The 113,807-nt window shown below is 65.6% G+C and carries 103 protein-coding genes, 1 tRNA gene and 1 pseudogene (2 of these 105 only partly in view); 40 read left to right on the forward strand and 65 right to left on the reverse strand.

The genetic code is table 11. From position 1 onward, the window contains the following. On the forward strand, positions 1-658 hold the 3' portion of the coding sequence (locus C5O79_RS20165) for an NCS2 family permease (protein WP_089462214.1). 644 nt of this gene lie to the left of the window's left edge; only the last 658 of its 1,302 coding nucleotides appear in the window; the start codon falls outside the window, past its left edge; the stop codon is at positions 656-658. Positions 659-912: 254 nt separating this feature from the next. On the opposite strand, the gene C5O79_RS20170 is transcribed toward C5O79_RS20165, so the two are convergent. Both C5O79_RS20170 and C5O79_RS38610 read right to left on the reverse strand, forming a co-directional pair. Further along, complete coding sequence (locus tag C5O79_RS20170; RefSeq protein WP_039366385.1) at positions 913-1,203, reverse strand: DUF1488 domain-containing protein; 291 nt, start codon at positions 1,201-1,203, stop codon at positions 913-915. Between the two features lie 240 nt (positions 1,204-1,443). After that, positions 1,444-1,719, reverse strand: coding sequence for a DUF2964 domain-containing protein (locus tag C5O79_RS38610; RefSeq protein ID WP_232352775.1), 276 nt, complete (start codon positions 1,717-1,719; stop codon positions 1,444-1,446). Between the two features lie 336 nt (positions 1,720-2,055). Between C5O79_RS38610 and C5O79_RS20180 the strand changes: the two genes are divergently transcribed. The 8 genes from C5O79_RS20180 (at position 2,056) to C5O79_RS20210 (ending at position 7,500) form a co-directional block, all read left to right on the forward strand. Beyond that, entirely contained in the window at positions 2,056-3,957 is a 1,902-nt protein-coding gene (locus tag C5O79_RS20180) for a sigma-54-dependent Fis family transcriptional regulator (RefSeq protein WP_047849569.1), read from the forward strand. An 88-nt stretch (positions 3,958-4,045) separates the two neighbouring features. Continuing rightward, positions 4,046-4,348 (forward strand): 2Fe-2S iron-sulfur cluster-binding protein, encoded by a 303-nt coding sequence (locus C5O79_RS20185; protein WP_047849568.1) that lies wholly within the window; start codon positions 4,046-4,048, stop codon positions 4,346-4,348. Between the two features lie 58 nt (positions 4,349-4,406). After that, positions 4,407-4,901 (forward strand): SRPBCC family protein, encoded by a 495-nt coding sequence (locus tag C5O79_RS20190; RefSeq protein WP_046548460.1) that lies wholly within the window; start codon positions 4,407-4,409, stop codon positions 4,899-4,901. Positions 4,902-4,993: 92 nt separating this feature from the next. After that, the gene (locus tag C5O79_RS20195; RefSeq protein WP_122476548.1) at positions 4,994-5,371 is read left to right on the forward strand and encodes a DUF2946 domain-containing protein; all 378 of its coding nucleotides are present in this window, start codon (positions 4,994-4,996) and stop codon (positions 5,369-5,371) included. Between the two features lie 302 nt (positions 5,372-5,673). Next, on the forward strand, positions 5,674-6,039 hold the full coding sequence (copC, locus tag C5O79_RS20200; protein ID WP_047849566.1) for a copper homeostasis periplasmic binding protein CopC: 366 nt from the start codon (positions 5,674-5,676) through the stop codon (positions 6,037-6,039). An 80-nt stretch (positions 6,040-6,119) separates the two neighbouring features. Beyond that, positions 6,120-6,566: a copper chaperone PCu(A)C gene (locus C5O79_RS20205; protein WP_047849565.1), complete on the forward strand. Its 447-nt coding sequence runs from the start codon at positions 6,120-6,122 to the stop codon at positions 6,564-6,566. Positions 6,567-6,597: 31 nt separating this feature from the next. Then, entirely contained in the window at positions 6,598-6,771 is a 174-nt protein-coding gene (locus C5O79_RS38165; RefSeq protein ID WP_163009036.1) for a hypothetical protein, read from the forward strand. A gap of 99 nt (positions 6,772-6,870) precedes the next feature. Beyond that, positions 6,871-7,500: a LysE family translocator gene (locus tag C5O79_RS20210; RefSeq protein ID WP_047849563.1), complete on the forward strand. Its 630-nt coding sequence runs from the start codon at positions 6,871-6,873 to the stop codon at positions 7,498-7,500. Positions 7,501-7,515: 15 nt separating this feature from the next. On the opposite strand, the gene C5O79_RS20215 is transcribed toward C5O79_RS20210, so the two are convergent. Next, positions 7,516-8,841, reverse strand: coding sequence for a leucine-rich repeat-containing protein kinase family protein (locus C5O79_RS20215; protein ID WP_047849562.1), 1,326 nt, complete (start codon positions 8,839-8,841; stop codon positions 7,516-7,518). A gap of 141 nt (positions 8,842-8,982) precedes the next feature. Here C5O79_RS20215 and C5O79_RS20220 point away from each other — a divergent pair. Beyond that, a tRNA-Leu gene (locus tag C5O79_RS20220) sits at positions 8,983-9,067 on the forward strand. 150 nt (positions 9,068-9,217) lie between these two features. Here C5O79_RS20220 and C5O79_RS38170 read toward each other — a convergent pair. Together C5O79_RS38170 and C5O79_RS20230 are read right to left on the reverse strand one after the other, a co-directional pair. Beyond that, complete coding sequence (locus C5O79_RS38170; RefSeq protein ID WP_046548465.1) at positions 9,218-10,258, reverse strand: T6SS immunity protein Tli4 family protein; 1,041 nt, start codon at positions 10,256-10,258, stop codon at positions 9,218-9,220. Positions 10,259-10,364: 106 nt separating this feature from the next. Further along, positions 10,365-11,249, reverse strand: coding sequence for a LysR family transcriptional regulator (locus C5O79_RS20230; protein ID WP_122476551.1), 885 nt, complete (start codon positions 11,247-11,249; stop codon positions 10,365-10,367). Between the two features lie 77 nt (positions 11,250-11,326). Between C5O79_RS20230 and C5O79_RS20235 the strand changes: the two genes are divergently transcribed. Further along, positions 11,327-12,628 (forward strand): aspartate aminotransferase family protein, encoded by a 1,302-nt coding sequence (locus C5O79_RS20235; RefSeq protein WP_131931591.1) that lies wholly within the window; start codon positions 11,327-11,329, stop codon positions 12,626-12,628. 35 nt (positions 12,629-12,663) lie between these two features. Here C5O79_RS20235 and C5O79_RS20240 read toward each other — a convergent pair whose 3' ends face one another. Next, positions 12,664-13,746 carry a LuxR C-terminal-related transcriptional regulator gene (locus C5O79_RS20240; RefSeq protein ID WP_046548467.1) on the reverse strand — a complete coding sequence of 361 codons (1,083 nt, stop codon included), beginning with the start codon at positions 13,744-13,746 and terminating at the stop codon, positions 12,664-12,666. A gap of 468 nt (positions 13,747-14,214) precedes the next feature. Between C5O79_RS20240 and C5O79_RS20245 the strand changes: the two genes are divergently transcribed. Further along, a complete protein-coding gene (locus C5O79_RS20245; protein ID WP_046548468.1) occupies positions 14,215-14,487 on the forward strand; it encodes a hypothetical protein in 273 nt (90 codons plus the stop codon). Between the two features lie 290 nt (positions 14,488-14,777). Here C5O79_RS20245 and C5O79_RS20250 read toward each other — a convergent pair whose 3' ends face one another. Beyond that, a complete protein-coding gene (locus C5O79_RS20250) occupies positions 14,778-15,527 on the reverse strand; it encodes an SDR family oxidoreductase (protein WP_047849560.1) in 750 nt (249 codons plus the stop codon). A gap of 45 nt (positions 15,528-15,572) precedes the next feature. Here C5O79_RS20250 and C5O79_RS20255 point away from each other — a divergent pair, with 45 nt between their 5' ends. The 3 genes from C5O79_RS20255 (at position 15,573) to C5O79_RS20265 (ending at position 17,933) form a co-directional block, all read left to right on the forward strand. Further along, positions 15,573-16,550 (forward strand): AraC family transcriptional regulator, encoded by a 978-nt coding sequence (locus C5O79_RS20255; RefSeq protein ID WP_122476556.1) that lies wholly within the window; start codon positions 15,573-15,575, stop codon positions 16,548-16,550. Positions 16,551-16,623: 73 nt separating this feature from the next. Beyond that, positions 16,624-17,481: an AraC family transcriptional regulator gene (locus C5O79_RS20260; RefSeq protein ID WP_131931593.1), complete on the forward strand. Its 858-nt coding sequence runs from the start codon at positions 16,624-16,626 to the stop codon at positions 17,479-17,481. 44 nt (positions 17,482-17,525) lie between these two features. Beyond that, a complete protein-coding gene (locus C5O79_RS20265) occupies positions 17,526-17,933 on the forward strand; it encodes a DUF2000 domain-containing protein (RefSeq protein ID WP_046548472.1) in 408 nt (135 codons plus the stop codon). 30 nt (positions 17,934-17,963) lie between these two features. Here the strand turns inward: C5O79_RS20265 and C5O79_RS20270 are convergent, their stop codons facing one another. The 4 genes from C5O79_RS20270 to C5O79_RS20285 all read right to left on the reverse strand — a co-directional run bounded on the left by C5O79_RS20270 (position 17,964) and on the right by C5O79_RS20285 (position 21,314). Continuing rightward, positions 17,964-18,314 (reverse strand): VOC family protein, encoded by a 351-nt coding sequence (locus C5O79_RS20270; RefSeq protein WP_046548473.1) that lies wholly within the window; start codon positions 18,312-18,314, stop codon positions 17,964-17,966. A 66-nt stretch (positions 18,315-18,380) separates the two neighbouring features. Beyond that, a complete protein-coding gene (locus tag C5O79_RS20275) occupies positions 18,381-19,304 on the reverse strand; it encodes a DMT family transporter (RefSeq protein WP_047849556.1) in 924 nt (307 codons plus the stop codon). Positions 19,305-19,317: 13 nt separating this feature from the next. Beyond that, positions 19,318-20,304, reverse strand: a complete 987-nt coding sequence (locus tag C5O79_RS20280) for a 2OG-Fe(II) oxygenase (RefSeq protein ID WP_047849555.1) — start codon at positions 20,302-20,304, stop codon at positions 19,318-19,320. A gap of 29 nt (positions 20,305-20,333) precedes the next feature. Continuing rightward, positions 20,334-21,314 carry a hypothetical protein gene (locus C5O79_RS20285; protein ID WP_047849554.1) on the reverse strand — a complete coding sequence of 327 codons (981 nt, stop codon included), beginning with the start codon at positions 21,312-21,314 and terminating at the stop codon, positions 20,334-20,336. Between the two features lie 132 nt (positions 21,315-21,446). On the opposite strand from C5O79_RS20285, the gene C5O79_RS20290 reads away from it, so the two are divergent. Continuing rightward, on the forward strand, positions 21,447-22,298 hold the full coding sequence (locus C5O79_RS20290; RefSeq protein ID WP_046548477.1) for a LysR substrate-binding domain-containing protein: 852 nt from the start codon (positions 21,447-21,449) through the stop codon (positions 22,296-22,298). An 82-nt stretch (positions 22,299-22,380) separates the two neighbouring features. Here the strand turns inward: C5O79_RS20290 and C5O79_RS20295 are convergent, their stop codons facing one another. From C5O79_RS20295 to C5O79_RS20315, 5 genes are all read right to left on the reverse strand, one after another. Next, on the reverse strand, positions 22,381-23,082 hold the full coding sequence (locus tag C5O79_RS20295) for an ABC transporter ATP-binding protein (RefSeq protein WP_039366289.1): 702 nt from the start codon (positions 23,080-23,082) through the stop codon (positions 22,381-22,383). Beyond that, positions 23,082-23,855 (reverse strand): high-affinity branched-chain amino acid ABC transporter ATP-binding protein LivG, encoded by a 774-nt coding sequence (livG, locus tag C5O79_RS20300; protein WP_039366287.1) that lies wholly within the window; start codon positions 23,853-23,855, stop codon positions 23,082-23,084. Before livG ends, C5O79_RS20295 begins: the two co-directional genes overlap by 1 nt. Continuing rightward, positions 23,852-25,123 carry a high-affinity branched-chain amino acid ABC transporter permease LivM gene (locus C5O79_RS20305; RefSeq protein WP_122476559.1) on the reverse strand — a complete coding sequence of 424 codons (1,272 nt, stop codon included), beginning with the start codon at positions 25,121-25,123 and terminating at the stop codon, positions 23,852-23,854. Before C5O79_RS20305 ends, livG begins: the two co-directional genes overlap by 4 nt. Positions 25,124-25,134: 11 nt before the next feature. After that, positions 25,135-26,061 (reverse strand): high-affinity branched-chain amino acid ABC transporter permease LivH, encoded by a 927-nt coding sequence (livH, locus tag C5O79_RS20310; protein ID WP_034186151.1) that lies wholly within the window; start codon positions 26,059-26,061, stop codon positions 25,135-25,137. Positions 26,062-26,243: 182 nt separating this feature from the next. Then, positions 26,244-27,362 (reverse strand): branched-chain amino acid ABC transporter substrate-binding protein, encoded by a 1,119-nt coding sequence (locus tag C5O79_RS20315; protein WP_046548479.1) that lies wholly within the window; start codon positions 27,360-27,362, stop codon positions 26,244-26,246. Between the two features lie 812 nt (positions 27,363-28,174). On the opposite strand from C5O79_RS20315, the gene C5O79_RS20320 reads away from it, so the two are divergent. Beyond that, on the forward strand, positions 28,175-28,801 hold the full coding sequence (locus C5O79_RS20320; RefSeq protein WP_236862342.1) for a hypothetical protein: 627 nt from the start codon (positions 28,175-28,177) through the stop codon (positions 28,799-28,801). A gap of 972 nt (positions 28,802-29,773) precedes the next feature. On the opposite strand, the gene C5O79_RS20325 is transcribed toward C5O79_RS20320, so the two are convergent. The 8 genes from C5O79_RS20325 to C5O79_RS20360 form a co-directional block, all read right to left on the reverse strand. Then, complete coding sequence (locus tag C5O79_RS20325) at positions 29,774-30,118, reverse strand: hypothetical protein (protein WP_046548480.1); 345 nt, start codon at positions 30,116-30,118, stop codon at positions 29,774-29,776. 16 nt (positions 30,119-30,134) lie between these two features. Then, positions 30,135-34,448, reverse strand: coding sequence for an RHS repeat-associated core domain-containing protein (locus C5O79_RS20330; RefSeq protein ID WP_131931597.1), 4,314 nt, complete (start codon positions 34,446-34,448; stop codon positions 30,135-30,137). After that, the gene (locus C5O79_RS20335) at positions 34,445-34,903 is read right to left on the reverse strand and encodes a DUF1795 domain-containing protein (protein WP_046548481.1); all 459 of its coding nucleotides are present in this window, start codon (positions 34,901-34,903) and stop codon (positions 34,445-34,447) included. Before C5O79_RS20335 ends, C5O79_RS20330 begins: the two co-directional genes overlap by 4 nt. A gap of 17 nt (positions 34,904-34,920) precedes the next feature. Further along, on the reverse strand, positions 34,921-37,059 hold the full coding sequence (gene tssI, locus C5O79_RS20340; RefSeq protein ID WP_047849551.1) for a type VI secretion system tip protein TssI/VgrG: 2,139 nt from the start codon (positions 37,057-37,059) through the stop codon (positions 34,921-34,923). 390 nt (positions 37,060-37,449) lie between these two features. Beyond that, a complete protein-coding gene (locus C5O79_RS20345; RefSeq protein ID WP_046548616.1) occupies positions 37,450-37,962 on the reverse strand; it encodes an OmpA family protein in 513 nt (170 codons plus the stop codon). An 85-nt stretch (positions 37,963-38,047) separates the two neighbouring features. Beyond that, positions 38,048-39,316 carry a diguanylate cyclase gene (locus tag C5O79_RS20350; RefSeq protein WP_046548483.1) on the reverse strand — a complete coding sequence of 423 codons (1,269 nt, stop codon included), beginning with the start codon at positions 39,314-39,316 and terminating at the stop codon, positions 38,048-38,050. Next, on the reverse strand, positions 39,313-40,017 hold the full coding sequence (locus C5O79_RS20355) for a YfiR family protein (protein WP_047849550.1): 705 nt from the start codon (positions 40,015-40,017) through the stop codon (positions 39,313-39,315). Before C5O79_RS20355 ends, C5O79_RS20350 begins: the two co-directional genes overlap by 4 nt. A gap of 226 nt (positions 40,018-40,243) precedes the next feature. Beyond that, a complete protein-coding gene (locus C5O79_RS20360) occupies positions 40,244-40,798 on the reverse strand; it encodes a hypothetical protein (protein ID WP_131931599.1) in 555 nt (184 codons plus the stop codon). A gap of 220 nt (positions 40,799-41,018) precedes the next feature. Here C5O79_RS20360 and C5O79_RS20365 point away from each other — a divergent pair, with 220 nt between their 5' ends. Then, a complete protein-coding gene (locus C5O79_RS20365) occupies positions 41,019-42,260 on the forward strand; it encodes an FAD-binding oxidoreductase (RefSeq protein WP_046548486.1) in 1,242 nt (413 codons plus the stop codon). A 30-nt stretch (positions 42,261-42,290) separates the two neighbouring features. Here C5O79_RS20365 and C5O79_RS20370 read toward each other — a convergent pair whose 3' ends face one another. The 9 genes from C5O79_RS20370 to C5O79_RS20410 all read right to left on the reverse strand — a co-directional run bounded on the left by C5O79_RS20370 (position 42,291) and on the right by C5O79_RS20410 (position 51,494). Beyond that, complete coding sequence (locus tag C5O79_RS20370; RefSeq protein WP_046548487.1) at positions 42,291-43,058, reverse strand: FadR/GntR family transcriptional regulator; 768 nt, start codon at positions 43,056-43,058, stop codon at positions 42,291-42,293. 68 nt (positions 43,059-43,126) lie between these two features. Next, positions 43,127-44,017 carry an amidohydrolase family protein gene (locus C5O79_RS20375; protein ID WP_047849549.1) on the reverse strand — a complete coding sequence of 297 codons (891 nt, stop codon included), beginning with the start codon at positions 44,015-44,017 and terminating at the stop codon, positions 43,127-43,129. 60 nt (positions 44,018-44,077) lie between these two features. Further along, positions 44,078-45,019: an ABC transporter substrate-binding protein gene (locus C5O79_RS20380; protein ID WP_011354234.1), complete on the reverse strand. Its 942-nt coding sequence runs from the start codon at positions 45,017-45,019 to the stop codon at positions 44,078-44,080. Between the two features lie 97 nt (positions 45,020-45,116). Then, positions 45,117-46,154: an ABC transporter permease gene (locus tag C5O79_RS20385; RefSeq protein ID WP_046548488.1), complete on the reverse strand. Its 1,038-nt coding sequence runs from the start codon at positions 46,152-46,154 to the stop codon at positions 45,117-45,119. An 18-nt stretch (positions 46,155-46,172) separates the two neighbouring features. After that, the gene (locus C5O79_RS20390) at positions 46,173-47,711 is read right to left on the reverse strand and encodes a sugar ABC transporter ATP-binding protein (protein WP_131931601.1); all 1,539 of its coding nucleotides are present in this window, start codon (positions 47,709-47,711) and stop codon (positions 46,173-46,175) included. Positions 47,712-47,723: 12 nt separating this feature from the next. Further along, positions 47,724-48,500 (reverse strand): SDR family oxidoreductase, encoded by a 777-nt coding sequence (locus tag C5O79_RS20395; protein ID WP_131931603.1) that lies wholly within the window; start codon positions 48,498-48,500, stop codon positions 47,724-47,726. Positions 48,501-48,543: 43 nt separating this feature from the next. Further along, positions 48,544-49,821, reverse strand: a complete 1,278-nt coding sequence (locus C5O79_RS20400) for an L-fuconate dehydratase (protein ID WP_046548491.1) — start codon at positions 49,819-49,821, stop codon at positions 48,544-48,546. 23 nt (positions 49,822-49,844) lie between these two features. Further along, positions 49,845-50,687: an ureidoglycolate lyase gene (locus C5O79_RS20405; RefSeq protein WP_046548492.1), complete on the reverse strand. Its 843-nt coding sequence runs from the start codon at positions 50,685-50,687 to the stop codon at positions 49,845-49,847. 42 nt (positions 50,688-50,729) lie between these two features. Continuing rightward, positions 50,730-51,494 (reverse strand): SDR family oxidoreductase, encoded by a 765-nt coding sequence (locus tag C5O79_RS20410; protein ID WP_046548493.1) that lies wholly within the window; start codon positions 51,492-51,494, stop codon positions 50,730-50,732. Positions 51,495-52,158: 664 nt separating this feature from the next. On the opposite strand from C5O79_RS20410, the gene C5O79_RS20415 reads away from it, so the two are divergent. From C5O79_RS20415 to C5O79_RS20425, 3 genes are all read left to right on the forward strand, one after another. Beyond that, positions 52,159-52,449 (forward strand): DUF3331 domain-containing protein, encoded by a 291-nt coding sequence (locus tag C5O79_RS20415; RefSeq protein WP_039366241.1) that lies wholly within the window; start codon positions 52,159-52,161, stop codon positions 52,447-52,449. 167 nt (positions 52,450-52,616) lie between these two features. Further along, complete coding sequence (locus tag C5O79_RS20420) at positions 52,617-53,603, forward strand: oxidoreductase (protein WP_122477504.1); 987 nt, start codon at positions 52,617-52,619, stop codon at positions 53,601-53,603. A 213-nt stretch (positions 53,604-53,816) separates the two neighbouring features. After that, positions 53,817-54,113: a DUF4148 domain-containing protein gene (locus tag C5O79_RS20425; protein ID WP_046548495.1), complete on the forward strand. Its 297-nt coding sequence runs from the start codon at positions 53,817-53,819 to the stop codon at positions 54,111-54,113. A gap of 200 nt (positions 54,114-54,313) precedes the next feature. Here C5O79_RS20425 and C5O79_RS20430 read toward each other — a convergent pair whose 3' ends face one another. The 6 genes from C5O79_RS20430 to C5O79_RS20455 form a co-directional block, all read right to left on the reverse strand. Beyond that, positions 54,314-55,510, reverse strand: a complete 1,197-nt coding sequence (locus C5O79_RS20430) for a TauD/TfdA family dioxygenase (RefSeq protein WP_122476578.1) — start codon at positions 55,508-55,510, stop codon at positions 54,314-54,316. 22 nt (positions 55,511-55,532) lie between these two features. Continuing rightward, positions 55,533-56,489: an alpha/beta hydrolase gene (locus tag C5O79_RS20435; RefSeq protein ID WP_122476579.1), complete on the reverse strand. Its 957-nt coding sequence runs from the start codon at positions 56,487-56,489 to the stop codon at positions 55,533-55,535. Positions 56,490-56,522: 33 nt separating this feature from the next. Next, positions 56,523-57,011, reverse strand: coding sequence for a thioesterase family protein (locus tag C5O79_RS20440; RefSeq protein WP_046548498.1), 489 nt, complete (start codon positions 57,009-57,011; stop codon positions 56,523-56,525). Positions 57,012-57,023: 12 nt separating this feature from the next. Next, on the reverse strand, positions 57,024-57,989 hold the full coding sequence (locus tag C5O79_RS20445; RefSeq protein WP_047849543.1) for an L-carnitine dehydrogenase: 966 nt from the start codon (positions 57,987-57,989) through the stop codon (positions 57,024-57,026). An 87-nt stretch (positions 57,990-58,076) separates the two neighbouring features. Next, a complete protein-coding gene (locus C5O79_RS20450) occupies positions 58,077-59,006 on the reverse strand; it encodes a 3-keto-5-aminohexanoate cleavage protein (protein ID WP_046548499.1) in 930 nt (309 codons plus the stop codon). Between the two features lie 81 nt (positions 59,007-59,087). Next, positions 59,088-60,041, reverse strand: a complete 954-nt coding sequence (locus C5O79_RS20455) for a choline ABC transporter substrate-binding protein (protein ID WP_046548500.1) — start codon at positions 60,039-60,041, stop codon at positions 59,088-59,090. A gap of 610 nt (positions 60,042-60,651) precedes the next feature. Between C5O79_RS20455 and C5O79_RS20465 the strand changes: the two genes are divergently transcribed. Continuing rightward, entirely contained in the window at positions 60,652-62,235 is a 1,584-nt protein-coding gene (locus C5O79_RS20465; protein ID WP_046548501.1) for an isocitrate lyase, read from the forward strand. Positions 62,236-62,374: 139 nt separating this feature from the next. Here the strand turns inward: C5O79_RS20465 and C5O79_RS20470 are convergent, their stop codons facing one another. From C5O79_RS20470 to C5O79_RS20500, 7 genes are all read right to left on the reverse strand, one after another. Then, positions 62,375-63,880 (reverse strand): aldehyde dehydrogenase family protein, encoded by a 1,506-nt coding sequence (locus C5O79_RS20470; RefSeq protein WP_047849542.1) that lies wholly within the window; start codon positions 63,878-63,880, stop codon positions 62,375-62,377. A 33-nt stretch (positions 63,881-63,913) separates the two neighbouring features. Next, on the reverse strand, positions 63,914-64,354 hold the full coding sequence (locus C5O79_RS20475) for a cytochrome c (protein ID WP_235442051.1): 441 nt from the start codon (positions 64,352-64,354) through the stop codon (positions 63,914-63,916). 101 nt (positions 64,355-64,455) lie between these two features. Continuing rightward, positions 64,456-64,956: a cytochrome c gene (locus C5O79_RS20480; RefSeq protein WP_122476581.1), complete on the reverse strand. Its 501-nt coding sequence runs from the start codon at positions 64,954-64,956 to the stop codon at positions 64,456-64,458. Next, positions 64,953-65,498, reverse strand: a complete 546-nt coding sequence (locus C5O79_RS20485; RefSeq protein WP_011354212.1) for a methylamine dehydrogenase light chain — start codon at positions 65,496-65,498, stop codon at positions 64,953-64,955. Before C5O79_RS20485 ends, C5O79_RS20480 begins: the two co-directional genes overlap by 4 nt. A gap of 39 nt (positions 65,499-65,537) precedes the next feature. Continuing rightward, complete coding sequence (mauD, locus tag C5O79_RS20490) at positions 65,538-66,170, reverse strand: methylamine dehydrogenase accessory protein MauD (RefSeq protein WP_122476582.1); 633 nt, start codon at positions 66,168-66,170, stop codon at positions 65,538-65,540. Then, a complete protein-coding gene (locus C5O79_RS20495; RefSeq protein ID WP_122476583.1) occupies positions 66,167-66,721 on the reverse strand; it encodes a MauE/DoxX family redox-associated membrane protein in 555 nt (184 codons plus the stop codon). Before C5O79_RS20495 ends, mauD begins: the two co-directional genes overlap by 4 nt. Before the next feature lie 7 nt (positions 66,722-66,728). Beyond that, on the reverse strand, positions 66,729-67,886 hold the full coding sequence (locus C5O79_RS20500; protein ID WP_122476584.1) for an amine dehydrogenase large subunit: 1,158 nt from the start codon (positions 67,884-67,886) through the stop codon (positions 66,729-66,731). 244 nt (positions 67,887-68,130) lie between these two features. Between C5O79_RS20500 and C5O79_RS20505 the strand changes: the two genes are divergently transcribed. The 8 genes from C5O79_RS20505 (at position 68,131) to C5O79_RS20545 (ending at position 77,762) form a co-directional block, all read left to right on the forward strand. After that, positions 68,131-69,093 carry a helix-turn-helix domain-containing protein gene (locus C5O79_RS20505; RefSeq protein WP_046549583.1) on the forward strand — a complete coding sequence of 321 codons (963 nt, stop codon included), beginning with the start codon at positions 68,131-68,133 and terminating at the stop codon, positions 69,091-69,093. Positions 69,094-69,220: 127 nt separating this feature from the next. Then, positions 69,221-70,165 carry a GlxA family transcriptional regulator gene (locus C5O79_RS20510; RefSeq protein WP_122476585.1) on the forward strand — a complete coding sequence of 315 codons (945 nt, stop codon included), beginning with the start codon at positions 69,221-69,223 and terminating at the stop codon, positions 70,163-70,165. 490 nt (positions 70,166-70,655) lie between these two features. Continuing rightward, entirely contained in the window at positions 70,656-72,368 is a 1,713-nt protein-coding gene (locus tag C5O79_RS20515; RefSeq protein WP_122476586.1) for a M36 family metallopeptidase, read from the forward strand. 79 nt (positions 72,369-72,447) lie between these two features. Continuing rightward, positions 72,448-73,701, forward strand: a complete 1,254-nt coding sequence (locus C5O79_RS20520; protein WP_122476587.1) for a M20/M25/M40 family metallo-hydrolase — start codon at positions 72,448-72,450, stop codon at positions 73,699-73,701. A gap of 261 nt (positions 73,702-73,962) precedes the next feature. Further along, positions 73,963-74,322, forward strand: a complete 360-nt coding sequence (locus C5O79_RS20525) for a YbjQ family protein (protein WP_046549586.1) — start codon at positions 73,963-73,965, stop codon at positions 74,320-74,322. A gap of 942 nt (positions 74,323-75,264) precedes the next feature. Beyond that, positions 75,265-76,074 carry a 2OG-Fe(II) oxygenase family protein gene (locus C5O79_RS20535; protein WP_047849534.1) on the forward strand — a complete coding sequence of 270 codons (810 nt, stop codon included), beginning with the start codon at positions 75,265-75,267 and terminating at the stop codon, positions 76,072-76,074. A 37-nt stretch (positions 76,075-76,111) separates the two neighbouring features. After that, a complete protein-coding gene (locus C5O79_RS20540; protein WP_046549587.1) occupies positions 76,112-76,738 on the forward strand; it encodes a DUF47 family protein in 627 nt (208 codons plus the stop codon). 13 nt (positions 76,739-76,751) lie between these two features. After that, a complete protein-coding gene (locus C5O79_RS20545) occupies positions 76,752-77,762 on the forward strand; it encodes an inorganic phosphate transporter (RefSeq protein WP_047849533.1) in 1,011 nt (336 codons plus the stop codon). Positions 77,763-77,813: 51 nt separating this feature from the next. On the opposite strand, the gene C5O79_RS20550 is transcribed toward C5O79_RS20545, so the two are convergent. Both C5O79_RS20550 and cysS read right to left on the reverse strand, forming a co-directional pair. Continuing rightward, a complete protein-coding gene (locus C5O79_RS20550; protein WP_122477506.1) occupies positions 77,814-79,064 on the reverse strand; it encodes an MFS transporter in 1,251 nt (416 codons plus the stop codon). A gap of 227 nt (positions 79,065-79,291) precedes the next feature. After that, the gene (gene cysS, locus C5O79_RS20555; protein ID WP_047849531.1) at positions 79,292-80,704 is read right to left on the reverse strand and encodes a cysteine--tRNA ligase; all 1,413 of its coding nucleotides are present in this window, start codon (positions 80,702-80,704) and stop codon (positions 79,292-79,294) included. Between the two features lie 489 nt (positions 80,705-81,193). Here cysS and C5O79_RS20560 point away from each other — a divergent pair, with 489 nt between their 5' ends. The 4 genes from C5O79_RS20560 to C5O79_RS20575 all read left to right on the forward strand — a co-directional run bounded on the left by C5O79_RS20560 (position 81,194) and on the right by C5O79_RS20575 (position 85,365). Next, positions 81,194-82,132 carry an AraC family transcriptional regulator gene (locus C5O79_RS20560; RefSeq protein ID WP_122476595.1) on the forward strand — a complete coding sequence of 313 codons (939 nt, stop codon included), beginning with the start codon at positions 81,194-81,196 and terminating at the stop codon, positions 82,130-82,132. A gap of 261 nt (positions 82,133-82,393) precedes the next feature. Continuing rightward, positions 82,394-83,863: a catalase gene (locus tag C5O79_RS20565; protein WP_047849530.1), complete on the forward strand. Its 1,470-nt coding sequence runs from the start codon at positions 82,394-82,396 to the stop codon at positions 83,861-83,863. 36 nt (positions 83,864-83,899) lie between these two features. Then, the gene (locus C5O79_RS20570; RefSeq protein WP_046549592.1) at positions 83,900-84,541 is read left to right on the forward strand and encodes an HD domain-containing protein; all 642 of its coding nucleotides are present in this window, start codon (positions 83,900-83,902) and stop codon (positions 84,539-84,541) included. A 77-nt stretch (positions 84,542-84,618) separates the two neighbouring features. Next, positions 84,619-85,365, forward strand: a complete 747-nt coding sequence (locus C5O79_RS20575; RefSeq protein ID WP_046549773.1) for a glucose 1-dehydrogenase — start codon at positions 84,619-84,621, stop codon at positions 85,363-85,365. 143 nt (positions 85,366-85,508) lie between these two features. Here the strand turns inward: C5O79_RS20575 and C5O79_RS20580 are convergent, their stop codons facing one another. The 3 genes from C5O79_RS20580 to betC form a co-directional block, all read right to left on the reverse strand. Next, the gene (locus C5O79_RS20580) at positions 85,509-86,648 is read right to left on the reverse strand and encodes a porin (protein WP_046549593.1); all 1,140 of its coding nucleotides are present in this window, start codon (positions 86,646-86,648) and stop codon (positions 85,509-85,511) included. A 261-nt stretch (positions 86,649-86,909) separates the two neighbouring features. After that, positions 86,910-87,878, reverse strand: a complete 969-nt coding sequence (gene choX / locus C5O79_RS20585) for a choline ABC transporter substrate-binding protein (RefSeq protein WP_122476597.1) — start codon at positions 87,876-87,878, stop codon at positions 86,910-86,912. A 45-nt stretch (positions 87,879-87,923) separates the two neighbouring features. Next, positions 87,924-89,459: a choline-sulfatase gene (gene betC, locus C5O79_RS20590; RefSeq protein WP_122476600.1), complete on the reverse strand. Its 1,536-nt coding sequence runs from the start codon at positions 89,457-89,459 to the stop codon at positions 87,924-87,926. Positions 89,460-89,721: 262 nt separating this feature from the next. On the opposite strand from betC, the gene C5O79_RS20600 reads away from it, so the two are divergent. Together C5O79_RS20600 and purU are read left to right on the forward strand one after the other, a co-directional pair. Next, a complete protein-coding gene (locus tag C5O79_RS20600; RefSeq protein WP_046549596.1) occupies positions 89,722-90,627 on the forward strand; it encodes a LysR family transcriptional regulator in 906 nt (301 codons plus the stop codon). Positions 90,628-90,796: 169 nt separating this feature from the next. Beyond that, complete coding sequence (gene purU / locus C5O79_RS20605; protein ID WP_046549597.1) at positions 90,797-91,681, forward strand: formyltetrahydrofolate deformylase; 885 nt, start codon at positions 90,797-90,799, stop codon at positions 91,679-91,681. A gap of 18 nt (positions 91,682-91,699) precedes the next feature. Here the strand turns inward: purU and C5O79_RS20610 are convergent, their stop codons facing one another. The 13 genes from C5O79_RS20610 to C5O79_RS20670 form a co-directional block, all read right to left on the reverse strand. Further along, positions 91,700-92,692: a DMT family transporter gene (locus tag C5O79_RS20610; RefSeq protein ID WP_122476603.1), complete on the reverse strand. Its 993-nt coding sequence runs from the start codon at positions 92,690-92,692 to the stop codon at positions 91,700-91,702. A 165-nt stretch (positions 92,693-92,857) separates the two neighbouring features. Next, positions 92,858-93,475 (reverse strand): TetR/AcrR family transcriptional regulator, encoded by a 618-nt coding sequence (locus C5O79_RS20615; RefSeq protein WP_122476605.1) that lies wholly within the window; start codon positions 93,473-93,475, stop codon positions 92,858-92,860. 190 nt (positions 93,476-93,665) lie between these two features. After that, positions 93,666-95,321, reverse strand: coding sequence for an APC family permease (locus C5O79_RS20620; protein ID WP_046549600.1), 1,656 nt, complete (start codon positions 95,319-95,321; stop codon positions 93,666-93,668). A gap of 179 nt (positions 95,322-95,500) precedes the next feature. After that, positions 95,501-96,364 (reverse strand): glycine betaine ABC transporter substrate-binding protein, encoded by an 864-nt coding sequence (locus C5O79_RS20625; protein WP_046549601.1) that lies wholly within the window; start codon positions 96,362-96,364, stop codon positions 95,501-95,503. Between the two features lie 134 nt (positions 96,365-96,498). Next, positions 96,499-97,653: a hybrid-cluster NAD(P)-dependent oxidoreductase gene (locus C5O79_RS20630; protein WP_122476608.1), complete on the reverse strand. Its 1,155-nt coding sequence runs from the start codon at positions 97,651-97,653 to the stop codon at positions 96,499-96,501. Positions 97,654-97,682: 29 nt separating this feature from the next. Continuing rightward, positions 97,683-98,924, reverse strand: a complete 1,242-nt coding sequence (locus tag C5O79_RS20635; protein WP_046549603.1) for an aromatic ring-hydroxylating dioxygenase subunit alpha — start codon at positions 98,922-98,924, stop codon at positions 97,683-97,685. Positions 98,925-98,976: 52 nt separating this feature from the next. Further along, positions 98,977-99,762 (reverse strand): electron transfer flavoprotein subunit beta/FixA family protein, encoded by a 786-nt coding sequence (locus C5O79_RS20640; protein WP_039369576.1) that lies wholly within the window; start codon positions 99,760-99,762, stop codon positions 98,977-98,979. Next, positions 99,759-100,928, reverse strand: a complete 1,170-nt coding sequence (locus C5O79_RS20645) for an electron transfer flavoprotein subunit alpha/FixB family protein (RefSeq protein ID WP_046549605.1) — start codon at positions 100,926-100,928, stop codon at positions 99,759-99,761. Before C5O79_RS20645 ends, C5O79_RS20640 begins: the two co-directional genes overlap by 4 nt. Positions 100,929-100,932: 4 nt before the next feature. Next, entirely contained in the window at positions 100,933-102,858 is a 1,926-nt protein-coding gene (locus tag C5O79_RS20650; RefSeq protein WP_046549606.1) for a (Fe-S)-binding protein, read from the reverse strand. Between the two features lie 3 nt (positions 102,859-102,861). After that, positions 102,862-104,925: an NADH:flavin oxidoreductase gene (locus C5O79_RS20655; protein ID WP_021160633.1), complete on the reverse strand. Its 2,064-nt coding sequence runs from the start codon at positions 104,923-104,925 to the stop codon at positions 102,862-102,864. A 74-nt stretch (positions 104,926-104,999) separates the two neighbouring features. Then, complete coding sequence (locus C5O79_RS20660) at positions 105,000-105,533, reverse strand: DUF5943 domain-containing protein (RefSeq protein ID WP_105391701.1); 534 nt, start codon at positions 105,531-105,533, stop codon at positions 105,000-105,002. Between the two features lie 137 nt (positions 105,534-105,670). Continuing rightward, positions 105,671-106,642, reverse strand: a complete 972-nt coding sequence (locus tag C5O79_RS20665) for a dipeptidase (protein WP_046549608.1) — start codon at positions 106,640-106,642, stop codon at positions 105,671-105,673. A 31-nt stretch (positions 106,643-106,673) separates the two neighbouring features. Beyond that, complete coding sequence (locus tag C5O79_RS20670) at positions 106,674-107,948, reverse strand: serine hydroxymethyltransferase (RefSeq protein ID WP_046549609.1); 1,275 nt, start codon at positions 107,946-107,948, stop codon at positions 106,674-106,676. Positions 107,949-108,305: 357 nt separating this feature from the next. On the opposite strand from C5O79_RS20670, the gene C5O79_RS20675 reads away from it, so the two are divergent. Continuing rightward, positions 108,306-109,421, forward strand: coding sequence for a GlxA family transcriptional regulator (locus C5O79_RS20675; protein ID WP_081421024.1), 1,116 nt, complete (start codon positions 108,306-108,308; stop codon positions 109,419-109,421). Between the two features lie 60 nt (positions 109,422-109,481). On the opposite strand, the gene C5O79_RS20680 is transcribed toward C5O79_RS20675, so the two are convergent. Next, positions 109,482-110,894 (reverse strand): discoidin domain-containing protein, encoded by a 1,413-nt coding sequence (locus C5O79_RS20680; protein WP_047849521.1) that lies wholly within the window; start codon positions 110,892-110,894, stop codon positions 109,482-109,484. A gap of 277 nt (positions 110,895-111,171) precedes the next feature. Between C5O79_RS20680 and C5O79_RS20685 the strand changes: the two genes are divergently transcribed. The 3 genes and pseudogenes from C5O79_RS20685 to C5O79_RS20700 all read left to right on the forward strand — a co-directional run. Continuing rightward, positions 111,172-112,593 (forward strand): PLP-dependent aminotransferase family protein, encoded by a 1,422-nt coding sequence (locus C5O79_RS20685; protein ID WP_046549611.1) that lies wholly within the window; start codon positions 111,172-111,174, stop codon positions 112,591-112,593. A gap of 263 nt (positions 112,594-112,856) precedes the next feature. Next, positions 112,857-113,615: a hypothetical protein gene (locus C5O79_RS20695; protein WP_122476610.1), complete on the forward strand. Its 759-nt coding sequence runs from the start codon at positions 112,857-112,859 to the stop codon at positions 113,613-113,615. Positions 113,616-113,798: 183 nt separating this feature from the next. Further along, positions 113,799-113,807, forward strand: a pseudogene (locus C5O79_RS20700) (EamA/RhaT family transporter); its annotated part runs 81 nt beyond the window's last position; the annotation flags it as partial.

The following is a 113,807-nucleotide window of genomic DNA, read 5'->3' on the forward strand; positions in this document are numbered from 1 at the left end:
CCACGGCGTGTTCTCCGCGCCGCCGTCGATCGACGCGACGCTGTTCAAGCTCGACATCGGCGCCGCGCTGTCGACCGGCATCATCAACGTGATCCTCGTGTTCTTCCTCGTCGAGCTGTTCGACGCGACGGGCACGCTGATGGGCGTTGCGAACCGCGCGGGCCTGCTCGTCGAAGGCAAGATGAACCGCCTGAACAAGGCGCTGCTCGCCGACAGCACGGCGATCGTCGCGGGCTCGGTGCTCGGCACGTCGTCGACCACCGCGTATATCGAAAGCGCGTCGGGCGTGCAGGCCGGCGGCCGCACGGGCGTGACGGCCATCACCGTCGCGGTGCTGTTCCTCGCGTGCCTGTTCATCGCGCCGCTCGCCGGCGTCGTGCCGGCCTACGCGACGGCGCCGGCACTGCTTTACGTGTCGTGCCTGATGCTGCGCGAGATGGTCGAGGTGCCGTGGGACGACGCTACGGAAGCCGTGCCGGCCGCGCTGACCGCACTGCTGATGCCGTTCACGTACTCGATCGCGAACGGCGTGGCATTCGGCTTCATCGCTTACGGCGGCCTCAAGCTGCTGACGGGCCAGGCACGCTCGGTCAAGCCGATCGTGTGGCTCATCGCAGCCGTGTTCCTGTTCCGCTTCTTCTACCTCGGCAGCGAGTGACGACGGCGCTTCGGCGCGATTCAGGAAGCACGATGAAAGAACGCCACCCTCGGGTGGCGTTTCCGTTTTTGCATGATTCTTCTGCGATCCTGACGAACGGCACGCCCGAACGTACCGGCGCTCAGGCAACCCGGTACAGCCCGCATACGAAAATGCCGCCCGGCCCCGCCGAACGGCATCGCATGAAGGCAACGTCTTCGCGTGCGCAACTCTCAGCTCAGCTCAGCGACGCGCGCCGCAAGACGAACGTCGTGTCATCCGCGCCAGTTGGCCTCGTAGAAGCGGACGTAGCCGCTGCGCAGCGTCACGCACTGCGCGCGCGTCTCCGACAGCAGGCGCCGTGCAGCCGCCTCGATACGGTCGCGGTGCTGGTCGAATGCGCCGACCATGTCCTCGAAGCGCGGCGACGCCGCGCCGAAGTGATCTTCCAGCGCCTCGGCGGTGATCTGACATTGGACGCGCTCGCCATTGACCAACGCCGTGAACGCAAGCATCAGGTCGCGCCCCGAATACTCGGGCTTCTCGTTCGTGAAATGGATCTGCATGGGAGCCGCCTCGACCGGTAGAAAACGAATGACCGCGTCCGTCGTCCGCTACCGGCCGGACGAAATGTACGCGGGCTCGCCGGCGGAGGCACCGCCCGCGGGGATAGGCGCGGACGATGCATGCCGGTTGATTTCCACTTTAGACGGTTTCGCGCAGGAGACAAATTTTCCGGCGTGCGTCGTTCCGACGCGCATTTCATCTGATCAGCGCGGCATCCGGCACCGTTTCGAAAACCGGCGTCAGTGAGGGTCGTTCGGCCAGACGTTGAGCGCGATGGCAGCCGTCGTGGCGCCCACCGCAATCGCGGCCGCCCCGTATCGCACCGCATCGGTCAGATCGAACAGCAGCCCGTGGATTGCGACGGCGATGCCGCCCAGCATGATGAATGTGGCGATGGCCGCCAGCACGACTCTCAGTTCCGTCCGAACCATGATGCGTCTCCCGAACGGATGCATGTCGCGTCGCATGCATGTTGCATTGCGGAACACGGCGCGTGCGTGCTCCATTTCCATCATTGCAGGCGGGCATTTAAAAGCAAGGGGATTTTGTTCGCGGTCGCGCTTCGTACGCGGCGCTTGTATGATGATGCGTACCCGGATGGTTGCCGGTCGCACACCGATGGTGCGCCGCACGCGATGGCGGGAATCCGTAGAGGATTTCAGTGCGCACGCGTGCACCGGATCGGCCGATTTCGAGGAGCATGGGGCCCGAGTGAGCATAGAAATGCTGACCGGGCTCGACCGCGAAGCATGGGATCCCAGTAACCGCTGAAGCGCTAACTGGGACCGACCGCGAAGCATGGGGTCCCAGTAACCGCTAAAGCGCTAACTGGGACCGACAGGAGACAAGTCATGCCGCAACCCTTCGTGCTGCCCGCCACCGCGGGTCGCACCGACCTGCTCGCGCAGGCGCATGCGCGTTCGACCGCGGTCGGCCTGCGTGCGCACGAACGCCCGGATTTCTCGCCGCTGTCGCGCGTCGCGCTGCGCGAACTGCTCGACACGAATCACGCACTGTTCTCGCACGCGCGCCCGGTAATGGAGAACCTCCACGCGCAGATCGCCGACACGCAAAGCCTCGTGCTGCTGACCGACGCCGACGGCGTGATCCTGCACAGCATCGGCGACCCGGACTTCATCGAGAAAGCCAACCGCGTCGCGCTGTGTACCGGCGTGTCGTGGGCGGAAGGCGCACGCGGCACCAACGCAATCGGCACCGCGCTCGCATCGGGCCAGGCCGTCGCCGTGCATGGGTCCGAACACTTCCTGCGCGCCAATCACATCCTCACCTGCTCGTGCGCACCGATCTTCGACCCGTTCGGCCGCACGCTCGGCACGCTCGACGTCAGCGGCGATCCGCGCGGCTCGAGCCCGCACACGCTCGCGCTCGTGCGGATGTCCGCGCAACTGATCGAGAACCACCTGTTCGCCAACCAGTGCGCGGAAGCGTTGCGGCTGCGCTTTCATGCACACGAGGAATGCGTCGATTCGCTGTTCGCCGGGCTCGTCGCCTTCGGCCCCGACGGCGGGCTGATCGCCGCGAACCGCAGCGCACAATTCCAGCTCGGCGCATCGTTCGACGCACTGCAGCATCAGGCCAGCGACGCGCTGTTCGGCATGCGCTTCGGCCAGCTCGCGCAGCAGGCGGCACGCGCGCCCGGTGCGATGTTCCGCCTCACGCTGTCGACCGGCGTACGCGTGCTGGCGCGCTGCGAATTCGCGGAAGCACACAAGACCACCGTCGCCGTCACGCCGCCCGCGCCCGCCGCACGGGTGCGCACGCCGGACCCCGACACGATCACGTTCGCGACGCTCGACACGGGCGACGCACGCATGGCCGCCGTGCTCGAACGCGTCGCGAAGATCCGCGGGCGCGACCTGCCGCTGCTGATCCTCGGCCAGACCGGCACCGGCAAGGAATGGCTCGCCCGCGCCCTGCACCAGGCATCGCCGCGCGCGGACGGCCCGTTCGTCGCGGTCAACTGCGCGGCGCTGCCCGATTCGCTGATCGAGGCCGAACTGTTCGGCTACGAAGACGGCGCATTCACCGGCGCACGCAAGCGGGGCAGCCCCGGCAAGATCGTGCAGGCCGACGGCGGCACGCTGTTTCTCGACGAAATCGGCGACATGCCGCTCGCGCAGCAAGTCAGGCTGATGCGCGTGCTGCAGGAGCGCGCGGTGATGCCGCTCGGCGGCGCACGCGCGGTGCCGGTCGACGTGCGCGTGGTCTGTGCGACCCATCGCGACCTGCGCGCGATGATCGCGGAAGGCACGTTCCGCGAAGACCTCTTCTACCGGATCAATGGACTCGCGGTCACGCTGCCGGCGCTCGCCGCACGCACCGACCTGCCCGTACTCGTCGAGCGGATTCTCGCGCGGCTCGCGCGCAGCGAACCGATGCCGCGCCGCATCGCGGCCGACGTGCTCGACGCGTTCACGCGCCACCGCTGGCCCGGCAACCTGCGCCAGATGACCAACGTGCTGCGCACGGCCGGCATGCTCGCCGAAGACGAAGCGGAAATCACGCTCGCCCATTTGCCCGACGATTTCTGGCTCGATTGCGACGATGCACCGGCGGCCGCCACCGCAATGCCGGCCGCACCGGCCGGCACGCGCGAAGGAACGACGTTGCAAAGCCACCAGGCCGCGGTGATCGATGCCGCGCTCGCGCGGCACGGCGGCAACGTGTCGGCGGCCGCACGCGAGCTCGGTCTCGCCCGCAATACCGTGTATCGGCACCTGCGCCGGCATTGACGCCGGCGGCCGGCCGGCGCCGGCCGCCGGAACGTTCGGGTATGCTTGGCGCGTTGCCGCCGAACCGCCGCCAGCCTCTGCCTCCGCCATGACCGATCCGGAACACTCTCCCCTCGTGCGCATCGAGCCGCTCGGCGCGACCTTCGATGCACCCGATTCGCTGACGCTGCTCGAAGCCGCCGCGTTCGCGCACGTGTCGCTGCCGCGCTCGTGCCGCAACGGCACGTGCCGAAGCTGCCTTTGCCGGATCGTCAGCGGCAGCGTACGCTACACGATCGAATGGCCGGGGCTGAGCCGCGAGGAAAAGGCCGACGGCTATACGCTGCCGTGCGTGGCCGTCGCGACGTCGGACCTCGTGCTCGACGTGCCCGACGCGGTCATGCTCGACTAGACGCCGCGCACGCTCGCGCGTGCCGTCCGGCAACGGTTGATCCTGAGTGGAGAACGTCATGACCCAGCAAACCGATCCCATCGAAAAACAGGCCCGACTGAACGCATCGCCCGACCGCGTGTGGGAAGCCGTCAGCAATTCCGGCGAATTCGGCCAGTGGTTCGGCGTCACGTTCGACGGGCCGTTCACGGCTGGCCAGCCGCTGTTCGGCCGCATCACGCCGACACGCGTCGACGACGACGTCGCCAAGGCGCAGGAGCCCTACGCGGGCACTGTGTTCGAAATCGTCGTCGACCGCGTCGAGCCGAAGCAACTGTTCTCGTTTCGCTGGCATCCGTTCGCGATCGATCCGAATGTCGATTACTCGACCGAGCCGATGACGCTCGTCACGTTCACGCTCGCCGCACAGGCCGGCGGCACGCTGCTCACGGTCACCGAAACCGGCTTCGATCAGTTGATCGAAGCGCGCCGCGCGAAGGCGCGCGAGATGAACGACCACGGCTGGGCCGCGCAGATGACGCTGATCACGAAATACCTGGCAAAGCACGCGTAGCGCGCCGCCACGCCGCACGTCCGTGCCGACATGTGCATCGACGTGCGTGGCATAATCCGCTCCATCGTCGCCTGTACGTCGCCGCACATCGCATGCTGAGTCGTCGCCTCCGGAAGATCGGCAGTCTGATCGGGATGCTCGCCATCCTGATGACGGCGCTCGCGCCGACGATCTCTCAGGCACTGACGTCGCAGCAGCGCGTCGATACACTGCTGGCCGGCTACTGTACGGCCGCGCCCGCCACCGGCGACCATTCCGCCGATGCGTCGCAGAAGAGCCTGACGGCCCATCTTCAGGCATGCGGCTATTGCAGCCTGCTTGCTCACACACCGGCACTGCCCGCGCCCGAACTGACGTTCGCGGCCAACGTGCACGTCATTCAGCACCGCGAAGCGACCCGCTTCGAAAGCCTGCGCCGCGCGCTGCCGCTCACGGCCGCGCAACCGCGCGCCCCGCCGTTCGCGTCCTGATTCGTCGTCAATGCCCGTGATGCCATAAAGCATCGCGCGGTCCGCGCACGCCGCCGGCGTGCGCGACATGTCACGATTCGAAGGACGATCATGTGTCACCGTCATGCGCGCGGCGTCGTGCCGTGCGTGCGGTTGGCTGCTTCCGGTTCGCACTGTCGCGCCGACATTCGCTCGCAGGCGAATGTCCGGCCGCGCACGTTCGCGCCGGCGCACGCCGCCATCGGTGCTGCTGCTAGGGTACGCGTGCATCCGTCCGTCGAATCCGTGTTGTTCCATCTGATTCGCCACCCGCACACTCGACCATGAATACGCACTCTTTCATTCGCGGCGCGCTCGCCGCGCTCGGCTTCGTCGTTATCCAGGCCGCCCACGCCCACGCGCTCCCGAAAACGCAGGAACCCGCCGCCAACGCCACGCTTTCGGTCGCGCCGCACGCGGTCACGATCGGCTTCAGCGAAGCGCTCGAGCCCGCTTTCAGCTCGATCGCCGTCACCGACAGCCACGGGCAATCGGTCGTCGACGGGAAATCGTCCGTCGATCCAAGCAACCGGAAGCGCATGCAGGTCGCACTGACCAATCTGACGGCCGGCACGTACTCGGTCGCGTGGATCGCGGTGGCCAGCGACGGTCATCGCACACAAGGCCGCTACGCGTTCACGCTGAAATGATGTTCGCGACGCGCATCGGCGTTCCGCGCCGGCCGTGTCGCCCCCTTACCCGCCGCATCTACCCATAAGGAAAACCAACCATGAAGCGCTCGATTCCGACCGGCCTGCTGTTCGCACTGCTGGCGCTGCAAGCCCCCGCCACGTTCGCCGCACCGGCCGTGCACGCTGAAAACTGCTGGATCCGCGCGATGCCGGCGACCGTGCCGTCGTCCGGCTACTTCACGCTGAAGAACGACGGCGACGCACCCGTCACGCTGACGGGCCTCGACTCGCCCGCGTACGGGATGGCGATGCTGCATGAAACGCAAACGAGCGGCAGCACTGCGAAGATGGTTCATGTCGACGCCGTCGAAGTGCCCGCGCACGGCACCGTGACCTTCAAGCCGAAGAGCTATCACGTGATGCTGGAGCAGCCACGCCAGGCCGTCGCGCCCGGCGCGAAGGTGCCGTTCCGGCTGCATTTCGCGGACGGTTCGACAGTGTCCGTGACCTGCGACGCCAAGGCGCCGGCCTACGCCGGCCAGTAACGTCCACCGCCCCCGATCGAAGGAGATGCACATGAAACATCGCCTGCCGCTGGCCGACCTGATCGTCCGCTACCGGACGCCGCTGAACGTCGCCGTGATGATCGCCTGCGGGATATGGGCCGGGTGGATCGCGTGGATGACGCGGCCCGCCGCGATCGATACGCCGCCGTCGATCCCGGCGTACTGCATGCGCGACGCAAGCTGACGCGCCACGATGGCACGGTTCCGGCGCAAGCCAGCGCCAATTATTGGCGTGGCATCATCGCTTCATCCCGACCGCCGGAACCGCCTCTCGGAGCGCCGCATGTCCATTCAGACCTGGATGCTGTTTGCCGCAGCCTATCTCGCCACGACGCTGTCGCCAGGCCCCAACGTGCTGCTCGTCATCCGCAATACGGTGCGCTACGGCACGCACGGCACGGCCGCGACGATCGCGGGCAACCTCGTCGCGCAGGGTTTGGTCGTGGTACTCGTCGCGCTCGGCGTCGGCGCGGTGCTGGCCGCGATGCCGCCGCTGTTCGTCGCGATGAAGGTGGCCGGTGCCGCGTACCTGATGTTCCTCGGGGTCCGGCAACTGCGCGGCGACCGCAAGGCCGCCGCTTCTACCGGGGAAGCGGAAATCGCCGCACCCGACCGCGGGAAACTGTTCCGCGAGGCGCTGTTCGTATCGGGCAGCAATCCGAAGACGATGATCTTCCTGTCGGCGTTCATGCCGCAGTTCATCGTGCACGACCGTCCGCTCGCGCTGCAATTCGTCGTGATGTACGCGACGATCGCGTGCACGGTGGTGATCGTCCACAGCGTCTATTCGGCCGGCGTGCGCCGATTCCATCGCGGCTTCGGCATGAGCCGCGCGGTGCGTGCGCTCAAGCGCGCCAGCGGGCTGCTGTTCGTCGGGCTGGGGATCAGGCTGCTGACTGCGCGTCAGGCGTAAGCCGACGCGCGCCCGTCAGCGTGTGTGTGCGGCCAGCTCGGCCGCGATCTCGCCGAACGACGGCCGCGCATCGATTGCTTCGTCCAGGCACGCCTCCGCGAGTGCATCGAGCGCGTTTCGGCCGGCCCACGTGCGCGGTTCGCATCGCTCGAGCAACTCGCCGAGCAGATGGCCGAACGCCCGCACCTCGAGTCGTTCGAACGCGGCAGCACGTGCGCGATCGTTCGCATCGTAGAGCGACGCCGCTCCGAAATCGCCGAGCAGCGCACCGCCTTCGCCATCGTGCAGGATGTTGTGCGCGTACAGGTCGCCATGCATGATGCCGCGAGCGTGCAGATGGCCCGCGACCGACGCAATGCCATGCGCGATCCGCATCGCCTCCACCGGCGCGAATTTCGCGTCGGCCGCATACACGTCACGCGTGCAGGTCGCGAAACTCGGTGGCCCGGCGAGGTTCGTGAGCGCAGGATCGACCAGTTCCATCACGAGGCCGTGCGTGCCGTCCGGATGCCCGCTCACCTTGCCGATCACCGGAATCATGTTCGGGTGGCGGCCGGCGTTCAGGCACGCGGCCATTTCGCAATCGGGCAGGCCGTCGCTGGTCACCGCGCCCTTGAACAGCTTGACCGCGACCGTGCGCGGCGGATGACCGTCCGCGCACCACTGCGCGCGGTAAATGACGCCCGATGCGCCCTCGCCCAGCTTCTGCTCGCAGGCCAGCGATGCCCAGTCGACGTCGGCGACCTCAGGCCCGGCCGACGCCGCGGCTTCCGGCGCGGCGCCGAACGGGTTGCCTGCCGCAGCGAGCCACGCGAGGCGCGGCAGGCGCAGCAGCCAGTCGGGCAGTGCGTCCAGTTGGTTCGCGGACAGGCGCACCAGTTCGAGCGCGTGGCATGCGGCCATTTCCGCAGGCAGCGCGCGCAGCCGGTTGCCGGCGAGCATCAGCTTCTGCAGCCGCGAGCAATCGCCGATGTCGGCCGGCAGTTCGTCGATTGCGTTGTCGGTGAGGATCAGCCAGCGCAGCGCGCGCGGCAGCGATCCGCTCGCCACCGTTTGAATCCGGTTCGCCTTGAAGCCGATCATGTCGAGCTGCCCGCACGCGCCGAGCACGTCGGGGAACGCGGTGAAGCGGTTGCCGGACGCGAACAGGACGCGCAGGCGATGCAGCCGCGGCAGGTCGTCCGGCAGCACGGAGAGCGCATTGCCGGTCAGGTCGAGCACTTCGAGCGTGTCGGCCAGATCGAAGATCTCGCGCGGGAATTCCGTCAACCCGCATGCGAGCTTGAGTTGCCGTGCGCCGGCGAGCTGCCCGGCCTGCAGTTGTTCGAGGGTGTGTGTCACGCGGAGAAAGCGGGTTGCGGTTGCGACGATCGTCGGGTCGATCGCCCGAATTCTACCGGGATCGCCTGCGTGTATCCCTTCAATGTGTCACACCCCCTTCACAAACGCGCAACGTCGCGCTAGAATTGCGCCCCTTGCAGTGCCGACGTGGTGAAATTGGTAGACACGCTATCTTGAGGGGGTAGTGGCGAAAGCTGTGCGAGTTCGAGTCTCGCCGTCGGCACCAAATGCGGTTTCTCCGCATGCACCGTCATTCCGGAAACCCGCGACAGCACGACGCTTCGCGGGTTTTTTGTTTTTTGATGGTCGGCCACGGCAGGTCGTCGCCGGCAAAAGTGCCTGGACAACGTCGGGCCGTCGCATCCATCCCTGTCGATCAGACGGCGCCCGGCCTCAGTCGAAGACTGTTCAGGAACGCCTCCCACACTTGCAGCGCGCCAGCTTCATCCACGGGCGACGTTGCTTCATCCCGCGACAGATCGGGCGTCCTTGCGCCGAGTATCAACTGAATGGCGGTATGGGGTTTCGCCAGCGTGGCCGGATCGCCGGGTGCGAGCAGGTAGAAGCGATACGAAGTGATGTCGCCTTCGTTCAGTTCGAACAGCACTTCTTCGGCGTCCATTCCCGCGACGGTGCGCTTGCCTTTCCGCACGATTCGGTAGCTGCCGTTCGACAGCCGGTTAAGTTGTGACCGCAATTCGGGCAGTGTCTTCGTCAGCGGTGATTTCTGATCGACGTCCACCGCGTCGCGCATCTGGATCACCAGCAGCGCCGGACGACCCGGCATCAGCGCAAACGACTGAGACACTTCCTCTGTAGAAGTCGACGAACCTGTGGCAATCCCGCCGTCAAAGCAGAATCCCGATTCGGTCGGCACCGACCAGTTATCACGTGCCTTGATCCGGCGATAGATGCCGTTGTAGATCTCTTCTGCCCGATCAATTGCCGCCGACCCGATACTGCCGGTTGTATGAAATAGCGTTTTATTTTCGTAGATATACCCTTCAGTATCGAAAGGTAGTTTGGCAGCCTTTGCAATCCCTTCTTGATAGACAAAAACTCTTGAAGTGCTTGTCGGAGAAAGCGTCTTCTCGAGCCAAGCAGGCCCTGCGCTATCGTTCGGGTTTGCAGGATCAAAGCGGCGCTTGGTGCGATACTCCCTTTCCAACCCGTCAACCTTGGCTTGATAGATGGCACGCGTTACGTTGTATTGCGTCTCCAGTTTCTCGCCTTGAAACTCGTACCGCTCATTCGTGATTACGCTTGCCGCCGGGCGGTCGAACACGAAGCGGCCGACGCACCACGGACGCAGGTTGGACAACACAGGATTGGTGACCGTCAACTCCTCGGCGAACGCGATCGAGCAGGCATAGATGCTCGCCGCCAAAAACAGAAATCGTCCCACTCGTGTCAGCATGTTGGTTCCGGTGCGTCGATTGTGATTTGCACGATACTGTAGAGCAACGCACAGACACGGGCATCGACAACCGTCGATCAATGCGTCATCGCGGCGGTCGTGCGCATCACAACAACGGCAGCGTGACCCGGATATGCTCGGCGAACGCCGCCGTCAAATGCGACGGCCGCTTGCGATCGAACTTCAGCGCAATGCCCACCGCCGGCAACGGCGGCAGGCGCGGATCGCCGGTGACGATCGCCAGATCCGCCGGCACCGCCGTCTGCGTCATCACCGCGAACGCCTGCCCCGAACGCACCAGCGCGATCAGCCCCGCGAGGCTGCTGCTCGCATACGCGACGCGGTAATCGCGGCCAGCCCGATCCAGCGCCTCGCAGGCCGCGATGTGATCGAGCGTGTCGCGATCGGACAGCGCCAGCGGCAACGGATCGAAATGCGCGGGTTCGAGCCCGGGATAGCCGATCCAGACCAGTTGCTCGCGGCGAATGATGTCGTCGTTCGCGCAGTCGTCCGGCAATGAAATCATCGCCAGATCGACCGCGCGTTTCTCCAGATGCTCGACGAGCCGCGGCGTCGGCCCGCACACGACTTCGACGATCGCCTGCGGATGCTGGCTCGAAAACTGCCGCAGCAGCGCAGGCAGCCAGACTTCCGCGTAGTCGTCCGGGCAGCCGAAGCGGATCGTCCCCGACAACCCCGTGCCGCACAGGTCGGCCATCGCCTCGTCGTGCAGCCGCAGGATGCGCTGCGCATGCACCAGCAGCCGCTCGCCCGGATGGGTCAGCACCACGCCGCGCCCGGTGCGCTGGAACAGCGGCTGGTCGACGATCTCCTCGAGCCGCTTCATCTGCTGGCTGAGCGCCGACTGGGTCCGGCCGACGCGCGCGGCCGCGCGGCTGAGCGCGCGCACCTCGGCGATCACGACGAACGAGCGCAGCAGGTCGATTTCGAGCGAAAGCCCCAAGGTATTAGCTCCTTTTCTACCTTGCATAAGAACTATTCGTTTCCATCAAACCAGACGCACGCCTAGACTGCAAGCGCCCCCTGCCCCTTTCCTGGAGACGCTCGATGTCCCTGAACGACGACCCGACCTTCTGGCGCAACGCCCGGCAACACCTGGTCCGCTATGGCGGCACGTTCGAGCCGATGATCATCGAGCGCGCGAAAGGCAGCTTCGTGTACGACGCGGACGGCCGCGCGATCCTCGATTTCACGTCGGGCCAGATGAGCGCGGTGCTCGGCCACAGTCATCCGGAGATCGTGTCCGTGATCGGCGAATACGCGGGCAAGCTCGACCACCTGTTCAGCGGGATGCTGTCGCGGCCGGTCGTCGACCTCGCGACGCGCCTCGCCGACGTCACGCCTGCCGGCCTCGATCGCGCGCTCTTGCTCAGCACCGGCGCGGAATCGAACGAAGCGGCAATCCGGATGGCGAAGCTCGTCACCGGCAAGTACGAGATCGTCGGCTTCGCGCAGTCGTGGCACGGGATGACGGGCGCGGCCGCGTCGGCCACGTACAGCGCCGGCCGCAAGGGCGTCGGCCCGGCCGCCGTCGGCTCGTTCGCGATTCCGGCGCCGTTCACGTACCGGCCGCGCTTCGAGCGCAACGGCGGCTACGACTATCTGGCCGAACTCGACTACGCGTTCGACCTGATCGATCGCCAGTCGAGCGGCAACCTCGCGGCCTTCATCGCCGAACCGATCCTCAGCTCGGGCGGGATCATCGAGCTGCCCGAAGGCTATATGGCGGCGCTCAAGCGCAAGTGCAAGGAACGCGGGATGCTGCTGATCCTCGACGAGGCGCAAACGGGCGTCGGCCGCACCGGCACGATGTTCGCGTGCCAGCGCGACGGCGTGACGCCCGACATCCTGACGCTGTCGAAGACGCTCGGCGCCGGGCTGCCGCTCGCGGCGATGGTGACGTCCGCGGCTATCGAGGAACGCGCGCACGAACTCGGCTACCTGTTCTACACGACGCACGTGTCGGATCCGCTGCCCGCGGCCGTCGGCCTGCGCGTGCTGGACGTCGTGCAGCGCGACGGGCTCGTCGCGCGGGCAAACGTGATGGGCGACCGGCTCCGGCGCGGCCTGCTCGACCTGATGGAACGCTTCGACTGCATCGGCGACGTGCGCGGACGCGGGCTGCTGCTCGGCGTCGAGATCGTCAAGGATCGCCGCACGAAGGAGCCGGCGGACGGGCTCGGCGCGAAGATCACGCGCGAATGCATGAATCTCGGGCTCAGCATGAACATCGTGCAGTTGCCGGGCATGGGCGGCGTATTCCGGATCGCGCCGCCGCTGACCGTCAGCGATGCGGAAATCGACCTCGGGTTGTCGTTGCTCGAGCAGGCAATCCGGCGCGCGCTGTAACGAAACGCCAGGCACCACGCCGCGCGCGTCGAAACCTAGTCGAGCCGCCCGGCCCGAAACACGCTGCGCAATTCGTCATGATTGTGGACGTTGAGCCGGCGATAGATCTTGCGAACATGATCGACGACCGTGCTGTCGCGCAGCGCGAAGTCGCGCGCAATCTCGCTGTGCGAGCGGCCCAGCACGAGCTGCACGCAGAGTTCGCGCTGTCGCTCGGTCAGGCCGAACGCGAAGCCGAGCCGTTCGACCATCAGCCTGAGCGGCGGAAAGTGTTCGATATGGATCACGATCGCGGCATCGCGTTGCAACGCGGCCGCGTCGGTGCATCGATAGGCCTTGAAGCGGAAACGTCCCGCAGGGTTGCGACGCTCGAACGTCGCGGGTGGTGCCGGGTAGCCGCGCCAGATCCGGTCGAGGTTCGACCGGAGCGGCGCGAGCCAGTCCGGCAAGCGTTCGTGACGGTAGAACGCGAGCGGCTCGCCGGTCGCGAGCGCCAGCATCCGGATACTGTTCGCGTTGTGCAGCAGGAGCCGGCCATCGTCGTCGACCACCATGGTCGCGGATTCGCTGCATTCCGATTCGCGCAGCGTGGGCTGCACGGGCTGCGACAGCGCATGCGCAAGATGCCGCGCCACGGGTTCGATGTCGCGATGGTTCTGCTCCGAGAACGGACGCGCGCCCGGTGCGCGCGACAGCAGCAGGCTGCCCCAGCCGCGCGTGCCGTCCGTCGCGGTCAGCTCGAGACAGTGGCGCATCGACACCGGCCGCCACAGATCCGCATACATGTCGCTAGCCAGCAATGCATCGTCGTAGTGCACGCTGTTGTCGAAACCGCGTCCGCGGCGCATCGCACCCGAAAACGTGATGCCCAGCACCTCCTGCCGGGACGTGTTGTGGATGTTCGCGAAATACGTCGGCAAGAGCGTATAGACCACTTCGTTTTCGCTGCACACGTCCGACACGGCGTAGTGTTCGTCGGCATAGAAGAACATGCCCCAATCGGCACCGACGATGTGCCGGGTCGCCTCAATCACATGAGGAATGACGAGATGCGGCTCGACGGCAAGCGAACAGAGCCGACGAATATGACTCGCAAGCGCGACGTGTTTGTCAGACATGAATGCGCTCCTCGAACATGCACCGGATTCGCGCGCGGGCCGCGACGACATGCTCGACTTCACACGTTCCGCGATGTCTGTCCAGTTTAGGCAAGCCACATGACAACGAGGGCAATTACCCCCTTTCAGGAGGGCGTTAAACCGGCAGGCGGGTTCTATCATTTCGCCATTCCGGCTTCATTCGCGTGACGAACCCACTCCTGCGTTCGGCGTCGAGGATTTGTCCGGCGCGATGGTATGGCGGCGGAATGCCCCGATTCAAGATGCGCGAGTCAAACGCGCACATGACGACTCGACATGCGCGACAGAAACCCGTTGCGAAGTGCATGCCGATGCGTCAATCGCCGGAACACCTTGGGAAATTGCCGGGGAGAGGATCGACGTGACGCATGCGGAACGTCGACATACGCGGACGACGCAGAATTCGCGTCGCGGTTGTTGCATCGCTTTTTCATGTGAGGTGCCACGATGAAGAGCATGGTCAAGGCAGCACTGGCCGTCGTTTGTGTGTTGGGCGCATCCGGCCTCGCCCGCGCGCAGGACGATGGCGCAGCGGCAGCGTCGAGCAAGCCGTCCGACTCGGCGATCAGCGCAACGTCGATGGGCAGCATGCCCGGCGCCGGTTCGCAGGCGGGCGGACCGACCGGGCTCACGCGCGCGCAGGTCAAGGACGAATACCTGCGGGTGCAGAGGTCGGGGGAACTCCAGCGTCTGAACCAGCTGTACGAAGGCGGCCAGTAGCAGTAGAAGTCGAGCTCGGCATGGTCGCTCGTGTATCGGGTGGGGGTGGCGATGGCGCGACCATGCATGGTCAACGAACAGACGGCGAGCAGAAGCGCACGCGGCGTTCTTTCATGCCGGGCGCGACATGCTGAATAACACGGACCGCATCGGTCCGTGATGCATGCACGTACGTGTATGCCATCGCGCTGCCGGCCCGTTTCAGACCGGCAGCATCCTGCATCACTCACGCAAACGAGCCTGCTTGATCCGGTCACCGGCAAGCAGGCTCGCGCCCAGGTCGGCCCGCCTCAGCCCGCTTCCGCCGCCCACGCGACGGCGTCGGCGCCGGCCGGAATGCGCATCGGGCTCGACGGATCGGTCGCCGCGCGCCACACGGCTTCGGCGACGTCCTGCGCGTGGGTGATCGGCGCGGCTTCGTCGACGATGCGCGCAAAGACCGCCGCGGCAAATTCCGCATAAGCCTCGTGCTCGAAGCCGTGCATGTGCGCGCGTGCGTTGTCGGCGAAACGCGTGTCGGGCGCACGGCCCGGCAGCACGAGATGCGCACGCACGCCGAACGGCGCGAGTTCGAGCGCCACCGATTCGGTGTACGCATTGACCGCCGCCTTGCTGGCGCGATAGGCGGCGAGCAGCGGCAGCACCTTCAGCGTGACGCTCGACGTGACGTTCACGACCACGCCGGCTCCGCGCTGGCGCAATTGCGGCAACACGGCCTGCGTGACCGCGATCGTGCCGAACGTGTTGGTCTCGAACAGGGCGCGCACGGTGTCGAGCGGCATGAGTTCGGCCGGCGCCGCCGCACCGAAACCTGCATTGTTGACGAGTACGTCGATCGGGCCGGCGGCTTCGATCGCCGCGCGGATGCTGTCGGGATTCGTGACATCGAGCGCCAGCACGCGCAGGTTCGCCGACGGCGGCAGCACGTCCTCGCGCGGCGTGCGCATCGTCGCGACGACCCGCCAGTCGCGGGCCAGGAAATAGCGGGCAATCTCGAGGCCGAAGCCGGAGGAACAGCCGGTGATCAATACGGTCTTCATGCGAACTCACTCCTGTGACGTGTTGAGCATGTGTTCGTACGATAGATGGCTGGATCCGTATTCGCTACAATCGAAAATCCGATTTTCATTTGCGAGAGTCCGGCGATGATCGATCCGTTAGCCGAGGTCGTGACGCTGCTGCAGCCGAGCACCCGGTATTCCAAGCTCGTTCACGGCGCGAGCCCCTGGCGCATCAACCGCACGGTCGCCGGCGAGCCGTTCTATTGCGTGGTCCTGGATGGCGGGTGCCGGGTCGCGATCGACGGGCATCCGCCGATCGACCTGCTGCCCGGCGATTTCGTGTTGATTCCGGCCGCCTACGGCGTCGCGATATCCAGCTTCGACCTCCCGCCGCCCGGCGTCGAAACCGCCACGCCGGTCGCGCTCGACAACGGCGAATACCGGATCGGCGACGCGAACCGCCCGGTCGACACACGCATGATGGCCGGCCATTGCAGCTTCAGTTCGCCCGACGCTGCGCTGCTGGTGTCGCTGCTGCCGCAATACGTGCACGTGCGCGGCGAACCGCGCCTGACCACGCTCGTGCAACTCGTGCGTGACGAATCGCGCGCGCAGCGGCCGGCGCGCGAACTCGTGCTGTCGCGCCTCGTGGAAGTGCTGCTGATCGAGGCACTGCGATTCTCGGCCGGCACGGACGCCTCGCGCGGCCTCGTGCGCGGGCTCGCCGACAGCCGGCTGGCCGCCGCGCTCCGCCGGATGCACGAACGCCCCGCGCATCCGTGGACAATCGTCGAGCTCGCGAAGGAGGCCGCACTGTCGCGCTCGACCTTCTTCGAACGCTTCAGCCGCGCAGTCGGCCTCGCGCCGATGGAATACCTGCTCACGTGGCGCATGGCGCTCGCGAAGGATCTGCTCCGCCGCAACGAGGGCCGCATCGCCGAGATCGCGGGGCGCGTGGGCTACAGTTCCGCGAGCACCTTCAGCGTCGCGTTCACGCGCCACGTCGGCCGGCCGCCCGCGCAATATGCACGCGACGAACAGGCGGCGACGGCCGAAGCATGATGCACGACCGCAACCCCTGCCCCGCGACCTGCGTACACTATCCGTCACGCCACGACGACCCGCGACGCATCCGATGACGACACCCGCGAAGCATATCGACACGACCGGCCACTGGCTCGTCGCACGGCGCGATGCGGAAACCGGTATCGAAAGCCTGCATGCGCATTTCAACGGCCATGCATACGATGCGCACGATCACGACGACATGCTGGTCGGCTTCACCGAACAGGGCGTACAGCAATTCCAGTGCCATCGGTCGGTGCATACGAGCGTGCCGGGCCGCGCGATCCTGATCGAGCCCGGCGCGCTGCACGATGGCCATGCGCCCGAAGCCGGCGGCTTTACCTACGGGATGCTCTACCTGCCGCAAGCGTGGGTCGAGCGTGCAGCGCGCCGGCTGGACCTGCCGGGCCTCGGTAGCGTCGAGGCGTCGTTCGGCCATACGCTCGTCGACGATCGTGGCCTCGTCGACGCGATCCGCCAGGCATTTCTCGCGATCCACGGCAACGAAGGCAAGCTCGCGCGCGACCAGACGCTCGACAGCTTGTTGATCCGTCTCGGCGGCGAACTGCGCGGGCCGCTCGTGCTGGAAAGCGCCGTCGTGCCACCCGCGATCGCGCGCGTGCGCGATCTGCTGCATGAACACATGGACGGCAACATCGGGCTCGACGAACTCGCGCATGTCGCGGGGATCGACCGGTTCCGGCTGACGCGGCTGTTCCAGCGTGCGTTCGGCACGTCGCCGCACGCGTACCTGGTGCGCTTGCGGCTGCGTGCCGCGCGCCGGCTGCTGGCGGCCGGCCGCACGCCCGCGCAGGCCGCTGCGGACGTCGGGTTCGCCGACCAGAGCCACCTGGGCCGCTGGTTCCGCCGCGCGTACCGGATCACGCCGGCCGCCTACCGGCAACTGTGCACAAACGTTCCAGACTGATCATGCGCGGCATCCGATCATGAGCGTCTCTACAAGGAGCACTCATGTTCGATACCAAGGTAGCGCTGATCGTGCGCGACGATCTCGCCGCGTGGCAAAAACTCAATGTCGTCGCGTTTCTCGCGACGGGCGTCGCGGCCGAAGCGCCCGAAGCGCTCGGCGAGCCTTACGAGGATGCGTCGGGACGCCGCTACGGCCGCATGCTGGGCCAGCCGATGCTGGTGTTCGCGGCCGACCTGAACGGCCTGCAGGCCGCGCACCGGCAGGCGCTGTCGCGTGAACTCACGATCGTGCCCTACGTGCACGCGATGTTTTCGACCGGGCACGACGCGGCCAACCGCGAAGTGTTTCGCGCCGGCGACGCGGAGAATCTCGACTTCGTCGGGCTGGCGCTGCGCGGGCCGAAGAAGGCGGTCGACAAGGCGGTGAAGGGGTTGGCGTTGCATGCGTAAACATTCGTCAAGCCGCCCCGGCGGGCAGCGTCAGCGATGCGCGAGCACGTTGACCAGCTTGCCGAACGGGTCACGCACATAGAACCGCCGCACGCCCCACGGCTCGTCAACCGGGCCGTATTCGACCGGAATCCCGGCCGCCTGCACGCGTGCGAGCGCTTCATCGACGTCGTCGACCTCGATCGACAGGTCGGGTGTCGGCGTGCCCGATCCGCCCTGCGACGCAAAGCTGATCTGCACGTCCATCCGCTCGGCATTGCCGTAGGTCGCGATCCAGCCGTGGTCCATCAGCAGTTCGAGGCCGAAGATCCGTTGGTAGAAGCGCTTCGCGTCGTCGACTGATCGGGTGTCGACATTGGCGACGATCCGTTTGACTTTCATCGTGTTCCTTCGCGGGGCATGACAGTACCGCGACGCTACACCGGAACCGCGCGCGCAACCAGTGCATCAGCGGCCGGTCGCCTCCATGTTTGCCCGCCGCGCCCGCGCGGGCCGCTCCACGTACTTGCCGGCCAGCCACACGCCAACTGCGACGACCACGATGCCGAGATAGGTCGTTACCTCGATCCGGTCACCGAACATCCATGCGGCCCACATCAATGTCACGGGCGGTTCGAGATAGACGAGGGTCGCCACGCGCGTCGCGGGCATGCGCTTGAGCAGCGCCCACAGCGACAGGTAGGCGATGAAGGTCGAGAACACCGTCAGCCACACGACGGAAACCCACACGTTCGGCTGGGTCGGCACGTGCAGGTCGCCCGTGACGATCCCGCACAACGCGAACAGCACGAGGCTCACGCAGCCCTGCACGAACAGCGGCAGGAACAGCCCGTCCTCGTTGCTGCGCGCGGCCGTCAGCGCGCGGCGCCGCTGATAGATCGTCGCGATCGACAGCCCCAGCGCGGACACCAGCGGCAGCAGGTACATCACGAGCCCGACCGACCCGGTGGGCAGCGCATATTGCCCGCCGATCACGATGCCCACGCCGACGAACCCGACGACGAGCCCGGCCCACTGGCGCGCCCCGCTGCGCTCGCTGCCTTCCACCGCCGTCATCGCGGCCGTGATGAGCGGCTGCATCGCGGCGACGATCGCGGCGATGCCGGGCGGCAGGCCATGCTGAATCGCCACGTACACGCACGCCAGATAGAGAAACTGCGACAGGAAGCCGATCACCGCGTGATAGCGAAGCTTCTCCCACGTCAGGCGCCCGAGCCGCCGGTTGAGGACGATCGCGAGGCACAGCGTGACGAGCAGGAACCGCCAGAACAGCAGGTTGAACGCACCGGCCGTCTCCGCGCCGAGCTTGGCGCCGATGAAGCCGGAACTCCACGACAACACGAAAACGAGCTGGAGCAGGAATAGCTGCATGGGGCGACGGCTCTCAGAAAGTTGCCGGGGACAGGCGCTGGTCCGCCAGATCCTCGGGGCGAATCGGTTCGAGCCCGAGGCGGTGATACTGCAGTTCGGCGTCGTCCCGGAGCGCGCGCTGCAGCGCCAGCCAGTTGACGACCGTGCGCGGGATGCCGTCGTCCGACGCGAGATGCCAGAACCCGTTGTCGTCCTCCCGCGTGGTCGGGCAATGAAACGACAGCACCAGCGACATGCGCCGCCCTGACTCGACCGGTTCGACGCCATGGAACAGCTTGCTGCCATAGATGAGCAGCGCGTCGCCAGCCGTGTCCAGGTTCGCGGTCTTCACGTGCCGGCGCTCGCGATCGTGGCGGTCGAACGTTTCCGCAGTCGATTCGTAGAACAGAAAGTTTCCGCCCTCGTAGTCGGATCGATCCGACAGCACGACGTTCAGCACGAAGCTGGTGCCGTCGGTGTGCCACATGCCCAGCTGTTCCTTGCCGTTGCGCTGGTCCGTCGGGTAGTAGTAGTTGAACTGCGATCGCGCATTGACCATCGGATACGGAATCAGCGGCACACCGGCCAGACGCGACACCCTCAGCAGGAATGCGCGGTCGTGCATCATGTCGTCGATGAACCGCGAGCGCTCCGTCACTGCACGCACGCGCTTCGAGATGATCCAGTTGCTGCTCGACGCGCTGCGCTCCAGCGCGCGGCCGATCTCGCGCAATGCGGCAACCGCTTCGTCGGAAAACAGCCCGCGAAGATGGCACACCGCGTTGAGCGCATCCGAGCGCGTGCCGCGCATCGGCATACCGCGATAGCCGAGGGCGTCGAGATTGCGCCGGTATCGCACTTCATAGCCGTCGCGCAGGCACGCGCTGCTCCAGCGCATCGGCTCCGTCGCGGCATCCAGCGTGCCGTCGACATTCGCGCTGCCGGACAGCGACGTCTGCAGCGCAAGCCTCACCCGATCGAACCCTCGCGCAAACACCGGCAATGCATTTCCCTTGTTCATCGCGTGCCTCGCTGTCGTGGTTGCGGCATTCAACCCTTGAACTGGGCGATCTGGTACACGACGCTGCCGTCGCCGCTGTGCAGTTCGTCGATCACGCGGCAATTGGCGTGGCTGTGGCGCACGTGACGGAATTGCTCCGGCGTGTACTTCAGGCAGACGTTGGTGATCAGATGCCCGTCGGCCCCGGCTTTCGAAACGGGTTGCAGCGTGACCGCCACGTGAAACTGGTCGCCGAGCAGGTTGAGCCGGACGATCGACACATGGTGCTTGCCGAGCGGCTCGAAGCCCTGCTGCCGGCTGACGACTTCGGAAAACCGCACCATGTTCTCGTTCTGGTAGAAGTTGTAGATGGGCTCTTCACGCCCCTCGACCAGCAGTTGCATCTCCGAGACGACGTAGGTCGACTTGCCGCCGAGATTGCGGATGAGCCGGCCGATCGTCACGGGCAGTTCGTTACCTTCCTGGAAGCCGAGCATCGTGATGAACGTCACGTCCTGGCCCACGTCGATGTGGTTCCATTGCACGTTCCGGTAATCGTCGGCGATGTAGTTGAAACAGCCGGGCGTCTTCAGGAACGGCATGATCGCGTGCCGCATCGCGTCTTCGGACGACTCGTTGATGTCGACGGCCGTATAGCGCAGATGGTCCGCGCCGCTGCCGCTGACGGCCTTCACGAGTTCGGTCGTCTTGACCGGCTCCGGCCCGAGCTCGATGTAATGCACATCGCGGCCGCGCGACAGCGTCGCGAGCCGCTCGCTCAACTTGCCGATCGCTTCGCGTAACGAACCGTTGCCGTCGCGGTCCGCGCACAGCGCGGGGCTCCGCACGCCCAGCTCGTTCAGGTTGCGCATCAGCGAAAACACCTCGCGCCCTGCTTCCTTTCTCCTCTCGTCAGAGTCGCTGCGCTTGAGCGTCGAATACTTTTCGTGATTCTCGACCGTCCATACCGACTCGGCCTTCAACTTCCTGTCCCGTACCAATGCATCTACAACGAAATCATTGATCGACATGAATCGTTCCCCGGATACGTGCAACGCGCGACCGGCTACCTGCCGTTGTCTGCCTGTTGACCGAGAATATGGGATGCCCAATAATTCCGTCAATCGACATTACCTGAATCACTGATTCGGAAAAACCAAATCATGCCGCGCACCCTGGACGTCGACCTGCTGCGAACCTTCCACGCCGTCGCGAAACTCGGCCGCTTCAAGGATGCGGCCGTGCATGTGAATCGCAGCCCGTCGTCGGTCACGGCGCAGATTCAGAAGCTCGAGGAAATGGTCGCGCAGCGCTTGTTTACGCGGAACAACCAGGCCGTCGAACTCACGCAGTACGGCCACAAGCTGCTGAGCGACACCACCGAGTTCCTGCTGAGCCACGACCGGCTCGTCGAATCGCTGTCGCCGCAGATGCTGACCGGCAAGCTGCGGCTCGGCATCCCCGATTCGTACGCCGCGCACTTCATGGCGGAATTCCTGCCGCGCTTCGCCGCCGATCGGCCGCTGCTCGAACTGACCGTCGAAGCACGCTCCAGCGAAGAGCTGCAGTCGCTGTTTTCGCGCGGCCAGCTGGACATCACGATCGCCGTGGTGCCGAAAGCGACGCCGCACGGCGAGCTGCTCAGCAAGACCCATCCGGTGTGGGTCGCCGCGCGAACCTTCAAGTTCAATCCCGATGCGCCGCTGCCGATCGCCGTGCAATTGCAGGGCTGTCCGTACCGCGACACCGCGCTGAACGCGCTGAAGAAAGCGAAGATCCCGCACCGGATGCTGCTCGAGAGCGCCAGTTCGCCGGCGGTCGAGGCGTGTATCGCGAACGGCCTCGCGGTCGGCCTCATCGAACACGATCGCGTGTCCGGCAACCTGACGAGCCACGTCGCCGGGATCGTGCTGCCCGATCTCCCGCCGCACCTGATCACCATCCTGACGGACGACAGCAATCGCGCCGCGCTGCATCTGCGCGACGTACTGAAAAGCACGTTCAGGATCGGATGAAGACAAGGCCGGGAACCGGCCTTGCATGAGAAAGCAAAAGCGGAAGCGCCGCCGGCCCGTTGCAGGCCGGCGGCGTTCGGCATCAACCGCCGAGGTAGGCCTGCTTGATGCGATCGTTCGCGAGCAGGTTCGCGCCCGTATCGGCGAGCACCACGCGCCCCGTTTCGAGCACGTAGCCGCGATCGGCCACACCGAGCGCCTTGTTCGCGTTCTGCTCGACGAGGAACACCGTGACGCCTTCGTCGCGGATCGTCCGGATGATGTCGAAGATCTGCGCGATCACGAGCGGCGCGAGGCCGAGCGTCGGTTCGTCGAGCAGCAGCAGGCGCGGCTTGCTCATCAGCGCTCGGCCGATCGCCAGCATCTGCTGTTCGCCGCCCGACATCGTGCCGGCCCGCTGCGTCGCGCGCTCCTTCAGGCGCGGAAACAGCTTGAACACGTGCTCGATGCCGTCGTCGATCTCGTGACGGCTCGCGAAGAAGCCGCCCATCTTCAGGTTCTCGAGCACCGTCAGGCTCGGGAACACGCGCCGCCCTTCCGGCGAGATCGCCATCCCCTGCCGCATGATCTGGTGCGTCGACATCGCGGTGATGTCCTTGCCCTCGAACAGCACGCGGCCCGACGACGCGCGCGGCGTGCCGCACACGGTCATCATCAGCGTCGTCTTGCCGGCGCCGTTGCTGCCGATCAGCGTGACGATCTCGCCCTTGTTCACCTCGATCGACACGCCCGCGAGCGCCTCGACCGCGCCATAGTGCGTATGGACCTGTTCCAGCTTCAGCATCACTCTTCCCCCAGATACGCCTTGATCACGCGCGGGTCGTTGCGGACCGCTTCCGGCGTGCCGATCACGATCGGACGGCCGTGCTCCATCACGAGGATGCGGTCGGACACGCCCATCACGAGGCTCATGTCGTGTTCGATCAGCAGCACCGATACGCCGAACTCGCGGCGCAGCCTGTCGATCAGGTGCTGCAGCTCGATCTTCTCCTGCGGGTTGAGGCCGGCTGCCGGCTCGTCGAGCATCAGCAAGCGCGGCTCGGTGATCATGCAGCGCGCGATCTCCAGACGCCGCTGGTGCCCGTACGACAGCGTGCCCGCCGGCCGGTTGGCGACCGACGTCAGCCCCATCCGGTCGAGCCACACAGCCGCGCGTTCGAGCGCTTCCTTCTCGGCACGGCGATACGCGGGGGTCGAGAACAGGCCGGGCAACAGCCCCGCCTTCACCTTGCGGTGCTGCGCGACGAGCAGGTTCTCGACGACGGTCAGCGACTTGAACAGGCGGATGTTCTGGAACGTGCGCACGAGGCCCTTCAACGCGATCTTGTGGCTCGGCAGCCCGCCAATCGCGTGACCGTCGAGCACGACGTCGCCGCCGGTCGGCTTGTAGAAGCCGCCGACGCAGTTGAACACCGTGGTCTTGCCCGCGCCGTTCGGCCCGATGATCGCGAACACTTCATCGCGACGCACGTCGAAATCGATCCCGTCCACCGCGAGCAACCCGCCGAAGCGCATCTGCAGCCCGGCGACCTTCAACAGTTCCGTATTCGCGCTCATTGGGGCAGCTCCACGTGGGGACGGCTCGCGGGCAGCAGGCCCTGCGGACGCCACATCATCATCAACACCATCACGAGACCGAAGATCAGCATCCGGTACTCGGCGAAGCCGCGCGCGACTTCCGGCAGCACGGTCAGCAGGATCGCCGCGAGAATCACGCCGAGCTGCGAACCCATCCCGCCGAGCACGACGATCGCGAGGATCAGCGCCGATTCGATGAAGGTGAACGATTCAGGATTCACGAGGCCCTGGCGTGCCGCGAAGAACGCGCCGCCGATACCCGCGAACGCCGCGCCGAGCGTGAACGCCGACAGCTTGATGCGCGTCGGATTCAGGCCCAGCGAACGGCACGCGATCTCGTCGTCGCGCAGCGCTTCCCACGCACGGCCCATCGGCATGCGGATCAGGCGGCTCGTCACGAACAGCGTGAAGCCGACCAGCACGAGCGCGAGCAGGTACAGGAAGATCACCACGTGGTCGCCGCTGTATTCCAGCCCGATCAGTTCATGGAAGGTTTTCGCGCCTTCGACGCTCGCGCTGCGCGCCATCTCGTAGCCGAACACGGTCGGCTTCGGGATGCCCGAGATGCCGTCCGGGCCGCCCGTGAGGCTCGTCAGGTTGTTCGCGAGCAGGCGGATGATTTCGCCGAAGCCGAGCGTGACGATCGCGAGATAGTCACCGCGCAGGCGCAGCACCGGGAAGCCGAGCAGGAATCCGAACGTCGCGGCCGCGATCGCGGCGAGCGGCAGGCATTCCCAGAACGACAGCCCGAAGTACTGGTTCAGCATCGCGTACGTATAGCCGCCGACCGCGTAGAACCCGACATAGCCGAGATCCAGCAGCCCCGCAAAACCGACCACGATGTTCAGCCCGAGGCCGAGGATCACGTAGATCAGCGCGAGCGTCGCGACGTCCACTGCACCGCGCGAGCCGAAGAACGGCCACACGAGCCCGACCGCGAGCAGCACCCAGACGATCACGCGCTGCTGCTGCGCGCCCATCGCGGGCATGGCCGGCAGCTTCACCGACGATTTCGCGCGCACGAGCCGCGGCTTCAACAGCTGGAACAGGAACACGCCCGCGACCGCGATCCACACCGGCCGCCAGTGCGGCGTGAGCACCACCTGGTAGCCTTCGAGCCTCAGCTGCAGCCCGAGCACCGGAATCGTGAGGATCGCCGTCAGGAACGCGGCGGCCACGGCATTTTTCAGCGCCTGGCCGATCGAAGCGTCGGCGGCCGGGCGGCGAACGGAAATGACTTGACTCATCTGCGTCTCCCTCAAACCTTTTCGATGTCCGACTTGCCGAGCAGGCCGGTCGGGCGGAAGAGCAGGATCAGCACGAGCAGGCCGAACGCCACGACGTCCTTGTACTCGGCCGGCATGTAGCCTGCGGCGAAGGTTTCAGCGAGGCCGAGCAGCACGCCGCCGAGCATCGCGCCCGGGATGCTGCCGATCCCGCCGAGCACCGCGGCGGTAAACGCCTTGATGCCCGCGACGAAGCCGATATACGGGTTCAGCTTGCCGATCGTCAACCCGATCAGCACGCCGCCGACGGCGGCCAGCATCGCGCCGAGCACGAACGTGAACGAGATCACGCGGTTCGTGTCGATGCCGAGCAGGTTCGCCATCTTCATGTCCTCGGCGCATGCGCGGCACGCACGGCCCATCCGCGAATGCGAGATGAACAGCGTAAGCGCGATCATCAGCACGAGCGTCACGCAGACGATCATCAGGCGCGAATACGGGACGGTCACGTCGAAGTCGCCACCGAGATGGATGTCGAACGCGCCGGAGATCAGCACGGGCACGGACACGTCGCGCGCGCCCTGGCCGATCTGCACGTAGTTCTGCAGGAAGATCGACATGCCGATCGCGGAGATCAGCGGCACGAGGCGCGGGCCGCCGCGCAGCGGCCGATACGCGACGCGCTCGACCGCGAAACCGTACAGGCCGGTGACGATCACCGACACGATCAGGGCGGCGCCGAGCACGAGCGGCAGCGGATAGCCGGCCGAGATGCCGATTGCGGTGAGGGTCACGAGGCCCACGTAGGCGCCGATCATGTAGATCTCGCCGTGGGCGAAGTTGATCATGCCGATGATGCCGTAGACCATCGAATAGCCGATGGCGATCAACGCATAGATCGCACCCAGCGTCAGGCCGTTGACCAGCTGCTGGGCGAATTGAGGAAAGAAGTCAGTCATGTGCGGGAAGCTCCCGTTGGCGTTGTGTCGCATGCCGTCGCCGGATCACGGCGTGGCCGCGCGCAACGCACGGTGTCGTCTCGGGGCCGCTCCTTGGCTGCGCACTGGGCCGATGCGCAGCCAATACGCACCCGCCCCGTCCGGGTCTCGGACAGGGCGGGTGCGCGGGCGGGTACTCCGTCTTACTTGGCGGCGGTCTTCGTCGCGTCCTTGTGCCACGTGTAGACGACGAACTTGAACGCCTTCAGGTCGCCCTGCGCGTCATACGCGACCTTGCCGATCGGCGTGTCGAACGTCGTCTTGTGCATGTACGCGGCGACCTTGGTCGGGTCGGTCGTCTTCGCTCCGGCGATCGAGTCGGCGATGATCTTCACCGCTGCGTACGCCGGCATCTGGAACGGGCCGTTCGGGTCGCGCTTCTTGTCCGCGAATGCCTTCACGAGGCCCGCGTTGGCCGGATCGGCCGAGAAGTCGGCCGGCAGCGTGACGAGCATGCCTTCCGACGCCGGGCCGGCGATCGCCGTCACGTCCTTGTTGCCCACGCCTTCAGGCCCCATGAACGTGGCCTTCACGCCCTGCTCGCGCGCCTGGCGCATCAGCAGGCCCATTTCCGGGTGGTAGCCGCCGAAGTAGACGAAGTCGACGCCTTGCGATTTCAGCTTCGTGATGATCGCCGAGTAGTCCGAATCGCCGGCGTTGATGCCTTCGAACAGGACGACCGGGATTTTCGCGGCTTCGAGGTCCTTCTTCACCGACGAGGCGATGCCCTGGCCGTACGACTGCTTGTCGTGCAGGACCGCGACCTTCTTCGGCTTCACGTTGTTGATGATGTAGTGCGCGGCGGCCGGCCCTTGCTGGTCGTCACGGCCGATCGTGCGGAAGATGAAGTGGCGCTTCTTGCCTTCCGTCAGCTGCGGCGCGGTGGCCGACGGCGTGACCATCACGATGCCTTCGTTCTCGTAGATGTCCGACGCGGGAATCGTCGAACCCGAGCACACGTGGCCGATCACGTACTTGATCTTCTGGCTGACGATCTTGTTGGCGACGGCGACGGCCTGCTTCGGTTCGCATGCGTCGTCCATCATCACGACTTCAAACTTGTTGCCGCCCGCACCGCCTGCGGCGTTGACCTGCTCGATCGCGGTCAGCGCGCCGGCCTTCACCATGTCGCCGTATTGGGCGACCGAACCGCTCATCGGACCAGCGATGGCGATCTTCACGGTTTCCGCTTGCGCGGCGGCGGCGCCGGCGGCGAACAGCACGGCGGCGGCGGAAATGGACGTAAGACGGGACAGCGTCATCTGGGAGCTCCTCGATGTTGTTTAGTCATACGGGCAAAGGCGGCATGACTTGCGCAATCGAACAGCACCCGGGGCGAGGACATGGGACACGCCCGAGACACATAGAAGACGGAACTCCAGCGGAATGTTGCGTAGCGGGGCCCGGCTCTTGCAGTCCCCGAGGGGGACGTCTGGTTCGGAAAGACATCGTGATGCGTCTTGCATTGCGCAAGCGTTTCGCCTGCCCCGCTTGCCAGATCGCTTGTTCGGAGGGATGGACCGACAGCCATTGGCAAGGCAGTCGAAATTATATGGGCGTTTTTAAATCGTCTGTCAAAAATGCCGGTCGACTGAGGGAAAACACGGAGGGTTTTGGGGGAGGTGGTGGCGATGGGGGCGCAACCGCGTGAGGGGCGAGAACGTTTGTCTGGGGTGCAATTGGGTTGCTATGGGGTGGGGCGGATTGGGTTTATGCCTTGCTACGCTTGGCTCTCGGCGATCCCGGATTTCATGCGGCGAGTTTTCGCGTTTCCAAGGGTCAGATCGCCGAAAATCAATCGACTGATGATTGTTTGGGTTGGCACCAACTGGGGGCGGTCGGTCGGGGCGGTCAATCCTACTGTTTACAAACAAAACTAAACATCTGGAAGCTAATTGTTATTTTTATGAAATAATACGAATTCGCTTCTGCAATCCAGCCAGCCTTCCTGTGAGTCGCGCACGCAGCGCCTCGCAGCCGCTTCAGGGCCGCTTCGACGCCCGTCCGTCGCCCAGCCGCCAGCCAGTGATCTGCCGTTTTTTTCTCATTGCATATCACCTGCTTCGGAACGCTGATGAATCACCTCCCCCGCTTTTCTTCCGCCACCGCCGCGATTGCGTGTGCGCTTTCTGTTTCTGCCGCCAATGCTTCCGGGCGCGATTCGCTGACCGATCGGTCGGTGGGTGCCAATGTGTTTCGGTCAGAGCGCAGGGCTGCTGCTCGGGATGACGGGCATGCAGCGCGGATGAGTCGTCGCCAGGCGAAGTACGCTGCGCCGGTGGAACGCACGCCGTTTGACACGCCGGATATGCGTCCGCTGCGGGTGACGGGCGACGCGCTCGTGGTACCGCCGCATTCGGCCAAGCATGAGCCCGATTTCGGGTTGCCCGCGAATCGCGTTGCGCTTGGTGCGGGTGGGAACGATAGTTTTGGTCGCGCGGTGCGTGGCTATGAACAGCGCGCGGAGAACTGGAATGAATACCTGCGGGCCAATGGCTCGCGACTAGCTGGCGGCGGTGGTTCGTATGTACCGCAGCGCCCGTACGATGCCCCGCGCGGTCCGCATGGCGCGCCGAATCCGTTCGATCCTTCGGTGCCGCAACCGGAAACGCGGACGTTCTATGACAACGGCGCGGGGACGAAGTGCAAGGCTACCGGTGGTGCGGGAACGTGGCGGTCGTCTTGCAATATCGGCTGGTGAGGGGTTCGGGTGGTCGGCGGTGGCCGCCCTATCTCAGCGGAAGCTTATTATCACCGCGTCGAACAGTGCCACACTTACACACCAAAAAACCACTCGATGAACTCGTTGAAGCTACGCCACTTAGGCTGGAGATCACCGCACAGAAATTTCCCCAAGGCATTCCCCCAACTCAATATCGAAAACCTCGCCAGTTTCCTTGTTGTAGAAATACCCTTGCCCACCAGCGAATGGATCCAACGGAATGTTTGGCTCCGGAATCCCAAGAATTCCACGCGCGGCCGTCAATCTGCCATCGTAGTCCGAGTTATTCAAAAACCAACACATCTGATATATCTCGCCATTTTTTTTAAGTAAATGTGGGACCGTCTTCTGCGTGCAAGTAAAATTTTGAAAAATCCGATGATATATCAACCCCCAATCTCAAGATGGCGTCTCGATATGTCGGCTCGACATCGTCGAACCACCATTTTCTATCACGACAAAAGGAAATAATCTCACTTGACAGCATATACCTCCTCACCTAGAGCTCTCACCACTTCGCATGAAGTCCGTGTTCGCGCACTCACCGTTGACCAGGCCAAGCCTGGATGGATGAGTCACGCCGCAAGCGCTTGCTCTCGAAAATCTTCAGCCGGTTATCGTCCTTGGAAGCGCAAGTTTTACGGCGAGGCACCTGGACAGAGGCGTCAGAAGTAAATTACACCTCGCCCCGTTCTCGTACCAATCGCCGCAGGGTCTAAGCGATTTAATTCTTCGGTGCCGCGTTGCCCCAAAAACGATGCCGCGGGCCAGCCAGACCAATTCGCCGGCCGCGTCGACCAGTTCTCCCGACAACCCTTTAACGTTGTTATAAAAATCGTAAAAAGCGGCCCACACACCAGCATACACCGCGCGATACGTGCGAGTTACACGCATCCATTCGAACTGAATAATAGAATAAAATTTTACGAAAAAAATCAATACATCTAAAAATCAAGTTCTAAATTCGTCATTTTCACGATAATAATTTACCTCATCAACAAACCACTTTACGCCCTCCCCCTTGGCAATCTTATTTTTTAAAATGTAATTCAACTGATTCACCAACATCCAGCACCTCAAGTCATACTCCTCAACCGACTTAGGCATCTCCATATCCTCATCATCCAGATAGATTTCATCATCTTCCAGATCCTGGATGTAATCCCACGGAATGTAAAAGAATTTAGACTCCTCCGGATTACTTTTCCACGAATCCAAGTTGGCATAAATCCAGTCTTTTCCTGGCAAAGACGGGATATTTTCAAGCAGCTCAATTAAAGAATTGTAAGTTTTCATAATTTCCCTCATTGGATCATCTACAACCACTACCACCACCCCACGTTTTTCGACCGCCGTATCCCTTCGGGTGATAGTCAAGGTGTCTTGAATTGTGATCTGCTGCGTCAACAAGTTGCAGCAGGCCTCCTACTCGTTCGTGATGGTGCCATGACGTGCCCGTGGGAGCTTCCCGCGGAAACGCACCCCGTTTTCCAGGGGAGACTTCCTCATAGATACTTGGGTACTTACTCTCAAGAGTTGCCTTGAGCTGCGGGTCATTCTTCATTTGGTAATACAGTTGCCTATTGGCCTCTTGAAAGTGCTTTCCGTCGCTCATTCGGTACATCTCTCGTGGCAACCTCGCCTCCGAATAGACGTCATATACGCCCGGGTCATTCGTGCTAGCCCATCCCCACGGATCAATCCATCCGATGGAATTCGGTGCATATTGATACAGATTCATGCCACCGGCGAGGCCAATCGGATCCGGATTAACGAAACGTCCGACGTCCGGATCATAGAACCGGAAAGTGTTGTAGTGCAGGCCGGTTTCCCGATCCAAATACTGCCCTTGGAAACGCAAGTTTTGCGGCCTCGGCACGTGGGCAGGCGTTGCAGAAGCCAATTGCACCTCGCCCCATTCCGGCACCGACTGCTGCGGAGCCCGCGCGATCCACTCCTCCTGTACCGCGTTGCCCCACACCTTGTACCGCGCCTGCCAGATCAACTCGCCATCAGCGTTAGTCAGTTCCTCCGGCAACCCCGACACGTCGTTGTGGAAATAGTAGACCGCATCCCGTGCATTGGCGTCGTTAGCCGCCGCCTTACCCTGGTCGATCCGCGCCAGCGGCACATAGCTATTCGACTCATACAAGTACGTCAGCTCTTCCTCGCCCTGACGATCGTGATACGTCTCCTGCACTAGCCGCATGCCGTCCCACAGGAAATCCGTACTCGCATACCCCCCATTGAGCTTCCGAATCCGCCGACCGAACGCGTCGTATTCGAAATGCGTCGTCCCGACACCCAGCCGGTCCTTCGTCACGACGGTCTTCAGCTGGTTCCAATCGTCGTATTCAAGTACCAGCTCTTTGGCCGGCCCATGCCCGCTCAACTTGCGAACCAGCCGCCCATAGACGTCGTATTCGAAGCGCTTGTCCTCGAACATCTTGAGCCGGTTGTGCTCAACGAAGCCTCCCGGGTGATCGCTCGACACGAGGTTCGCCGCCGCGTCCCAGCGAAACACTTCCGACGGCAATCCCGGCCCGGCAGCCTGTTCAATGCGCCCCGTCGGGTCATATCGGTAGCTCGTTGTGCCATAGCGCAGATCCCGCTTCTGGATCACGTCTCCCACAGCGTCGTATTGCCACTGCTTCGCAAGCAACTCGTCCGCCGCCCTGCCTCGCTGCGCAACGTGCCGAGCACGACGGCCCACCGCGTCATACCCGAAATGACTCGTCAGCTTGCCTTGCGTCCGCAGGACTTCCCGATGCAGATCATCGCGCTCGATGTCCGCAACTGCAACACCATCAACGCAAATCTGGTGCACATGGCCCGAACCGTAATGCAGCCAGTCGATCGTGCGCTCACCTGAAATCGTGGTGCTGACGCGGTTGCCAAGCTCATCGTAGGTATGCGCAAGCCAGCCCGTCGGCGTGTATTCCTCGAGCACCTCACCACGCGCCCCGTACTTCAGGCTGACCCGATTCTTCAGCAAAGGACCACGAGCGGTCAGCGTGTACAACTCGGCCGACGCGATTCGGCTCGCCTTGTCGTACAGATACTCACATCGCTCATGCGGGGCTTGCTTCGCCTTCAGTCGCCCGATTGCATCGCGCTCGTATCGCGTCTCGATCTTTCCATCCCGCACGACCGTGCCCTGGCCGCACACGTCGTATTCGTACGTGCGCTTGTGGCCATCGAGCCCGATCTGCGCAGCCACCAAATCGCGACGGTCATACTGGAAGCGATACGACTCGCGGTTTTCGTTGGTCAGGCTCGCAAGCCGGAACGCATCGTCGTACCCGAATCGCACGACGCGATGAGCCGCATCGGTACGCGAAAGCAGCAGCCCGCGCGGATTGATCTCATACCGCGTGCTGCGCTGATTCGCATCGACGACCTCGACGAGACGCCCAGCCACGTCATACCGGAACGTCTGACGAGCACCATCGGCCGTCCCGATCCCCGTGACCCGCCCCATCGCATCCGTTTCGTACACGGTCGACTGCCCGGCCGCATCGGTCACACGCGCTAGCGCACCACGTGCGTCATACGCAAATCGCGTAACCTTGCCGGAACAATCGGTATACGACGTCAACTGCGCACGACCATTCCACTCGAGGAACTTGTACCCACCCCGCGCATCGCGAATCGTATGCACGAGCCCACGCTCGTCCCGGTGATACTCGGTCGCAAAACCCGCCGGATCGCGCGTCATCGTCAGATTGCCGCGATCGTCGTAGCGGTAAATCCAGCGCGAATTCGCCGGATCGGTTTCCGCTACGGGCAGGTCGTAGTACCCGTTCCACTCGGTCCGCTCGACCTGCCCAAGCGCATCGATGCGCTGCGTCTGACGCCCGCGCTCGTCATATTCGAAGCGCGTCGTGTTCCCGGCCGGATCGGTCGTGCTGACCAACTGCCGCTTCGCGTTCCACTCTAACCGCCACACATGGCCTTCGGCATCCGTATGGCTCGTCGGCTGCTGATCCTCGTTCCACGTCCAGCGCGTCACGCGACCGATCTGGTCGGTAATCGTCACCGCACGCTGCGCGAGATCCGCGTCGAACGTGTACGCTTCGCCGTCGTCGGTCCAATGGCGCACGACACGCGCATCGCGACCGACACCCTGCCACGCATAGAAACACTGCAGGCCGCCACGCAGCGTGTGCTGGACCATCAGCCCGTGCTCGTATGCGAAGCGTCGCCCGATATGACCGCTACGATCGGTAACGGCCACCAGTTCGCCGGCGTTGCTGTACGCGTACCGAACCAGCGTGTCGGGTTGTTCGCCATCGACACCACGGGTCAGTTCGATCGCGCCAATACGTTGCGGATGCAACTTGTCGTACGACAGGGTCAGCAAGCGACCGGCGCTATCGTGCAACCTTACGGGCCGCACGACCTCGTCATGCGCTTCTCGCTCGACCTCGATCCAGTTACCGTTGCGATCCTCGAGACGCCAGAGCTTGAGCGCTTCACTATCCGCGTCGGTACGAGCACGGCCGAAATCGCGATACATACCGTCGACCGTCTCGACCACATAGTGGCCACCCTCGGTGCAGATCAGGTAAATGCCTTCCGGAACGCTGAAATGGCTCTCACCCGGCGGCACGGCCGGGAACACGATATCGCGCCCCTGCTCGTCCCAGTACGTGATCGACGCAACCTCGCCATGTTCACGCGCGAGCCGCAACTCGACGCTGATCGGCACGCTCCACCCCGTCCCGAACAGGCTGTCGGCACGATCATCGAGGCTGCTATAGAAACGCTGCCAGACGATCGGCAGCGGCCCGGGCAGCACGAAGTCGGTATCGTCCGTGCCATCGAGCACCTTGCTGCCGGTAATGACGTTGACCGGATGCCCCGCCGAGGGCCTCGCCAGACTGCCCAGCCAGGTTCCGAACGCACCCGCCGCGAAATTCATCGCGATACACGGCGCCTTGCTCTTCAGAAAGTCGCCCCAACTCATCTTCCCGCGGCCGCACACCGCGAGCGCGATACCGAGCGCCGCCCCCAGCCACCCGAGCCGCGTGGCCGACTTCACATCCCGTACCCGCTGCGTGCCGCCACCGATGAAGACGTTGTCCGAGCCTTCGGCAATCGTCCCGTCGCAGGTCGTCTTGTCGCCGACCCGCGCGGCCGGTTGATCGTTGATATAAACGCTGCCCGACCCGTCGGCGATCATCTGCGGCCCGGGATGATCGGTACACGCAACGGTATCGAGATCGCCCGGCTTCGCCGCCCGTGAGGCCGGCTTGTTGTTGACGTAGACGTTCCCCGACCCGCTTGCGATCTTGCCTTTGATCACGGGCGGCACGATCGAATTGGCGAGCGACTTCGCGCCCTCGTCGATGGCGTCGTTCATGCCGCTCGCTTCCATCAACGCGCCCGAGCCGACCGCCACGCCCACGCCGATCGCGATCACGAGCGGCGTCGCCAACCCCGCCGTGCCGATTTCAAGCGCAGCGAGGCCGGCGAATATCAGCCCCTCCATCGCCTCTGCCACCAATGCACCGACGATGGCGCCGCCGACCACGGACCCGACCGTGCCGACAAGCTCCCCCATCAACGTCGTGTGCTGGATCGGATCTTCGAAGCGAGCGGCCGCGAAGTTCTCCGCACTCACGACGCGTCACCCGGCCCGAGCAGGGACGGCCGCGCCGCGCGCGGCTGGAAACTGGCGAGCATGCGTTCGGCGATCGCCTGCTGTTCTTCGGTCAGCGGCGCCGCGCTGGTCAACGTCATCACCAGCACGCGGCCTGCGTCATCCGACGGAAACATCGTCTGCACCTGATGCCAGAGCCGGCCATCCCGCTCGAGCGTGGAATCGATCTGAACGCCCGCACGGGAGCCGACCGTCACCGGCCGCCGCGCCTTCTCGGTCAGCATCCTGGCATCGCGCGACGCGACTTCCCATTCGCGCGCGACGAACGCGTCGAGGTTCTCCCCGTCGCGCAACCGCCCGCGGGCGATCACGAGATTGAGGCCGCCGGGGCCGGCGTTCATCATCAGGATGTTGACGGTCCGATCGAGCGCCGCGTCCGGCAGTTCGAAGGTGCCTTCGTGGATTGCGTAGTGCATGGCTGGTTTCGTTCGAGTTATTTGTTGAGGTCGATACGCGTGCCGTTGATCATCACGCCGTCGTCGGTCATCAGGATCACGGAGCCCTTGTGCTCGAGGCGGATGCCTTCCGGCGCGAGCGAGATCGAGCTGTCCATCACCTTCAGCAGGATGCCGCGCTCGGCCATGTGAACCTGCGTGCCGCCGCCGCCATCCTTGGCCGGCGTCGTCACCTCGACGGTGGTCGCGGTCGTACTGCGCTTCTGGGCGATCGTCTCGGTCAGGTTGCCCTGCGGAATCTGCTTCTCTTCGCTCCCCGTCGCCACCAGCACGGTGCGCAGCGGCCCCAGCACCTTGTGCGTCTCGTTGTTCTCGACGACGGTGTTCATGTCCTTCTGCGCGTGCATGAAGAATTCCTGCATGCCGTTCGTGTCGGTCATGCGGATCTCGTTCGACCCCTGCCCCTTGTGCGTCTGGCTCTTGATCCCCATCGTCTGGCCGGCCGCACCGTGGTACGGGTTGCCCTGTTCGCCGTTGAACACGCGGCCGACGATCACCGGGTTATCCGGGTCACCCTGGTTGAACGCAACCAGCACTTCCTGCTTGATCCGCGGAATCGCGGCCGCGCCCCAGCCGTCGCCCGCCCATGGTTGCGATACACGCACCCACATCGAATCGGAGCCATCCTTCTTGCCGCGCCGGTCCCACGGGAAATGCACCTTCACGGCGCTCCCGTTCGTGTAGATTTCCTCGCCCTTCGGCCCGACGACGATCGCCGACTGCGTGCCGTGAATCACCGGCTTCGGCGTGCCGCGCGGCGCACGGTACGGAATCTTCTTCGGCAGCAGCGCGAAGCTGTTGCGGTACGGCAGCTTCGCACTGTGCTGCGTGTAGTCGTTCACTGCCTCGTGACGCACGTGCAGGATCACGTATTCCTGGTTGTTCTCGAGGACGGGGTGATTCGCGACAGCCACGGCACCGGCCGTCGTCATGCGCCACGCGTAGCCGCCGCCGGTATAGCGGTGGGCGTGCGCCTCCTCGGCCTCCATCGCGAAACGCGCGTAGCGGTTGCCGTCGTCGCCGTGGTCGTACAGCGACTGGTGCTCGAACCGCTCGGTCGCGTCGAGCCGCGCATGCTTGAGGTTCTGCGGCCCGGCCTCCACCAGCATCAGCGGCGACGACGGGTTCTGGTGGTTGAAGTCGCGGAACGTGACCTTGCCGACGCCAAAGCGCCGGCCTTCGTGCAACTGGTCGATGCCGCTGTCCTCGCTCGCCTCGGTAGCCGCGAACGGCACCGTCGCCAGCCCGTCGATCGGACGGAACAGCAGGTTCGAATCGCCAATCACCAGGATGTGCTTGTCCTTCTCGTAGCGGTGCGTCCAGACCAGCCCCTCCTGCTCCATCAGCCGCGCGCAGAAGTTGTAGTAGCTCTCCTGGTACATCACGACGTACTCGAGCGGCTTCTGGGCCGTGCGGATATCGAACACGAAGTCGGAGAAGCCGTGCTCCTGGAAGATCTCGGTGAGGATGTCCTGCGCGCTCTTGTTCTGGAAGATCCTGCAGTCGGTCGAGCGCGTCAGGAACCAGAACCACGGCACTGCCGTCAGGTGATATTGCGTGACGTTGCCGGGGTTGCCGGCGCGGTCGAACGACGCGACATAGCCGTCGAAGTAACGATCGTTGTCGGCGGCGCCCGATGCGACGACGCGTTCGAGCGTCGACAGGCGCGCCTGCTGGTCGAACCGGATCTTGACCTGCTGGCCGATCAGGTCCTCGGGGCGCAGGTCGTGACGATGCGACAGCAGGTCGAGATGAATCTCCGGCAACCGATTGACGTGCTCGTCGACGACGGCAGCGCTGACCAGCAGCACGTCCGGGCCGAGCGGCGTATCGAGCGTCACGTAGCGGTTGAGCTGGGTCAGGCGGGCGGGGTTGGCGGCGCCGTTGATCGCCTCGGCGATCGCGCCGGGCGTCTTGTCCATCAGCGAGAAGCCTGTCTGCGCGAGCTGCATCGCGCGCTGGACGGTGTCGACGTGCCCGGCCAGGCCCGCGAGCGGCCCGAGGCTGCCGGCGACACTCGATGCAACCGGGCCGGCGAGACCGCCGAGCGCGCTCAACGAGCCGAGCGCACTACCGCCCATTCCAGTGGGAATACCCCCGTTCGGAGCGAAACTCATGCTTGTTCCTTCTTGTGTTCTCAGGTTCCTGGTGCCGGCTGACCGGCCCGAAGCCCCGATAATGTAGGACAAAATCCGGACGCGTGAAAGACATCCGCAAACGTTTCCATTCAGGCCCCCGATAGCCCGAAAACCCGCCGGCGGCAGGGCCGCCCGGACGCGGCTTCACCATGCCGAAGCACCGCGCCAGCACGCGCGGAACACGACACAATCTGCATGAAACGTGTGACAGATCCGTACGGGGCGAGGCATCGCCCCCAGTCACGATGAAATAGTGCGAACGCTCGTGAAGGAAACGCGCGCTGGCTGGCGCTGCTGTGCCGCGATGCTCGATCGAGCATCGCGTTCGATCGCATGACGCACGATACTTTCAAATGCCTTTCATATCGGTCACCGCGGCGAGACCACGATCGCCGCCCGCCGATTCTGCGCCCTTCCTCCCGGCGTCTTGTTGTCCCCGACCGGATCGCGCTTCCCTTTCCCGACGATCGCGATGCGCTTTGCGTCGAGCCCCACGTCGACCAGTTCAAGTGCGACGACCTCCGCCCGCCGCCTGGACAACTCGACGTCATACTCGTCCACGCCTTCCTGGTCTGAATATCCATAGACCCGCACGCCGTTGATCCCCGCCGAGTGGAGCGTGCGACCGATCCTTTCGACGATCCGCCGCACATCGGGCTTGAGGTTGTAGCGATCGAAATCGAACAGGATCGGCCCGGTCGAGCCGAACTCGAAACCCTGCTGGGTTTCCTGGAAACCGGCCGACTTGAGTGCCGTGACCTGCGTCTGCGTCAATCCACGATGAAGCGGCGGCGGCGTCTTGCAGCCTCCCAGCAGCATGCACAAAAGCAGCGCGCTGCCGACGCACAAGCGCCCAAGCCCAACCGGAAACGTGTTGTCCATCATTGACCCCTTCGATTGCACCCGCATCGCGAGCGCTTTTTCAAGCGACTGCCGCGGCCTCGCCCGCAGCGTGAAACGATGAAACTCAAGCCGCCCCCGCGACTCCTTCCGCCAGTTGCCACGAGCCTGGCCGGGCGCGCTTGGCGCGGTACATCGCGGCATCCGCCGCCCGCAGCAAGCCGCTCGCATCCGACGCGTGATCGGGATACAGCGCAACGCCGGCACTCATCATGGTGGCCACCACGCGGCCGTCGGACAGCTCAATCGACGGCGCCATGCCGGACAGGATTTCGTCCGCAATACGACATACGCTATCCGCGTCGCGCACGGCCGGCAGCATGACCGCGAATTCGTCACCGCCCAGGCGCGCGACCAGGTCGGCCTCGCGCACCTGCGTGCGCAGCCGTGACGCGATGCCGATCAGCACCGCGTCGCCGGCTTCGTGGCCGAGGCAGTCATTGATTTCCTTGAAGCGGTCGCAGTCGAGATACAGGATCGCGGCCCGCTGCCCGGTCACGCGGGCCTCGCCGAGGGCGAGCGCGAGGCGCGACTCGAACTGCACGCGGTTGGGCAGCCCCGTGAGCGCGTCGTGCGTCGCCTTGTGTTCGAGCGACGCGTTCTCGTCGCGCAGCGTGTTCTGCCAGTCCTCGAATTCGTCGAGCAGCGCGTTGAAGTCGTCGCCGAGCTGGTTGAGTTCGGCAATCGCCGCGGGCTCGACGCGCTGCGCGAACGCACGTTCGCGCCGCACCGCGTGGGCGACGCCGGCCAGCGCGCGCAGCGGCGAAACGATGCTGCGCAGCAGGCGCTTCGAGCTGATGTACGCACCGATCACGCTGACGGCCAGGCAACCGAGAATGCCGCCCACGCCACCCAGCAGGAATCCGAAGAACTGATGGCCGCGGCCGCGCACGACCACGTGGCCGACGATGATGCCGTCGTGCATCACCGGCGCGGTCACGGGCCCCGGCAGCGCGAGGTCGGCAACGACGCGCTCGAGCCGCGCGATCCCGCTGCCGGCAGGCAACTGCCACGTCGCGAACGGTTCGTCCTTGCTATCGGTGACCACCACCTGTGCGACATCCTCGTCGCCGGCGATCAGCCCGATCGCCTCGGCCGCCGCGACGCGGTCGCCGAACACGAGCGCGGCCTCCACCGTATAACCGAGCGAGCGGGCCAGCAGGTTCAGGTTGTTGCCGGCATACGCTCGCAATGCGATCACGGCCACCACGATCAACGACACGGCGGCCATCGTGACGGCGACGAATGCGAGGCGCAGGTGCGCGCGACGCAGCACGCTTTGCAGCGTCGGGCGCGGCACGCGCGACAGCGAGACCGGAGGGGTGGGTCGTGTCATGGTGCCCCCGGCCGCCGCGCGAGGTTGAGCACGTTCGGATGCACGCGCACGCCGCTGCGTGCGACCGCGTCGAGATTGATGTCGAACGACACGCGTTCGCCGTCGACGTTGAGGCAAAACATGCCGCCTGCGGTGCAGGACGGATCGTGTTCCGAAATCGTCAGCACCGGATGGCCAGCCACCGCGCTTCTCACGCGGGCTCTCTCGTCTGCACTCAGGTTGCCGAGATAGACGATGTCGCAGGCGATGCCGAGCGCGGCATCGTCGAAGCGCACACGCTGCACGTCGAGCAGCGTCGAGCCGGCCTGCAGCGTGTCGGTCAGGCCGCGCGCGTAGTCGGGCCGGCCCGTGACGCACAGATGCAGGCGAACGGGTGTGGTCGGCCAGTGGGTGAAGCTGATGATGCCCAGCACGACCTGACGCACGGCCGTGTCGTGTGACGCAGCTTCGGAATCGGCGGGGGCAGGATTCGCGCCGGCAACCGTGCGCACCATGTCGACCGGATCGACAGCCTCGATGGAAGCCCCGGCGAGCACGACCTGTGCAGCGCCCAGAACGCAAACGATTGCGGCCAGCGCGTGGCGCAGCGGAGCGGTTCGACCCGAGCAGCCGGGCCCCGTTCGCGCGGCGATTGCCGCCGCGTCCGCTGGCGTCGCTGCAGTCGCGAGACCGGCAGCCGGCGCGCACACTTTCGCATCCATGATGGCAACATCCGCTGGCGTCGCTCCGGCGCTGCCTCCCGCCTCCCTCCATGCGCGTGCAGGCACCGAATTACGCGCATGATGGCTTCATCTTAGGTAAAAATTCGCACCGCCAACCAGTGGGAAACACCCGCGAGAAGCGCGAGAACGTATGCGGAATCGGCGCTTGTGCGCGGAGGTGTCTTCCGGTGTCGAGCCGGTGCCGACGTCGGTGCCGGGAAATTGATCAGTGGAATGGACGCATGGTCCGCGCAAACTTCATACGATCCTCAACGGATTTCGAAGCGTCGATCTCCGCGCGTCGTGCCGCATTCGAGTCACGAATCTGCGTTGCCCGGCAACGACGAAATCGAACCGCACACGTTGCCCGCGGTCGCGAAGTTGCACAAACAAATTGCGTGATCGCGTATCCGAAGGTACGGGGCTTGTAGGTTCGAAAGTTATCCGGCCGGCCATCGATCGAGTTGACCTCGTCGGGCTGAACGCCGTAGCCGGTCGATCGACCGATCGCAGCGGTACGGCTTGCGCAATCGATCGACCATTGCGATATGACTTTCTCGGTCGGAAAGCCCAGGCGTAGCGTTGACGCGGGCCTGTCGTAAACCAGCTTCACCAGGACGTCGGCGCGGTCACCCTTGCGATCGAGCGATGACGCCGAAAGGCTCACGGCGACGCCATCGTCCCGGGAAATCTCGACCCGGTCGCTGTCGTACTTGCTTGCAACAGCATTCGATGCGACCAGGGCGGCAACACACGCGACAGTCGCTTTCATCGTGATCATGGGCCATGCGGAGCGGGTAAGTGGCCGGCACGCGCCTTCTACTGCCCGCGTCGTCGCGTCAATCGCCAATCGTTGCGATCGGGCCACCTGCCATGCGCAGGCCCCGCGCGTCCTCTTGGTGCCCCACGCCGCCGCGAGTATGCTTGCAGTTCGAACGCTCTCCAACCCGGGCGCTTACGCCTCATCGCGGGCGCGCGCCGCTCACCGTCACTCACCACTGATGGATTTCGACGTCATCGTTCTCGGCGCAGGCATCGTCGGCGTCTCCGCGGCACTCCACCTGCAGGATCGCGGGCGCAAGGTCGCCCTCGTCGATCGCGGCGCGCCCGGCGAGGGCACGAGCTTCGGCAACGCGGGGCTGATCGAGCGCTCGTCGGTCGAACCGTATCCGTTCCCGCGCAGCCCGTTCACGCTGATGCGCTATGCGCTGAACCGCTCGACCGATCTCTACTGGCACAGCGCGTCGCTGCCCGCATTCGCGCCTTGGCTTGCACGTTTCTGGTGGGAATCGGCGCCGCTGCGTCACGCGGCCGCATCGCGCGACATGCTGCCGCTGATCGAGCGCTGCATCGTCGAGCACGACGCGCTGATCGCGCGAGCCGGCGCCGGCGAGCTCATCCGCGCGAACGGCTGGCTGGAAGCGTTCCGCACGCCGGCCGCGTTCGAACGCAGCGTGACCGAAGCCGGGCTCACCGCGCGCCGCCACGGGCTCGGCATCACGCCGCTCGATGCCGCCGCGCTGCGCGCGCACGAACCGAGCCTCGCGCCCGGCTTCTGCGGCGCGCTGCACTGGCTCGATCCGAAAAGCGTCGTCGACCCGTCCGCGCTCGTCAAAGCGTACGCGCAACTCTTCGTGCAAGGCGGCGGCACGCTGCTGACGGGCGATGCCGCGAGCCTCGACGCGCTGTCGCCGGGCTGGCAGGTCAGGACGCAGGACGGCATGGCCGCCGCGCCGGCCGTGGTCGTCGCGCTCGGCCCGTGGTCCGACACGGTGTTCGGCAAGTTCGGCTACACGATCCCGCTGCGCGAGAAGCGCGGCTATCACATGCACTACGCGCCTTCCACGCGCGGCGTGCCGTCGGCACCAATCGTCGATCGCGAATACGGTTATGTGATCGCACCGATGAAGCGCGGGCTGCGGCTGACGACCGGCGTCGAAATCGCGCGGCGCGGCGTGCCGCCCACCGGCGTCCAGCTCGAACGCGCGGAACGCGTCGCGCGGCCCGTGTTCGGTTTCGGCGAGCGGCTCGACCCGCAACCATGGCTCGGCTTCCGGCCGTGCACGCCCGACATGCGTCCGGTAATCGGCCCCGCGCCCGCGCATCGCGGGCTGTGGTTCGCGTTCGGGCACAACCATCATGGGCTGACGCTCGGCCCCGTCACCGGCCGCCTGCTGGCCGAGATGATGACGGGCGAAGCGCCGTTCACCGATCCGGCGCCGTATCGCGCGGATCGCTTTTGACCGGGTACCCGATCGCGCTTCGAAGCGCGCTCAGTCGAGCGCGCGCCCGAAGATGCGGATCACTTCGTCGAGATGCTCGGCCATCGCGCGGCGCGCGGCGTCCGGGTCGCGTGCGCGGATCGCATCGAGGATCGCGCGGTGTTCGAGCTCCGACCGGTGCGGCATGTCGTTCGGCATGTACAGCGACTGCAGCCGCTGGAACATCAGGTCGTACTTGTGCGCGAGCAGCTGCTTGATCATCAGCGCATACGCGGCGTTGTCGCTCGCCTCCGCGATGCGGATGTGAAACAGCCGGTCGCCCGGATGCGTGAGCGAGCCACTGAGGTTGTCCGCCTGGTTGCGCAGGAACGCCTCGTGGATCGCTTCGATCTGCTCGTCCGAGCCCTGCTTCGCGGCCAGCGACGCCGCTTCAGGCTCGATCAGCCGGCGCGCCTGCAGCAACGCAAACGGCGGAATTTCGGTGTCGAGGTCGAGTGCGATGCCGAGTTCGGGATCGATCTCGACGATCGTGAACGGCGCGGCCTTCTCCGCAGGCACGGGCGTAGGCTCGGGTGCGACGGCCGTTTCGGGATGGCGCACCTTCACGCCGTCGCCGACCCGCACGCTCACGAGCCCGCTCACTTCGAGCGCGATGAGCGCCTCGCGCACCGAGGTGCGCGACACGCCGAACTGTTCGGCCAGTTCGCGCTCGGGCGGCAGGTAGCTGCCCGGCGGAAAATCGCCGGACTCGATCATCGCACTGAGCTTGTCGGCGATCTGCTGGTAGAGGCGGCGGTTCTGAATCGGCTGGATGGACATACGTTGATGCAGGTGAGCGGTTTCGTTCCGGACGGTCTGACGAATCGAACAGACCGTTCGCGCCTATTCTATATGCCGCGCGTCGCCGCGCCCGGCACCGCGTAGCAACGCGCGGCAGTGCCGCCCCACAGCGCGTTGCGCTCGGCCGCCGACAGCCGCGATTCGGCCCAGCGCTCGATGATCGACGCCACTTCGTCATACGACGCGGCCAGCAGGCACACGGGCCAGTCCGACCCGAACATCAGCCGCTGCGGGCCGTACGCGTCGAGCGCCGCGTCGAGACACTGCTCGATACGCCGTACGTCCTTCCCGCGCAGCCCGCGCGTCCAGTCGGCCTCGGTCACGAGCCCCGACAGCTTGCACACGACATGCGGCAGCGCGCCCAGCTCGCGCAACGCGGCGCGCCAGCGCGCGAACGCCGTGTCGTCGCGCTCGAAGTCGGCGAGTGCCGGCTTGCCGACGTGATCGAGCACGAGCCAGTGCGCGTCGTGCCGCGCACAAAACGCCCACACGTCCGGCAACTGGCGCTCGAACACGAGCACGTCGTACACGTAGCCGTTAGCCTGCAGCCAGGCGATGCCGCGGTTGAAGCCCGGCTCCGCGACGAACGCGCCGGCATCGGCTTCGTCCTGCACCTGGTGACGGAAACCGCGCAGCTTCGGGCTGCGCCATTCGGCAATGCGATCCGCGAGCTGCGGCGCGGCGAGATCCTCCCAGCCGACCACCGCCGCGATGCGCGCATCGTCGCGCGCGAGATCGAGCAGGAACGCCGTCTCGTCGCGCCCGGCGCGCGCCTGCACCGCGATCGACGCGCCGATCGCCTGCGCATGCATCAGCGGCCACAGCGCATCGGGCAGGTAGTCGCGTGCGAGCACCGCCATCCCGGCGCCGATCCACGGGTAATCGGCGGCGCGATAGCGCCAGAAGTGCTGATGGGAATCGATACGCACTGCGCCCATGATGCCCTCGTGTCCGGTCGCCGCGGCGGCAGCGCGCGCCACCGCCGCTCGACGCAATTTTTAGTCGTACAACACCGCCGCGATCTTCGGATCGTCGATATTGGTCTTGTCGTACCAGTAGAAGCCGGTATCGATGACCTTCGGCAGCTTCTCGCCCTTGATCGCCTTCACGGCCGCCTCGACCGTCTTGTAGCCGATCCCGATCGGGTTCTGCGTGATCGCGCCGGCCATCAGCCCGCTGCGGATCGCGTCCTTCTGCTGCTTGCCGGAATCGTACCCGACGATCACGACCTTGCGCTTCATCTCGCGCACGCCGTTGACCACGCCGATCGCCGAGCCTTCGTTGGTGCCGAACAGCCCCTTGAGCTTCGGATACGCCTGCAGGATCGACTTCGTCACCTCGGTCGACTTCAACTGGTCGCCTTCGCCGTACTGCACGGTCACGACCTGCACCTTCGGGTGCGCCGACTTCATCCGTTCGAGGAAGCCGTCGCGGCGGTCGATGCCGGTGCGGCTCGTCTGGTCGTGCGCGACCACGGCCACCTCGCCTTCGTCGCCGATCAGCGCGGCGAGCTTGTCGGCGGCGAGCGACGCGGCGGCCTTGTTGTTGGTCGCGGCCGTCGTCACCGGGATGTCGCTGTCCACGCCCGAGTCGAACGCGATCACCGGGATCTTCTCGGCCTGCGCCTTCTTCAGCAGCGGCAGCGCGGCCTTGCTGTCGAGCGCCGCGAAGCCGAGCGCGGCCGGCTTCTTCGCGATCGCGGCCGACAGCATGTCGATCTGCTTGTCGACCATCGCCTCGGTTTCCGGACCTTCGAACGTCACCTTCACCTTGTAGTCCTTCGCGGCCTGCATCGCGCCCGCTTTCACGGCCTGCCAGAACTGATGCTGGAAGCCCTTCGAGATCAGCGGGATGTAGGTTTCCTGCGCCTGCGCGCCGGCCGTGACGCCGACGGCGAACGTCAGCCCGACGATCGCGTTCAACACCTTGCTCCTGATCACTTCGCGTCTCCTTTTTTCGTATCGACTCAACCGACTGGAACGACTGGGACGCCGGCCGGAACCGGCGATGAAGCACATGCCTGCGTCAGTGCATGCATCAGCGGCGCCGCCGGCGCAGGATGTCGACGTAGACGGCGAGAATGATGATCACGCCCGTCACGACCGTCTGCCATTCCTGCGCGACCGACATGATGCGCAGGCCGTTCGTCAGCACGCTCATGATGAACGCGCCGATGATGGTGCCGACGATGCTGCCCGCGCCGCCCGACAGCGACGTGCCGCCGATTACCACGGCCGCGATCGCATCGAGCTCGTAGCCCTGCCCGAGCGCGGGCTGCGCGGAATTCAGCCGCGACGCGATCAGCAGCCCGGCGATCCCGCACACCGCACCGCTGAAGGTGTAGACCGCGATCTTCCACGCATCGACGTTCACACCCGACAGCCGCAGCGCTTCCTCGTTGCTGCCGAGCGCGAACGTATAGCGGCCGAAGATCGTGCGGTTCAGCACGATCGATGCGCCGATCGCGACGAGGAACAGGATCAGCACCGCGTTCGGAATCGGCAGCGCGGGGATCAGGTTGCCGATCAACGAATCCTGCGCGATCGACGTGAAGCCCGGCGTGTCGTTGAAGTAGATCGGCCGCGTGCCCGAGATCACGAGCGACAGCCCCTTGAGCAGCATCATCATGCCGAGCGTCGCGATGAACGGCGGCACCTTCATCTTCGCGATCACGAAGCCCGACACGCTGCCCGACAGTGCGCCGAAGCACAGCGCGGCGAGGATCCCGAGCGGCAGCGGCATTCCCCATTTCGTCAGCACGACGCCGGCCATCACCGCGCAGAACGTCATCAGCGTGCCGACCGACAGGTCGATGCCCGACGTGATGATCACGTAGGTGCAGGCGACGGCCAGCACGCCGTTTACCGCGGTGGCCTGCAGGATCGCGACGAGGTTGTCGACTTCGAGGAAGTTCGGCGACGCGAAGCTGAAGAACACGATCAGCAGCACGAGGCTCGCGAACGCGAGCAGCTTCTGGCGCGCGGCCGGGTTGAAGAAGCGCGACTTCAGGCTCGATGCGGCGGACGGCGTGTCGCTGGAAGCAAGGGGCGGAACGGAGTGCGTATCGTTGGACATGATCGGTAAGCGTCGAAATCAGGACAACACGGTCGACTCGCGCTGCGTCGCGAGCTGCATGATCTTTTCCTGCGTGGCGTCGGCGGCGCGCAATTCTCCGGTCACGCGCCCTTCGCACATCACGAGAATCCGGTGGCTCATGCGCAGCACCTCGGGCAACTCCGACGAAATCATCACGATCGCCTTGCCGTCGGCGGCGAGCGCGTCGAGCAGCTTGTAGATCTCGCTTTTCGCGCCGACGTCGATGCCGCGCGTCGGCTCGTCGAAGAACAGGATGTCGCAGTCGCGCAGCAGCCACTTCGCGATCACGATCTTCTGCTGGTTGCCGCCCGACAGCAGCCGCGCCGGCTGCGCGACCGACGGCGTGCGGATCGCGAGCTGCCGCACGTACGCCTGCGCGGTGTCGCGCAATTCACGCGCGTCGAGGAACACGCCGCGGCGCACGAAGCGGCGCATGCTCGACAGCGCGATGTTGTTCTGCACGTCCATCCCGACCGCGAGCCCGAAGTGCTTGCGGTCCTCGGACAGGTAGCCGATGCCGTGCTTCACCGCGTCGGCCGGCGTGCGGATCGTCACGGGCTTGCCATGCACGCGGATCTCGCCCGCATCGACCGGGTCCGCGCCGAACACCGCGCGCGCGACCTCGGTGCGGCCCGCGCCCATCAACCCGGCGAAGCCGAGGATCTCGCCGCGCCGCAGCGTGAAGCCGACATCGCGGATCGCGCGGCCGCGCGACAGCCCGCGCACTTCGAGCGCGACGTCGTTCGCGGACGTATCGGGCGGCGTGCGGAATTCGGTCGCGAGCTGGCGGCCGACCATCATCGCGATGATCGCGTCCATCGACGTGTCGACCATCGGCACGGTCGCGACGTACTTGCCGTCGCGCATCACGGTCACGCGATCGGCGATCTGGCGCAGCTCGTCCATCTTGTGCGAGATGTAGACGATGCCGACACCGTGCGCGCGCAGGTCGCCGATGATGCGGAACAGCTCGGCGATCTCCGCGTTGTTGAGCGCGGCGGTCGGCTCGTCCATGATCAGCACGCGCGAGTCGAACGACAGCGCCTTCGCGATCTCGACCATCTGCTGCTTCGCCACCGTGAGCCGGCCGACCGGCGTGCGCGGGTCGAGATCGAGCCGCATCCGCGCGAAGATTGCGGCCGCGTCGCGGTTCAACTTGTCCTCGTCGACGAACACGCCGAAGCGCCCGCGCGGCTCGCGGCCGATGAAGATGTTCTGCGCGACGCTCAGGTGGTTCATCAGGTTCAGTTCCTGATGGATGATGCCGATCCCGAGCGCCTGCGCGGCGCGCGGGTCGGCGATTTCCACCGCGCGGCCGTCCATCCGGATCTCGCCGTCGTCGCGCTGGTAGACGCCCGCCAGGATCTTCATCAGCGTCGACTTGCCGGCGCCGTTCTCGCCCATCAGCGCATGCACTTCGCCGGCACGCAGGTCGAAATGGCAATCGTCGAGCGCCTGCACGCCGGGGAAGCGCTTGCCGATGCCGGTCAATGCGATCAGCGGCGGTGCGGGGTTCGGTGTCAGGTCGGGTTGCATGGATTGCCGCCCTCAGCTGATCGCACGGTCGAGATGCGTATAGCCGCCGTCGACGAACAGCCACTGGCCCGTCGTGTGCGACGCGCGCTCCGACAGCAGGAACACGGCCGTATCGGCGATTTCGTCGGCCGTCGTGAAGCGTTGGCCGAGCGGCACCTTGCCCGCGATGCCGGCCAGCTTCGCGTCGGGGTCGTCGAAGCCGGCGAGCCAGTTCCGGTAGAGCGGCGTCATCACCTCGGCCGGAATCACCGCGTTCACGCGCACGCCGTCGTCGCGCAACGCGACGGCCCATTCGCGCGTCAACGCGAGCTGTGCGCCCTTCGATGCGCAATAGCCGCTCGTGTTGCCCTGCCCGGTGACGGCCGTCTTCGACGAGATATTGACGATCGCGCCGCGCGCCGCCTTCAGATGCGGCACACAGTAATGCGCCATCACGTAGTAGTGGATCAGGTTGCGTTCGAGCGACGCGACGAATGCGTCGCGCCCGGCCTCGAGCCCGATGCTGTCGTTGACGCCCGCGTTGTTGACCAGGCCGTCGAGCCGGCCGAAGCGCGTGACCGTTTCCGCCACGGCGTCGCGGCACTGCGCATCGTCCTGCAATTCGACCGGGATGCACGCGGCCTGCGGCTGCTTCTGCACGAGTGCGCGCCAGAACGCATCGTCGGGCGCGTGGCGCGCGAACACCACCGGAATCGCGCCTTCTTCGGCAAGCCGCATCGAGGTCGCGGCACCGATGCCCGACGCGCCGCCGGTCACGATCACGACCTTGTGTTGCAGATTCAAATCCACTTCGCGTCTCCGTCGTTCATGTTGTCGGCACGCTCAACGCGTATCAGCCGCGGAACCGGTACTGCTCCAGCGATTCGGGTTTCATCTCGATCGAGAAACCGGGCGCCGTCGGCGGCATGTACGCCGCGCCGCGCACGATGCACGGTTCGACGAAATGCTCGTGCAGGTGATCGACATACTCCGTCACGCGCCCTTCCTTCGTGCCTGCAATGCAGATGTAATCGATCATCGACAGATGCTGCACGTACTCGCACAACCCGACACCGCCCGCATGCGGGCACACCGGCAGCCCGTACTTCGCGGCCATCAGCATCACCGCGAGAATCTCGTTCACACCGCCGAGCCGGCACGCATCGATCTGCACGACGTCGATCGCACCACGCGCGATGAACTGCTTGAACAGCACGCGGTTCTGGCACATCTCGCCGGTCGCGACCTGCACGGGCGCGATCGCCTTGCGGATCTTGCGATGCCCTTCGACGTCGTCGGGGCTGGTCGGCTCCTCGATGAACCACGGCCGCGCGAACGCCAGCTCGCGCACCCAGTCGATCGCCTCGTCCACTTCCCACACCTGGTTCGCGTCGATCATCAGCTTGCGGTCCGGGCCGATCACCTCGCGCGCGATCGTCACGCGGCGGATGTCGTCCTCCAGGTTCGCGCCGACCTTCAGCTTCACGTACTCGAACCCGGCTTCGACGGCTTCACGGCACAGCCGCCGCAGCTTGTCGTCGCTGTAGCCGAGCCAGCCGGCCGACGTCGTGTAGCACGGGTAGCCGTCGCGCTCGAGCAGCGCGATCCGGTCGGCCTTGCCGGGCGCCTGCCGGCGCAGCAGGTCGAGCGCTTCGTCCGGCGTCAGGCAGTCGGTCAGGTAGCGGAAGTCGATCGCGCGCACCAGTTCCTCGGGGCTCATGTCGGCCACGAGCCGCCACAGCGGCTTGCGTTCGGCTTTCGCCCACAGATCCCACACCGCGTTGACGACCGCGCCCGTCGCCAGGTGGATCGCGCCCTTGTCGGGGCCGATCCAGCGCAACTGGCTGTCCGACGTGACGTGCCGCCAGAAGCGGCCCATGTCTTCGCGGATCCAGTCGAGGTCGAGGCCGACGACGAGGTGACGCATCGCGTCGATCGCCGCGCAGCAGATTTCGTTGCCGCGCCCGATGGTGAACGTGAGCCCGTGACCTTCGAGCCCGTCATGGTCGGTTTCGAGCACGACGTAGGCCGCCGAATAATCGGGGTCCGGATTCATCGCATCGGAGCCGTCGAGCTGGCGCGAGGTCGGGAAGCGCACGTCGAGGACGCGCATCGATCGAATGATAGGCATGACGAACCGTCCGTTAAAGGAAATCAGGCCTGCACGGTGCGCTGGCGTTGCTCGCCGAGCCCGTCGATGCCGAGCGTGATCACCTGTCCGGCGCGCAGGTAGACGGGCGGCTTCTGCCCGAGGCCGACCCCCGGCGGCGTGCCGGTCGAAATCACGTCGCCCGGCTGCAGGCTCATGAAGCGGCTCAGGTAGCTGATCAGGTGCGGCACGCGAAACACCATCGTCGCGGTCGTGCCGTTCTGGTAGCGATGGCCGTCGACGTCGAGCCAAAGCCGCAGCGCATGCGGATCGGGCACTTCGTCGGCCGTCACGAGCCACGGGCCGAGCGGACCGAACGTGTCGTTGCCCTTGCCCTTGTCCCACGTGCCGCCGCGTTCGAGCTGGTATTCGCGCTCCGACACGTCGTTCACGACGCAGTAGCCGGCGACGTGCGACAGCGCGTCGGCTTCCGCGATATAGCGGCCGCCCTGGCCGATCACCACGCCGAGCTCGACTTCCCAGTCGGTTTTCTCCGAGCCGCGCGGAATCTCGACGTCGTCGTTCGGGCCGGAGATCGCGCTCGTCCACTTGCCGAACACGACGGGCTCCTTCGGCACCTCCATCCCCGATTCGGCCGCGTGGTCGGAATAGTTGAGCCCGATGCAGATGAACTTGCCGACGCGGCCGACGCACGCGCCGAGCCGCGGCGTGCCTTCGACCAGCGGCAGCGACGACGGCGGAATGTCGCGCAGCCGCGCGAGCGAGGCCGGCGCCAGCACATCGCCGGCGATGTCGTCGATCACGCCGGACAGGTCGCGAATATGGCCCTGCGCATCGAGCAGGCCCGGCTTTTCATGGTGTTTGTCGCCAAATCTCAGCAGTTTCATGTCGTGTTGAGCCGATACGGAAAAGTGAATGGGAAGGCGCGATCAGTTCGACCAGCCGCCGTCGATCAGGTGGATCGCGCCAGTCGTGAACGACGCTTCGTCGGACGCGAGGTACAGCGCGAGCGCGGCCACTTCCTCCGCGCTGCCGATGCGGCCGATCGGCTGGCGCGCGACGAACGCCTGGCGCACCTCGTCGGTCGACACGTGGCGCGTGCGCGCCTGGTCCGCGATCCGCTGCTCCAGCGACGGCGATTCGATCGTGCCCGGGCAGATCGCGTTGCAGCGGATGCCCCGCTCGACGAAATCGGCGGCCACCGCCTTGGTCAGGCCGATCACGGCCGCCTTGGTCGTGCCGTAGACGAAGCGGTTCGGCACGCCCTTCACGCTCGACGCGGCCGACGCCATGTTGATGATCGACGCGCCGCCTGCTTCGAGCATCGCGGGCAGCAGCGCGCGAATCAGCCGGTACATCGACGTGACGTTCAGGTTCAGTGAGAACGCCCATGCTTCGTCGTCGCAGTCGAGGATCGAGCCGTGGTGCACGAAGCCCGCGCAGTTGAACAGCACGTCGAACGCACGCTCGGTCGCGGCGAGCGCCGCGACGTCCTGCGCATCGGTCACGTCGAGCCGGCGCGTGGTCAGCCGGCCCCCAGCGCGCTCGACGTCGGCCTCGAGCCGCACGAGCGCGGCTTCGTTGATGTCGGTCGCCAGCACGTCGGCGCCCTCGCTCGCGAACCGCAGCGCGGTCGCGCGGCCGATGCCCTGCCCGGCCGCCGTCACCAGCGCGCGTTTGCCCTGCAATCTCATGAGCACCTCTCCCGAAAAAGCCGGCCACCATCGGCCGATTGGCACAAAGGACTAAAGGTCCAACCAATCATAGGAAGTGATGCCGCGTTTGTCACGAATTCGGGATTCAGTATTTACCCGGGTGGGGAAATCGGGCTGTCGAGCAAAGATTCGACGTTCGACGGCCACCCGGGAGCACGCTCCTGGAACCGGATAAATCCAATACCCGCGAGCGTTCCAGCCGATTCATTCGCATATGCCTGGCGCAGCACCCCGCCAAACTGACGAAAAAGTCATGTTCACGTCAGGGTCTCAACGGGATGCGCGCGCCATCATGACGTACCGGACTGCGCTTCCGGTCCATCGCCACCCTGCCCGCGTTCGATCCCTGCGGGCACTCCGTCCCCCCCGGCGATGGGCTCCGTGACTGGGCGAGCAGACACGGCGCGCAGGCCGATTTTCCGCCCCGGACTTCGCGTCCGGGGCGTTTTTGTCTGTGGTTTCCAAGAAAATAAGCCTGGATTGTTTCTAAATCGGCAAAAGGTAATTTGAGCCAGACAGGATGTTTTTTCCGGTCACAGACGCTTACATTTAGCGCACCACTCATGGAAACCGCTACGGATTCGCCATCGGGTAGTGACATCCACTGCCATGACCGAACCGCACGAGCTTTAGGAAACGGCAAATGAAGGCCTCCAAATCCCTGCCTGCGCTCGATCCCGCCGACGTTCACGTCGAAATCCTCGAACGTTCCGATACGCTACTCGTCGTCCGCTGGGTCGAGCCCGGCCGCTGTCACTACGGTGAACAGCGCTGGCGCCGCCGCTTCGCGCAACGCACCGGCACCTGCGCGCTGTCGCGCCAGGTGATCCACCGCGGCGACGAAGTCTTCCGCCCGGCCGAACGCCCGGCACCCGCGAACGCGGCCGCGATGATCTCCGCCGCTGAAGTGCTCGCGCTGGCCGGCGGCAGGTAAATCCTCCCGGCCGCACGGCACGGCGCGCGGCGCCACCCATTGCGCCGGCCGTAGAAGCGCCGGTCTAATTCCCCCGCTTGTCTGCCACGCCCGCGCGCACCATCGTTACACCACTCAATGTAATGATTACGCGCCGCGGCCGCCCGGTCGCGCCGATGGAGGCAGACATGCATGCATGGAGCGCGCGCCACGTCCCGGCGCAAGGCGGCAAGGTCGCGGTCGTGACCGGCGCCAACAGCGGGCTCGGCTGGCAGCTGGCGGAAACGCTGGCCGCGAAAGGCGCGACGGTCGTGATGGGCTGCCGCGACGCGGCCCGCGCCGCGCAGGCGGCCGATGCGATCCGCAGGCTCCATCCCGATGCCCGCGTCGAAGTCGATGCGCTGAACCTCGCCGATCTCGCGTCGATCGCACGCTTCGCGGCCGACGTGGCCGAACGCCATGGGCGCGTCGATATCCTCTGCAACAACGCCGGCGTGATGTTCCTGCCGTTGCGCCGTACGCACGACGGCTTCGAGATGCAGTTCGGCACCAACCATCTCGGCCATTTCGCACTGACCGGCCATCTGCTGCCCGCGTTGCGCGCCGCGCGCCGGGCGCGGGTCGTGACGATGTCGAGCGGCCTCAACCGCGGCGGCCGGATCCGCGTCGACGACCTGCGCGCCGAGCACCGCTACAACCGCTATCTCGCCTATTGCGACAGCAAGCTCGCGAATCTCGTGTTCGCGATCGAGCTGCAGCGCCGTTTCGAGCGCGCGGCGTTCGCCGGGATCAGCGTGGCCGCGCACCCGGGCTACGCGGCGACCAATCTGCAGTTCGCGGGCCCTGCGATGGACAGCTCGCCCACCCGTGCCGCGCTGATGCGCGCCGCAAACCGTTATCTCGCGCAGCCGGCCGACCAGGGCGCGCTGCCCGCGATTCATGCGGCAACCTCGCCTGATCTCGCCGGCGGCGCCTACATCGGGCCGTCCGGCTGGTTCGAGTCGCGCGGGTTGCCGGCGCCCGCGAGCGTGCCACGCGCAGCGCGGGACGTGGCCTCGGCGGCGCTGCTGTGGGAAGCCTCGGAAGCCGCGACGGGCGTGCGCTTCCTCAGCTCGGGCGCGCCGGTCGGACGCTCGCCGGGCCGGCCGTTCGACACGGCGGCAGAGGTGCGCTGAACCGCGCATCGTCCTCCGCAATATTCGTCAGACTTGTTGCACCAACCGAAAAGAAAGCTGGTTGAAAGACTGTTTCGACGGCTACTGTTACCGCCCAGGAAACAATCTATCGTCAAAATCAGCGTTTACCCTGAACCCTCCGATGACTAAGATTTGATCAATCGCTTAAGACATGGTGTCAAGAGCGAACTCAATAAAACACCGGAGGTCATCATGAAATCGCTCGTTTCCGCAGTCGTTGCCGCTGCCGCCCTGTCCGCTTCGTTTGGCGCATTCGCCCAAAGCACCGTGACGCGCGCTCAAGTGCGCAACGAACTGGTTCAGCTCGAACAAGCCGGCTACAAGCCGGGCCTGTCGAGCCCGTACTACCCGAACGACATCCAGAGCGCCGAAGCGCGTGTTCATGGTGCCGACACCAGCGGCTACGGCGCACAACCGGCTCCGACCGTCCACTCGGGCGCCCCGGCTGCATCGTCGAACGCTCGCGACTCGATCTTCTTCGGCCAGTAAGCCGATGCGCCCTCGGCGGGCGCCGCGCGTCGCGTGATGAAGCGCGAAGGTCAGACGAGCCCCCTTGCGGGGCTCGTCTTTTTTGTGAAACGCATACCTCCGCCGCCCGGCAGCGGGTGGCTTCGCCCGGGCGCCTGGCGTCCGGGTGTTTTTTCATCTACGAGGTACGCGTGCGGGCACGATGAGGCCGGACGCCTCCGTCAGTGCGGCGCTGCCGCGGCGGCAGCCGATCGCGACAGCACCCGCCATCGCGACAGCAACTCGTCGCGATCGATGTAGCAGCCCTGCAGGTGCCGGCGCCCGGTAGACGGATCGAACTCCGTACGCGCATGCATCACGCGGCGGTTGTCGAACGCCCACATGTCGCCCGCCCGCAGCCGGCGCTGCACGCGAAAGCGTGGCTCGCGGGCCAGCGCGAGGAACCGCCGGTACGCACGATAGACCGCCGCGACCGAGCCGGCCGGCGCATCGAGCGGCCCGCGCAGGAAATTCGCGACGCGCACTTCCGTCACATTGCCGCGCGCGTCGAGCCCGATCACCGGCGCCGAGCAGCGGTAGTCGCTGTTCGCACTCTTGTTCCAGAACTCGAACGGCGTCGACGCGAGTTGTTCGAAATCCGCCGGATGTTCGCGCCGCAGCGCATCGGCGAGCGCGAAGCCGTCGAGGAAGATACTGTCGCCACCGGTCGCGTCGTTCGCGAGGCAATGCAGGAACTGCACGCCCGGCTGCAACTCGCGGGTCGGCAAGTCGGTATGCGGCGGCAGGTTCAGCGACGTGTACGCATTGCTGTCCGGGCGCGGCTTCGATTCGACGTCGAACAGCACGCCGAAATTGCTTTCGCGGATCAGGCCGACGCGGCGCGCGATCTCGTCGACACGGCCGCGCTCGGCCGGCACGCCTTCGACGAGCGTCAGCCCCGTGCGTTGCAACGCGGCGAGCCATGCGAGCAATGCGCGGTCGTCCTCCATCACGTCGCGCCACGCGAACACGCCGATGGCTGTCGCATCGTCCCCCGCCCACACGTGCCGCCCGTGCGCGGCCTGGCGCTCCGCGCGCGACGCGTCGTCGTACGCATGCGCGCGCAACCAGCCCGGCGACCACGCACTGCGATGTCCGTCGTTCCACTCGACATGCAGCGCGCCGTCGGTTTCGACGTGCACCGTCAGCGCGGCGAGATCCTCGCGCGCATCCGCGATCTCGAACACCTGCTCACGCGTGACGGCATGCACGCACGCGGAACACGCGCAGTTGTCGCGCAGCCAGTCGAAATGAAACGGCGATCGTCGCGTGTCGCTCCATTCGACGTCCACCGCGCCATCGCCAATCGTCGCCGCCGCAATGGCTGCATCGCCCGAAAACGTCCGCCAGTCCTCGATACGGTGTTGCGCTGCCTGCATCGTTGCCTCCCGGAAACGCCCGCTACGCGTGTGGTGCGAGCAGAAACCCGCCGACCGTCCGGTGCAGCCGCGCCGCCTGCGGGCTCGTTCCGAGCGCGCGCCAGCAGCCGTGCACCAGCCCCTCTCCCATCCAGTAGTGCGCGGCACCGCCGGCCGCGCGAATCCGTTCGACGTACACGCGCGCGTCGTCGCGCAGCGGATCGTGCTCCGCGCCGATCGCGAGCACCGGCGGCAGGCCGTCGAAACGCGAAGCGGCGAGCGGCACCGATGCGCGCAGCAGCGGGTTGCCGTCTCCCAGCGCATCGAGCAAGCCGCCTTCCCAGTACAACGCGCGATAGCGATGGACGTCGTCGAGCGTCAGCATCGGCGCGTGCGCTTCCGTTTCGCGCGCGGGCGATTGCGGTTCGAACCCGAGCATCGGATAGACGAGCGCGATGCCGTCGACACCGCCTTCACCCGCATCGCGCAGCGCGGTGGCCACGCCCGCCGCGAGCATGCCGCCCGCGCTGTCGCCCGCGAGTGTCAGCGGATGCACGCACGGCCCGAACGGCCAGCGTGCGTCGCGCGCGGCGCGCGTGACCGCCAGGCAATCTTCGAGCGCGGCCGGTGCGCGATGCTCGGGCGCCAGCCGGTAGTCGACCGCGATCACGTCGAGCCCCGTATCGGCCGCCAGTTGCGCGATGATCAGCGCGTGGCTGTCGAGCGAGCCGACGACGAAGCCGCCGCCATGAAAGAACAGCACCGTGCCGCGCGGCGTGCCATGCACGGACGTGTAGCGCCGCAGCGCGATCGCACGGCCGTCGGATGCATGCCAGACGGCATCCTGCTGCACGATGCCGGCCGGCAGCGCGGGCGGTGTCCATTCGGCCGCGAAGCGGTCGTACAGGCGGCGCTGGTCGGCGGGCGAGCGCGCCGCCGCGTCGGCCGGATACCACGCATCGACGGCTGCAACGAAGGCCGCGATTTCCGGTTCGAGCATCGTGTGCGCTCCGAGGTCGAAGGTTCGCGCAGGTTATCGGCGCGGCGGCAGCCCGATCACGCGGCCCGCATACGCGGGCGCCGCGCAATCGCGCTGCAACGCATGCAGCTCGGCCACGCGTGCAGCCACGTCGTCGTCGAACGGCGCCGATTTCGCGCCGTCGCGCGTATCGACGTGCAGCAACATCTGCTCGCTCGCCGACACCGCATCGTCATGCCCGCCGGCGAACAGTTCGAGATACAGGTGCAGCCGCTTCGCATCATGCGCGAGCACGCGCGCGTCGACGCGCACCTGTGTCCCCTCCTTGATCTCGTGGAGGTAGTTCACATGCGCTTCGAGCGTGTAGACCGAGCGGCCCCGCTCGCGACGCGCGGCGTCATCGAGGCCGATGCGATCCAGCAGCGCATCGGTCGCGAAGCTGAAGATCAGCAGATAGAACGCATCGCGCAGGTGGCCGTTGTAGTCGACCCATTCGGGCCGCACCACGTCGCGGTAAATCGTCAGCGGAGTATCGCCGGTCATCGTCTCTTGTCCTCAGTCTTCGAATCGCATCCCGTGCCGCGCCTTCACCGCGGCGATCGACTTCAGCACCTCGGTGATGCACTCGTCGCGATAGCGCTCGAGTTCCTTGATGCTGCGCGTGCCCTGCTGTTCGGTCGTGCCTTCGACGACGCTGTCGATCAATGCATCGGTGAGCGTGGGCGCGACCAGCTTCGTCCACGGCAGTTCGAGCGCGGGGCCGAACTGCTGCATGAAGTGTCGCATGCCCGCATCGCCGCCCGCGAGCGTGTAGGTCAGGAACGTGCCCATGAACGACCAGCGGATGCCCGCGCCGAAGCGGATCGCGTCGTCGATCTCGCCGGTCGTCGCGACGCCTTCGTTGACGAGGTGCAGCGCCTCGCGCCACAGCGCTTCGAGCAGCCGGTCGGCGATGAAGCCCGGCACTTCCTTGCGCACGTGCAGCGGCCGCATGTCGAGCTTGCGATAGACCTCCATCGCGCCTTCGACCGCTTCCGGCGACGTGCGCGCGCCGCCGAGCACCTCGACGAGCGGCAGCAGGTAGACGGGATTGAACGGATGGCCGACCACGCAGCGCTCCGGATGCGTCGCCCGCGCGTAGAAATCCGTGGGCAGCAGCCCCGATGTCGAGGACGCGATGATCGCGTCGGGTTTCGCCGCGCGGCTGATCTGCTCGTGCAGCTCGAGCTTCAGCGCCTCGCGCTCGGGCGCGCTTTCCTGGATGAAATCCGCGTCGGCGACGCATGCCTCGATCGTCGAGACGAAACGCAGCCGCGCAGGATCGGCGCCCGGCGCGAGACCGACGCGTTCGAGCGCGGGCCACGCGTTCGCGACGTTCGCGCGCAGCCGCTCTTCCGCGCCCGGCGCGGGGTCCCATACGACCACGTCGAGACCGTGCGCGAGCGCGCGGGAAATCCATCCGCTGCCGATCACGCCGGTGCCGATGGCGGCGAACGTCTTGATGTCGGTCTTCACAGCCATGTCAACGCATCCTTCAAATCAGGGGAAATCGATGGGCGGCCGCGCCTGTGCGCGCCGCCGCGTCGTATCAATCAGTCAGGCAAACACTCACGCGAACTCGGCGATCGCACGGCGTTCGAGCGGACGCTCGCCGCGTGCGGGCAAGCCGAGCTTGCGGCGGCCTTCGGCCGGCGTCAGCACGCGGGCACCGAGGCGCTCGATGATCTCTCTCGCGCGCTCGACGAGCGTGCCGTTGGTCGCATGCACGCCGCGATCGAGCCAGATGTTGTCTTCGAGGCCGACGCGCACGTGGCCGCCGAGCAGCATCGCCTGCGCGACCATCGGCATCTGCATGCGGCCGATCCCGAAGCCGGCCCAGTGCGCGCCCGGCGGCAGGTTGTCGACCATCGCCTTCATCGTGCCCGTGTCGGCCGGTGCGCCCCACGGAATGCCGAGGCACAGCTGGAACAGCGGCGGATCGTCGAGCAGCCCTTCCTTCAGCAACTGCTTCGCGAACCACAGATGGCCCGTGTCGAAGATCTCCAGCTCCGGCTTCACGCCGAGCTCCTGGATGCGCTTCGCGCCGGCGCGCAACTGCGCGGGCGTCGATACGTAGATGTAGTCGCCGTCACCGAAATTCAGCGTGCCGCAGTCGAGCGTGCAGATCTCGGGCAGCAGATCCTCGACGTGCGCAAGGCGCGTGAGGCCGCCAACGAGATCGGTGCCCTTGCCGAAACGCATCGGGTCCTCGCCCGGGCCGATCTCGAGATCGCCGCCCATGCCGGCCGTCAGGTTGATGATCACGTCGACGTCGGCCGAGCGGATGCGGTCGACCACTTCGCGGTACAGGTTCGGGTCGCGGCTGCCGCGCCCCGTCAGCGGATCGCGCACGTGGCAATGCGCCACCGTCGCGCCGGCCTTCGCGGCCTCGATCGCGGCCGCCGCGATCTCCTTCGGCGTGACCGGAATCGCCGGATGCTTGCCGACCGTATCGCCTGCACCGGTGACGGCGCAGGTGATGATGACTTCGTGGTTCATGCTGGTTGCCTCGCTTGAATCGGGTTGTGTCGCAATGCGGACTTCGTCAGGGCGCACCGCGTGCGGCGCGCGGGCCATCCGTCACAGGCCGAGATACGCCTTCACGGCCGGCAGGCCATCCTTGCCGTCGAACGTCTTGACGCCCGCGAGCCACGGATCGAGCACCTGCGGGTTCTTCTTCAGGTACGCCTTCGCGGCATCGGCCGGCTTCGTCTTGTTCATCACCGACTGCATCAGCTGGTTCTCGAGCTGCGTCGAGAAGCGCAGGTTCGTGACGAGCTTGCCGGCGTTCGGGCAGCGTGAAATGAAGTCCGGCGCCGTGAGCGTGTACACGCGCGCTTCGCCGTAGTTCGGCCCGAACGACGCGTCGCCGCCGGAGAGATAGTTCATGCTGAGCTGGATGTTCATCGGGTGCGGTTCCCAGCCGAGGAAAACGACCCACTTCTTCTCGCGGATCGCGCGCTCGACCGTCACCAGCATCCCGGCCTCGCTCGACTCGACGAGCTTGAAGCCGCCGAGCCCGTACTGGTTCGTGTCGATCATCTTCTGGATCGTCGCATTCGCGCTGCTGCCCGGCTCGATCCCGTAGATCTTGCCGTCGAGTTCCGCGCGGTGCTTCGCGATGTCCTCGAAAGTCTTCAGGCCGGCCTGGTATTCGTAGCTCGGCACCGCGAGCGTCGCCTTCGCGCCCGACAGGTTCGGCGGCTCGACGACGTTGATCGACTTGCTGTCGAGGAACGGCTGGAGCTGCTTCTGCTGCACGGGCCACCAGTAGCCGAGCGATATGTCGAGCTGCTTGCTCTTCAGGCCGGCGAACGAGATCGGCACCGACGCGATCGTCGTGGTCGGCTTGTAGCCGAGCGCCTCGAACACGGTCGACGCGAGCGCCGTGGTCGACGTGATGTCGGTCCAGCCGATATCCGCGAAACGCACGGTGCGGCAGGCCGCGGCATCCGTTTCGGCCTGCGCCGCGTGTGTGAACGCGCCGGTCGCCAGCACGGCCGCGACAAGCGCGGCGATCTTCGTCGACTTCATGGTTCGTTACCTCCCGGTTTGACTCGCGGCAGCCGGTGCGCGGGGTGTGCCCGGCCTGCATCGTGGGAGTAAAAGTAACGAGCCATATTGGTCGCGAGAAGACCGGCGGCGACCTGTTCTTGACTATTTGCGACTATGAGTGGAAACCACTAGGCTTCCCGAGAGGCTTGATAGGCGGGGTTTTCATACGTGTTTCCGATGGAATCGGCTTGTCCGCATGCGGCGCGATACATTCGATTCGACCCGGACGAAACGACATGCCGGCGCGGCTTCGGTCCAGCGCCGCTCGCACCGCCCCGACGAACGGCTGTCACGGGCGCGTGTGAAGCTGCCCCGGTCTCCAGCAGCCGAAAGCGCGTTTCGTATTGCGAAATTCGCACCGACTTCCCGCGGCGACACCTTTTCGTCGCTTGAAAACTTGTTTTGCATTGCAAAAATCGCCGCGTAACTCGTTGAAAATCAACACAAAATAATGTCTTATGTCTTATATAAGACATCGCCAAAAGCTTGGCAGGCGGCGTTACTATTTATCCCATGCAGCCCGCTTCGACAGACGTAGCGGACACGCTCAACCAGTTACTCAAACGCGCTTTGCTCCCAGGAGATTGACATGGCCCAGTATCAAGACGACATCAAGGCAGTTGCCGGTTTGAAAGAAAACCACGGCAGCGCGTGGAATGCGATCAGCCCCGAGTACGCCGCCCGCATGCGTGCCCAGAACAAGTTCAAGACGGGCCTGGACATCGCCAAGTACACCGCGAAGATCATGCGCGCCGACATGGCCGCCTACGACGCCGACCCGGCCAAGTACACGCAGTCGCTGGGTTGCTGGCACGGCTTCATCGGCCAGCAGAAGATGATCTCCATCAAGAAGCACTTCAACAGCACCGAACGCCGCTACCTGTACCTGTCCGGCTGGATGGTCGCTGCGCTGCGTTCCGAGTTCGGCCCGCTGCCGGACCAGTCGATGCACGAAAAGACTTCGGTCAGCGCGCTGATCCGCGAGCTGTACACGTTCCTGCGCCAGGCCGACGCCCGTGAACTCGGCGGCCTGTTCCGCGAGCTCGACGCCGCCAAGGACGCCACCGCGAAGGCCGCAATCCAGGACAAGATCGACAACCACGTCACGCACGTCGTGCCGATCATTGCCGACATCGACGCCGGTTTCGGCAACGCGGAAGCCACGTACCTGCTGGCCAAGCAGTTCATCGAAGCAGGCGCATGCTGCATCCAGATCGAAAACCAGGTGTCCGACGAGAAGCAGTGCGGCCACCAGGACGGCAAGGTCACGGTGCCGCACGAGGACTTCCTCGCGAAGATCCGCGCGATCCGCTACGCGTTCCTGGAACTGGGCGTGGACGACGGCATCATCGTCGCCCGTACCGACTCGCTGGGCGCCGGCCTGACCAAGCAGATCGCCGTGACCAACACGCCGGGCGACCTGGGCGACCAGTACAACGCGTTCCTCGACTGCGAAGAACTGTCGGCCGACCAGCTGGGCAACGGTGACGTCGTCATCAAGCGCGACGGCAAGCTGCTGCGTCCGAAGCGCCTGCCGAGCAACCTGTTCCAGTTCCGCGCCGGCACGGGCGAAGCGCGCTGCGTGCTCGACTGCATCACGTCGCTGCAAAACGGCGCCGACCTGCTGTGGATCGAAACCGAAAAACCGCATATCGCCCAGATCGGCGGCATGGTCAGCGAGATCCGCAAGGTCATCCCGAACGCGAAGCTGGTGTACAACAACAGCCCGTCGTTCAACTGGACGCTGAACTTCCGTCAGCAGGCGTACGACGCGATGAAGGCCGAGGGCAAGGACGTGTCGGCCTACGATCGTGCGCAGCTGATGAGCGTGGAATACGACGAGACGGAACTGGCCAAGCTGGCCGACGAGAAGATCCGTACGTTCCAGGCCGACGCATCGCGTGAAGCAGGCATCTTCCATCACCTGATCACGCTGCCGACGTACCACACCGCCGCGCTGTCGACCGACAACCTGGCCAAGGAATACTTCGGCGACCAGGGCATGCTGGGCTACGTGGCCGGCGTGCAGCGCAAGGAAATCCGCCAGGGTATCGCCTGCGTGAAGCACCAGAACATGTCCGGCTCGGACATCGGTGACGATCACAAGGAATACTTCAGCGGCGAAGCAGCGCTGAAGGCGGCAGGCAAGGACAACACGATGAACCAGTTCTGATACCGGTCATCGCCAGGCGAAACGCCAACCCGTTCCGGGTTGGCGTTTTTTTTATTCCCCGATGACCCGCACGAACGCGTGCGCCAGCACCGTCGGCTCGACCGGCAGCTCGACGAAACGCACGCGCGCTCCGCTGCGCTCATGCGTAGTTCATCATCACCGACTTGCTTTCCGTGTACTGGTCGATCACGGCACGGCCGAGTTCGCGACCGAAACCCGACTGCTTCATTCCGCCGAACGGCATCGCGTTGTCGAGCAGCGAGTGGCAGTTGACCCACACCGTGCCGGCCGCGATGCGCGGGATCAGCTTGTGGATCGCGGAAAGATCGTTCGACCAGATGCTCGCGCCGAGGCCGTAAGGCGTGTCGTTGGCGAGCTGCATGGCTGTATCGACGTCGTCGAACGGCATCGCGACGAGTACCGGCCCGAAGATCTCCTCGCGCACGACGCGCATCGCCTGCGTCGTGTCGACCAGCACGGTGGGTTCGACGAAGAAGCCGGGGCCGTCGATCGCACGGCCGCCCGCGGCGGCACGGGCGCCCTCGCCGAAGCCCGAGTCGATGTAGCCGCACACGCGCTGGCGCTGCTTCGCCGAGACGAGCGGGCCGATCTGCGTCGACGGGTCCATCCCCGGGCCGATCTTCAGGCTCGCGGCGATCTTCGCGACGCGCTCGATCACGTCGTCGAACACCTTCGCATGAATGTACGCACGCGACCCGGCCGTGCATACCTGCCCCTGGTTGAAGAAGATCGCGTTCGCCACGCCCAGCGCGGCCTTGTCGGGATCGACGTCGGGCAACACGATCACCGGCGACTTGCCGCCCAGTTCGAGCGACATCCGCGTCATGTTGTCGAGCGCCGCGTGGCCGATCGTCTTGCCCGTCTGCGTCGAGCCCGTGAACGCGATCTTGTCGATGCGCGAATCGCGCGACAGCGCGGCGCCGGCCGTGTGACCGTAACCGGTGACGATATTGACGACGCCGTCGGGAAAGCCGGCCTCCTGAATCAGCTCGCCGAGTCGCAACGCGCCGAGCGGCGTGTCTTCCGCGGGTTTCAACACGACGGTGCAGCCCGTGGCCAGTGCGGGCGCAAGCTTCCACGCGGCCATCAGCAGCGGGAAATTCCACGGAATGATCGCGCCGACCACGCCGACGGGTTCCTTGCGCGTATAGGTGAAGATCTCACTGTCCGGCATGTACGGCATGCCCGCGTCGATCACGCTGCCTTCGATCTTCGTCGCCCAGCCGGCCATGTAGCGGAAGCACTGCGCGGCCATCGCGACATCGAGGCCCTGCGCCACCGTCACGGGCTTGCCGTTGTCGAGAGACTCGATCTCGGCCAGTTCGCGCGCATTCGCTTCGATCAGGTCGGCCAGCGCCAGCAGCAGGCGCTCGCGGTCGGTGGTCTTCACGGAGCGCCACGGCCCCGCGTCGAACGCGCGCCGCGCGGCGGCGATGGCCTGCTGCACGTCGTGCTCGTCCGCTTCAGGCACATGCGCGAGCACGGTGCCGTCGGCCAGGTTTACGACGTCGAGCCGGCGGCCCGACGCCGCATCGCGCCACTCGGAGCCGATCAGCATCTTCTTCGGCTTCGCGAGAAACGCGCGCGTGGCGTCGAGCAGCGGGAAATGTTCGTTCGTCTCCATCTTCTTGATTCCTCGATGTCCTGAATGGGTCGGTCAGTAGCGATCGGTGACGCCGTCGATCCCCCGTGCCTGCAACGCGCGCACGAGGCCGGCGCGCACGGTCGCGACGTCGGAAAAGGCGGGACGGCGGTGCGCGGCGACTTCGGCGGCCGTATAAGGCTTGAAGTCGCGCGGCAGTGCGTCGCGGTTCATGGTCGTGAGCACCCAGTTGAGCACGTCGGCCAGATCCTGGTCCGACAGCGCCGAGTTCGACGCGCCGGGCACGCGCATCACGTACTCGCGCCCGGCCGGCAGATGCGTGAAATAGCCGAGCGAGTTGGCGAGCGGCGGAACCTTGCCGGGGATACCTCCGCCCGTCGCCGTGTGGCAACCCATGCAGTTGAGCACCCAGTGCTGCCGCGCGAGCGCCGCGCCGGCGGCGCCCTCGGCATGCACGGGTGCCGCGGCCAAACCAACGACCGCCCCGGTCAGCATCAGCAACGACGCCACGCGACGCGACAGGCCGCCGAGCCACGACGATTCCGCGCCCTGCGAGCGCAGCGCTGCATCACCAACACCGGGCGCGCGGGCGCGCTTCACAGGCCAAGCCCCTTGATGACGACTTCGCGCTGCGCATGAACGGCCGTGCCGTCCATCGCCTCCGCGCGCGCCGCGCGGATATCGGCCGCCGTGAACGGCTTCGCGTCACCATGCTGCGCGTTGAGATCGAACACGACGTAGTTGAGCACGTGTGCGATATCGTCGTCGCTCGCGCTCGCAAACGACGGCATCTTGAAGTTGTAATGCTTGTCGTGCACCGTGATCTCGCCGAACATCCCGTGCAGCAGCGTCGCGACCAGTTGCGCGCGCCCCGGCTCGGCCGTCGCGTATTTGCCGGGATACTCGGTCAGCGGCGGCGCAAGGCCGTCCTGCCCCTTGCCGGCCGCCTGGTGACACACCGCGCACTGCGCGTCGAACAGGTTCTTGCCGGCCGGGTAATGCACGGCTTCCTGCGCGCCGGCAGCACCTGCCAGCACGAAGGCCGCCACGGCCGTCATGCTCGCGACGACGCGCTTTCCCGCTTGCTTCCCTTTCATTGTTTTGCCGCTCCCAGCAGAACCGAAACCGAACAGTGATAGTTCGAATTCCCGTTGGCCATGCACCAGTTGATGTCGTTGTTCAGTGACAGCTTGTACAGCGGCTTCTCGCGCTCGTTGCGGTTGCAGAAGCACTTGCCGCACGAAGTCTTGCCGCAGCAGTCGTTGTACGACACGATGTAGTCCGAACCGTCGTGCGGGTTGCGGCACGTGCCGATCCACGTGATCGGCGAAGGCGTCGTGCCCGGCGGGCAGCTGCTCGACGTGCCGCCGCAGCAACTGCACAGCCAGCCGTCGATCGCGCAGTATTTCCAGTAGTCGCAGCTCATCGGGTCGTCGCTCGCCCCCGATGCGGCGCCGCCGGAAGCGGCCGACGCGCCCGATGCCGCATCGGCCGCATACGCGGTGCGATCGACGGGCAGCAGCGGCAACATCGCCGATCCCACCAGCACCTTGCCGAGCTTAGCCATTGCACTGCGCCGCGAACTGTGCTGCGCGACGCCGCGCGCCGACCGCTCGAACCATGAATCAAACAGGCCCATGTCGTTGTGCTCCCTTGAAATTGAAAGACGGTCGGCCGGTCATGCGTGCTGCGCGTGCGCGTCGTGGTCGTGGCCGTGATCGCCATGCACGAATTGCTGCAGCGATGCGACGCCGCGCTCCTTCGCCTCGAACAGGCTCTCGAGATGCTCGCGCGTGTTGACGAGCCCCTTCGCGCGCACCGTGCCAGTTTCGTCGAGCAGCACCGCATACGGCAGCTTGCCGATCTGATACGCGAGGCCGAGTTCCTGCGACAGCACGTACGGGAAGCGCCCGAGATCGTGCTTGCGCGCGAAGCGCGCGTGTTCGTCGGCATCGCCGTCGCTCGCCAGCACGATGTTCACCGGCGTCGCTTCGCCCGCCTGCAGCGACGGCAGCAGCGGCAGCAACTTCTTGCAGACGGGGCACGTGGGCGACAGGAAGAACAGCAGCGTCGCCTTGCCCGACGCGTCGAAGCCGCCGACCTTCACCTGCGAGCCGCGAATGTCGGTCAGTTCGAACGTCGGCGCGATCGCGCCGACCGCCGGCCCCTTGTCGATCATCAATGCGCCGGCCGGCATGATGCGTTCGTACAGGATGCCGATCTGGCGCACCAGCGCGAGACAGATCGCGCCGAGCGCGAGGACGGCCACCCACAGCAGGGCGGTGGAAACGGTGAGAGCGGTTTGCATCATGAATTCCTCAGGTGGGAAAGGCGCGGACCGTTGGCGAGCAGCACGTCGACGGTGAGCAGCGCGCAGACGATCAGCAACACGGAGAAGAACAGCGTCAGGTAGTCGAACCACACGACCGCGCGCGCACCCGGCTCGACGAGCGCGGTCGCGGCCAGCGCGGCGAGCAGCAGCGCGCGCCCGAGGTGCAGCCAGCCGATGCCGCGCGGCGCATCGGCGCGCGCCGCCGCGAAGCCGGAACAGCCGCAGTCGATGTCGGTGTGGCCGCGCAGGAGATTGATCGCAATCGCGGCGGCGAAGGCCACGAGCAACGCGACCAGGCCGATCGCGCCGGCCGTGCGCGTATCGGGAAACAGCAGCGCCGCGGCGCCGATCGCTTCCGCGAGCGGAATCGCGAACGCGACGGGCGCAGTCAGCGCGTCGGGCAGCAGCCGGTAGCCGGCGAGCGCCTGGCTGAACGCGGCGGGCCGCCGCATCTTCGTGAACGCACCGAGCAGCACGACGACGGCCGCGCCGGCCTGCGCGCTGGTGGCAAGTACGGGATCGAGTGTCATCGCGGCCTCACGGGTTGACGAGCAGCGACGACGTGTTGCCGATCTGCTTCTCGACGTTCTGCAGCTTGCCGGTGCGTGCATCCATCACGACGAGGTCGGACGTCGCCGTCAGCCCATAGAACAGCGGTTTGTCGTCCTCGCTGACCTGGATCGACACGAGCGGATCGACCTTCTGCTGCGCGAGATCCCAGCGCGCGACACGCTGCTTCGACTTCAGGTCGAATACCCACACCTGCGTGCCGGGATCCTTGTGCGAGCCGTCGCCGCCCTTGTGCATCAGCACGTAGTAGCGGTTCTGCGTGGCCTGCACGGCCGTTTGCTGCAGGCCGCCCGGGCGCCAGCCTTCGGCGCGCTCGGCATCCGTCAACAGCGGCCACGGCTTGCCGAATGCAGGCCTGGCGCCGCTGAAATCCGCGCTGCGCACGTTGCCGCCGTAGGTCGTGAACAGATACTCGCCCTGGTAGCGCGACGCATTCACGAACGCCGGATCCTTGTCGACGTCGATGAACGCATCCGACATCGTGCGCTTCGCTTCCTTGCCGTTCGCATCGAGCGTGACGGTCAGCGCCTTGCCGCTTTCGCACAACGCGGTGAAGCGGTCGGTGCCCGACGGATACGCGAGCACGCACGCCGCCGTATCGATCTCCGACAGCACTTTCTTCGACACGGCGTCGATCACCGTCACCGATGCGGCCGGCGTGATGTTCGCGACGTACAGCCGCGTGCCGTCCGCGCTGAACGCGGTGTTGTACGGCGACGGCACGTGCTGCGCATGTTTTGCCGGAATCACGATCTCGCCTGCATGATCGAGCGTCGTGTTGTCGGTCATCTCGACCACGTCGGTACGCGTGCCGTGCGAGCCGCGCGAGAAGTAGGTCGTCGCGACGAAGCTCGTCCTGTGGTCGGGCGAAATCGCGAAGCCGGGGCCGAAGCCGCCGTCGATCTGGCCGAGCAGCTTCTTCGCGTCGGCGTCGTACACGTAGATGCGTCCGTCGGTCATCGACGGCATCGAGATGTCGACGATGTAGACCTCGTGCGGATGCCACGGCGGCATCTTCTGCACGACCAGTTCCTCCGGCTTTTCCGTCGCATTCGCGCCGCCGGCCCACGCCGCCGCGAACGCCAGCGTCGCCGCGAGCACCGCGGTTCGTCGCCTTGTCCTCATGTCGCCTCCAGTTGGGGAATCCCGTGATGTGGGGCGACTGTAGTTCGACAATAAATCCGGTCAGCACCCGGACCGGCACCGCGTGCATGCCGATTCGGGATATTGGAAAACCGCCTGAAAGCCACGCCGGCCGAGGGCTTCCGACCCTCTGACGAATGCGCGCGGAATAGCGCTCCCCCTTATTGCGCCGACCACTCGGTCGGTTTAATCTTGCGCGGTCCTGATCGACGCACCTGGAGGCGCTGTGTTCGTGTTTCACGAGAGGTTCGACAACGCGGACCGGCATGCCGAGGCGCTGCGCGGCTGGAACCAGCGCTACGACCAGATCGGCTCCGGCGTGTATCGCAGCGCGGTCAAGCATGCGGTGCTGGACGGCGTGCAGTTGTTCCAGGAAGCCGCCAACGTTCGCATCATCCAGCGCGGAAGACTGCCGCACGACCATACGGTGTTCGGCATGCCGCTCACCGGCTCGGGCGCGTTCGCATTCGGCGGCGCGCGCATCGAGCGCGGCACGATGGTGATGGCGCGCGGCGGTGCACCGTTCGAGCTGCATTCGCCCGACGACATGTCGCTGATCGGTGTCGTCGCCGATCGCGAACTGATGCAGCAGGTCGAGGATGCGGCCGATGTCCACCTCGACGACGCCGCGTTGCGTCGCGGCGTCGTCGACATGCCCACCGCCGTGCTGATGCGCGCGAGCGTGCAGGTCGCCACGCAAATCGAGCGTGTGCTGTCGGCACCCGATACGTACCTCGACGCTCGCACGCAACGCGAACTGCGCGGCGAGATAGGCAACGTGCTCGTCGATCTCCTCACGTACCGGATGCCCGAGCCATCGAACCGTCTCACGCACGCGTGCCGCGCCGACATCGTGCGCCGCGTGCACGACTACGTGATCGACCATCCCGAAGCGCCGGTCGACGTGCTGAGCCTGTGCACGCAATTGCGCGTGAGCCGGCGCACGATGCAGAACAGCTTCCAGTCGGTCGTGCAGACCAGCCCGTTGAACTACGTGCGCTCGCTGCGCCTGTCGCAAGTGCGGCGGATGCTGCTCGATACGCGGCAGGCCGACCTGCCGATCAGCGACGCGGCCGCGCGCTGGGGTTTCATTCATCTCGGGCATTTCGCGAACGCGTACAAGGCGCAGTTCGGCGAATTGCCGTCGACCACCGCGCGCCGGTCGGTACGCGACGCAAAAACGCGCTGAGCCCGAGCAAAACCCGCGATAATCTCCCGCTGACCGTTCGGCGCGCGCGAGCCGGCCTCGGCGCCTGCCCGTCCGCTCGCCGCACCGTGCAATGCGCGACGACCACCGGATTCCATCTCCTGCTCCGATGCCCGAGGATTTCCATTTCCTGCTGCTGCCCGGCTTCTCCGCACTCGGCTTCATGTCCGCGGTCGAGCCGCTGCGCGTCGCGAACCGCTTTCGCACCGAGCTCTATCGCTGGCACGTGATCAGCGCCGACGGCGCGCCCGTCGCCGCGAGCAACGGCATTCCGGTTGCCGCCGAAGCCGCGTGCGCGGAGGTCGACAAGGTCGATACGGTGTTCGTCGTCGCGGGCTTCGATCCGCTCGTGTGCTACACGCGTGCGATCGGCGACTGGTTGCGCCGCCAGCACCGTTATGGTGCAACGCTCGGCGGCATCGATACCGGCAGCTTCGTGCTCGCGGAAGCCGGGCTGTTCGACACGTCGCAGCCGCTCACGCTGCACTGGGAAGCGCTGGCCGCGTTCCGCGAACGCTACCCCGCCCTGAACGCGACGCAGGAGTTGTTCGAGATCGACGACCGGCGCATCACCTGCGCGGGCGGCACCGCGTCGATCGACATGATGCTCGACCTGATCGGCCGGCGGCACGGCGCCGATCTCGCGGCGGCGATCTCCGAGCAGTTCGTCGTCAGCCGGATCCGGCAGCGCTCCGACAGCCAGCGGCTCGAGATCGCCGCGCGCTACGGCGTGCACAACCGCAAGCTGATCCAGGTGATCGGCACGATGCAGCGGCACATGGAAAACCCGCTCGGCTCCGATGCGCTCGCGCAGGAGGTGTCGATTACGCGCCGCCAGCTCGAGCGGCTGTTCAGCGCGACGCTGAACGACACGCCGACGCATTTCTACCTGAACCTGCGCCTCGATCGCGCGCGTGAACTGCTGCAGCAGACCGACATGAGCATCACATCGGTTTGCGTCGCGTGCGGGTTCGAATCGCCGTCGCATTTCTCGCGCACGTATCGCACGCGATTCGGGTTGAGCCCGCGCAACGACCGGCGTGCAACCCGCTGATCGTCGCCGGCTTCAGGCACAATCCAGCGCGGTATTGCACGTTCCGGCAGCGTTTCCCGCCGCGCGATGAACAATGCCGGCGATTGATCGACGAACCGAAGCGGTCGTCGAAAATAAATTGGAATGTCGTTGAAAATATTCTGTAACATACCAAAAAAAGTTAGATAGGCAGCCTAACGACACGCATGCCGCCGCTCGGCGTGCGTCGCGCCACGCGGGCCATCAACCGATATCGATCCGATCCGAGGGGTATGACATGACGATGCTCGCTTCGCCGTCGCCGCACCTGCCTGCCGTTCGCTTCTTCTTTCGCTCCCCCCGCTCTTCGCCCGCCTGTTTCTTTTCGACCTGACATTTAGGGTTCCTTAGTCAGTCGACGCTCCCAACACCGCTACGCCGCACCGGTTCCATCGAACCGGCGCGCGGGCCGTGTCGTGCCTGCGCGCCACGAACGCGCGGGCGTGTCCAACCGTTGAGATGAGGATCACGTATGCAGACATCACGCAAAGCACTGCCGCTCGCCCTGGGTCTCGCGCTCGGTTTCGGCATCGTCGGCGGCACCGCGGCCGATACGAAAGTGTCGAACCCGCAAGCAACGAGCCTGCGCGAAAGCCTGACGCGCGGCGTCGCGCCGCCGGCCGCCAAGGCCGATACGGCCGCCGGGCAGTTCCGCGCGGACGGCGTCGCCGTCACGCTGTACAACCCCGCGTATCGCGCGAAGAAAACCGCCACGACGCCCGCCGCCACCGCGCGCGACTTCGTCGCGTCGCAGGCCACGCAGCTCGGGCTCGACGCGACCGCGCTCGCGAGCCTCGTCGTCACGTCGGAGCGCGCGGATGCCGACTTCACTGTCGTCCGCCTGCAGCAACAGGCGGCCGGATTGCCCGTCTACGGCAGCGATATCGCGGTGACGGTCGGGAAGGACGGCCGCATCCTGTACGTCGCGAGCAACACGATCAACGGCGTGATCGCGACGTCCCGCAAGTCGCAGGCCGTCGACCAGCAGCAGGCGCTCGACCGCGCCCGCGCGTATCTCGGCGTGAGCGGCTTCACGAACCTGGATGCGCAACTCGTCGCGTTCGTCGACAAAACCGGCACGCATACGGTGTGGAAAGTGCGCGGCCGCCCGAACGACGGCCCGAAAGGCGACTGGGAACTGCTGATCGACTCGGGCAGCGGCGAAGTGCTGCGCGCCGAGGACAAGGCGTTCTACGCGACCGACGGCACGGGCTTCGTGTTCCGGCCCGACCCGTTGTCGCCGACCAGGAGCAGCTATGGCAGCACGGGATTCAAGGACAACAACGACGCCGATTCGTCGCAGCTCACTGCCGCACGCGTGCGCGTGACGCTGAAGGATCTTGCGCAGTCGGGTGGACGCTACTCGCTGTCCGGCCCGTATGCCGCATGCGTCGATTTCGATGCGCCGCTGGACAAGGCCTGCCCCGTGCAGTCGACGCCCGCGTTCGAGTTCACGCGCGGCAACCTGTATTTCGAGGCCGTGAACGTGTACTACCACATCGATACGTTCCTGCGTTACGTGAACCAGACGCTCGGCATCAAGGCGCTGCCGTACCAGTACACCGGCGGCGTGCAGTACGACCCGCACGGCGAATCCGGCGACGACAACTCGTCGTACTCGTCGAGCAGCGGCCGGCTGACCTTCGGGCAAGGCGGCGTCGACGATGCGGAGGATGCGGACGTCGTGATCCACGAACTCGGCCACGGCATCCACGACTGGGTGACGAACGGCGGCCTGTCGCAGCAGGAAGGCTTGTCGGAAGGCACCGGCGACTATCTCGCCGCCGCGTACAGCCGCGACTTCAACCAGTGGAGCCCGTCGGATGCGCAATATCACTGGGTCTACAACTGGGACGGCCACAACGAGTTCTGGGGCGGCCGCGTGACCAACTGGAACGTCGGGCGCACCTATGCGCAGGCGCGCGGCGCGGAGATCCATACGGCCGGCCAGTACTGGGCGTCGTGCAACCTCGTTGCGCGCGACGCGATCGGCGCGCAGGCGATGGACAAGGCGTTCCTGAAGGGGTTGTCGATGACCAACAGCTCGACCAACCAGAAGGCCGCCGCGCAGGCCGTGCTGACGGCGGCGTCCGCGCTCGGCTACAGCAACGCGCAGCTCACCGCGATCGGCAATGCGTACAACCAGAGTTGCACGTACGGCGTGACCGTACCTAAGAAGTCGTAATTCCGCAGCAGGCGGGGGCGCGGCGCACGACCTGCGGCACGCCCTCTTCCTCGACATCGCCATCCTCACGAGATCGAACATGCCTACTCTGAAACTGACCCGCCTGGGCGCCGCGCTCGGCGGCATGCTGCTGACCGCCGCCGCGCATGCGACGCCGGTGTGGATCACACTCGGCGACGCGGCGTTCCGCCAGTTGCAACGCATCGACGCCGGCGCTACCGCGCAGTACAGCACGACCCTCGACGCGGGCAAGACGGCCGACGGCGCCGCGCGCCGCGAAACCGTTCACGTCGTCGAAATCGACGATTCACGGCTCGGCGAGCTGGCCCACGCCGTCCACCATACGCGCGGCCACGGGCCCGGCTATGTCGTGCACGATTCGTTCGACGAAGCGCGCCAGGCACTGCAGCCGTTGTCGCCGACGCTCGCGAAACAGGCCGCCGCGTCCGCATACAAGGTATCGAACGCGCCGCAGATCGGCACGTGGATCCAGCAGCTCCAGGCCAGCAACATCGTCGGCACGATCACGTCGCTGTCCGGCTTCACGAACCGCTACTACACGACGTCACACGGCGTCGCCGCGTCGGACTGGCTCGCATTGCAGTGGAAGCAGCTGGCGGGTTCGCGAGCCGACATCACCGTCGAACAGTTCGCGCACACCGGCTTTCCGCAGAAATCCGTGATCCTGACGATTCGCGGCAGCGATCCGGCCGCGGGCACCATCGTGCTGGGCGGCCACCTCGATTCGACGGTCGGCCGCACGACGGAGAACACGCGCTCACCCGGCGCGGACGATGATGCGTCGGGCATCGCCAGCCTCACCGAAGCGCTGCGCGTGCTGCTGGCGAACAACTACAAGCCGAAGCGGACGATCAAGTTCGTCGGGTACGCAGCCGAGGAAGCCGGCCTGCTCGGCTCGAAAGCGATCGCGAAGCAGTTCCGCGCGCAGAACGCGAACGTGGTCGGCGTGCTGCAGCTCGACATGACGAACTACAAGGGCGATCCGAAGGATATCTACCTGATCACCGACTACACGAACGCGTCGCAGAACACCTACCTGACGAATCTGGCGAAGACCTACCTGCCGGAGCTCGCGATCGGCACGTCGCAGTGCGGGTATGCGTGCTCGGATCACGCGTCGTGGAATGCGCAGGGGTATCCGGCGTCGTTCCCGTTCGAGGCCGACCAGAACGACAGCCCGTATATCCATACCGTGAACGACACGCTGGAGAATTCGGATCGCCAGGCGAATCATGCGCTGAAGTTCGGCAAGCTGGCGCTGGCCTACGCGGTCGACCTCGGCGGGAACGGCAGCGCGGCCGCGAAGCCCTGACGGCGTGTGGTCGGGAAGGAGGCGGCGGCAAGTGCATCCTTCCCGACTTCGGTCGAACGAGCGCGTCCAGGATCTGGCAGCGGCGCAGGCGCATCGCCGCGGAAATTTCTGCAACCGGCGTTCGCGGACACATTCGTTGAAGAATGACGCCTCCATGTCGGGCAACCGGAGACATCGCGATAGGGCAAACGTCTCGCTGCCGGCTTCGTGTGCGCGTCCGGATAAAATCGTGGCTCGACCACTCCGCTACCCTCGCCTGCCATGATCGATACCACCCGCTCCCTCGACGACCTGTCGCCCGCTCGCGTCACGACGGCTTTCGACCTGCCCGGCCACACGACCGTCCGCTCGCTCGGCGTCGTGCAAGGCATCATCGTGCGCTCGCGCTCGATCGTCGGCTCGTTCGGCGCGTCGCTGCAGACGATCTTCGGCGGCAACATCACGCTCTATACGTCGCTGTGCGAAAAGGCACGCCAGCACGCGTTCGACAAGATGCTCGCCGATGCCCGCAAGCTCGGCGCGAATGCGATCGTCGCGATGCGCTACGACTCGACCGAGATCGGCTCGGGCGTGACCGAAGTGATTTGCTACGGCACGGCCGTCATCGTCGAACCGGCATGACGCCCGGCACCGGCAAACCTCGTTGACGCGTTCGCCCGGACCTGCCGGCCGGGCTCCGCCCGCTGTCCCGACACTGTTCTGGCGCATCACCGGCAGCACCCGATCGCAGCCGGTCGACCTGCCGGCGAATGCGCCCGAAACACGTGCGAAGTTTTCGATTGACGCGCCGCGCGGTTCCCTCTTACCATCGCACTCGTTTTCATTCATGGAGGCTTCTGTGCCTACCGATGCGAGTTGTAGTTGGTCCTGCACCAACCTGACTGCCGCCTGAGGAAGCTTCGCAGAGCCTTGTCTTCTGCCGCATCCCGGGATAGCAGGATGCGGTGTCTTTCAGGATCGGCATGCCGTCGATCCGAAATTCCCGTACTCGACCATTCAGTTGCCGCTCGACACCCGGGCGGCGTCCGTACGTGACCCGCGTCGCGTGCGTGTGTCCGGCTGCATGCCCGCGCGTGCACAGCCCGGGTACACGTACGCATTGCGCAAATAGACAGGAGTTCGAAATGGACGACGACCCTAGCCGATTAAGCTGCGCCGGCTCGCGTTCGCACGCCATGCCGGCGAATACCCGACTCCCAGCCTCTTATCAGCCGATCGCGCCCGACGCGGCGCGGCGGGAAGCGCTCGTCCGTCGTTGACGTCATGATGCTCCCGCCGTGTGCAGTCCGGCGCCTGGAGCACGCATGACACGACTCGACCTCTCCGCTCAGCCGAACCGGCAGCACCGGTTCGCACACGACAACCACCAGGACGCTCTCCTGCGCCGCCACCTCACCCGTCGTTTACGTCGATCGGCCGCCGCTTCTGCACGCGCGCCGCACTGACGCCGACCGGGTCGCGCACACCACGCCCCCGCCTTCTCATGCGCCGGCAACGCGGCACTGCCCGCCTTTCGGCGCCACGCCATGTCCGATGTACCGGGAGAACACCATGCAAAACCGTATGAAACTCCACGCCAGCCGCCTGATCCGCGACAGCTACGTCTACTTCAAGATGCCGTACGCGCTGCTCATGCATTTCGACCGGCTCGCGGCAGCCTATGACGCGCTGGATCGCAAGCAAAAGCACGCATTCTCGTTTCCGGAGCACACCGACGGCTTCCTGCCGTTCGGGCTCGAATACTCGCATACGCCGGACCGGCCGGATCTGTGCGACCGGTTCTGCTACTGGGTCGCGCGGCGCGATGCGCATCACGGCTTTGCGCTGGCCAAATCCGCGTTCTACCGCGAGATGGCCGCGTACGAAGCGTGCATCCACGCAATCGCGCAGGACCTGCTCGATGCGGTATGCGAGAACCTCGGCGGTACGCCGCAGCCGCCGGTCCGGCACAGCTCCTACCTGCAGTTCTGCGCGTACGAGCAGCAGCACGGCAGCCACGACCGCGCGTACCTGCAGGATCCGCACGAGGACGGCCACCTGCTGTCGTTCATCCGGCCGACGGCACCCGGCCTTGTCCTGCTGCCCGACTCGTCGCCGATTTCCGCGCTGCCGCGTTCCGACGAAATGATCGTGCTGGCCGGCTCGCTGCTCGAGGCGCTCACCGACGGCGAAGTACCGGCGATGCAGCACGCGGTCGAACGCCCGCGCACGCGCGCCCCGCGCAAGTCGCTGATGTACTTCGTCAATCCCGACCTGTCGGCCGCGCACGCCAGCACGATCGTCAACCAGCGGCCGCTGGACCTGCGGGCACTCGCCGAAGGCCGGCACGTCGCATTCGGCAACAGCGCGCTGTGCCGCCCGTGCGCGGCCTGATCCGCCTCATCCGGCCCACCTTTTCTCCGGAGAATCCATGCTTGGACGCTTCCTCCCCGTCGAAAACCGCTTTTTCGACCTCTTCGACACGCATGCGCAGCACATCGTCCTCGCCGCGTGCGAGGTTCAGATGCTCCTCGACAATCTCGACGATGCCGAGCTGGCCATGGCCAACGTCCAGACCACCGAACGGACCGGCGACAAGCTCGCGCACGATGCCATCGACCTGCTGCACAAGACGTTCATCACGCCGCTCGATCGAGACGAGATCCACAAGCTGGTCACGACGATGGACGACATCCTCGACCTGATGGAGGACGTCGCGACCACCGTCGTGGTCTACGACCTGAAATCGGTCACCGACGAGGCCAGCGAGCTCGCGGACATCGTCGTGCAGTCGGCGCTGCAGGCGCAGATCGCGGTCAACCTGCTGTCCGACATGAAGGAGTCGGCGCAGATCCTCAAGGCATGCGAAGAGATCGACACGCTCGAGACCCGCGCCGACCGCGTGCTGCGATCGGCGATCTCGAAGCTCTTTCGCGACGACATCGACGTGAAGACGCTCATCAAGCTGAAGGGCGTCTACGACCTGCTCGAACGCATTACCGACAAATTCGAGGATGTCGCGAACATCGTCGAAGGCATCGTGCTGGAAAACGCCTGAGCGAATCAACAAGATGCATTCGATACAACTCGCCCTGTGGATGGTCGCGACGCTGGTGCTCGTCGCGCTCGTATTCGACTTCATGAACGGCTTTCACGACGCGGCGAACTCGATCGCCACCGTCGTGTCGACCGGGGTGCTGAAGCCCCGGCAGGCCGTCGTGTTCGCGGCCGCGTTCAACGTCATCGCGTATTTCATCTTCCACCTGAAGGTCGCGCAGACCGTCGGCAAAGGCACGATCGATCCCGGGATCGTCGACCACTACGTCGTGTTCGGTGCGCTGGTCGGCGCAATCGGCTGGAACGTGATCACGTGGTACTACGGGATCCCGTCGAGCTCGTCGCACGCGCTGATCGGCGGCCTGGTCGGCGCAGCGCTCGCCAAGTCGGGCTGGAGCTCGCTGAACATCGACGGGCTGCTGAAGACCATCGCGTTCATCTTCATCTCGCCGCTGCTCGGCTTCATCCTCGGCTCGCTGTTCATGCTCGGCGTGTCGTGGCTGTATTTCCGCACCGCGCCCAGCAAGGTGGACCGGCGCTTCCGCCGGCTGCAGCTGCTGTCGGCCGGACTGTACAGTCTCGGGCACGGCGGCAACGACGCGCAGAAGACGATCGGCATCATCTGGATGCTGCTGATCGCGTCGGGCTATGCGTCGGCAACCGCCGATGCGCCGCCGGCGTGGGTGATCGGCGCGTGCTATCTGTCGATGGGCCTCGGCACGCTGTTCGGCGGCTGGCGCATCGTGCGCACGATGGGCCAGAAGATCACGAAGCTCAAGCCGGTCGGCGGTTTCTGTGCGGAAACCGGCGGCGCGATGACGCTGTTCCTCGCATCGTTCCTCGGCATTCCGGTGTCGACCACGCACACGATTACCGGTGCGATCGTCGGTGTCGGTGCAACGCAGAAGCTGTCCGCCGTGCGCTGGGGCGTGGCCGGCAACATCGTCTGGGCATGGGTGCTGACGTTGCCCGCGGCTGCGTTGTTCGCGGCCGGCGGGTGGTGGCTCGGGCACCGGATCTTCTGATGGCTGCGGCGCAACCCTGCGCGTGACGCACGGCGCATCCCGCGCCGCACGTCACGCGTCGCGTTCGAGCGACTTCATGTTCGTGAGCTGGGGAAACAGCCGCATCCACGTGAGCGCGACCAGAATCGTCGCGGTACCCCCCACGACGATCGCCGCGGGCGCACCCCACCACGCGGCCGTCACGCCCGACTCGAATTCGCCGAGCTGGTTCGACGTGCCGATGAACAGCGAATTGACCGCGCTCACGCGCCCAAGCATGTCGTCGGGCGTGCGCAGTTGCACGAGCGACAGCCGCACGACGACGCTGACTACGTCCGACGCGCCGAGCGCGGCCAGCGCGACGAGCGACAGCGCAAAGTGCCGCGACAGCCCGAACACGATCGTCGCGATGCCGAACGCGATCACGCCGCCGAACATCGCGCGGCCCGGCCGCCCCTTCAACGGGAAACGCGTGAGCCACAGCGTGCCCGCGAGCGCGCCGACGGCAGGCGCCGCACGCAGCGCACCGAGCCCCCACGGGCCGACCTGCAGGATGTCGCGCGCGTAGATCGGCAGCAGCGCAGTCGCGCCGCCGAACAGCACCGCGAACAGGTCGAGCGACAGCGCACCGAGAATCGCCGGCTCGCGCCGGATGAATGCGATGCCCGAAAACACCGAGCGCAGCGTGACCGGCTCGCGCGCGGGCGGCGCACTGCGCAGCGGAATCGTGCCGCTCAGCACCGCCGCGATCGCGAATGCGACGACGCTCGTGCCGAACGCGGCGGGCGCGCCGACGCCATACAGCAGCCCGCCGAACGCGGGCCCGAGGATCTGTGCGGCCTGGTTCGCGGACGTCGACAGCGCGGTCGCGCGCGGCAGGTCCGTGCGAGGCACGACGGCCGGCAGCAGCGACGACACCGACGGCGATTCGAACGCGCGGGCCGTGCCGACGATCGCGGCCAGTGCATACACGGCCGGTGCCGCCAGCCACCCTTGCGTGGCGCCGAGCAGGAACACGCCTGCAGCCAGCGCCTCGACACCCTGGCAGATCGTCGCGATGCGCCGGCGATCGTAGCGGTCGGCCACCTGCCCGACGACGAGCGTCAGCGCGAACATCGGCACGAACTGCGCGAGACCGACGAGACCGAGCGCGAACGCGCTGTGCGTGAGCGCGTAGACGTACCAGCCGATGGCAACCGACAGGATCTGGAACGCCAGGGAAGACATGACGCGCGTACCCCAGAAGCGCTGGAACGGGACATGGCGGAACAGGTTGGCGGGTAGCGGGGATAAAGGACTAGGGTCGGGCACGGAGTCGGTCATCGAGGTCTCGGTGGTCGGCGCTGTGCGTCGGTACCGTTCGAGAAACGACTGCGCACGCCCACGCATGCGCGCGACAACGGTGCCGACGCGGCCAAAGCGCGATGATATGCCAACCGCGGAAAACGGGCCGTAGACGTGGGCGCCGACGATTCCGGCGGCCACGCGGATCGCGGCCGCCGGGTGGATGCCTGACTACAGGATCTTCCGATACAGGCGGCCCGCGCGCTTTACTGCGGCGGGCCGCCTGTATCGCTCGAACCCATCGCCATGCCGAACAGACGTTGCCCTTCCGGCGTGTCCTCCACTCTCCAGCCCTCTGTGCTCAACGCTTCCCGGATCCGGTCGGCTTGCGCCCAGTCCTTGTCCGCCCTCGCGCGCTCACGCTCACCGAGCAACATGCGGACATGTTCCGGAACGTCGAACGCAACCGGCCGCCATTCGCGCAAGCCAAGGCCGAGCACGTCATCGAAGCTGTCGACGGTCGCTTTCAGGGTGGCAGGCGGCAGGCTGCTCCTGACCAGGTCCCACAGCACCGCGAGCGCCCTCGGCAGATTCAGGTCCTCGTTCACTTCGGCATCGAATCGCGCGACGAAATCCGCATCGACGCGCCCGCCGTCCGGCCAGCCGGCATAAAGGTGCCGCAGTCGATTCAGCGCGGTGTGCGCCGCGTCGAGCGACGCCCACGTGAAATGCAGCTTGCTTCGATAGTGGGCCGTCAGGCACAGGTAGCGGTACGCGAGCGGATCGACACCCCGGCTCTGCAAGGTCTGCAGGCGAACGAAATCGCCGCTCGACTTCGACATCTTCGTATCGTCGTCAAACGTCAGGAAGTGCCCATGCATCCAGTAATTCGCGAGCTGCGTGCCGTGGGCCGCCCGCGTCTGCGCGATCTCGTTGCTGTGATGCACGGCGATGTGATCCTCGCCGCCGCAATGGATATCGAACAATGTCCCGAGATACTTCGCCGACATCGCCGAGCATTCGATATGCCAGCCCGGAAAGCCGCGCCCCCACGGGCTGTCCCATTCCATTTGCCGCTTGACGTCGGCCGGGCTGAACTTCCACAACGCAAAATCCGTGATGCTCCGCTTCCCGCCCAGCGCCACCCGCTTGCCCGCCTGCAACCCCGCGCGGTCCAGCCGCGCGAGATAACCGTAGTCGTCCTGCCGACTGGTGTCGAAGTAGAGGCCGTCGTCCGTCCGATAGACGTAGCCGCCGCGGTCGAGCGTATCGATGAACGCAATCTGTTCGGCGATGTGATCGGTGGCGCGGCACCACACCGTCGGCTCGAGCAGGTTGAGCGCGCGCCAGTCGCGGACGAACGCCTCGGTGTAGCGCCGGGCGATGGCCCATGCCGATTCGCCGGTCCGACGGCTCCCCTTCTCCATCTTGTCTTCGCCTTCGTCCGCATCCGACGTCAGGTGACCGACGTCGGTGATGTTGACGACGTGCCGGACCGCGTAGCCGTTGCGCGCCAGTACACGACGCAGGAGATCCTCGAACACATAGGTTCTCAGGTTGCCGATGTGGGCATCGTCGTACACCGTCGGGCCGCAGCAATACATGCCGACCTGCCCGGCCCGGACAGGCGTGAAGGGGCGCACGGTACGCGACCAGGTGTCATACAGCGCAAGCGGCATCGAGTTTCTCCGTCCCGAAGGTGTGGGCCCAAAAACAAAAAGGCCGCCTGTCTTGCATCACAGGCGGCCGGAAGGCGATTGCTTGAATGTTTAGCGAATTCGCTAGACGCAACTTCCCCCTGGCATGTGCTGACAACATGCGCGGACCAGCGACGAGGGGAAAATGGCGAGATCAAGCATGCGGACGATGCTAGCGCCTATAGACGGCAATGGTCAATACCATCCGGGCGCTCATCCCCGGGCGGTGGCCGGGCTGCCGGCGCGGGCCGGACGGCTTCGCAGAGTGACGGGCTCGGCTCCGCGCTCCAGATCCCGGGAAGCAGCAAGGTCAAGGTGAAGCAGGGGCGTGCGACGAGCACCAATGTTGTGCGCTCTGTCGCGGGTCGCGCGACAGTCATCGAAATACGCTAGATTAGACCCGCTTTGACTTGATACAGCCGCCAGGCAACGGCATCGACGATTGCACGAGAGCACTCACGGGAGCGACGAATGAGCCACCAGCGTTCTGTTCATCCTGGGCAGCCTTTTCCAGACGACACCCTCGCCGAACGGTTTCTACTGCGGGAAGCGCCCACCGTGCGCGCAGAAGTCTTTTCGCAGGGGCAGCCGATCTCGTTCACGCGGCTCACCAACGTGCGGCCGCAACCGGGGCGTTCGCTGACGCCGCAACCAGAGGAAGCATTCGTCTTCCAGATGCCGCTCATTTCTAGCCCTGATCCGGGCATACGCAATTCGAGCGGCAATCTCGACGCTTCAACGTCGTGCACGCCCGGTGCCTGCTATCTGCTCGACCTGCGCTCGGCGCCCACGCGTCGCCTCGACATACCGTTCGATACGATGCGGCTCTATCTCGCCCAAAGCGCAATCGAAGAATTCACCGATCAGAAAGGGCGCCGGCGTATCGGCGGGCTGGTGCAGCCGAGTCTCGGTGCGAGCGACCCGGTCCTGTTTCGTCTTGCGCACACGCTCCAGGCCGTTCTGCATCAGCCCGATCTGACAAGTTCTTTATTTGTCGATTACCTCGCCCTCGCTTTTTGCGAGCACGTCATCACCCGCTACGGCAAAGGCGATCCATCGACCCGCACGCGCCGCGCCAGCCTTGCGCCCTGGCAGATGCGCCGCATCGAGGATTTTTTCTCGGCTCACCTGCAGGGCAATCCATCGATCGCCGACCTCGCGCGCCAGTGCAATCTCTCCACGAGCTACTTCGGCGAGGCATTCAAGCAGACCACCGGAAGTACGCCGCATCAGTGGCTGCTGAAGCGCCGCATAGAACGCGCCAAATCCCAACTGCGCGAGTCGGATGCAAGCCTTGCGACCATTGCGTCGGATTGCGGCTTTTTCGACCAGAGCCATTTTTCACGCGTGTTTTCGCGGCTCGAAGGATGTGGGCCCAAGGAATGGCGTCTGCACAACCGATCACGCTAGCACCGCCCACGCTTTATCCATCCAGTCGACGTTTTGTCCAAGATCGTTCCTGCCCCAGACAGGTACGCTGTCTCCACATCGACGAACCGATGTCTCTGCGAGCTCATCACCCGCTGATCGAGTGACGAACGTCACGAAACCCGCCGTGTTCGTGACGCCTGCAGAAATGGCACGCTGATTGTCCGTAGCGCTTCTCCCGCGTGCCTGCGCGAAGCGCTACGGCGCTGCGCCTGCATTGCCCTTCCCTTTTGGAGTCCTCGCATGACAAACCGCGATACGTCTACGGGTCTTGCTCACGCAACGGGTGCGCCCGTTGTCGACAATCTGAACATCGAAACGGCCGGCCCGCGTGGTCCGGCGCTCTTGCAGGACATCTGGCTGATCGAGAAACTCGCGCATTTCGACCGGGAAGTGATCCCCGAGCGGCGCATGCACGCAAAAGGATCGGGCGCGCACGGCGTGTTCACGGTTACGCATGACATCACGCGCTACACGAAAGCAAAGTTGTTTTCCGAGATCGGCAAGACGACGCCGGTATTCCTGCGGTTCTCGACCGTGGCCGGCGAGCGCGGCGCCGCGGACGCCGAACGCGACATTCGCGGCTTCGCGGTGAAGTTCTACACGGAAGAAGGGAACTGGGACATCGTGGGCAACAACACGCCTGTATTTTTCTTCCGCGACCCGTTGCGCTTTCCCGATCTGAACCACGCGATCAAGCGCGACCCGCGTACGGGATTGCGCAACGCCAACAGCAACTGGGACTTCTGGTCGCTGCTGCCGGAGGCGTTGCACCAGGTCACGATCGTCATGAGCGATCGAGGCATTCCGCGCAGCTATCGCCACATGCACGGCTTTGGCAGCCACACATTCAGCTTTGTCGATGCGGAGAATCGGCGTACGTGGGTAAAGTTTCACTTGCGCACCCAGCAAGGCATCGCGAACCTGACCGACGCCGAAGCCGAAAGCCTCGTGGGGAAGGACCGTGAGACGCATGGCCGCGATCTCTTCGAGAGCATCGAGCGCGGCGAGTTTCCCCGCTGGACGCTCCATGTCCAGGTGATGAACGACGAGCAGGCAAAGTCGCTGCCATTCAACCCGTTCGATCTCACCAAGGTCTGGCCAAAGGGCGACTTTCCACTGATCGAGGTCGGCGTTCTCGAACTGAACCGCAACCCCGACAACTACTTCGCCGAAGTCGAGCAGGCTGCGTTCTCGCCGGCGAACGTGGTGCCCGGGATCGGCTTCTCGCCCGACAAGATGCTTCAGGCTCGCCTGTTCTCCTATGGCGATACGCAACGGTACCGGCTCGGCGTGAACTTCAATCACATCCCGGTCAACGCGCCGAAGTGCCCGTTTCACAGCTATCACCGCGACGGCGCGATGCGCACCGACGGCAACCTCGGCGCCACGCCGTCCTATTACCCGAACAGTCTCCACGAGTGGGAGGTTCGGCCCGGCCTGCATGAGCCGGCGCTGCGAATCGAAGGCGACGCCGCGCATTGGGATCACCGCGTGGACGAAGATCACTTCGCGCAACCCGGCAATCTGTTCCGTCTGATGAGCAAGGAACAACAGCAGGTGCTGTTCGACAACACCGCACGCCAGATCGTCGGTGTCCACGCACCTATCCAGGACCGCCATATTGCCAACTGTGCGAAAGCGGACCCGGAATATGGCGCGGGCATTCGCGAAGCCCTGGCGAAGCTCGCCGGATCGGCAGCCACACGCTAGCGTCTCCCCCGTTCGAACCTTGAAGGAGAAAGCTCGATGTCACCGTTCATTCACGATGTGAAAGTGCCCGACAGTCAACTCGCCAGGGAGATTACCGAGTTCGTGCGCGACACCTCGAGCGCGCTGCTGTTTCATCATTCGAGCCGGGTGTTCCTGTTCGGCGCGCTGGAGGGAAACCGCCGCGGGCTGAAGTTCGATCCGGAGTTGCTGTACGCGGGCGCGATGTTTCATGACGTCGGACTCGTCGATGCCTACAGCAGCGCGACGGAGCGATTCGAAGTCGATGGCGCCAACGCTGCCCGTGACTTCCTGTCCGCGCGGGGCATCACGGCGGCCGACATCGATCTTGTCTGGACCGCGATCGCATTGCACACCACGCCGGGAATTCCGCGCCATATGCACCCGATCGTGGCGCTCGTGACCGCAGGCGTCGAGATGGATGTGCTCGGGCTCACCTACCACGAATTCTCCGCCGAGGAACGTAAGGCGGTGACCCATGCACACCCTCGCCCGCCGCACTTCAAGGAAGACATCCTCCAGGCGTTCTATGACGGCATCAAGCGCAAACCGGAAACCACCTTCGGCAACGTGAAAGCGGACGTCATCGCCGACAAGGAGCCGCATTTCCACCGAGGCAATTTCTGCTCCGTGATCCGCAATTCGCCGTGGCCGGGCTAAGTAAGACGTCCTGCGGATCGAGGCGCGACGCGACGCCGACTTTCGTCAACGGATTCATTCATACTGAGGTGAAGATCATGAGCAAGCTTGCAGGCAAGGTAGCGGTCGTAACCGGCGCGTCGAAAGGTATCGGCGCCGCCATCGCCAAGGCGCTCGCGGCCGAGGGGGCGTCGGTCGTCGTGAATTACGCGAGCAGCAAGACCGGCGCGGATGCCGTCGTGTCTGCCATCCGCGCCGCCGGCGGCGAAGCGACCGCCGTGGGCGGCGACGTATCCAAGGCGGCCGATGCAAAAGGCATCGTCGACGCGGCGATCGAAACGTATGGCCGTCTCGACATCCTCGTGAACAACTCGGGCGTCTACGAGTTCGCGCCCATCGAAGCGTTCACGGAAGCGCAATACCGCAAGCAATTCGATGTCAACGTGCTGGGCGTCCTGCTGACCACGCAGGCGGCCGTCCAATATCTCGGCGAGGGTGCCAGCATCATCAATGTCAGCTCGGTCGTCTCGACGCTGACACCTGCTACGACCGCCGTCTATAGCGGCACGAAGGGTGCAGTCGATTCGATCACCGGCGCGCTTGCGCGCGAACTCGGGCCGCGCAAGATCCGTGTGAACACGATCAATCCGGGCGTAATCGTGACCGAGGGCGCGCAGAGCGCCGGGGTCATCGGTTCGGATTTCGAGACCTCGGCGGTCAGTCAGACGCCACTCGGACGCGTGGGCCGACCGGACGACGTGGCGACCATTGCGGTTTTCCTCGCGTCGGACGATGCGAAGTGGTTGACAGGCGAACATATCGTCGCCAGTGGCGGCATGAGGTGAAACCTGCGGGCGCTGCCAGCCACGCTGGCGGCCGGCCTGCTTCGAGACCGACTTTCCTGCGAGGAACCAAAAAAAAGCGCGAACCGAGGTTCGCGCCAAAGAGAGACCGCTCGCTGAAGACGTCGCTGCCCCACCCATCCCGCTCAGAAAGAATGCCGCATCCCGATCCGCACGTCGGCCTGCGTCTGCGTCGTCGACGGCGTGAAGCTGTAGCCGATCACCGCATCGACGCCCTGCGACGCGCGCAGGTAATCGCCGGAGATGTAGATGTCGGTGCGCTTCGACAGCAGGTAGTGGAGGCCGGCCGTGCCCTGGTTCCAGTGGTGGCCTTCGAAGCGCGTGTGCTGGTAGCCCGCGATGAGGCTCAGCGCCGGCGTGAACTGGTACAGGCCGCCGCCTTCGTACACCTGCATGTGCGACGACTGGCCGAAGCCCTTGATCGTCGTGTACGAGTAGTTGGCGTCGAGCGTCAGCTTGCCGATCGTGTAGCTGGTGCCGATGCCGAACGTGCCCTGGCTGTCGACGTCCATCGCGGTGTTCGAGAACAGGTCGGTGCGTGCGCCGGTCGCCGGATCGACGGTGACGGTCTGCTGGCCGAGGAACGTGTGCGTGCCGATCATCGCGTACGGGTCGAACGCATAGATGCCGTTCGGGTTGTTCAGGCGCGTGTACGCGGCGCCGATCGAGAAGTCGCCCTTCGTGAAGCTTGCGCCCGCGCTCCATGCGCTGTTGCGGTGGAAGTTGCCCGCGACGTTGCCGAACGAATACATCGCGCCGAACTTGAAGCCGCTGAGATCGTTCGACAGGAACTTCACCGAGTTCGGCAGGCGGTCGCCGTTGAAGCGGTCGAAGTCGCCCTGGTGGATCGCATAGCCGCTGCCCCACGCCGAAATGTTGTAGATCGACACGAGTTCGTTCGTGATGTCGAGCTGGTTGCCGAACGACAGCGTGCCCCAGTCGTTCTGCAGGCCGACATACGCCTGGCGGCCGAATTCCGCGCCGCCGAAACCAAGTTGCCCGTTGCCGAGGTGGAAGCCGCTCTCGAGCGTGAACACGGCCTTCAGGCCGCCGCCCAGGTCTTCGGTGCCCTTGAGGCCGAAGCGGTTTCCGTAGGCGACGCCGTCATCGAACTTGACCACGTGCGAACCGCCCGTGTTGTTCACGTACGTGATGCCCGCGTCGAGAATCCCGTACAGCGTCACGCTGCTTTGCGCATGCCCGATGGCGGGAATACAGGCCGCGCATGCAAGCGCGGCGGCTACGGCAACTTTCTTTTGCTTCATTGTCGACCACCCTCCCTGAACCGTTCGATGGATAGAATCTCGTCCCGGCGCGTGCCGCGATGCGCCGGTGGATTCCAATTCAGACCGCCCCGCTGGCTTCGGCATTTCGTTTTCCGCAATAACGGAGCCATTGGCGAAAAATACAAACCCATATTTCGGGTCACCCGTCTGAAGGCGACACTAAATGGTCACGATGCGACGGATCGGGAAAACACGTAGACAGGCGGCACGGCAAAAAACCGGCCGCCCGGAGGGAGGGAATCAGCGACCGTCGAGGGCCGCGCGCACGGCCGGCAGGCCCGGTGCGCCGGCAGCCGTCGTCACGCCGTCGAGCCAGCCGGCGACCAGCGCGGGCTCGGCCTTCAGCGCATGCTGCGCCGCGAGCGCGGGCGAGGTCTTGTGGTCGAGCATGTCGGCGATCATCCGGTTCTCGACGTCGACGGAGAACGTCATCTGCCGGAACAGCCGCGCGAGGTTCGTGCACTGGCCGGCGAACCCGGCACGCGTGACCGTGTTGACCGTCGCGCCGCCGTAGTTCGGGCCGAAGTACGCATCGCCGCCCGACAGATACGTCAGATGAAACTTCGTGTTCATCAGATGCGGCTCCCACGCGAGAAAAACGATCCAGCGCTTGTCGCGCACCGCACGCTCGACCTGCGTGAGCATGCCCGTCTCGCTCGATTCGACGAGCGACCAGTTCGCGGAACCGAGCGCGTGGTCGGACAGCAGCCGCTTGATGTTCTGGTTCGCGGGCGCGCCGGGCTCGATCCCGTAGATCTTGCCGCCGAAGCGATCCGCGTAGCGCGCGAGATCGGTGAACGTATGCACGCCGGCGGCGGCCACGTAATCGGGCACGGCGAGCGTGAACTTCGCGCCGCTCAGGTTCGCGTGCAGCACGTCGATCGATTTCTCGTCGACGAACGGCTTCACGAGCGGCGCCTGTGCGGGCATCCAGTTGCCGAGAAAGACGTCGACCTGCCCTTTCTTGAGCCCCTGGTACGTGATCGGCACCGACAGGTTCGCCACGTCCTGCCGATAGCCGAGCGCCTTCAGCACGACGCCCGCCATCGCGTTCGTCGCGTCGATGTCGGTCCAGCCGGGCGCCGCCATCTTCACGTCGCTGCACGTCTGCGGATCGGCCGCATGCGCGGCCTGCGTCGTCATCAGGCACGCGGCGGCGGCGAGCGCCGCGCCGATCCTTCGGATTGCTGCATTGCGTTGCCGTTTCATGGTTCGCTTCCTCCGTCGTTCTTCAATGATCGCGATGCGGTACGCTCAGCGCCCGACTCGCGGAAACCGCGCCATTGCCTCTAGCGTGTCGAGCTCGATGTGATTGCGCATGTAGCGCTGGCTCGCGTCGGTGAACGGCTGCCAGTCCCACGCCTGGATGCGGCCCTGCGTCGTGGCCGCGTAATGGAAGCGCCGGCGCCGCTGGCTCGCGCGCACCTGCCGGTCCAGCTCTGGCAGGTTCCAGCGCTGCGCGGCTTGCGCGCGGAACGCGGCAAGCACGTCGGCCGCTTCCGGCGTGCCGGCCAGGTTCGTCAGCTCGCGCGGGTCGTCCGACAGGTTGTACAGCTGGTCGGGATCGAGCGGGCAATGCACGTACTTCCAGTCGCCGCTGCGGATCATCACGACCGGCGCAACCGCGCCTTCCGCCAGGTATTCACCGAGCGCAACGTCGTGCGCGGGCGTGCCGTGCAGGTGCGGCACGAGGCTCGCGCCGTCGACCGGGTCGGGCCAGCCGCCGGCCGGCGCGGCGCCGGCAAGGTCGACGAGCGTCGGCAGCAGGTCGACGTGCGACACGGGCCCACGCACGCGCGCGGCAGCGAAGCGGCCCGGCGCATGCACGATCAGCGGCACGCGGCAGCCGCCTTCGAAGAACGTCATCTTGTACCAGAGCCCGCGTTCGCCGAGCATGTCGCCGTGGTCGGACGTGACGATCACGATCGTATCGTCGGCGAACCCGCACTGTTCGAGCGCGGCCAGCACGCTGCCGAACTGCGCATCGACGTAGGACGTCGCGCCGTAATACGCGCGGCGCGCGGCGCGGATCTGCGCGTCGGTCGGCGGCGTGCGGTCGTTCTCGCAGACGAAGCGCAGCCGCTGCGAATGCGGGTCGCTTTCCGCCGCATCGAGTCGCACGGCCGGCATGTCGATCTCGTCGTCACGGTATTGATCCCAGTATTCGCGCGTGATCGCGTACGGGTCGTGCGGATGGGTCAGCGACACGACCATGCAGAACGACCGCGCATCGTGGCCGGCCGCGCGCTCGCGCGCGACGTCGTACAGCTTCTGCTTCGCGGCGAACGTGACTTCGTCGTCGAAATCGAGCTGGTTCGTGCGCACGCACGGCCCCGCCTCCAGCACCGAACTCATGTTGTGATACCAGCTCGGCCGCTCGGTCGGGCTGTCCCAGTCGGGCACCCAGCCGAAATCGGCCGGGTAGATGTCGGTCGTGAGCCGCTCCTCGAAGCCGTGCAGCTGATCTGGCCCGCAGAAATGCATCTTGCCGGACAGCATCGTGCGGTAGCCGCCCGCGCGCAGGTAGTGCGCGAACGTCAGCGTTTGCGCCGGCAATTCGGCGGCGTTATCGTAGGCGCCGATCCCCGACGGCAGCTTGCCCGTCAGCAGCGAGAAACGCGACGGCGCGCATAGCGGGCTCGCGCAGTACGCGGCGTCGAATACGACGCCTTGCGCGGCGAGACGGTCCAGCGTCGGCGTGCGCGCAACGCGATTGCCGTAGGCCGGCAGCGCAAACGGCGTGAGCTGGTCGGCCATCAGGATCAGGATGTTGGGTGTCGGGTTCGTCATCGGCTGTCGTGGGGAAAACGGTGTTCGAATGGAACGGTGCGCCGCTCGCGCAGCGGGATGTCCGGCATGACGGAAGCGGCTCGACGAAAGTGCCGCACGGGCAGGCCGTGCTGGCTAGAATCGCGGAATACGTTGCGCGCCGGCCGTGAAGCAGCTGTGAAGCAGGCCGTGAAGCGCAGGTGCCACACCGTCCGAAGCACTATCGCCCGCCCGAATTCGCGCGGGTAGGCGTCCAGCCCTTATGGGGCCATTAGAGAGGCTTATGTCGAAATCCGAACCGTTACCGTCGATGCAGGCGCTGCGCGCGTTCGAATCGGCCGCCCGGCTCGCGAGCTTCACGGCCGCCGCGCGCGAGCTCGGCTCGACGCAGCCGGCCGTGAGCCAGCAGGTGTTCCAGCTCGAAGCCGAACTGGGTGTACCGCTGTTCGAGCGCAGCCCGCGCGGCGTCACGCTGACGCCCGACGGCGAGTGCCTGTACGAAGCCGTGCGGCTGAGCCTCGATACGCTGCGCGGCGCGACCGCGACCCTGCGTGCGCGCCGCGAGCACGGTGCGCTCACGATCGTCACCGACTTCGGCTTCGCGACCTACTGGCTGATGCCGCGCCTGGCCGGGCTGAAGCGCGTGATGCCGGATGTCGACGTGCGCGTCGTCACGTCACAGGATTACGACGCGCAGCGCGACCATGGCGACATCGCGATCCTGTTCGGGGACGGCCATTGGCCATCGTGCACCGCCGCACGGCTCTTTCCGGAATCGGTCACGCCCGTCTGCTCGCCGGCGTTCCGCGACGCGCACCCGCACGTCGCGCGGGCCGAGCACCTGCTGGCCCTGCCGCTGCTGCACGTGCAGCCGACGCGGCCCGAGCGCTGGCTGTCGTGGTCCGGCTGGTTCGACGCGCACGGCCTCGATACGGTGGCCGCCGCGCGCGGCGTGACCTTCAACAGCTACGCGCTCGTGATCCACGCAGCGCTGCTCGGCGAAGGCGTCGCGCTCGGCTGGTCGCCGCTCGTCGACGAACTCGTCGCATCCGGGCAGCTCGTGAAGCTCGTCGACGCGCCGGTCGTCACGTCGCGCGGCTACTTCCTGGTGCGGCCGCCGCAGCGACCCGAGCCGGACGCGACCCACGTGTTCCGGCGCTGGCTGCTCGACGCTTGCGCGAGCGCGTGACGGGCCCTGCCCGCTCCTGCGCGCTGGCGCGCCGATACCAGCCACACGGCGCGTAGGTTCTATCCGCCCCGAAATCGTCCTGATTTACTTGAGCCTCCCGCTACCCGCGCGGCGCGGCGCTTTTGCGCGCTGCCGCACGGCCGTGCGCCCATGCCATCCGAGGAGTCTCATGACCGCCGAGCACCGCCCCGATCAATTCGTCCTGACACTGTCGTGCCCGAGCGCGGCCGGCCAGGTCGCCGCCGTCGTCGGCTTTCTCGACCGCCATCGCTGCTATGTCGATGCGCTTAACGTGTTCGACGACGATCTCAGCAACCGCTTCTTCGTGCGCTGCGTCTTTCATCCGACGGATGAAACGTTGCAGATCGACGCGCTGCGCCAGGAATTCGCGCCGATCGCGGCCGTGCTCGGCGGCGGTGAAAGCGACACGCAATGGGCAATCCATGACGTGAACGCGCGGCCGAAGGTGCTGATCATGGTGTCGAAGCTCGAGCACTGCCTCGCGGACCTGCTGTTCCGCTGGCGGATGGGCGAGCTGAAGATGGACATCGTCGGCATCGTGTCGAACCATCCCGACTTCGAGCCGCTCGCGGTGCAGCACGGGCTGCCGTTCCGCCACTTCCCGATCACGGCCGATACGAAGGCGCAGCAGGAAGCGCAGTGGCTCGACTTCTTCGAATCGAGCGGCGCCGAACTCGTGATCCTCGCGCGCTACATGCAGGTACTGTCGCAGGAGACGAGCGCGAAGCTCGCGAACCGCGCGATCAACATCCATCATTCGTTCCTGCCCGGCTTCAAGGGCGCAAAGCCGTATCACCAGGCGCATGCGCGCGGCGTGAAGCTGATCGGCGCGACCGCGCACTTCGTCACCGACGATCTCGACGAAGGTCCGATCATCGAGCAGGTCGTCGAGCGCGTCGATCATGCGCTGCGCCCGGAGCAACTGCTCGCGGTGGGGCGCGATGTCGAATCGCTCACGCTCGCGCGCGCGGTGAAGGCGTTCATCGAGCGGCGCGTGTTCCTGAACGGCGATCGAACGGTGGTGTTTCCGTAACGCACGAAGGCACGACGCTCATGTGGAAACCGACGGCACGCGCGCGGGCGTCGTGCCGATTCGACGCACCCTGCGCCGCAGGTACAGGTTGTTCAGGATCAGCGCCGCGCCGGTCAGGGCGGCGCCTGCGATCTGTGCATGATTCGGCACGACGCCCGTGAATGCGGAAACGGCGAATGCCGTAATGGGCACGATGTCCATGAACAGCACGCCGTTCATCGGTCCGAGAATCCGGTTGCCCGTCATCCACAGCAGGATCGCGCCGAAGCCGGCCACCGGCCCCATGTACGCAAGATGCGGAAGGACCGCATGCACCGCGGCGAGTGACGGTGCCGCGATCCGGTGCGTGACGATCAGCAGCAGGTTGACCGCGACGATCGTGGTCAAGCCGAGCCACGTCGTGAAGGCCGTGTATTTCAATGCCGACCAGCGGGTGAAGCGTGCCGCGCCGAACGTATAGACGACCCAGCACAACGCGCCGACGATGATCAGCGCGTTGGCCGCGTAGTGCTGCGGCTCGTGCAGTGCTGCAATCACGTCGCCGCGCGTGATGACGAGGGCCACGCCGGTAAAGGACAGCACGACGAACAGCACCGACACCGGCGCGGGCGCGATGCGCCGCACCACTGCATTGAGCAGGAGCCCCATCATCGGCTGCGTCGCCATCATGATCGACGCGGTCAGCGCGCCTTCGTCGCCGGCCAGTTGCTGGCCCAGGAATACGAACGATCCGAATCCGCAAAAACCGATCGACCCGAGCAGCCATGCGAGCGCCAGGGGCTCGCCTGCCGAACGGAATGCGCCGGGCCCTTCGACGATCCGCAGCAACGCAATGAAGCCCATGCCGGCGATCAGATAGCGCAGCGACGTGAACGTGAAGGGATCGATGTAGCGCAACGCATCGGTCATCACCGGAAACATCACGCCCATCAGGATCGTCGCGATCACACATGCCGCGATGCCTTTGCCGTACGCGCTCGCGGCAGGTGCTGCAGGAGTTGCGTTATTCATGACCGATCATTCCCAAATTAATTGAAAAATGATGCCGGTGCGACTGCGCGCAGCGGCAGCGTCGCATCGACCACCTTGCCGTTTTTGCCAGCCTTCATGGTCTCGATGCGGGCGTCGGGATTGCCTCACATTTGAAACCATTCATTCTCAAAATAATCAAAAAAATCAGGTCAGTGCCCGCATCGCGATATCGACGATCGATGCCAGCTCCGCCTCCGACGCACTCGACTTGCCCAGCACGCGCATGCCCTGGATCAGGCACAGCAGGAACCGGCCCACCTCTTCCGGATCGAGATTGCGGTCGAAATCGCCCGACTGCTGGCCGCGTGCAATGGCCAGGCTGAACTGCGTGCCGATGCGCAGCAAGGTCGATTCGATGTACGGACGGAGTGCGTCGTCGCCGGGCAGGAGTTCGACGGCAGAATTCGTGATGAAGCAGCCGCGTCGCTCCGACAGCCGGACACCGATTTTCGTGTAGTACAGCAGCGCGTCCCGGAGTGCCTGCCGCGGCGGCAGATCCACCGCGAGACGCTCCTTGAGCCGTGCGATCGCGCCTTCGGCGTAGCGGTCGAATGCGGCGATCAGCAACCCGTGCTTGTCACCGAACGTGCGGTACAGGCTGCCGCGAAAGACGCCTGTCGCCTCGCATAGTGCGTCGATCGACGTCGCGTGATACCCCTGCTCCCAGAACACGCGTGCTGCCGCGTCGATCACCTCGTCGGTGTCGAATTCGCGCGGGCGCCCCCTGTCGCGGGCGCCGGAGGATGTCGAGGTCGGGCTCATGGATGCCGATATTAGAACCGATCGTTCTCAAAATCAAGCGATCACGCTCCGTGAATGCGTCGCGCGCCGGCATGAATGACGAAAGCCCGACCGCTTGCCAGCGAGTCGGGCTTCATTGCCTGCCGCGATATCGATCGCAGCGTCCGTGTGCGGATTCCGGACGCCGCGCTCCGTTACACGGCTCGGCGCGTCACTTCACCCACGCAAAGTAATACGACAGCCAGATCGTCAGCCCCGCGCCGACCAGCGCAACGTAAGGCATCAGGTTCAGCCACATCGCGCGCTTCGGCACTTCGAGCTCCATGTCGCGCTGCATCTGCCCGGGGAACCGGCCGCGATCCTGCCAGTAGTGGCGGAACAGGAACACCGGCACGATCAGCAGCATCGCGATCAGCCCGTTTCGCAGCGTGCCCTCACCTTGCAGGTTCGCGCCCGCGCCGACATATACGAGGTTCGCATATCCGCAGATCGCGCCGCCGACGAGCAGCCACGTCGGGCAGCGGAACGGCCGATCCCAGTTGCCGCGATCCATCCGGTGGATCCAGCCCGACTGAAGATTCAGGAATACGAACAGCATGTAGCAGACGTTCGAGATCGACAGCACCGTCATGTAGTCCGACATCATCAGCAACACGAGGTTGAAGCCGAGATCGGTCCACATCGCGCGCGTGGGCGAGCCGTGCTCGTTCACGTGCGACAGGTACTTCGGCAGCCAGCCGTCGACCGATGCCTGGTACAGCGTGCGCGACGAGCCCATCATCGACGTCATCACGATCAGCAGGATCGACAGCATCAGCATCACGACGACCGCATTCGCAACCCACGCGCCACCGCCGACGATCTTCGCCATCGCAGCCGCGACGCCGGTGCCGTCGCCGATCGCCGGATCGAGCATCGCCTGCGTGCCGAGCGCGCCCTGGAACGCCATCGGCACGAGCGTCATCACGACGAGGCACAGCGCGCCCGACCAGAAGATCGCCTTGGCGGTGTCGCGCCGCGGGTCACGGAATTCACGCGTGTAGCAGACGGCCGTCTCGAAGCCGTACGACGCCCAGCCGGCCATGAACATCGCGCCGAGCGCCATCGTGACGCCCTGCCCGTTCCACGAGCCGAACGTCGCGGCCGTGAGATTGCCGTTCGCGTCGTGACCGAGCGGCAGCAGCGGGAGCAGGTTCGACATCGGCACGTCGCCCGTGATGAACGGCACGATGCCGACGATCAACAGCGGCGTGAGCGACGCGATGCCGAGAATGCGCTGCGTGCGCGCAGCCTTCGATGCACCGCTGTGCTGAAGCTTGAACGTGATGAGAAGCAGGATCGTCGCGATGATGAACGTCGCATTGATCCGCAGGGAAAGACCCGGCTTGATGAACCCGAGATCCGCAACCTTGAGCTGCCAGTGCAGCACCGCCGCATCGGCGGGAAAGAGGCTCGTGAGCGCATAGCTCGCCGCGAGGCCGCAGCCGAGCGCGAGCATCGGCGACCACGCGAGCCAGTTGCACCACACGGAAACCGGGGCAATCAGCTTGCTGTAACGGACCCAGCCGATCGCGCCATACACGGACGCGCCGCCCGATTTATGGGGAAATAGCCCCGATATTTCCGCATAAGTCGCGCTTTGAACCAGCCCCATCGTGATCGCGGCGATCCAGATCGCCCACGCGGGCTGGCCAATCGTCGCGCATACGCCGCCGATCGTGAACAGCACGCCTGCCGGCACGCCGCTCGTTACCCAAAAAGCGTCTTTCCAGGTCAGGCCACGATGCAGCGTGTGGCCCGTCGAATCATGTGAGATGGTTGCCTCAACATCACTGGTGCGATTCGCACGCAGTCCTGCCTGACTCATCCAATTCCTCCTGTGATGACTCTGCACAAGGGCGCTAGTGTAACAACTTACGCACTTTTCTGCAGAATCAAAAAAATAATTCCGGGATAAGGTCGAGTCGCAGTGCGATTATTTCGCATTCCTTCCAACCTTTCCCGGACTGTCTCTTCATCTTGTTATTGCGGCGAATCGCCGCGGTCTTACTGTGCGCCTTCGGTCCACGTGTTCACGCGGTCGGCATGGGCCGCGATCCACGCATCGGCTGCCGCTTCCGGCTTCGAGCCGTTCTGGATCGCCAGCATCACGCTGTCGATTTCACCCGGCTTCCACTGGAATTTCTTCAGGAACGCGACCACCGGCTTCGCCTTCGCTTCGAGCCCCGGATTCACGACGCTGTCGACGTGCTCCGCGCCGCCGAACACCTTCTTCGGATCCTCGAGGAAGCGCAGCTTCCACTTCGCGAACATCCAGTGCGGCGCCCAGCCCGTCACGATGACCGGCTTGTTCGCATTGACCGAACGCGACAGCTCGGCCGTCATCGCGCTGCCCGAGCTCGGCATCAGCGTGTAGTTCAGCCCGTAGCTCTTGATCGCGTCGTCGGTCTTGCGCATCACGCCTGCACCCGCATCGATGCCGACGATCCGGCCGCCGAAGCTCGCCTTCTCCGCGTTCAGGTCGTCGATGCTCTTCGCCTTCACGTACGCGGGCACGATCAGGCCGATCTTTGCATCCGGAAAATTCGCGCCGAGGTCGACGACCTTGGCCTTGTATTCATCCCAGTACGAGCCGTGCGTGACCGGCAGCCACGCGGACAGCGTCGCATCGAGATCGCCGCGCGCGACGCCCTGCCACATGATCCCGGCAGCGACCGGCACGAGCTTCACTTCGTAGCCGAGCTTCTTCTCGATGACGCGGGCCGCGACGTTCGACGTCGCCACGCTGTCGTCCCAGCCTTCGACGTAGCCGATCTTCAGCGTCGGCTTCGTATCGGCAAGTGCAGACGCGCTCAGCGCCACCATGGCCGACAGTGCGCCGGTCCACAACAATTTTCCGAACAGCTTCATGGTCGATCTCCTTGAAATGCGCACCGTGCGCGTGGTCTCTCTAGGTTCTTCAACCACAAATCCGCGGTATCGTTGTTTTCCGACGGATGCTTGTCCGGACGCGACGCGCCCGGACAGCCGATGGCGTATTGCGACTACTTGTCGATCACGAGATCCGACAGCGGCTTGCTGCAGCACAGCAGCACCATCCCCTGGTCGATCTCGCGCTGGCGGATGCCGCCGTTGTGCTTCATTTCGACCTGCCCCGATACGAGCTTCACCTTGCAGGTGCCGCACATGCCCTGCGTGCACGATGCCGGCAGCCGCACGCCCGACTGGCGAGCCGCATCCAGCACGTGCTGCTCCGAACCGCACGCAATCTCGCGATTGCTCTTCGCGAAGCTGACCGTGTACTGCTTCGTTTCGGTGTCGGTGTCGGCGCCGTCGGCCGGCGGGGCGAGATCGGCGAGCAGTTCGTCGCTTGCGGTTTCGGCAAGCGTTTCGAACGAGAAGCTCTCCTCGTGATACTGCTTGCGATCGAAGCCGGCTTCGTCGAGCAGGTCGCGCACGGCCTTCATGTACGGTGCGGGGCCGCACGTGAAGATCTCGCGCTCCATGAAATCCGGTGCGATCAGCTTCAGCAGCGGCAGCGTCAGGAAGCCCGTGACGCCCGGCCAGTTGGTGCGTGCGCCGACGCGCTCGACGACGAACGACGTGCGGAAGTTCGTATGGTTCGACGCGATCAGGTCGAGCTCGCGCGCGAAGATGATGTCGTCCGGCGTGCGCGCGCTGTGCACGAACAGGATGTCGCGATCCTCCGCGAGATCATGGTGCGCGCGGCTCATCGACATCAGCGGCGTGACGCCCGAACCGGCCGACAGGAACAGGTACTTGCGCGCCGGATGCCGTGCGCACGTGAATTCGCCGGCCGGGCCGAGCACGCGCACCGCGGCGCCCGGCTGCAGGTTGTCGTGCAGCCAGTTCGACACCTTGCCGCCCGGCACGCGCTTCACCGTGATCGACACCGTGTGCGGCCGCGCCGGCGACGACGAGATCGTGTAGCAGCGGTTGATCGTTTCACCGTCGATGTCGAGCTCGAGCGTGAGGAACTGCCCGGGCTCGAACGAGAACGCGCGGCCCTGCGGCGAACGGAAGAAGAAGCTCTTCACGTCGTGCGTTTCCTGCCGCACGTGGCAGCACACCAGCGTTTCCTCGACGTCGCTCGTCCAGCGCTCGGGAAGGCCATTCCAGAACGCCGGGCGCGTCACCCGGCTGTCCGTCGGCTCGAAATTGGCCGCATCTCGCATCATGTCTTGCTCCGCTTGTCCGCTGCTCAGTACTACGCGCCGGTTTTTTCGGCGAGCCGGCCGATGTACCAGGCCGAGAATTTTTCGACGAGACCTTCCGTGAACGGCGAATACGGACCCGGCTCGTACGCGCTGCTGGTCGCGCCGCGCTGCGAGAACTCGACGAGCGCGCGATCCTGATCGTTGGTCGCGTTCCACACGGCCGTGAGGTTCTTCACGTCGTAGTCGATGCCTTCCTTCGCGTCCTTGTGCACGAGCCACTTCGTGCGCACGAGCGTCTTGCCGGCCGACAGCGGGATCACCGAGAACGTCACGATGTGATCGCTCATGAAGTGGTGCCACGAGTTCGGCTGCGTCCAGAACGACAGCCCGCCGAGGTCCGCCTTGTCGAAGCCGCCGAGCAGCTTCTTCGACGCGACCTTCGCATCGAGCGTCTGCGATTCGCCGTGGCGATCGAGCGGCAGGCGCTGCGTGCGGAAGCCCGTCACGTCGAGCAGCTTCTCGATCTCTTCGGACGGCAGGCCCATCTCGGCCCACTCCTTCCCGCGCCGCACGCAGGTTTCCGCGAATGCATCCATGCCTTCGGCGTTGGCGTCGGAGCGCTGGTAGCCGAAGCCGTATTCGTACAGCGAGATGGTGAGCTCCGGATGGTTCGCGACGCAGTGATAGCACTCGCGGTTGTTCTCCATCGTGAGCTTCCAGTTGCCTTCCTCGATGATGTCGACCTGCGCGGCGATCTTCGCGTTCGGCAGATCGTGCGGCAGCAGGTACGGCTCCATCTCGGCGCGCAGTTGCGCGAAGTCGGCGGGCGGCTCGTCGGCGAGGCAGACGAAGATCAGGCCCGCGAGGTTCTCGACGTGCACCGACTTCAGGCTGTGCTTGCAGCGGTCGAACTTCTCGCCCATGTGCTCGGCGAACATCAGCTGGCCCGTCAGGTTGTAGGTCCAGCTGTGGTACGGGCACACGATGTTGCCGACCGAGCCCTTGTCCTCGTTGCACAGGCGCGCGCCGCGGTGACGGCACACGTTGTGGAACGCGCGGATCGCCATGTCGTCGTCGCGCACGATCAGGATCGAATCGCTCCCCAGTTCCACGGTCACGTAGTCGCCCGGCTCCGGAATGTCCGGCTCGACCGCCACCTGGATCCAGTGCTGGCGGAAAATCGCCTCCATGTCGAGCGCGAAGATTTCCTCGCTCGTGTAGAACGGTGCCTCGAGGCTGTAGCCTTCCTTGCGCCGCTCGATCAATGCACGAATGTCTGCCGATACTTTCATCGTTTGCTCCGGATTCCTTGCATCCCTGGGTTCTTGCCGACAGGCATCAAAATCAGTAGTCGATGAGCTGATGCTCGCGCAAATACGCGAGGATCACTTGTGCTTTTTCGACTGAACTCCCTTCATTTACGACGTTGCCGCCACGGCTTTCGGTCGTCGTCGCGGACAGCATCCGGGCATGCCCGGAGCGCTTCTCGGCGGCGACCAGTTTTACGGGTTTACGCTCGATCGGACCGACCGTCCACGCGGCCGCGTCGGCGTCCGCACCGGGCGCCGCGAGCGCCGGCCGGATCGCGCCGGCGCGCAGCCGCGCATACGCATAGCGCGGCTCGGCATTGGCGAGCGGATGAACGGCGACGACGGCCGGCAGCGCCGCGTCCACGCGCCGCCGCAGCCCTTTCGGCAAAAATTGCCGGACCGCCGCGCGGCCGCCGTCGACCGTCACGTCGACGGCCGAGCCGACGAGCGGATAGCCGAGCGCCGCCGCGACGCGGTAAGGCAGCATCCCGGTGTCGTACGCGCCCTCGGCGCGCGTGCCGGTCAGCACGAGGTCGTAGCCCTCGACGCGCGCGGCGAGCGCATGCACGGCGTCGTCGCCGTCGCGGCAGGCCAGTACCTCGACCTCCCGCGCGCCGAGCGCGAGATATTCGGCAAGCGCCGTATTCGCGGGGTCGCCCGCATGGATCACGTCGAGCGTCGCGCGATGCCGCTCCGCGAGCTGGCGGCCGGTTTCGAGCGCGGCCGCGTCGTTGCGGCTATAGCGCGCGACGCCGCTGACCGGATGGCGGCCGACGGACACGAGCACCGCAATGCGTTGCAAGGGGCGGGGGGCGTTCATGCGGCAACTCCTTCCGGTTCACGGGTGCCGACCGCGGCCGGCGATTCGCCACGCGCGGCGCGCGCGGCCTGCACCTGTTCGATCAGTGCGGCGATCGTGCCTTGCGCGTCGCCCACCACCGTCAGGTTCGCGCGCTTCGCGATCGGCGCACTGCCGTCGAGGTTCACCGCGATCACGTGGCGGCAGTCCTTGATCCCCTGCAGGTGCTGCACCGCGCCCGAGATGCCGAACGCGATGTACACGCTCGCCTCGACCGTCTTGCCGGTTGCACCCACCTGCTTGTCACGCGTGAAGTGACCGTTGTCGACCGCGACGCGGCTCGCGCCGATCGCCGCGCCGAACACGCCGGCCAGCCGCTCGAACGCGCCGATGTCGGACACGCCGTTGCCGGCCGACACGATGAAATCGGCTTCCTCGAGCGCGACCTGGGCCGCATCGATTTCGTCGAGACCGAGATCGCGATACGGTTGTGCGCCGTCATGGGCGGGGCGGATGAAGTCGGCGGCGAGACGCTCGCCCGCGCCGACGAACGGCAGCTTCGCGTCGACCGCGTTCTGCGCGAGCAGGATCACGTCGGGCAGCGCGCGGGTGGCAAACGCGCGCCCGGCCTGCGCATACGCGCCGACATGTTTCGCGTCGATCTCGACGACGTGCGCCGCGACGCTCGCGCCGGCAGCCGCCGCGTAGCGCCGGCCGAGATCGCCGTCGCCCGTCGCGTTGTCGGGCACGAACACGTGTTTCGGCGCGAGGGCCGCCACGCATGCCTGCAGCGCTTGCAATTCGCTTTCAGGGTCGAACGCACGCCGATCAAAACCGGCGAGTTCAAGCAGCTTGTCGACGCCCAGTTCGGCCACGTCGTCCTTCAGCTCGCCGAACGCGAGCAACGCGACTTCGGTCTGCGCATCGGCGAGCAATGCGGCGGCGGCGATTGCCTGCCGAGAATGATCGTCGAGCGCGCCGCGTTCGCCGTGCGCGACGACCAGCATCACATGCTTCGGATCCTGCACCGCGCGGCGCGGCTTGGCAGCCGCTGCGCCATGACCGTGCGCGAGCCCGTGCACGGCGTTCGCATCGGCGCTGCCTTCCTCGCCGAGCGTGATGCGCTTCAGGCCGGCGGCCGTGATGATGAACGGCCGGCGCGGATCGATTCGTTTGATCGTGTTCATCGATTCACTCCAGCGAGGCGGCAACGAGTTCAGCCACGTCGAGCACGTCGGGGCGCGGACCCACGACGCCTTCGAGCATCGCCGTGCAGTTCGGGCAGGCAACCGCGACCACGTCCGCGCCGATCGTGCGTGCGTCGGCGATACGGATGTCGGGGATGCGTTGCTTGCCGGGGATATCGGTCAGCGGCGCACCGCCGCCACCGCCGCAGCAGCGGCCGCGCATGCCGTTGCGCTCCATCTCGACGACCTGGATGCCGATCGTCTTCAGCAGCTTGCGCGGCGCTTCCGTTTCGCCGTTGTAGCGGCCGAGGTAGCACGGGTCGTGATACGTGGTGCGCTTGTCCTGCAGCGCTTCGACGGCCTTCGGCGCGATCTTGCCGCTTTCGGCCAGCTCCGCGAGGAAGGTCGTGTGGTGCTTGACCGTCACGCGCAGCCCGAGCGCACGGTACTCGTTGCGCAGGCTGTGCATCACGTGCGGGTCGGCCGTCACGATCTGCTTGTACGACAGCGTGCCGAGCGTGCCGATCAGGCGCTTCGCCATCTGCTGGAACGTCGCTTCGTCACCGAGCCGGCGGGCGACGTCGCCCGTGTCGGTCTCGGTCGAGCCGAGCACCGCGTAATCGACGCCTGCCTTGTTCAACACCTTGACGAACGCACGCAGCGTGCGCTGGTAGCGCATGTCGAACGCGCCTTCGCCCGCGACGAACAGCACGTCGACCGGCTTGCCGGGTTGCGCGACCGGCGCGCTCAGGTCGACCGACCAGTCGTAGCGCGCGGCCGTGTCGTAGCCGCCCATCGTGCCCGTCTCGCGCAGGTTCGCGAGCACTTCCTGGCCCTTGCCCGGCACCGTGCCGTGCACGAGCGTGCGGTTGCGGCGCATGTCGACGATCGCGTCGACGTGCTCGATCAGCATCGGGCATTCCTGCACGCATGCGCGGCAGGTGGTGCACGACCACAGCGTCTGCTCCTCGATCAGGCCGGATACGATCGGGCCGTTCGGCTCGCCGCGATGCTGGCCGACCGGAATGCCCGGCGACGGGCTGCCCGCGTATGCCGCATCGGTGCCACCGGCCATCCCGACCACGAGATCCTGAATCAGCTTCTTCGGGTTCAGCGGCTGGCCCGACGCGAACGCGGGGCACGCGGCTTCGCACTTGCCGCACTGCACGCAGGCGTCGAAGCTCAGCAGCTGGTTCCAGCGGAATTCGACCGGCTTCGCGACGCCGTACTCCTGATGCTCGATGTCCGGCAGCTTCAGCGCGGTCGGCGGCGTGGCCGTGCCGTTGCCCGTGAACGATTCGCGGGTAGCCGCGAAGCGCTCCTGGCGCGGGTGGAAGGCCAGGTGCAGGAGACCTGCGATCGCGTGCTTCATCGGGCCGCCCTTCGCGGCGCCGACCGTCATCGTGAATGCGCCGACACCGATCAGCACCGCGCAGAGCACCGCGAACGCTCCCGACATCGCGCCGGTCGGCACCAGCATGAACAGCACGAGGCCGAGCGCGAACGAGCCGAGCAGCCAGGGCAGCGTATTCCACGGGCCGCGCGACAGGCGGGCCGGCACGTCCTTGGCCGCGCGGCGGCGCCACACGAACACCGCGCCGACCAGCATCGCGAGCGCCGCGAGGAAGATCAGCTTGTCGAGCCACGGCGAGTAGATCGCGAGGCCGTAGTTGATGAACACCAGCGCAAGCGCGCCGATCGCGCCGCCGGCGGTCGCGACGTGCGTCTTCGCGATGTACGGATCCCGGGCGACCACATGGTGCAGGTCGACGAAGTAGCGCTTCGGGATCGCGAACAGGTTCGCGACGCCGAACGAGCCGGGCGCGGTGGCCCGGCCCAGACGCCAGTAGGACGAGCGCTTCGCGACCGCGAACGCGAGCCCCGCCACCGACAGCCACAACAGGGCGGTAATGAGGAAGGACGGGTTCATCGTTTAGAAATCCTTCACGAGACGCAGCGAGTCGTAGATCGCACCGTGGACGTTGTGCATCGAGATGCAGTCGCCGACACGGAACAGCAGGAAACGGCCGTTGCCGAGTTCTTCCGACAGGCACGGCTGCGGCTCGGCCGCGAACAGCGTGTGCGGATCGATCTGGCCGCGGTTCACCGATTCCGGCTTGAGCTTCCAGTACAGCTCGTCGTTCGGCGACGAGCCGTTCTCGATCACCACCTGGTCGACCGCGCGCTCTTCCAGTTCCTCCGTGTACTCGTTGCGCAGCACGGCGATCAGCTTGCCGTCCTCTTCGTAGACGCGATCGAGCATCGTGTTCGGCGTCGGGATCACGCCGAACGCGTACAGGCGGCGATAGAAGATCGGGAACGTCGTGCCGCCGCAATCGTCGGCGACCTTCACGTCCGGCGTGACGACCTCGACCTTCGAGCCGCGGCTCGCCATGAAGTCGGCCACGCCCGCGCCCGCATGCGTACTCACGCCGTCGAACAGCAGCACGTTCTGCTTCGGCTCGACCTTGCCGGTCAGGATGTCCCACGAGCTGACGGCGAGGCCCTCGGCCACGCCCCAGCCCGGCACCTGCCACGTGAAGCTCGACCCGCCCGTCGCGAGCACGACGATGTCCGGCTTCTCGGCCATGATCATCTTCTCGTCGGCGGCCACGCCGAGACGGCGGTCGACGCCCAGGCGCTTCGTTTCCATGTCGAACCAGCGGATGATCCCCGACATCTGTTCGCGCTGCGGCGCCTTCGCGGCGATCATCACCTGCCCGCCCACTTCGGCATTCTTCTCGAACAGCACCACGTCGTGGCCGCGCAGCTTCGCGACGCGCGCCGCCTCGAGCCCTGCGGGGCCCGCGCCGACCACCACGACCTTGCGCTTCGGGCCGCGCGACTTCTCGATGATGTGCGGCATCGTCGCTTCGCGCGACGTCGCCGCGTTCTGGATGCACAGCACGTCGAGGCCGTTGTACTGGCGGTCGATGCAGTAGTTCGCGCCGACGCACTGCTTGATTTCGTCCTCGCGGCCGTCGCGGATCTTGATCACCATGTGCGGATCGGCGATCTGCGCGCGCGTCATGCCGACCAGGTCGATCATGCCGGTCGCGAGCAGGCGTTCGGCCTGGCCTGCATCGCGGATGCTCTGCGCGTGCATCACCGGAATCTTCACGACCGACTTGATGCCGGCCGCGAGGTGAACGAACGGCTCCGGCGGCAGCGCCATCGGCGGCATGCAGTTGGCGATCGTGTTGTGCGTGTCGCCGCCCGAGCCGACCACGCTCAGGTAGTCGATCAGGCCCGTCTCCGACATCGCCTGCGCGATTTCCTTCAGCGCTTCGTGATCGAGGCCGTCCTCGTGGAATTCGTCGCCGCACATGCGCAGGCCGACGCAGAAATCCTTGCCCACCGCCTCGCGCACGGCCGTCAGCACTTCGATGCCGAAGCGCAGGCGGTTTTCCAGGCTGCCGCCCCATTCGTCGGTGCGGTGGTTCGAACGCTTGCTCCAGAACTGGTCGATCAGGTGCTGGTGAGCGGCCGAGATTTCGATGCCGTCCATGCCGGCCGCCTTCACGCGCTTCGCGGCGGCCGCGAAATCGCCGATGATGCGGCGGATTTCCTCGATCTCGATGATCTTCGCGTTGCCGCGGTGCACGGGTTCGCGCACGCCCGACGGCGACATCAGGTGCGGCCAGTGCTCGCCGTGGAACGACGAGCGGCGGCCCATGTGCGTCGCCTGGATCATGATCTTCGCGCCGTGCTTGTGCATCGTGTCGGCGAGGCGCGTGAGCGGATCGATGATCTTGTCGGTCGACAGGTTCACCGATTTCCACCAGCCCTGCGGGCTGTCGATCGACACCGGGCTCGACCCGCCGCAGATCGCGAGGCCCACGCCGCCCTTCGCCTTTTCTTCGTAGTAGCGGATATAGCGGTCGCCCGGCAGGCCGCCCGGCTCGGCATACACCTCCGCATGCGCGGTGCTGACGATCCGGTTGCGCAGCGTCAGCTGGTTCAGCTGCATGGGTTTGAACAGGTGGGGATAACGCATCGCTGGCGACCTCTGGCGTTCGAATGTCTCGTGTTGCGGGTGTTGTTGTGTTGCTGTGCCGTTACGTCAGCGCATCAGTGCGCGATCGGCGACACTTCGAAGATGCAATGGTCGTGATGCTCGGCCGCGCACTGCACTTCCTTCGATTGCGCGCGCGGGGCGCCCTTGCCTTCCGGCGTCGTGTCGTTGACCCAGTCCATCGCGCCGGCAAACCAGCCCGCGAACATGTAGCAGAGCTTGCCTTCCTTGCCCGGCTGCTGGAGCACGAACGACGAGTGGCGTAGTTCTATCTTCGCGCGGGCGCTCGCCGGATCGGCCTCGATGATCGAGAACAGGCCCCAGCCGCGCTGCGACAGGCGCTTCAGGTAGTGCTCGAACACGGCCATGCCGGTCAGGCCGTGCAGCTTCGCTTCCTTGTCGCACCAGTGGTACGCGGACTTGTAGCCGGCCTTGTAGAGAATCTCGGCATACGCTTCGACGCCGAGCGCTTCCTCGACGGCGACGTGGTTGTTCGTGAAGAAGTGGCGCGGCACGTACAGCATCGGCAGCGCGTCGGTGGTCCAGACGCCGGTATCGGGATCGACGTTGATCGGCAGTTGCGGTTGCATCGTGTGACTCCGTGAGGAAATTGGCCGCGCGGCTCAGTGCGCAGGCGCGATATCGTCCGCGCGCCCGTGCGGCTTGCATGGGCACGTCCCGATTTTTTTATGTTGAATCGCTGTCGGCGGTTCGGCGTTGGCGGCGCTTATGCGCCCCACACGTCCTTGAACACGCGCACCCAGTTCTCGCCCATGATCTTGCGGATACGCGACTCCTTCCAGCCGTGACGCTCCATCGCCGCCGTCAGGTTCGGGAATTCACCGATCGTGCGGATGCCGTCCGGGTTGATCACCTTGCCGAAGTTCGTCAGCTGGCGATAGCGGCCCTTGTCATGCGTCAGCATGTCGAAGAATTCCTTCGCGTAATCCTGCGTGAAGTCCGTGCCGATGCCGACCGCATCCTCGCCGATCAGGTTCACGACGTAGTCGATCGCCTCGATGTAGTCGTCGATGTTCGCTTCGATCCCGCGCTTGAGGAACGGCGCGAACATCGTCACGCCGACGAAGCCGCCCGCATCGGCGATCTCCTTCAGCTGTTCGTCGCTCTTGTTGCGCGGATGCTCCTTCAGGCCCGACGGCAGGCAGTGCGAATAGCACACCGGCTTCTTCGAGAACGCGATCGCTTCCGACGACGTATTGCCGCCCACGTGCGACAGGTCGACCATGATGCCGACACGGTTCATCTCGGTGATCACTTCGCGGCCGAAATCCGACAGGCCGCCGTCGCGCTCGTAGCAACCGGTGCCGACCAGGTTCTGCGTGTTGTAGCAGAGCTGCACGACGCGCACGCCCATGTCGGCGAACGCTTCGATGTAGCCGATGTTGTCCTCGAACGCATGCGCGTTCTGGAAACCGAGGATCACGCCGGTCTTGCCTTCCTTCTTCGCGCGGAAGATGTCTTCCGTCGTGCGCACCAGCGTCAGCAGCTCGCTGTTGTCGCGGATCTTCTTCTTCATCACGCCGATGTTGTCGACGGTCTTGGTGAAGTTTTCCCACACCGACACCGTGCAGTTCGCGGCGGTGATGCCGCCTTTGCGCATGTCTTCGAACACCGGCTTCTCGAACTTCGAGATGTTCAGCCCGTCGATGATGATGCTGTCTTGATGCAGCGTGCTCATGTGTTGCTCCAGTATTGTCGGGTCGGTGGGATCAATAGATCGGGAAGCGTTCGCACAACGCGAAGATCTCGCGGCGCACGCGCTGTTCGGTCGCGTGGTCGCCTTCCGGGTTCGCGCGCAGCGCGTCGAACACTTCCAGGATCAGGCGGCCCACCTCGCGGAATTCCGCGACGCCGAAGCCGCGCGTCGTGCCGGCCGGCGTGCCGAGGCGGATGCCCGACGTGACGGTCGGCTTCTCGGTGTCGAACGGAATGCCGTTCTTGTTGCAGGTGATGCCCGCGCGCTCCAGCGCCTGTTCGACCGGCGCGCCCTTCAGGCCCTTCGGGCGCAGGTCGACCAGCAGCAGGTGGTTGTCGGTGCCGCCCGTGACGAGATCGACGCCGCCCGCCTTCAGCACTTCGCCGAGCGCCTGCGCGTTCGCGAGCACGTTGTCGATGTAGGTCTTGAAGTCCGCATGCAGCACTTCGCCGAACGCGACGGCCTTGCCGGCGATCACGTGCATCAGCGGGCCGCCCTGCAGGCCGGGGAACACGGCCGAGTTGATCTTCTTCGCGATCTCCTCGTCATTGGTCAGCACGAAGCCGCCGCGCGGGCCGCGCAGCGTCTTGTGGGTGGTCGACGTGACGACGTGCGCATGCTCGACCGGGTTCGCGTGGCGGCCTGCGGCGATCACGCCGGCGATGTGCGCCATGTCGACCATCAGCTTCGCGCCGACGCCGTCGGCGATCGCACGGAAGCGCGCGAAGTCGAGCGCACGCGGGTAGGCCGAGAAGCCGGCGATGATGAGGTTCGGCTTGTGCTCGTGGGCGAGCGCCTCGACCTGGTCGTAGTCGATCAGCATCGTGTCGCGGTTCACGCCGTACTGCACGGCGTTGAACCACTTGCCCGACAGCGCCGGCTTCGCGCCGTGCGTCAGGTGGCCGCCCGCGTCGAGCGACATGCCGAGCACCGTGTCGCCCGGCTTGGCCAGCGCGAGCATCACCGAGCCGTTCGCCTGCGCGCCCGAGTGCGGCTGCACGTTCGCATAGCCGGCGTTGAAGATCTGCTTCACGCGCTCGATTGCCAGCGCCTCGACTTCATCCGCGAATTCGCAGCCACCGTAATAGCGCTTGCCGGGATAGCCTTCCGCGTACTTGTTGGTCAGCACCGATCCCTGCGCCTCGAGCACGGCGCGCGACACGATGTTTTCCGACGCGATCAGCTCGACCTGCGACTGCTGACGCTCGAGTTCCTTCAGGATGGCGCTGCGCACCGGCGCGTCGCGCTCGGCGAGGGGCTGCGAGAAGAAAGGCTGGGTGTTCGACATAGTGCGTCCGTGACGAAGAATAAGGGGCTGAAACCGAAGCTCAAGGCCCGCCCTGCCTGGGTTTCCCGCTCGTCCCCGTACAAGGCTGCCGACGGCTCTATTCTTGTCGTTCGGATTTTCGGCGGATTGATGAATTTAGACGCGTTCTTTGCCTTTTCCGCCATCCGCGTCCGTTTTATACAAGTGACCGGTCGTGCTTTTTCGGATGACCAACAAAAATGGTCGAGGCAGTTCACCTATGAACAGGCACGCCGGTGGTGCGATTGCAGCCCGGTCGGGGTGCAACACGTCACGAATACGGTGCAGTGCAGCATGCCGCTTTCAGCCAGACAACGTATGGATCTAGGGTTTAGCCGTATGGCACGCTTGTTGCGCTGGCTCACACAATATCGCAGCCCGTCCGTGCCCCCGGGCGTAAAGCTATTAGAGATTCTAGGAACGCTCCCCATGTCGCCCGACCGCACAGCGTCGCTGTCCCACTTCGCGTTCATGCCGTTACCGAACTTCACGATGATCGCGTTCACCAATGCGATCGAGGTGCTTCGGATGGCGAACTACCTGAGCGGCCAGCCGCTCTACCGCTGGTCGGTCATCAGCCCCGACGGCGGCCCGGTCACCGCGAGCAACGGCCTGACGGTCGACACCGGCCCCGCCGAATGCGTGGGGCAGCCCGACATCGTGTTTGTGTGCGGCGGCGTCGACGTGCAGCGCGCGACCACGCCCGCCCATCTGTCGACACTGCGCCGCTTCGCGCGCTCGGGCATCCCGCTCGGCAGCCTGTGCACGGGCACCTATGCGCTTGCGAAGTCGGGGCTGCTCGCAGGCTACGCGTGTGCGATCCACTGGGAGAACATGTCGGCGCTGAAGGAAGAGTTTCCGGACACGCGCTTCCTGAAGGAACTGTTCGTGATCGACCGCGACCGCATCACGTGCACGGGCGGCGTCGCGCCGCTCGACATGATGCTGAACCTGATCGCCGCGCGCGTGGGCACCGCGCGCGTCACGCAGATCGCCGAGCAGTTCATCGTCGAACACGTGCGCGACACGAGCGCGCAGCAACGCATGCCGCTCGTCGCGCGCCTCGGCTCCGCGAACAAGTCGCTGTTCGAAGTGATCTCGCTGATGGAGAACAACATCGAGGAGCCGCTGTCACGCGAGGAGCTCGCGCGGCTCGCGAACATGTCGCAGCGGCAACTGCAGCGCCTGTTCCGCGAACACCTCGGGATGACGCCGACGCACTACTACCTGACGCTGCGGCTGCGCCGCGCACGCGAACTGCTGCTGCAGACCGACATGTCGATCATGCACATCACGATGGCGTGCGGCTTCCAGTCGGCGTGCCATTTCAGCAAGAGCTATCGCGACGCGTTCGGCGTCGCGCCGACCCGCGAGCGCCGCAAGCAGGTCGCCCCGCTTGCGCAGGGTGCGGCGAGCGCCATCCCCGCCTTCCCGGCGCATCTGCTGCATGCATGAGCTTCGCGTCGATTGACGCGTGAAAAAAAAGCGACCTCGAAGGTCGCTTTTTATTTGCGCTTACGATCCCCACACCTGCATTTCGTCGAGCGAATACCCCCACTGCGTCGCGCGCTTCGTGCCGAGCATCCGCACGTAGCGGCCGTGCCCGTTCAGGTTCGGCAGCGTCACGTGGCCGTACGACACGCCGTTGTTCGTCGAGTAGATCGTCGTCCAGTTCACATTGTCGTTCGACGTCTGGATCTGGTACACGAGCGCGCCCGCATCCCAGTAGAGATCGACGCTGCTGATCGTCTTCGTCGCGCCGAGATCCACGGAGATCCATTGCGGATCGACGCCCGCGCCTTCCGGCGAATCCCAGCGCGTGCTCGTGGTGTTGCCGTCGAACGCCTTGTCGGGCGTCAGCGATGCGTTGTAGCTCGCCGATGCGGCAGCCGGACGCCCCTGCGACAGCAGCGTCGGCTGCGCGGCGGCCGGGCCGCCGTAGTAGCTCGACCCGAGCTTGGCCTTCGTCGTGTCCGCGTTCACGCCGAACTGCGACAGGCTCCAGCGCTGGCCGGTCGTCACGTCACCGACGTAGAGCTGGTAGCCGCCCGCCGTCGTCGACGAGAAGAACACGTAGTTGGTGCCGCTCACCGGCGCCGGATCCGAGTTGTTGCTCACGCAGTCGTTGACCGGCAACGCGTTCGGCGTCGACGCCGGGTCCGCCGTCTTCGTATAGATCTGGTCGGCCTGGCCGCTGTCTTTCCAGCGCGCGTAGAACACCATGCCGTCCGCGCGCACGATCGGGTAGTACGTTTGCAGCCCCGCCGGCGCATCGAACACCGCAGTCGCGCCGGTCGCGAGCGTGCGCTTCATCAGCCCCATGTTCGCGCCCGTACCGGTCGCGTAGTACACGGCGCTCGCATCGGGCGCGAGGAACGGCATCGAGTATTCGGCGCCGGAGGGTGCGTTCGTCAGGCTCACGACCGACGTGAACGCCGGGCCCGCGCTCGTGTACGACAGCGTCGCCTGCTTGACGTCGCCGTTCTGCTTGAACACGAGCGTCTTGCCGTCCGTACTGAATTTCGGATCCTCGTTGCGCGTGGCGCCCGTGCTGTTCGTCAGGTTGACGGGCGGCGTGCCGGCGCCGAGCTGCAGCATGAACACGTTCCATGCGCCGTTGCTGATGCCCATGAACGCGAGCCACTTGCCGTCGGGGCTGAACACGCCGTTCATCGGATCGGTGATGCCCCACGTGCTCTTGCTCAGTTGCGTCAGCGTATGGGCCGAGAAGTCGTACAGGAACAGCTGGCTCGTGCCGTCGCCGTATTTGACGTAGCTGTGATAGACGAGCTTGCCGGTCAGTGCGGCGGGGAACGTCGCGTTGGATTGCGTCGGCGGATTGCTGATGCAGGCGGCCTGCGCGGCGCCGCCGAGGAGGTTGAGGGCAAGGCCGGCCACGAGGCCCGCGACGAGAGTGTTCGATTTCACGCTGAAGGTTTCCGGTTTAGGGTCATGACACCGCTGACTAGACCTCGCACGCACAGGCGCACGGGGCACGGATCAGCCGGCGGACAGCGTGAATTCCGTATCGGTCAATGTCGGGAACAAAGATTGCTCGAGGGGCGAAAGCATGCCAGCGAGTTGCGCCTGAAAACAGGATCAGAGCCCGTGAAAAACGACCGGATCACGGGATAACGAGGCCTGTCGCGCAGCGCGCACCGTGCTACTCTTTTTTCGGCACAAAGCTGCTCGACTTGAGGCAGGCATGAAGCGTTATGCGATGCTCGCGCGGACAATCTCCGAGTCGATCCGGCGTGGAGATCTGGCACCCGGTGCGCGCATCCCCACCGTGCGTGCCGCGTGCCGCGCATATGGCGTGAGTCCTTCCACCGTGTTTCGCGCGTACTACGCGCTCGAAAGCGAGGGTCTGATCGTCGCGCGTGCACGGTCCGGATATTTCGTTGCGAACCTCGAAGACAAGCACGTGCGGTTCGGCCATGAACCGCCGCGCAAACCGGCCGCCACGCCAGCGGGCAACGGCGATACGTTGTTCCGGCTGCTCGACTCGCTCAAATGCGAGGAGATCGTCCCGCTCGGCTCGGCCTTCGCCAGCTATTCGCTGTTCCCGATGAGCAGCCTGTGGCGCGCGATGGCGTCGGCGGCCCGCAACATGGATCGCACGGCCCTGCTGTCCGGCGCGCCGCCCGGCCACGACGGGCTGCGCCGCCAGATCGCGCTGCGCTACCTGAATGCGGGCACGGCGTTGCCGATGGATGAAATCGTCATCACGACCGGCGCGCTCGAAGCGCTGACGCTCAGCCTGCAGGCGCTGACGCGCCCCGGCGATATCGTCGCGATCGAGCGACCGGCGTTTCATGCGGTCCTGGAGGCCGTGCAGCGCCTGCACCTGAAGGCCGTCGAGATTCCAGTCGACCCGCGCACCGGCCTCGATCTCGACGCGCTCGAGAAAGCGCTCGACACGCATCCGGTGCGGGCCTGCTGGTTCATGACGTCGTTCCACAACCCGACCGGCGCGACGCTGACCGACGAGCGCAAGCGTGCGCTGATCGACCTGCTCGCGGCACGCAACGTGCCGCTGATCGAAGACGACGTCTACGGCGAGCTGCATTTCGGCACGGCACCCACGCGCCCCGCCAAGCTGTATGACGACAGCGGTCTCGTCCTGCATTGCGGTTCGTTCTCGAAATGCCTCGCGCCCGGGTTCCGGATCGGCTGGGTCGCGGCCGGACGCTACGTGCGGCAAATTCGCCAGGCAAAGGGCGCAAGCGCGCCGGCGGCCGACGTGCCTGCCCAGATGGCGATTTCGAGCTACCTGCGCGACGGTGCGTACGATCGCTTCCTGCGCAAGCTGCGCCGCAATCTTGCCGCGCACCAGGCACAGATGCTGGCGGCCGTGCGTGCGTATTTTCCGGCCGGCACCGAAGTGTTCGCACCGCGCGGCGGGTATTTCCTGTGGATCGAATTGCCGCCGCGCGTGGATGCGATGCACCTGTTCGGCGATGCGATGGAAAGCGGCGTCAGCATCGCGCCGGGGCCGATCTTTTCCGCGACCGGCGGATTTCGCCGCTATCTTCGGCTCAATTACGGCCGCCCGTGGACGCCGGCGGTCGAGCACGCAATGGAGACCATCGGGACGCTCGCGGCCCGGCAGCGGCACGACAGTTAACGCGGAACCGACGAATCACGACAGCCTGTTTGTGCCTTGCGTTTCACGCACCGGCGACCAAGAATGAAGCGGTAGGCAACCACGGACGAACGTGTTCCGCACACCCGATGTCACGGAGAATCCCATGAATACCGCATGCGAACGACAATCGACGACGTACGCATCATTGCATTCCGGCACGGGCCGATAGGCTGCCGTGCCGGAACGGATCATGACGACCGGCGAACGTTCGCCCCGTTGACGGCGCCCGCCCGCTTCCAGCGATGCGAGTCCTCCCCAATCGCACCATTCGCGCGCGCGACGACTGGCACGCGATCCTGAACGCGCGAGCCGAAGCACGGCGCACTGCCCGCTTCCGCTGCAACGAATGCGGCTTCGCGGCCTTCCATGCACTCGAACACTGCCCCGCCTGCGGCCGGTGGAACCGGCCGTTCGATTCGATCCACCGCGCACCGGATGCCGCGCATGCTCCGCACGCCTTTCACACGTGGCCGTCGCGCATCGCGCGCGCGCTTCGCAACGCGGCGCTCCAGCAGCCTCGCGCATCGACTGCGCCGATCCTGAGCATCCTGACACTCGTGCTGCTGGTCGGCGGCTATGTGGTGGTCGACCGGACATGCAAGGCCGATCCGGCCTGTCGCGGCTCGAACGATTCGCGTGCGATGGCGAGCGATGCCGCCCCGTACGCATCGAACGACCCCGTGCTGCCGGTCTTGCCCGCACCCGTCTATCCGTTTCATTCGACTGACGGAACGCAGGTGGCGGTCGCCCGACCAGGCAGCCCGGGCCCGGATGCCAGCCGCGCATCCGCCGTTGGGACGGCAGTCGCGCGAGCGGCACCGGCCATGCGCGCCCCCGACCGATCGCACCCCACCGCCGCGGTTCGCCTGGCGGGCTGGAAAGGCAGTCACGGTGCCGCGCATCGCCCACATACCATCCACCGCGTGAGCACGCACACCGCACGTGCGCGACGCGCCGCCAGCAATACGCAGCAAATCGCACAGCTCTATCGCGGCCACTGAGCGCACGGGCGCAAGTCCATGCAGGCGCGTCCGTCGATTCGCTTTTCTACACCCCCCTTCACAAAACCTCGTTTGCTTCGCGACTCACGCATGACGTTCAATGGGTCATTCGCCCGCGCCGCCTGTCGCGTATCGCGTTCCGGCCGGCCGCCCGATCCAGCGAACGGAGTCGTCGATGAATGCATTGCCGCC

It is taken from the genome of Burkholderia sp. SRS-25, assembly GCF_004343765.1.
GTDB lineage: Bacteria > Pseudomonadota > Gammaproteobacteria > Burkholderiales > Burkholderiaceae > Burkholderia > Burkholderia contaminans.

What these genes read in the sequence shown, in the direction of transcription:
- C5O79_RS20170 (WP_039366385.1), bottom strand. Translation starts at nt 1,203, where the DNA reads ATGCAGATCCATTTCACGAACGAGAAGCCCGAGTATTCGGGGCGCGAC.
- C5O79_RS38610 (WP_232352775.1), bottom strand. Translation starts at nt 1,719, where the DNA reads ATGATGGAAATGGAGCACGCACGCGCCGTGTTCCGCAATGCAACATGC.
- C5O79_RS20180 (WP_047849569.1), top strand. Translation starts at nt 2,056, where the DNA reads ATGCCGCAACCCTTCGTGCTGCCCGCCACCGCGGGTCGCACCGACCTG.
- C5O79_RS20185 (WP_047849568.1), top strand. Translation starts at nt 4,046, where the DNA reads ATGACCGATCCGGAACACTCTCCCCTCGTGCGCATCGAGCCGCTCGGC.
- C5O79_RS20190 (WP_046548460.1), top strand. Translation starts at nt 4,407, where the DNA reads ATGACCCAGCAAACCGATCCCATCGAAAAACAGGCCCGACTGAACGCA.
- C5O79_RS20195 (WP_122476548.1), top strand. Translation starts at nt 4,994, where the DNA reads ATGCTGAGTCGTCGCCTCCGGAAGATCGGCAGTCTGATCGGGATGCTC.
- copC (WP_047849566.1), top strand. Translation starts at nt 5,674, where the DNA reads ATGAATACGCACTCTTTCATTCGCGGCGCGCTCGCCGCGCTCGGCTTC.
- C5O79_RS20205 (WP_047849565.1), top strand. Translation starts at nt 6,120, where the DNA reads ATGAAGCGCTCGATTCCGACCGGCCTGCTGTTCGCACTGCTGGCGCTG.
- C5O79_RS38165 (WP_163009036.1), top strand. Translation starts at nt 6,598, where the DNA reads ATGAAACATCGCCTGCCGCTGGCCGACCTGATCGTCCGCTACCGGACG.
- C5O79_RS20210 (WP_047849563.1), top strand. Translation starts at nt 6,871, where the DNA reads ATGTCCATTCAGACCTGGATGCTGTTTGCCGCAGCCTATCTCGCCACG.
- C5O79_RS38170 (WP_046548465.1), bottom strand. Translation starts at nt 10,258, where the DNA reads ATGCTGACACGAGTGGGACGATTTCTGTTTTTGGCGGCGAGCATCTAT.
- C5O79_RS20230 (WP_122476551.1), bottom strand. Translation starts at nt 11,249, where the DNA reads ATGCAAGGTAGAAAAGGAGCTAATACCTTGGGGCTTTCGCTCGAAATC.
- C5O79_RS20235 (WP_131931591.1), top strand. Translation starts at nt 11,327, where the DNA reads ATGTCCCTGAACGACGACCCGACCTTCTGGCGCAACGCCCGGCAACAC.
- C5O79_RS20240 (WP_046548467.1), bottom strand. Translation starts at nt 13,746, where the DNA reads ATGTCTGACAAACACGTCGCGCTTGCGAGTCATATTCGTCGGCTCTGT.
- C5O79_RS20245 (WP_046548468.1), top strand. Translation starts at nt 14,215, where the DNA reads ATGAAGAGCATGGTCAAGGCAGCACTGGCCGTCGTTTGTGTGTTGGGC.
- C5O79_RS20250 (WP_047849560.1), bottom strand. Translation starts at nt 15,527, where the DNA reads ATGAAGACCGTATTGATCACCGGCTGTTCCTCCGGCTTCGGCCTCGAG.
- C5O79_RS20255 (WP_122476556.1), top strand. Translation starts at nt 15,573, where the DNA reads ATGGCTGGATCCGTATTCGCTACAATCGAAAATCCGATTTTCATTTGC.
- C5O79_RS20260 (WP_131931593.1), top strand. Translation starts at nt 16,624, where the DNA reads ATGACGACACCCGCGAAGCATATCGACACGACCGGCCACTGGCTCGTC.
- C5O79_RS20265 (WP_046548472.1), top strand. Translation starts at nt 17,526, where the DNA reads ATGTTCGATACCAAGGTAGCGCTGATCGTGCGCGACGATCTCGCCGCG.
- C5O79_RS20270 (WP_046548473.1), bottom strand. Translation starts at nt 18,314, where the DNA reads ATGAAAGTCAAACGGATCGTCGCCAATGTCGACACCCGATCAGTCGAC.
- C5O79_RS20275 (WP_047849556.1), bottom strand. Translation starts at nt 19,304, where the DNA reads ATGCAGCTATTCCTGCTCCAGCTCGTTTTCGTGTTGTCGTGGAGTTCC.
- C5O79_RS20280 (WP_047849555.1), bottom strand. Translation starts at nt 20,304, where the DNA reads ATGAACAAGGGAAATGCATTGCCGGTGTTTGCGCGAGGGTTCGATCGG.
- C5O79_RS20285 (WP_047849554.1), bottom strand. Translation starts at nt 21,314, where the DNA reads ATGTCGATCAATGATTTCGTTGTAGATGCATTGGTACGGGACAGGAAG.
- C5O79_RS20290 (WP_046548477.1), top strand. Translation starts at nt 21,447, where the DNA reads ATGCCGCGCACCCTGGACGTCGACCTGCTGCGAACCTTCCACGCCGTC.
- C5O79_RS20295 (WP_039366289.1), bottom strand. Translation starts at nt 23,082, where the DNA reads ATGCTGAAGCTGGAACAGGTCCATACGCACTATGGCGCGGTCGAGGCG.
- livG (WP_039366287.1), bottom strand. Translation starts at nt 23,855, where the DNA reads ATGAGCGCGAATACGGAACTGTTGAAGGTCGCCGGGCTGCAGATGCGC.
- C5O79_RS20305 (WP_122476559.1), bottom strand. Translation starts at nt 25,123, where the DNA reads ATGAGTCAAGTCATTTCCGTTCGCCGCCCGGCCGCCGACGCTTCGATC.
- livH (WP_034186151.1), bottom strand. Translation starts at nt 26,061, where the DNA reads ATGACTGACTTCTTTCCTCAATTCGCCCAGCAGCTGGTCAACGGCCTG.
- C5O79_RS20315 (WP_046548479.1), bottom strand. Translation starts at nt 27,362, where the DNA reads ATGACGCTGTCCCGTCTTACGTCCATTTCCGCCGCCGCCGTGCTGTTC.
- C5O79_RS20320 (WP_236862342.1), top strand. Translation starts at nt 28,175, where the DNA reads ATGAATCACCTCCCCCGCTTTTCTTCCGCCACCGCCGCGATTGCGTGT.
- C5O79_RS20325 (WP_046548480.1), bottom strand. Translation starts at nt 30,118, where the DNA reads ATGAAAACTTACAATTCTTTAATTGAGCTGCTTGAAAATATCCCGTCT.
- C5O79_RS20335 (WP_046548481.1), bottom strand. Translation starts at nt 34,903, where the DNA reads ATGCACTACGCAATCCACGAAGGCACCTTCGAACTGCCGGACGCGGCG.
- tssI (WP_047849551.1), bottom strand. Translation starts at nt 37,059, where the DNA reads ATGAGTTTCGCTCCGAACGGGGGTATTCCCACTGGAATGGGCGGTAGT.
- C5O79_RS20345 (WP_046548616.1), bottom strand. Translation starts at nt 37,962, where the DNA reads ATGGACAACACGTTTCCGGTTGGGCTTGGGCGCTTGTGCGTCGGCAGC.
- C5O79_RS20350 (WP_046548483.1), bottom strand. Translation starts at nt 39,316, where the DNA reads ATGACACGACCCACCCCTCCGGTCTCGCTGTCGCGCGTGCCGCGCCCG.
- C5O79_RS20355 (WP_047849550.1), bottom strand. Translation starts at nt 40,017, where the DNA reads ATGGATGCGAAAGTGTGCGCGCCGGCTGCCGGTCTCGCGACTGCAGCG.
- C5O79_RS20360 (WP_131931599.1), bottom strand. Translation starts at nt 40,798, where the DNA reads ATGATCACGATGAAAGCGACTGTCGCGTGTGTTGCCGCCCTGGTCGCA.
- C5O79_RS20365 (WP_046548486.1), top strand. Translation starts at nt 41,019, where the DNA reads ATGGATTTCGACGTCATCGTTCTCGGCGCAGGCATCGTCGGCGTCTCC.
- C5O79_RS20370 (WP_046548487.1), bottom strand. Translation starts at nt 43,058, where the DNA reads ATGTCCATCCAGCCGATTCAGAACCGCCGCCTCTACCAGCAGATCGCC.
- C5O79_RS20375 (WP_047849549.1), bottom strand. Translation starts at nt 44,017, where the DNA reads ATGGGCGCAGTGCGTATCGATTCCCATCAGCACTTCTGGCGCTATCGC.
- C5O79_RS20385 (WP_046548488.1), bottom strand. Translation starts at nt 46,154, where the DNA reads ATGTCCAACGATACGCACTCCGTTCCGCCCCTTGCTTCCAGCGACACG.
- C5O79_RS20390 (WP_131931601.1), bottom strand. Translation starts at nt 47,711, where the DNA reads ATGCAACCCGACCTGACACCGAACCCCGCACCGCCGCTGATCGCATTG.
- C5O79_RS20400 (WP_046548491.1), bottom strand. Translation starts at nt 49,821, where the DNA reads ATGCCTATCATTCGATCGATGCGCGTCCTCGACGTGCGCTTCCCGACC.
- C5O79_RS20405 (WP_046548492.1), bottom strand. Translation starts at nt 50,687, where the DNA reads ATGAAACTGCTGAGATTTGGCGACAAACACCATGAAAAGCCGGGCCTG.
- C5O79_RS20410 (WP_046548493.1), bottom strand. Translation starts at nt 51,494, where the DNA reads ATGAGATTGCAGGGCAAACGCGCGCTGGTGACGGCGGCCGGGCAGGGC.
- C5O79_RS20415 (WP_039366241.1), top strand. Translation starts at nt 52,159, where the DNA reads ATGAAGGCCTCCAAATCCCTGCCTGCGCTCGATCCCGCCGACGTTCAC.
- C5O79_RS20420 (WP_122477504.1), top strand. Translation starts at nt 52,617, where the DNA reads ATGCATGCATGGAGCGCGCGCCACGTCCCGGCGCAAGGCGGCAAGGTC.
- C5O79_RS20425 (WP_046548495.1), top strand. Translation starts at nt 53,817, where the DNA reads ATGAAATCGCTCGTTTCCGCAGTCGTTGCCGCTGCCGCCCTGTCCGCT.
- C5O79_RS20430 (WP_122476578.1), bottom strand. Translation starts at nt 55,510, where the DNA reads ATGCAGGCAGCGCAACACCGTATCGAGGACTGGCGGACGTTTTCGGGC.
- C5O79_RS20435 (WP_122476579.1), bottom strand. Translation starts at nt 56,489, where the DNA reads ATGCTCGAACCGGAAATCGCGGCCTTCGTTGCAGCCGTCGATGCGTGG.
- C5O79_RS20440 (WP_046548498.1), bottom strand. Translation starts at nt 57,011, where the DNA reads ATGACCGGCGATACTCCGCTGACGATTTACCGCGACGTGGTGCGGCCC.
- C5O79_RS20445 (WP_047849543.1), bottom strand. Translation starts at nt 57,989, where the DNA reads ATGGCTGTGAAGACCGACATCAAGACGTTCGCCGCCATCGGCACCGGC.
- C5O79_RS20450 (WP_046548499.1), bottom strand. Translation starts at nt 59,006, where the DNA reads ATGAACCACGAAGTCATCATCACCTGCGCCGTCACCGGTGCAGGCGAT.
- C5O79_RS20455 (WP_046548500.1), bottom strand. Translation starts at nt 60,041, where the DNA reads ATGAAGTCGACGAAGATCGCCGCGCTTGTCGCGGCCGTGCTGGCGACC.
- C5O79_RS20465 (WP_046548501.1), top strand. Translation starts at nt 60,652, where the DNA reads ATGGCCCAGTATCAAGACGACATCAAGGCAGTTGCCGGTTTGAAAGAA.
- C5O79_RS20470 (WP_047849542.1), bottom strand. Translation starts at nt 63,880, where the DNA reads ATGGAGACGAACGAACATTTCCCGCTGCTCGACGCCACGCGCGCGTTT.
- C5O79_RS20475 (WP_235442051.1), bottom strand. Translation starts at nt 64,354, where the DNA reads ATGCTGACCGGGGCGGTCGTTGGTTTGGCCGCGGCACCCGTGCATGCC.
- C5O79_RS20480 (WP_122476581.1), bottom strand. Translation starts at nt 64,956, where the DNA reads ATGAAAGGGAAGCAAGCGGGAAAGCGCGTCGTCGCGAGCATGACGGCC.
- C5O79_RS20485 (WP_011354212.1), bottom strand. Translation starts at nt 65,498, where the DNA reads ATGGGCCTGTTTGATTCATGGTTCGAGCGGTCGGCGCGCGGCGTCGCG.
- mauD (WP_122476582.1), bottom strand. Translation starts at nt 66,170, where the DNA reads ATGATGCAAACCGCTCTCACCGTTTCCACCGCCCTGCTGTGGGTGGCC.
- C5O79_RS20495 (WP_122476583.1), bottom strand. Translation starts at nt 66,721, where the DNA reads ATGACACTCGATCCCGTACTTGCCACCAGCGCGCAGGCCGGCGCGGCC.
- C5O79_RS20500 (WP_122476584.1), bottom strand. Translation starts at nt 67,886, where the DNA reads ATGAGGACAAGGCGACGAACCGCGGTGCTCGCGGCGACGCTGGCGTTC.
- C5O79_RS20510 (WP_122476585.1), top strand. Translation starts at nt 69,221, where the DNA reads ATGCCCGAGGATTTCCATTTCCTGCTGCTGCCCGGCTTCTCCGCACTC.
- C5O79_RS20515 (WP_122476586.1), top strand. Translation starts at nt 70,656, where the DNA reads ATGCAGACATCACGCAAAGCACTGCCGCTCGCCCTGGGTCTCGCGCTC.
- C5O79_RS20520 (WP_122476587.1), top strand. Translation starts at nt 72,448, where the DNA reads ATGCCTACTCTGAAACTGACCCGCCTGGGCGCCGCGCTCGGCGGCATG.
- C5O79_RS20525 (WP_046549586.1), top strand. Translation starts at nt 73,963, where the DNA reads ATGATCGATACCACCCGCTCCCTCGACGACCTGTCGCCCGCTCGCGTC.
- C5O79_RS20535 (WP_047849534.1), top strand. Translation starts at nt 75,265, where the DNA reads ATGAAACTCCACGCCAGCCGCCTGATCCGCGACAGCTACGTCTACTTC.
- C5O79_RS20540 (WP_046549587.1), top strand. Translation starts at nt 76,112, where the DNA reads ATGCTTGGACGCTTCCTCCCCGTCGAAAACCGCTTTTTCGACCTCTTC.
- C5O79_RS20545 (WP_047849533.1), top strand. Translation starts at nt 76,752, where the DNA reads ATGCATTCGATACAACTCGCCCTGTGGATGGTCGCGACGCTGGTGCTC.
- C5O79_RS20550 (WP_122477506.1), bottom strand. Translation starts at nt 79,064, where the DNA reads ATGACCGACTCCGTGCCCGACCCTAGTCCTTTATCCCCGCTACCCGCC.
- cysS (WP_047849531.1), bottom strand. Translation starts at nt 80,704, where the DNA reads ATGCCGCTTGCGCTGTATGACACCTGGTCGCGTACCGTGCGCCCCTTC.
- C5O79_RS20560 (WP_122476595.1), top strand. Translation starts at nt 81,194, where the DNA reads ATGAGCCACCAGCGTTCTGTTCATCCTGGGCAGCCTTTTCCAGACGAC.
- C5O79_RS20565 (WP_047849530.1), top strand. Translation starts at nt 82,394, where the DNA reads ATGACAAACCGCGATACGTCTACGGGTCTTGCTCACGCAACGGGTGCG.
- C5O79_RS20570 (WP_046549592.1), top strand. Translation starts at nt 83,900, where the DNA reads ATGTCACCGTTCATTCACGATGTGAAAGTGCCCGACAGTCAACTCGCC.
- C5O79_RS20575 (WP_046549773.1), top strand. Translation starts at nt 84,619, where the DNA reads ATGAGCAAGCTTGCAGGCAAGGTAGCGGTCGTAACCGGCGCGTCGAAA.
- C5O79_RS20580 (WP_046549593.1), bottom strand. Translation starts at nt 86,648, where the DNA reads ATGAAGCAAAAGAAAGTTGCCGTAGCCGCCGCGCTTGCATGCGCGGCC.
- choX (WP_122476597.1), bottom strand. Translation starts at nt 87,878, where the DNA reads ATGAAACGGCAACGCAATGCAGCAATCCGAAGGATCGGCGCGGCGCTC.
- betC (WP_122476600.1), bottom strand. Translation starts at nt 89,459, where the DNA reads ATGACGAACCCGACACCCAACATCCTGATCCTGATGGCCGACCAGCTC.
- C5O79_RS20600 (WP_046549596.1), top strand. Translation starts at nt 89,722, where the DNA reads ATGTCGAAATCCGAACCGTTACCGTCGATGCAGGCGCTGCGCGCGTTC.
- purU (WP_046549597.1), top strand. Translation starts at nt 90,797, where the DNA reads ATGACCGCCGAGCACCGCCCCGATCAATTCGTCCTGACACTGTCGTGC.
- C5O79_RS20610 (WP_122476603.1), bottom strand. Translation starts at nt 92,692, where the DNA reads ATGAATAACGCAACTCCTGCAGCACCTGCCGCGAGCGCGTACGGCAAA.
- C5O79_RS20615 (WP_122476605.1), bottom strand. Translation starts at nt 93,475, where the DNA reads ATGAGCCCGACCTCGACATCCTCCGGCGCCCGCGACAGGGGGCGCCCG.
- C5O79_RS20620 (WP_046549600.1), bottom strand. Translation starts at nt 95,321, where the DNA reads ATGAGTCAGGCAGGACTGCGTGCGAATCGCACCAGTGATGTTGAGGCA.
- C5O79_RS20625 (WP_046549601.1), bottom strand. Translation starts at nt 96,364, where the DNA reads ATGAAGCTGTTCGGAAAATTGTTGTGGACCGGCGCACTGTCGGCCATG.
- C5O79_RS20630 (WP_122476608.1), bottom strand. Translation starts at nt 97,653, where the DNA reads ATGATGCGAGATGCGGCCAATTTCGAGCCGACGGACAGCCGGGTGACG.
- C5O79_RS20635 (WP_046549603.1), bottom strand. Translation starts at nt 98,924, where the DNA reads ATGAAAGTATCGGCAGACATTCGTGCATTGATCGAGCGGCGCAAGGAA.
- C5O79_RS20640 (WP_039369576.1), bottom strand. Translation starts at nt 99,762, where the DNA reads ATGAACGCCCCCCGCCCCTTGCAACGCATTGCGGTGCTCGTGTCCGTC.
- C5O79_RS20645 (WP_046549605.1), bottom strand. Translation starts at nt 100,928, where the DNA reads ATGAACACGATCAAACGAATCGATCCGCGCCGGCCGTTCATCATCACG.
- C5O79_RS20650 (WP_046549606.1), bottom strand. Translation starts at nt 102,858, where the DNA reads ATGAACCCGTCCTTCCTCATTACCGCCCTGTTGTGGCTGTCGGTGGCG.
- C5O79_RS20655 (WP_021160633.1), bottom strand. Translation starts at nt 104,925, where the DNA reads ATGCGTTATCCCCACCTGTTCAAACCCATGCAGCTGAACCAGCTGACG.
- C5O79_RS20660 (WP_105391701.1), bottom strand. Translation starts at nt 105,533, where the DNA reads ATGCAACCGCAACTGCCGATCAACGTCGATCCCGATACCGGCGTCTGG.
- C5O79_RS20665 (WP_046549608.1), bottom strand. Translation starts at nt 106,642, where the DNA reads ATGAGCACGCTGCATCAAGACAGCATCATCATCGACGGGCTGAACATC.
- C5O79_RS20670 (WP_046549609.1), bottom strand. Translation starts at nt 107,948, where the DNA reads ATGTCGAACACCCAGCCTTTCTTCTCGCAGCCCCTCGCCGAGCGCGAC.
- C5O79_RS20675 (WP_081421024.1), top strand. Translation starts at nt 108,306, where the DNA reads ATGGCACGCTTGTTGCGCTGGCTCACACAATATCGCAGCCCGTCCGTG.
- C5O79_RS20685 (WP_046549611.1), top strand. Translation starts at nt 111,172, where the DNA reads ATGAAGCGTTATGCGATGCTCGCGCGGACAATCTCCGAGTCGATCCGG.
- C5O79_RS20695 (WP_122476610.1), top strand. Translation starts at nt 112,857, where the DNA reads ATGCGAGTCCTCCCCAATCGCACCATTCGCGCGCGCGACGACTGGCAC.